Source organism: Paraburkholderia sp. NPDC080076 (assembly GCF_050281145.1).
In the GTDB taxonomy this organism is placed as follows: Bacteria; Pseudomonadota; Gammaproteobacteria; order Burkholderiales; family Burkholderiaceae; genus Paraburkholderia.
Window position 1 is genome coordinate 172,344 of record NZ_JBNNWQ010000005.1, and the last position, 111,940, is coordinate 284,283.

The following is a 111,940-nucleotide window of genomic DNA, read 5'->3' on the forward strand; positions in this document are numbered from 1 at the left end:
GGCGAGAAGAAGAAGTCCGCGTCGGTAGCGAAGGAACGCCTGCAGTTGATCATCGCGCATGAGCGCGCCGGCGGCCATGCGCCTGCCGATTACCTGCCTGCGTTGCAACGCGAATTGGTGGCCGTGATCTCGAAGTACGTGAAGATTTCCAATGACGATATTCGCGTGAGTCTCGAACGTCAGGACGATCTCGAAGTGCTCGAGGTCAAGATCGAAATACCGCAGGCCTGATCGCTTAAAGCCTGTTTCCTCTCGCGGCCGGTTTCTTATGACGTGCTGCGCGCTTCGCTGCGTTGCGTCGAGATGACGTGACGCAGAGTGGTGCGCGAGCGCGCCGCGCTGTTGTGCCGTTTCGTTATTCCCACTTCCCTCGGTGTTCGTGCGCGCGTGCATGGGCTTGCTCGCGCGCGCCGGCCGCGCGTCGAAATAATCCGTTGCACTTCGGCGTGCGGCGTTACACGCCCGCAGTCAGCCGCTTTGTTCCCTCGCGCATTAAACGGGTAACGCCGTCTTCGGTGTTCACCTACAGAGGGAAAACATGAACAAGACCTTTCGTTTGCTGCTTGCCAACACCGTATTGATCGCCGCCGGCGCAGCCACAGTGGCATCGGCTTCGGCCGCGGAAGTCGTCGTGATCGCGCCGTCCGCGCCGCCGCCGGTGCGCTACGAAGCCGTGCCGGCGCCGCGTGTCGGCTACGTGTGGGATCACGGTCATTGGCGCTGGGATCACGGCCGCTATGTGTGGGTCGGCGGTCACTGGCAAGCCGAACGTGTCGGCTATCACTGGGTGCCGGGCCACTGGGTCGCGCATGGTCCGAACTATCACTGGGTTCAAGGTCACTGGGCGTAACGCTACGGACTTACGCAGTGCGCGGCGCGGCGCGGTGAATACCGCGTGTGCCGCCCCTTCCATTTCGACAAGCGCAGACAAATGCAGGCGCCGCGCACGCACTCGGCGTAGCGCTCGCCCGCGCGCGTTTCAGGAAACCATGTGATGAAAAAGAATCTGCTTCTGATCGCCGTGCTGGCGGTCATGCTGGCCGGCTGCGTCGTCGTGCCGGCGCGGCCGGTGTATCTGCGCGCGCCGGCCGTCGTCGTTTACTGACGCGGTGTGCCGCGGTCGGTGTCTTCGGCTGGCGGCTCACCGTCGGCTCGCCCAGCGGCCGGACCGGGAGCGTTGACCTGCGGAGCGCTGCCGCTGGCGTGTTCGGCAGGCGGCTCGCTATCGGCTCTCTCCACAACCGGAGCGGGCGCGTCGACTTGCGGAGCGCCACCATCGGCATCTTCGGCAGACGGCTCGCCGTCAACTTGCGCCGCGGCCGGATCTGTCGGTTCGACGTCCGGCATTTCTGGCGTCGGCGCGCTCGCGGCTTGCGACAGTGGCGCCATATAGCGCGCCGCCAGCGCCTCGTACAGCGGCGGCGCGAACAGGCGCGACACGCGGCTCGAAATCAACGCGGTGGCCATCAGCGAGATCACCAACGCGTGGCCGTTGATCATCTCCATCACGATCACGAACGAGGTGATCGGCGACTGCGTGACGGCGGCCAGATAGCCGACCATGCCGAGCGCGATCAGCATCGGCAGATCCATCGAGCCGAACACCCTGTGCAGCAGATTGCCGAAGCCCGCGCCGATCGCCAGCGACGGCGCGAAGATGCCGCCCGGAATGCCCGGCAGGTAAGAGCCGACCAACGAGATCATTTTCAAGAACGGATAGAAGACGGACGACTGCACGTGCCCGTCGAGCAAGCCGCGCGCTTCCGCGTAGCCGCTGCCGAAAGTCGTGCCGCCGGAAATCAGGCCGACCACCGCGATCACCAAACCGCACAGCGCGGCGAACGCAACCGGCCGCTCGCTATGCAACTGACGCAGCGGCGCCGGAATCCAGCGCGCGGTATTCAACAGCAGCCAGTCGAACAAACCGCCCGCAAGCCCGGTGACGACGGCAGTGAGCAGCACCGCGAGCGCCAGCAGATCGGGAAAGTTCGCGCCGATCTGAATCGTGCCGAAATAGGTGTAGTTGCCATTGACGCCGAGTGCGATCACGCCGGCGATGATGATCGCGGTGATCAGCACGCCGCTCGCGCGCGCCTCGAAGCTGCGCGTCAATTCCTCGATTGCGAAGACTATGCCGGCGAGCGGTGTATTGAACGCCGCGGACAGACCCGCCGCCGCGCCGGCCAGCACCAGTTGCCGCTCGATCAGCGCATTCGAACGGGGATAGAGCCGGCGCAGATTGAACATCAGCGCGGCGCCGACCTGCACGGTCGGCCCTTCGCGGCCGATCGTCAAGCCGCCGAGAATCGCCAGAAACGACACGGCGATCTTGCCGAACAGAATTCGAAACGACAGAAGCCGCGCGCCGTATTCGCTGGGTTTCGAGTGAAGAGTGGCGATGACCTGCGGAATGCCGCTGCCTTCGGCGCCGCGGAAGAATTTGCGCGTGAGCCAGACGGCGAGCGCCGTGACCGCGGGCGTGATGATCAAGGGCGCCCACACGTGCCGTTGCTGCACGGAGTGGAACTCGCTGTAGCCCCAGTCGATCAGTCTCGCGTACAGCACCGCGACGAGCCCGACCGCAATCGCGCCGAGCCAGAAGATGCCATATTGGCGCCAGAGTCGCTTCGCGCGTCGAACGATGGCGGAAGATCGGAGCGGAATGGGCCGGGACATGAGCGAGTGTTGTCGCAAAGGGTGCAGTATAAGGCGCGCCGGGCCCGTAAACCGATATGAAAGTATTTTGAAATGGTGTAAAAGGGCTGCGTGAAAGGGGCTGGGCGTAACCGCCGCATTGATGACCGATAGACGCGCTGACTCGCTCGGCAATGATTATCCTGTTGGTCGGCTAAAATGCTTGGATGTTCGAACAACTGACAGGTCTTTAATGAAGCGAGTCCTTATCGTCAAGGTCACTTCGCTCGGCGATATCGTGCAGGCCTTGCCGGTGGTCGCCGATATCAAGCGCGCGTTTCCTGGCGTTCAGGTGGATTGGGCCGCCGACGAAGCATTCGCCGAAGTGGTGCACTGGAGCGAGAACGTGGACCGCGTGTTGTGCGCGCCGCTGCGCCGCTTCAAGAAAGCGCGCCGCTGGGCCGATTTCAAATCGATCTGGGCGTCCATCGCCGAACTGCGCGCCTATCGCTACGATTTCATCATCGACATCCAAGGCGTGTACAAGAGCGCGATCATTGCGTTTCTGGCGCGCTCGTCGCGGCGCATCGGCTACCGGGCCCCGGATCTGGGGGAGCAGGGCGCCGCGTTCGCTTATACCGGGCGATTCGGCCCGCGTCCGAAATGCAATGCGTGGCATGGCATGCGCATCAGCGCGGGCGAGGCGCTGGGCTATGAGATAGAAGGCCCGGCGGTCTTCAATCTGCGGCTGCCGGAGCCGGCCGGGCTTCCCTTCGAGTCGAACGGCGCACCGGTTGCGGCATTTTTTCACGCCACCTCGAAAGACGACAAGAAATGGCCGGTGGGCCATTGGGTAGCGATCGGCCGCGAGCTGGCGCAGCGTGGTTTTCAACTGGTGCTGCCGTGGGGCTCGGAAGGCGAGCGGCTCGAGGCGGAGCAGATCGCGTCGCAATTGCCGGGCGCGACCGTCCTGCCGAAACTGAGCGTGACGGAAATCGCGCAGATGATCGACGCGTGCTCGCTCGTGGTCGGCACCGACACCGGCTTTGTCCATCTCGCGCACGCGCTGCAGAAGCGCACCGTGATGATCTTCGTGGCGACCCCGCCGTCGCATTACGGCATCGAATCACCGTTCCGCTCCATTTCCATCGGCGACGGCCACTCAGTGCCGCCCATCAGCGCCGCGCTCGAGGCGATCGACTACGTTCACACCGAGGCGCATGACGTCGCCGTGCAGCACGGCTCCGCTGGCGTCTGAGCACGCCTTCTCGCGGCGCGGTCCTGCGCAATCGTTTGCTCGAAAAGAAAAGAGGCGTGACGCGCAGTCCACTCAAACAAATGAGCGCTGCCTCGTAACGCCTCCGAAAACGCCCGTGTCGGGGAACAGCGGGCGGAGAGGAATCGTTGCAAACGACACATCCGGGTACGCGCTGAGCGGTGACCACACACGCGCTCAGTGCTGACGCGACGGCCGCCGCCTGGCGGTCCGCCGGGTTCATCTGCCGGGTATGGGTGCGAATGTCCGCACGGTTTCGTGCGGCACTTCGGCTTCCCCACAGCCGCGGATCCAAAAAAGGCGTCGCGCATTACACGCCTGTTAAATCTGTCGCTTTTCGTTGAGCGCCTAATTGGCTACTCGCGCATTTTTCATGTCGCCAAAGGCGCCGGCGCGGTGCGCGCATTCGTAGGCACACTATCCGGCATCTTTACCTTGCCGCGCATGCGCCGCCAGCAAGGCACGCGCCGAACCGACACGTTCAAACCAGTATAGGCGGTGTTTTCCTCTGATGTGAATTCGTCGTGATCGCGCGCCGGACGCAGCGTGTTGCGCGCGTCGATCATGTAACACCTCGGTGATCTTCCCTTACAAATGGCAACGCTCGCGCAAGGCGCCGTCGTGTTCAATCGAGTCATTCGGGGTTTCGGCTCGAATGAATCTGACTCGACGGAGAACAAATATGAAACGCTTAATCTTGAGCCTGATCGCAGGCACGCTACTCGCAACGGCACTTGGCGGTTGTATCGTCGCGCCGGCACCGGGCTACTACGGCGGCGGTGGTTACTACCATCACGGCGGCTATTACTACCGTTAATGGTTCCAGCTGAAGCCGCGGCGCGTATGAGGGCGCTGCGGCGCTGACCGTCAATCAGGCCAGCAGCATTTCAAACGCGACGACCGCGGCGATGGCAGCGGCATTCGCAGCCAGCGCTTCCACGACGATGCCTTTCCACGTCGCCGGCCGAAAGCGCAATGCAAGCAACAGCGAACAGAGCAGCGCCAGCGCAATGATCATCACGACATCCGCGTTGTGAAGATGAACGTTCATCCGTGCCTCCCTGCTACCTATAGGGTTATTTGAGTCGAGTATAGGCATGTCAAAAAGACGCGCAAGGCCGGGAATTTACTCAGGAATGCTCGGCAAGCGGAGGGCGTGAAGCGGCAGGGAGGCGGGGGGAGGTGGCCGATGCCGCCGCGGCGTGAGAAGCGCGCGCCGGGCGGCATCGAGCGAAGAGTCAAGGCGCCGAGATCGGCGCCCCTCGTTACATCAGCTGTGTGTCGCGCGTTTCACGCATGCACAGCACGCCGATCATGCTCACGGCCGCGGCGATCGACACATAGGCGCCAACCCAAGGCAGCCCGCCGCGCGCGGCGAGCATCTGCGCGATATACGGCGCGACGGACGCGCCGAGAATCCCACCGAGGTTGTACGCGACACCCGCGCCGGTATAGCGCACGTTGGTCGGGAACAACTCCGGCAGCAGCGCGCCCATCGGCGCGAAGGTCACGCCCATCAGGAACAGTTCGATGACGAGGAACAGCAGTACCAGCGACGTCTGTCCGCTGCCGAGGAGCGGCGCCATCGTGAAGCCCGACAGGATCGCCGCGATGATGCCGACGATCAGCACCGGCTTGCGCCCATAGCGGTCGGCGGCCCAGGCCGACAGCGGCGTGGCGAGCGCCATGAACACCACGGCGATGCACAGCAGGCCGAGGAACGTCGGCCGCGGAATATGCAGCACGGAGACGCCGTACGACAGCGAAAACGTGGTGGCGTTGTAGAACAGCGTGTAGCAGACCACCATGGCGAGCGCGCCGAGCAAAGTCGGCAGCCAGTGTTGCGACAGCAGTGTGGCGATCGGCACCTTCACGCGTTCCTGACGGTCGATCGCTGCCTGGAACGCCGGCGTCTCGGCGATTTTCAAGCGCACGTACAAGCCGAGCGCGACCAGCACGGCGCTCACCAGGAACGGCACGCGCCAGCCCCAGCTACGGAATTGTTCGTCGCTCAAGGACAGCGCCAGCGCGAAGAACAGGCCGTTGGAAGCCAGAAAGCCGATCGACGGCCCGAGTTGCGGGAACATGCCGAACCAGCCGCGTTTGCCGGCTGGCGCGTTCTCGGTGGCGAGCAGCGCCGCGCCGCCCCATTCGCCGCCCAGACCGATGCCCTGGCCGAAGCGCAAGATGCACAACAGGATCGGCGCGGCGCTGCCGATCGAGTCGTAGCCGGGCACGAAACCGATCAGCGTGGTGGACAGCCCCATCACCAGCAGCGACGCCACCAGCGTCGATTTACGGCCGATCCGGTCGCCGAAGTGGCCGAACAGGAACGAGCCGATCGGCCGCGCCACGAAGGCGATGCCGAACGTGACGAAGGCCGACAAGGCCTGCGCCGTCGCCGAGCCATGCGGGAAAAACACCGGTCCGATGACGAGCGCCGCGGCGGTCGCATAGACGTAGAAATCGTAGAACTCGATCGCGGTGCCGATAAAGCTCGCGAAGATGATCCGCGAACTCTTGTTCTGCCCGGCCGCATTGGGCTGGGTCGCGGAAATCGGCGAAGTGGACATGCAGGGTCTCCATGTGTCGTGATGCCGTTGGGCGCCCGGTTCGTGAGCCGGTGGTGCGCGTGTGTGGGCGGCATCTTTGTTCAGGTTCATGCGCCTCGCGTCGGTCGCGGGCCGGTGGGCGGCCACGCACGGCGCGAGCGACTGTGCGACAGCTTACAACGGCAACTGGCGAACGCGCTCCTGCCAGGCGAAAAACCAGGCGGGACGCGTGACGTGTGCGGCGAGCAAGGTAAAGCGGCCGGTGCGGCGCGAGGCCTTGATGATTTGCGATCAGGGCAGCGGCGCACGCATCGTGCCTCAAGCAGGCGGCGCTCGCGGATGGCGCGGCGGCGCTGCAATCGGGCTCTTGCCGCGCCCGCGGGTGAGCGGGCGGCGTGAGCCATGCCGGAAGGATCCGGCGCAGGGAATCGGAAAATTATAACGAGCGCGGCCGCGCCGCAGCAAGGCGGCGCCGGGCTCGCCGCGTGCGTTGCACGAAACGAACCGCGTTCAGTCGATGGTTTGCGCTTGCGGCGAGGCGAACTCGCGAAGCTGGAATTTGCCGTTGTCGTTGAAAAGCCAGTCTTCGAACAGTTCGAGCTGGCCACGGCCGTTCAGCAACTTGCCGGGCGGCTGCGGCAGCGGTGCGGCGCGCCGCAAGGTAGCGAGCGCGGTGCTCTCGGCTTCGTCGTCGCCGTTGGTGCGATACACGGATGACTCCACGACGTGGCCGTTGCGATCGACCGTGAACGACACCACCACCAGCGAGCGCAGCATCGCTTGCGGCGTGCCGCGCAGCACATAAGACGGATTGCGTTCGATGATGCGCCTCGCCACGGCATCGCGGTATTGATCGAGTGTGGCGCTGTTGATGGCGGCCGCGGGCGTCGGTACGGTCGCGCTTGGCGGTGGCGTGATGGTGCAGCCAGCCATGGCGATGCCCAACGCAGCAACGAGCAGCGTGCCGCGCACACGGCGTCCGGTCAGGCAGCGAAGGTGACGCGTGCGAGTGAGCATTGTCGGAGAAAAACTCGGGCAGGATGTAATTTGATGGTAGTCAAAAACCGCCAGGAATCAATTGGCGTTCGCCCGCAATATGTGGCCCAACCATCTGTAATAGGCTGAAATATGAGCGAATTGGTGCGCGGCGAAAACGCGCCTACACTCTGATGGCCTCTTTCGAGAGGCATCGGTGGAAGTCTTTCATTTAGCCCGCTTCGCGCGGGCTTTTTCTTTTTCGCGGCGCGGTTCACGCGGGCCCGTGCGGCGCAAAAAACAAAAGGCGAACCCGACTACGAGTTCGCCTTTCTATCCACAAGCTACGAGCAAGAGACAAGCAAGCGATGAGCGCGTGATCTCGCCTCAGCGCTCGCCGCTCACAGCGCGACCTGTTACTTCAACGCTTCGCGTGCCGCCTTAACCGCTGCAAGCACTTGCTCCGGCGCCGTGCCGCCCGGATGATTACGGCTCGCCACCGACCCTTCCAGCGTCAGATACGAGAACACATCTTCGCCGATCAGATGCGCGACATTCGGCAATTCCTTGCGCATTTCGTCGAGCGTCAGATCCGCCAGATCGCAGCCGCGATCCGCGCACACGCGCACGGCCAGCGCCACCGCTTCGTGCGCATCGCGGAACGGCAGGCCGCGCTTGACCAGGTAGTCGGCCAGATCGGTAGCCGTGGAGAAGCCTTGCAGCGCGGCGTCGCGCATGGCTTGCGGCTTCACCGAAATACCGGCGACCATTTCAGCGAAAATGCGCAGCGTATCCGCAACCGTATCCACGGTGTCGAACAGCGGCTCCTTGTCTTCCTGATTGTCCTTGTTGTACGCGAGCGGCTGACCCTTCATCAGCGTCAGCAGCGCGATCAGATGGCCGTTCACACGGCCGGTCTTGCCGCGCGCGAGTTCGGGCACGTCCGGGTTCTTCTTCTGCGGCATGATCGACGAACCGGTGCAGAAGCGGTCGGCCAGATCGATGAAGCCGACGCGCGGGCTCATCCACAGCACGAGCTCTTCGGAGAAGCGCGAGATGTGCGTCATCACGAGTGCCGACGCCGCCGTGAATTCGATCGCGAAGTCACGGTCGGACACCGCGTCGAGCGAGTTCGCGCAGATGCCGTCGAAGCCCAGCGTCTTCGCCACCGCGTGACGGTCGATCGGATAGCTGGTGCCGGCGAGCGCGGCCGCGCCGAGCGGCAGACGGTTCACACGCTTGCGGCAATCGATCATGCGCTCGGCGTCGCGCGAAAACATTTCGACGTAAGCGAGCAGGTGATGGCCGAACGTGACCGGCTGCGCCACTTGCAGGTGCGTGAAGCCCGGCATGATGGTCGAGGCGTTTTTCTCCGCCATGTCGAGCAGGGCCGTGCGCAATTCGGTCAGCAAGCCGCCGATCCGGTCGATCTCGCCGCGCAGCCACAAACGGATATCCGTCGCCACCTGGTCGTTACGCGAGCGGCCGGTGTGCAGGCGCTTGCCGGCGTCACCGATCAGCGCGGTCAGGCGCGCTTCGATATTCAGGTGCACGTCTTCCAGATCGAGTTGCCACTCAAACTCGCCTCGCTCGATTTCACCCTTGATCTGCGCCATGCCGCGTTGGATCGCGGCGAGGTCGTCGGCGGCGATGATCTTCTGCGCGGCCAGCATCGAGGCGTGCGCGAGCGACCCTTCGATGTCGACGAGCGCCAGACGCTTGTCGAAGAAAACCGACGACGTGTAGCGTTTGACGAGCTCCGACATCGGCTCCGAGAAGCGAGCCGACCAGGCTTCGCCTTTTTTGTGCAGTTGGGACGTCATGGTGTTGAGCAGTTAAGCGGCAGTTGAGCGAGCGGTGAGGAAGCTGACGACGCGAATGCACGTGCCGTGCAAAGGTGCCGCCGAAGCGAGGAAAGACAGGGATTTTAACACTGGGCGCGGGCCGGAAAGACTCGGCAGGCTTTCAAGTCTCGTACGCGACACAGCCGAAGTTCGCACGGGCAACTTGCGCGAACCCGGGCGGCGCCTCGCCGGCACGGCCCAGGTTGGGCGATGCGGATGGCGGCTGGGGCGCACGTCGAGTGCGTGTGACGCCAAGGCCGTCGCCCCGCCGACGCCTACTCGCGCACCAGCACCACCAGCTTCAGATCCTCGCGATGCGCGGGTTTGAACGTGATCTGGTCGTACACGATGCGGCCTTCGCGCGGATGGTTGAACTCGCGCCGTCCGCCTTCGCGGCCGCCGACGTCCTGCGAGGCCCAGAAGCGCGCGAACGCGTCGCTCGCGGCGGTGAGCGAGTCGATCAGCGCGCGGGTGGGCGCGTCGTTCAGATGGCGGATCGAGTCGGCGCGGAATTCGGCGGCGAGCCGCCGCGCGCGGGTTTCCCAATCGACGATCAGCTCGCGCGCGGCCGGTTCCGTGAAGGTGTAGCGCAGCAGATTGCGGTCGTGCGCGCCGTCCAGCCAGCCGACGAACAGGTCCGTGGCGCGCTCGTTCCAGGCGAGCGCATTCCATTGACGGTCGAGCACGTAGGCCGGCGCGCTCACGAGTTGCACGGTTTCCAGCAGGGTGGCGGGCGCGTCGGCGGCGGCCGGATCGGGTTCCGCCGGGTCGCGCTGGGCGGCCAGTTCGAACAGATAAGCCCGTTCGGCGCGCGACAGTTGCAACGCAACCGCGATGCGCGCGAGGGCGTCGGCGGAAGCGGAGACCGGACGTCCCTGTTCGATCCACGTGTACCAGGTCGGGCTCACGCCGCACAGTTGCGCGACTTCTTCACGCCGCAAACCTGGCGTGCGGCGGCGCGGCCCCGGCGGCAGGCCGACCGCTTGCGGCGAGAGCCGCTCGCGGTGAGCGCGGATGAAGTCGCCGAGCGCGCGGGCCGGGGTGGCGTCGAGCGGCGGCGGGTTGTCGGCGGAAGACGGCATGGTCATTCTGTTCGGCGGCAGGTGGCGGAAGTGGAGGGAGGTAATGGAGATACCAGAATAATTGCTTAACTTGTACTGGTACATCGCGGGATCTATTGTAGCGTTTGGAACGGCACAACGCCTTCCAGCGCTACCCCGAATACATAACCGGAGCCTCCCATGAAGCATCACGATCAGGTCGCCGACGCCTTCGGCTCGACCGCCGCCGCCTATTTGACGAGCCCGACCCATGCCACCGGCGCCGATCTGCGGACGCTGGCCGAATCGATCGCGGCGACGCCGGATGCGACGGTGCTCGACATGGGTTGTGGTGCGGGCCACGCGAGTTTCGCGGTCGCGCGGCACGCGAAAGCGGTGGTCGCCTACGACATCGCGCCGCAAATGCTGGCGACGGTGGAAGGCGCAGCGAAGGAGCGCGGTCTCGCCAACATTCGCACGCAACAGGGCGCGGCCGAAGTGCTGCCGTTCGACGATCATTCGTTCGACTGGGTGATCAGCCGGATGAGCGCGCATCACTGGCACGACGTGCCGCTCGCGCTCGCCGAAGTACGGCGTGTGCTGAAGCCGGGCGGCAAGGTGTTGTTCATCGATATCGCCGGCAGCGATCATCCATTGCTCGACACGCACATTCAGGCCATCGAGTTATTGCGCGACGCCTCGCATATTCGCGATTACCGTGCCGACGAGTGGCTCGCGTTATTTGCCACGGCCGGGTTCAAGGCATCGATTCGCGCGCGTTGGCGCATCAACATCGAGTTCAGTTCGTGGGTGGCGCGCATGCGCACGCCGGAACCGCGCGTGGTGGCGATTCGTTCGATGTGGGCGAATTCGCCGGATGAAGTCCGTCAATACTTCGACGTGCAGGAAGACGGCTCATTCAAGCTCGACGCCTTGATGATCGAAGCGCAATGAAAAAAGCCGTGCGCGACGAACTACGTCGCGCACGGCTTGAGTGCTCAAATGCGTGTGATGAATTGCGTTCGCGCTTAGCCCGTATTGCGCAAGCCGGCCGCAATCCCGTTGATGCTCAAATGAATCCCGCGCCGCACGCGCGCGTTGGTGTCGCCGCCGCGGTGACGCTTGAGCAACTCCACCTGCAAGTGATTGAGTGGATCGAGATACGGGAAGCGATTTTTGATCGAACGCGCGAGCAGCGGGTTCTCCGCGAGCCGCTCACTCTTGCCCGTAATCTCCGACAACACCTTCGACGTGCGCTCCCATTCCGCGACGATCCGCTCGAACACGTGCTTGCGCAGTTTCTTGTCGGATACGAGCGCGGCGTAGCGCGAAGCGACCGCGAGGTCGGTCTTCGCCAGCACCATGTCCATGTTCGACAGCAGGTTCGAGAAGAACGGCCACGTCTTGTGCATTTTCTTCAGCAGCGCGAGACGGCGCGTGCGTTCGGCGTCGCTCGGCGCGCTGTCCAGATGCGCGGCCACCGCGCTGCCGAACCCGTACCAGCCGGTCAGCAGCAAACGGCATTGGCCCCATGAGAAGCCCCACGGAATTGCGCGCAGATCTTCGATCTTGCGCTGCTTCGGGTCCTGCAGTTTGCGCGAGGCCGGCCGGCTGCCGATGTTCAACTCCGCGATCTCCGCGATCGGCGTCGATTCGAAGAAATACTCCTTGAAGCCCGGCGTTTCGTAGACCAGCGCGCGGTAGGACGCCATTGCGGCGTCGGACAACTGCTGCATCGTTTCTTCGAACGCGGGCAGTTGCGCCGGCGCAATGCCGTGCGGCAGCAACGACGCTTCGAGCGTCGCGGCGACCACCGTCTCCAGATTGCGCCGGCCGATCTCCGGATTGCCGAACTTGCTCGCGATCACTTCGCCCTGCTCGGTCAAACGGATCTGGCCGTCGACGGTGCCCGGCGGCTGCGACAGAATCGCCTGATAGGTCGGACCGCCGCCACGGCCCACGGTGCCTCCGCGTCCATGGAACAGCCGCAGCGTCACGCCGCGTTCGTTGAAGAGCGACACCAGCGCGAGTTCGGCGCGGTACAGCTCCCAGTTCGACGTGAGGAAGCCGCCGTCCTTGTTGCTGTCCGAATAGCCGAGCATCACTTCCTGCTCGTTGCCCTGATGTTCGATCAGCGCGTCGACGCCCGGCAGCGCGATCAGATCGCGCATGATGTGCGGTGCGTTGCGCAAGTCGGGGATCGTCTCGAACAGCGGGATCACCATCAGGCCCGCCTGCGCCGGATCGTTCGCATCGCCCAGACGTCCGTGCAGCAGGCCGGTTTCCTTTTGCAGCAACATCACTTCGACCAGATCGCTCACGGTCTCGGTGTGCGAGATGATGTAGTTGCGCACCGCACGCGCGCCGAATTTTTCGCGCGTGATACGCGCTTCTTCGAGCACGCCGAGTTCGCTCTTCACGAGATCGGAGTACTCCGCGTACGGCAGGCGCAACGAACGCGGCTGCGCCAGTTCGGCGAGCAGCACCTTGAGTTTTTCTTCTTCTGTGAGCGCCGCGTAGTCGTCTACGACGCCCGCGCGCTTGAGCAGTTCGGCGATCACCGCTTCGTGAATGTCGGAACTCTGGCGCAAGTCGATGCTCGCCAGATGGAAGCCGAACACTTCGGCGGCGCGCGCGAGCGGCGACAGACGCGGTGCGGCGAGCGGCGCGCCGTGATGCTCGGCGAGCGAATCGATCAGCACGTGCAGGTCGCGCTCGAATTCGGACGAATCGCCGTACGGCTTGGCGCGTATCGGCGCCGCGCCGCGGCCCGCGCTGCGCACCGGCACGCTGCCTTCACCGAGGCGCACGCGCGCACTTGCCGCGAGCCGCGTGTACATGCCGATCAATGCGCGGCGATACGGCTCGTCGGTGCGATGCGGCGACTGGTCGGGCGAGGCGGCGGCGAGCTCCTTCAGGGCGTCGCTGGCGCCGGCCAGCAGGTTCGACACCGACAACTCGGCGCCGAGCTTGTGCACCTGCTCCATGTAATGCTCGAAGATCACCGCGGCCTGGCGGGTGATCGCGTTTTCGAGCGTCTCGGCCGTAACGTTCGGATTGCCGTCGCGGTCGCCGCCGATCCAACTGCCCATCTGGAAGAACGGCGGCAGGCGCGCGTCGATGCCGTGTTCGGTGAGCGCTTCTTCGATATCGGCGTAGAGCGCCGGGATTTCTTCGAGGAAGGTGGCGCGGTAGTACGACAGCGCGTTCTCGATTTCATCGGCCACGGAAAGGCGCGAATCACGCAGCATGCGCGTTTGCCACAGCGACGTGACGCGCGCGCGCAGCATCGCTTCGTTGTGCGCGCGTTCGCGGTCGGTCAACTGCTGGTCGCGTTCGGCGAGCAGACGCGCGACGTCGTGCTGCGCGTCGAGAATGCTCTTGCGCTGCACCTCGGTCGGGTGCGCGGTCAGCACCGGCACGATCAACGCGTTGTTGAAGAACTGCTGCAGCACCGGCGTGGCGGCCGCGTTGGCTTCGACGAGCCGCTCGAGCGCGTGGGCGATCGTGCCCGGTTGCGAGGTCGAGCCGGCCAGCGCGTGAATCCGGTGGCGGCGATTGCGGTGGCGGTCTTCAGCAATGTTCGCGAGATGCGAAAAGTAGCTGAACGCGCGCACCACGCTGACCGTTTGCTCCGGGCTCAGCGAGCGCAGTTTCTTGTCGAGCGTTTGCGCGGCGGCGCTGTCGTCTTCGCGGCGAAAGCGCACGGCGGTCTGACGGATCGTTTCGACGACGTCGAACACCGCGTCGCCTTCCTGCTCGCGCAGCACGTCGCCGAGCAGGCGTCCGAGATAGCGGATGTCCTGGAACAGCGGATGGTCCTTGTCCTCGCGCGTGCGGCCGTTGTTCTTCGGCGCGGACGCGGAAGAAGGCGCGGCGCTGGACGATTCATCTGGCACAGCCTGCAGCGCGGGCGCTTGCGGGGCGTCGGCGACGACCTTGATCTTCGTGGCGCCGCCCTTGGCGGCCTTTTGCGCCTTGGCGGCGGATGCGGCTTGTGTCGTCTTATCCGTTTTGACTGCCTTCACGGTCTTGTCCGTCTTGACGGGCGTGGAGGTTTTGGCGGCCTTGCCGGCTTTGGCAGCGTGAGCAGCCTGAGCGGGTTTGCCGGCGCGTTTGGCCGATGTCGGCCCAGCAGCGGCGGCGGCGGCAGAGGCGGCGGGCTTGGCGGCGTCGGCCGCGCGAGCGTTGGGCGATGCAGTGTTGCGGCGGGCAGGGCGCGCCGATCCGGAAGACGTCACGATGGGTTTCCTCAGGGAAGCCAGGGTCTGTTGAGTGATGAACTGCTACTGCGGAACTGCACTATGAACTGCAACGTGAACTGCAAAGGGAACCGCGCGAAACGGTATGCGCCGATGGCGATACGCCTGAGAGGAGACTGTGCGCCTGAACGGTGCCGCGCATCCGCACGACACTTGTTCGAGGCACCTGCGACACCTGAGCCACGTCAGGCCGCATTGCATCATCCCGCATGCGGCGGCCCGGTGCGCGAACGACCGTGCGTGAACAGGCTGGGATGGGGCAGGCGCGCGCAGCGCGAAGCCCGTCTCCTCCATCGATACCGCTTCAGCACGGCGCTCCGCCGCGTCTTGAGACACAAGGGCGCGTGCTAACATTGTTTGTTATTACATCCCGTCATTCGATCAGCAAGCTAATGAACACCGAGACGTTTTCCACGCCACCCCACACGCTTGTGATTGCGTCGCGAGAAAGCCGCCTGGCCATGTGGCAAGCGGAGCATGTGCAATGTGCGCTGCACAAATTATATCCATCTTGTGACGTAAAAATCCTCGGAATGACAACACGTGGAGATCAAATTCTCGATCGCACTTTGTCGAAGGTTGGTGGTAAGGGCCTCTTCGTGAAGGAACTTGAAGCCGCGCTCGCCGACGGCCGCGCCGACCTCGCCGTGCACTCGCTCAAAGACGTGCCGATGGAATTGCCCGAAGGCTTTGCGCTGTCCACCATCATGGAGCGCGAAGATCCGCGCGACGCGCTGGTCTCCAACGACTACGATTCGCTCGCCGCACTGCCGGCCGGCGCCGTGGTCGGCACCTCCAGCCTGCGCCGCGAGGCCATGCTGCGCATGCGTTATCCGCACCTCGAAGTGCGGCCGTTGCGCGGCAACCTTGATACGCGTCTGTCGAAACTCGATCGCGGCGATTACGCGGCGATCATTCTGGCCGCAGCCGGTCTGAAGCGTCTGGGTCTGGGCGAGCGCATCCGCGCGCTGCTCGATCCCGAAGACAGCCTGCCCGCGGCGGGCCAGGGCGCGCTCGGCATCGAGATTCGCGCCGACCGCGCAGACCTCGCTGCATGGCTCGCACCGTTGCATCACGACCACACGGCAGCCGCCGTCGAAGCGGAGCGCATGGTTTCGCGCGCGCTCGGCGGCAGCTGCGAAGTGCCGCTCGCCGCGTACGCCATGTGGCGCGACGGCGCGCTGCATCTGCGCGGCATCGTCGCCACGCCCGACGGGCAGCGTGTGCTGAGCGCACAGGCGTCGGCGCCCGCGCCCAGCGTCGAACGCGCCGTCGCGCTCGGCCAGGAAGTGGCGAGCGCGCTCGAACAGCAAGGCGCGATGGACATCGTTCGCGCGCTCAGCACCGCCAGCGGTCCCGCCGCTGCGAAGCAGGGCACGGCGCAAGACGGCGCGCCGGACAGCGCGGCGACCGGCGAGTGATGGCGGCCGATATCCCCGGCAACACATCCCCATCCGTCGACAAGGCGGCGTTCACGGTCGTGATTACGCGACCGGCCGGTCAGTCGAACGAACTGATCGCGCGACTCGCCGCGGCCGGCATCGCCACGCTCGACTTTCCGCTGATCGACATCGCGCCCGTCACCGACGAGGCGCCGTTGCGCGCCGCGTTGGCCTCGCTCGAACGCTATGCGCTCGTCGTGTTCGTGTCGCCGAATGCCGTCGATCACGCGTTTGCCCGCAGCGATGCGATCTGGCCGCATGCGCTGCCGATCGGCGTCGTCGGGCCGGGCAGCGTGCAGGCGCTGGCGCGCCACGGCGTGGCCGCGCCTGCCTACAACGTGATCAGTCCGCCGTCCGGCGCGGATGAAGACACCGCTCGCTTCGATTCCGAAGGTCTCTTTGCGGCGATCGACAGCGCGCTCGACGCGACCAGCCTCGAAGGCAAGCGTGTGCTGATCGTACGCGGTGACGGCGGCCGCGAGTGGCTCGCCGACCGGCTGCGCGAAGCCGGTGCCGAAGTCGACACCGTCGCGGCGTACCGCCGCCTCGTGCCGGAGCCGTCGATCGGCGGCTGGGCGCGCGTGCACGAGTTGCTCGCGGGCGTGCCGCACGTCTGGCTACTCACCAGTTCCGAAGGCGTGCGCAATCTGCACGAGCTGGCGCAAGACCACCTCACCGCCGACGAAATCGCGCAGCTCAAACGCGCCGCGCTCGTCACGCCGCATCCCCGTATCGCGCAGACCGCGCGGGCATTGGGTTTTGATAGCATTACGGTGTCCGGCGCGGGCGATGAGCGCATTGCCCGCGCGCTGATTGCCGCCGTCCCGACCGTAGTCCAACCGGTACCGTCCAACCCGGCTCATTCACCGGCTAAATCACGCATGACTGAAACGAACGCATCCACGAACGCTTCACCCCAGCCGGCCGCGACCACTGCGTTGCCGCCGAATCAACCCTTCACGCCCTACGAAGCGCAAAAGCGCCATAGCGCGAGCGGACCGCTGCTGTGGTTTGTCGTCGTGATCATTGCTTGTGCCGCGGGCGTGGGCGGCTATGCGCTCAATCGCAAGGTGGAGCGCACCGAGCAGCAGATCGTGCAGCGCCAGCAAGCCAACGACACGCAGACCAACGAGCTGCGCATCAAGACGGAACAGGCGCTCGCCACCGTGCATCAGTCGGACTCGCAGGTCGCGCAACTCGAAGGCAAGCTCGCCGATGCGCAAGCCGGGCAGCAGGCGCTGCAGCAGCAATACGCGGATCTTGCGCGCAATCGCGACGACTGGACCCTTGCCGAAGTCGGCCAGATGCTCTCCGCCGCCAGCCAGCAGTTGCAGCTCACCGGCAACACGCAGCTCGCGCTGTTCGCGCTGCAAAGCGCCGACACGCGTCTCGCCGCCTCGGACAGCCCGCAGGCGGTCACCGTGCGCAAGGCGATCGCGCAAGACATCGACAAGCTGAAGGCCGCGCCTTCCACCGATCTCACGGGCATGGCCATCAAGCTCGACAACGCGATCGACCAGGTCGACAGCCTGCCGCTCTCGGGCGAAGCACCGATCGCCCATGCCACGCCGCAAGCCGCGACGTGGGCCGACACGGCCAAGGTGGCCGCGGCCACCGGCGAGCCGCGCTGGAAGGTGTGGTGGCGTGAAGTGACCACCGGCATCGGCCAGCAGTTGACGAGCCTCGTGCAGGTGCGCCGCATCGACAATGCCGACGCGATGCTGGTCACGCCCGACGAGGGCTACTTCGTGCGCGAGAATCTCAAGCTGCGATTGCTGTCGGCGCGTCTCGCCTTGCTCTCGCGCAACGAGACCACGCTGAAGTCCGACCTGCAGGCGGCGGAGAATGCGCTCACGCGTTACTTCGACAATTCGTCGAAGAAGACGCAAACCGTGACCGATCTCGTCAAGCAGGTGGAGGCGGGCTCGGCCGCGGTTGAACTGCCGAATCTGAACACGAGCCTGCAGGCCGTCAATCAATACCGGAGCCGAGGTTAATCATGGCGATCCGGGGACTTCTATGGCTTGCGTTGCTGTTCGCCATCGCGGTGGTGCTGGCGGTGGTCGGACGCTTCGACATGGGGCAGGTGCTGCTGATCTATCCGCCGTACCGCGTCGACATGTCGTTGAATCTGTTCGTGGTCGGGCTGGTGGTGTTGTTCATTCTGATGTATGCGCTGCTGCGCATCTTCCGCAATATCTGGCGCATGCCGCAACGTGTGGCCGCTTATCGCGCGCGCTCGCGTGTCGCGAAAGCGCATGCCGCGCTGCGTGACGCGATCGGCAATCTGTACGCTGGGCGTTTTTCGCGTGCTGAGAAAGCAGCCAAAGACGCGCTCGCGAATGGTGATAACAAGGGCGCGGCGGGTTTGATCGCGGCTACGGCGGCGCATCGCATGCATGAATATGCGCGGCGCGACGAATGGCTTTCGCAGATCAACGAGGCCGACTGGCAGGACGCACGGCTGATGGCCACCGCCGACATGCGCGCCGATGGCCGTGACGCTGACGGCGCGCTGACGGCGCTGACCGAAATGCAGTCACAGGGCGCGCGGCGCATTCACGCGCAGCAGATCATGTTGCGCGCGCAACAGCAATTGAAGAACTGGAGTGAAGTGCTCAAGCTCGTCAAGATGCTGGAAAAACGCGAAGCGATTCATCCGGCTGTGGCGGTGCGCTTGCGCCAACTCGCGGCGGAAAACCTGCTGCGTGACCGGCGTCACAATGCCGATGCGTTGCTGGAGTTGTGGAATTCGCTGTCGCCCACCGAGCGTCATTCGCCGCGTCTCGCGGATCTCGCGGCCGAACTGCTGGTGGCGCTGAACCGTCCGCAGGAAGCGCGCAAGATCGTCGAGGAAGCGCTGGCGCAAAACTGGGACGCGCGCTTGCTGCGCCGCTATCCGGATACGGCTGGCGGCGACGCGTTGCCGCTGATTCAGAAGGCCGAAGCGTGGCAGAAGGATCGTCCGGAAGATGCGGACTTGATGTTCGCGCTGGGGCGCTTGTGTCTGCATCAGCAGTTGTGGGGCAAGGCGCAGTCGTTCCTTGAGCGCGCGCTGAAGCTCGCGGATAACGAGACGTTGAAGATTCGCTCGCATCGCGCGTTGGCGCGGTTGCATGAGCAGCTTGGTGATGCGGAGAAGGCGAGCCAGCATTATCGCGAGAGTGCGTTGGCGATGAATATTGTTTGAGGGTTTTTGAGCGGCGTGTTTGTTCTTGGTGCGTTGCTTTCAGAGCTTGAAGTTACTGGTTGATGAGATGATGGCCGCAGCGGATGCTGCGGCCATTTTTTATTCATGCTTCACGCTGTGCCTGTTCTGTGGTGCTCGATTTGATCGCTTAGTGCGGTGCAGTGGACGGTTGTTGCACGGCGGTGGAGGACAACTTGATCATCGCGCTTTTCGTGGATGGCTTTTTGCGGGGCGAAGCGTTTGCTTCTTCGTTGGGCGCTTTTGCTCTTTGCGATGCTTCAGCCAGCAAGTTCGTCGCATGCTGCGCGGTGATGCGGCTGCGCGGGACGCCCTTTGCGTCGAGTGCAATCACCTGGAATAACTCGCGGTCGGATTCGAGTTCCTGCTGGTATTGCTCGGCCGTGTCTACCAGCAATTCGAGTAGCGTTCGGTGACGCTTTCTTTCGTCGTGGGTAATCGCAGGATTTCTAACTATTGAGGACGCGAGTGTGATCAAGGTTTCCAGTTGATTTGCCTGCCGGTCGCATAAATCGAATGCGGAAAGGGCAAGTTTTTCGTACTGGAGTGCGTCGACTGGTGGGCGCGAAGTCGGTTGATTTTTGACGGGCTTGGTCATGGTGCGATCTCCTTGTTGCTTCTTTGGATCGCCCGGACACGCATCTTTGGGGGGAGGGGTGAGCGGGCACGTGGCGGGGTTAGCAGACCGGCGTTACGTCAAACCGGCGAGCCTTGCGGCTCCCCCACCACAGCCCGCCCATAGGAATATAGACGTGCAGAGGTAGACGCATTCCCACCTGGGTGGGAATGCGGACGTAACGGTCAGGCTGCTAAACCTGGTCAACGGGTGTCTCCCGAAGACTTGATAATTATAAGGGAGTGGGGCTGTCTCGGATTTGGTGTTTGGGGGGGGAATGTTGGGATTGGCTGAACGGATAAGGGGAATAGGCGGGAGGGTGATCGGTCGGAGGTTCGCCTGTACCCGCGCAATTTCGTAGATAGTTGACTGGCCTTCGTGACTTGTGGCGTTCCATCCAATGCCGGTCTTGTGAGCCCCGGGATTGGAAAACGCGGAGGACTGAAGTCGACTCAAGCCAGTCATACGAGCGGCACGACTGCAGCGACTGTTACCGCCTCGATAGCGGCCCTTTTTGTATTCGTGTGCGGCGTTATAGCATTCCGTTCGCGCGGGAGATAAACACCACCGCCCGCACGATCCAATACAGGATCGCGAATCCGCCAATTAGCAGGGAAATGCCCAGCAGCATTTGTACAGGCTTGGAGAACTGTCGCACGAGCTGAAAGCGGACGTTCTTGGCGGCGCCATCCTTTGAACGGACGCCCACCAGCACTGGCGGCGTGGTGTGGCTTAAAACCTGAATCTGTAACCATTCTTTCGGCCCTAGGGAGCCGACGTTGACCGTGTGGGTTCCGTCCGCCGCTATCGTCTCTGTGTAGTCGCGACGCGGATGAAGCTGAAAATGATCTACCTTGGTCTGGTGCATTATCTGTACGTCCTCGGCAGCCTTGCGCCCAAGGTTTTGTACCGTCAGGGTTGACGTTTGGACCTTCAGTGGTGTTGGCGCAGGCGGTGTCATGGGAACGGCAAATATGAAGTCGTGCGGTATCCACCAGCCCAGTTTCGCTCCCGGTTCCAGCCAGCGCTGAATAGCCCAAAACAGAAGGCCGATAGCGCCCGTAATAATCGCGGCGATTAGCCTGTCTGAAAGCGTTTCGATTCTTGGCATGATTCCCTCGATGTCGCTTGTTGTTCTCTGCCGGCAGTTTTGTTTTCAGCCTGGCGAAATTATCGACGCATGAGGATCGGTAGGCAATCGTCTTGCGAATTGCCTTGTGTAAGGAAATAACGTTCAAGGACCGCTTTCTGGGGTAACCGGCCAGTTTTCCGACGTCCGCTTTCGGCCGCCGTATGGCAGACATTGGCCGAACCCGGTCTGCCGCTGGGTTGAAGCTTATCTGCCTTGGACGGGCTTCGTCCGGCAGAAGTCGACCCGGAGCGGGCGTTCACCCTCGCCTAGAGCGGACATTCGCACGTGAAGTTTTCGATTCGCAAAAGCCTATGGTCGCCCCACAATCACGAGAGGAGACTCTCCGTCGAGCGTACAGCGGTGGGCGTTAGCGAGATCGCTGCGCGCATATTGTTGCGAAGCCGAGACTCGCCGTCGCCCGTCGCGGACCTTGTGACAACTGGCTTCTGGTTCATTTTGAATCAGCGCGGATACCCGATTCTTCTTATAATGCTGAGCCAAAGGCGTTCTGCTGTGAATAAATGACGAGAAAAGCTCGATTCGGGTTCGGGGATGAATATGGACTGGTACGAAGTACGGCAGTTTGGTGAGCGGATAGAAGAGATTGAGACGTTTTTGATCGAAATCGCTGCGAACGAAGAGCAGCTTTTGACGCTCGGATTCCATAGGGCACTGACCCTCCCTGGGGCTGCGGCGGGACTGCACGCCATGAAGACATTCAACGCCGATTTCGCATCTCTGCGGCGATATGCCCAACGATTTGACGGTTTTCTTGCAAAGGATTTCGATCGTCTAAAGACCGACGGAAAGCTTACGGAGCAACTGTCTTTGGTGGCTCTCCGGTTGAGGATGGCGGAGGCTAGGAAGCCGATGACCGCGACGCTTTCCGTAGTCAACCAAGTGGCGCTGTACTTGCCGTACATCTCCAGACTCGTGAAGAGTAAGGGCATGTTTGGTGAGGAACCCGTATCGCTTCAAAAAGCTATCCTTCAACTAGGCAGCCTACGGGCAACTGTAAGTATCTTTGAAGAAATCACGGTTGGTCGACATCTCCAGGATAGTGACCTTTTTAAGCCGTCGAATGTCAGCACAGATCGTATTGCTGACTTGATTGATGGTGCACTGGCAAGCGTTGGACAATTGAGTTCTATCACCTCAGAGGAAAGGGAAAAAATCGAAGGATATTTGAACGAGGCGAAGCAGGAAGCCTTATCGCCCTCGCCGTCTTGGTCAAAAATTGTCGGGGCGTTAATGATAGTCGCGACAATCGTCGGCGGCTTGGGAGAAGCCGAAAATGCCGCAAAGAATGTACGAGATGCAATCGAATATATTTTGGGCACATCAGTTAGACAGCCGCGTGAGCGGCAATTGCCAGCGCCGAGCGTCGATGACTTCACTAAGCCAGCGGCGAAGATAGTCGCATTGTGATGATCGAGCCGGCGTGTTCCGCCGCGGCGAGTTTGGCGCAAACATAGGGAGCGCGCTTTTGGCCCGAGCCACTTGGGCCGGCAATTGTTGACGATCTGGCTAGCGATAACCAGTGACCGCTCCTGGCCCGACTCGCGACGGCGGCCATTGGTATCGGAGATGTCGCACGGCAAACGGGCGCTCAGGGTGTTTGTATCACGCTGTCTTTTTGCCTCGCATGGTTGCGGCCGGCCCCATATACGTAAAGCCTATGCTAAAAGTAAGGGCGGTGCCCTTTCTGTAGCTTCGCCACGTATTGTTATCCACCTCAGAGCAGTGAAAGAAAATCGAGGTTTGTTGCCCGTACGGGGTTATCCACGCGTAGTCGGTTTCCAATCGGGAAATGGTACCTTCAAAATATTTCACCGTATTATTTTCGCGAATTCTCCCCGCTATAGCGACCTTTACCCGCCGTGGTACTCGCGCCAATTTTAGAGATGCAAATCGCTCCGACGCCTCCGGGAATTTTCCGTTCAGGTAGAGCCGTCGCGCAAACCAAAACTGCGACGTGTAATTCGTGTCGCCATCGGTAAACGATCGACGCCAGCAGGCCTCAGCTTCGCGCCCCTCTTCCGGGAAATTGCGATCGATCAACCTTGCCAGAGCGCCATTCAGCCATTTATCGCCGGGAAGAACCCGCACAGCATCCTCCAAGACTTTTCTAGCAGCGGGGTAGTCGGCCTTGGCTTCATACAAACGACTGAGAGCCTTCGCAATAAATGGGCTCGCCGGATTTTTCGCAATCGCTTTTCCGAGGGCTTTGAGCGCTCGCTCATGGTTATGCAAAAGTTCCGAGAACTCCGCCTCGGCAGACAGCAGATGTTCATCGTTCCGAAACTGCTGCAATCCACTACTAAGTGCCTGCTCGACCTCCTTCGTTGCGGCGGTGACATCCTCATCGGGTGAATTCAATTTTTCCATCAATTCCCGTAGCCGCCCTAGCGCCAATCTTACTAAAGTGCCGTGACCGTGACTGCTATCCGCATTTGGGCCTGTTAATCGGCTGGCATATTGCTGCGCTTGCGACAAGTGCAGTTGACGCTCAACGTCAGTCGTCGAGGAATTGGCACGAGCGATTTCTAATTCGGACAGCGTATGGGTTATAGATTTGTCGTTTGGCAGAATAGTTCTGGCACGAGAAATCAGCTCGCTAGCCCGCTTCAGATTGCCATTGGGACGTTTCATTTCATATATCGCGTGCTGCTGGAGCAGATATCCGTCTTCTGAAGAAGTTTCAGATGCAACGCGGAAAAGTTCCTCGACCATTAACGGATCAGAAAAGAGTTCCCGCAAATTCCTAGCCCGAATTGATTCCCTAAACGCAGTTCGATCAGGTGTATATCCAACATCAATTTCTCGGAGAATGGAAATGTAAAGATCGAAGCGGTCAGTCTGCGTTGGCAGGGCCCGCTCGAAGACAATTTGTGCCACCCATGGATGCCTAGCACGGTAGGCCATATCACGGGCAGGCCTATATTCCTCAGCTAAGACGATCGACTCTAATGGGCCGAAAAAGTGTTGCTTAAACTCGATAAAGGACACGCCAGTCAACCTATGTACGAGACCAGCTCGCACAGGGACATTCATGCGGTTAAGCGCACAGACCACAAGGTAAATTCGACGAGCGCGGTCGCTGACAATGCCTCGGTATTCGTCGAACACGATATCGGGAAAAGACTTTCCGCTTGTTATTTCATAAAGAGCCACTAGGAGTTGCCTATCGGCATAAGAAAGAAAAGCTTCCCTTCGCTGATCAATACTCTTAGCTGCTAAATCTCCTAAACAGTTGTGCTGTTCCAGCTTTCCTAATATTCCATCGATTTCTGGCAAGGATAGTGATCGAAGCGTATGGTCGCCATCTAATAGGGGGGATAGTGATTCACCGTCAACGTTCCACTCGTTCGTCCGTTCGGTAACAACGATCGTTAGCTGGAGTTTATGTGTGCGAGCACCACGAACGAACGTTTCAAATTCAGCGGTCCGACGTACAACGCCGTCAACGAACAAAAATAATCTCTCGCCCAGCAGGCTGCAAAGTTCAGCGACGGGGCCGATTACTAGCCGGGCATCCGATCGGACATAGAGCACGACCTTTTCGAAAGTTACTGCGGTTTCGTACGCAATTCTTTTAAGAAATACCGTCTTACCTGATCCCGCATATCCAGTGATAAGGTAGAAATCTGTCAAGCGTGGACGCTCGGACTCTTCCAACAAGACAACTTCGGAGAGGACAGTGTCAACCAGAGTTCGTTTGGCGTCATACGCGGCGATGATGGCACTCCAACCGTACGATGCACCTTTATAAAAAGCGGCCGCACTTGGGGCCTCGGCTTTCATCTCGGCTTCGACGTAGAAAACGTCGTTCGTCAGAAAACTTATCAACTCGCCAGACGGTTCGGCGTGGCTTGAAAATCGCTTGGAAATCGGATGACCTTGAGCGGTAGATTTATATCCACGAAGCCCCGGCGGTATTTCAATTTGGAGGGTCGCCATAAAATCGTCGAATGTCCCAGCGATTGTCGTTATATGCTTCCCCTCCCACATTTTCGAATCGCGCTCGGATGGATGTGGCGTGACGACGTAATGCCTAGGCCGAGACATACTTGGCGCTGTCAGTTCTAATAAGATTGCGCGAATATCGGCATCTTCAATCTGATACCCAACGTACACGACGCTGTATTCGCCGGCCAATTCGGTGAATCGAGAAAACAATTTTTGCCGATTAGTCTTATGGGTGACATACTGATCAATCGTTAAAATAAGCGGATATCTGTCGTCATCGACCAGGCTAATGCAGCCGTGCAGCTTTATTAACGGCACTGTGTCCGGTTCGCGCAATTCCTGATCAATTCGATCAATATTGCGCAGCAGAGGAACAGGAGTCTGCAAACGCCGGGCGTTTTCTCCGTACGCTTTCTCGATGATTTGATCGTAGTTGGTAGTGAAAAGCGCTATCCATCGAAAATCAGCTATTGCCTTTTGCGTTGCACTCGGCTTAAACGGATTAAAGATTTCCGCGATATAGCGTTGTACCGTCCTGATGTCTGAAGCATCAATGCAGTATTCGGCGATTAGTGACAGGGCTTTGTCGTCAGAGTCGCCTCCCAAGAATTTTCTGGAAAGTAGCCTCCCAAGCTCCTTGCCGGACGGCGGTGCCTTCGGGTCAACCGCCGATGCTGCGCCCCAAGACGCACCTGCTCCGAGGAACAACACTGCTTTTCCCGCGCGTATCTGTTCAATCAGATGATGAGGAATTACCATGGGCCGGTTTCTCTAGGGTTAGGGGAAGCAAGCTGCCGCTTATGAGTGTGACGTATGCGCCGCGCTGTGGATCATATTTTTGGCAGTTATACGCCAAACTTCCGTTGTCGAATGATGCCAATCGAATCTCCCCTGATGGCCGGTTTGCTATGTTCTTGGCTGGCCCGAGGACAAATCATTTCATGTGCTCTGTCGGCCATTGATGGGTCATGTTGCCAGCCATGTGCGTGCGGTCGATTTTTGACGGAAGCGGGCGACGCGCTGGCAAAGAGGAGCTGCAGTTATCAGCGGACAGATTGTTGCCGATCTAGCTAGTTACGTCGAGTGTCCGCACCTGGCGACTACCGCCCCACGTCCTTGGCGGCGGTCGGTCAACATGTGTCGAAACCGCCGTATTCGGCGGTGAATTGGTCGTTCCTTCACACCAACGCAAAGCCTCAGCAGTAGATCACTGCCAAGGCCCGCACCTCAACCCCTCACTTATTAACCATCTTCGCCGGCACACTAATCGCCAGCAACCCACCGAGCACCATAAACGCCGCCAGCATATACATACCGGAATCATTCGCGGCCGTCGCCTGTTTGAGCCAGCCCACCGCATACGGGCTGAGGAAACCCGCCAAATTCCCAATCGAATTAATCATCGCAATCCCCGCCGCAGCACCCGTCCCCGCCAAAATCGCCGTAGGCAAACTCCAAAACAGCGGCAGGGTAGTAAGAATACCCATGGTCGCGAGCGTAAGCGAGGCCATTGCCAGCACGGTGTTGTGCGCCCACACGACCGACAGCACGAGCCCGATCGCCCCCGCGAACGCCGGCAACGCAATATGCCAGCGCCGCTCCCGCTTGCGGTCCGCGCTGCGCGACACGAACACCATCGCCACCACAGCTGCCGCGAATGGCACCGCCGAGAGCAGGCCGATCATGAACGCATCCGTCACGCCGGTCGCCTTGATGATGGTCGGCAGCCAGAAGCTCACGCCATACAGACCCATCACGAACGAGAAGTATGTGAGACTCAGCATCAGCACGCGGCCGCTCGTGAGCACCTGGCGAATCGGCATGTCGTGCTTGGTGGCTTCTTCGGCGGAGACGTGGCGTTCGAGCAATTGCTGCTCTTCCTTGGTGAGCCACTTCGCCTTCGAGATACGATCGTCCAGCATGACGAACACCATGATGCCGACGATCACCGAAGGAATCCCTTCGAGCAGAAACAGCCACTGCCAGCCATGCCAGCCGTTCACGCCGTCGAAGCTCTTCAGGATATAACCCGAGACCGGACCGCCGATCACGCCCGACAGCGCGATCGCCGTCATGAACCAGGTGGTCATGCGGCCGCGCCGGTGCGACGGATACCAGTAGGTGAGATACAGAATGATGCCGGGGAAAAAGCCCGCTTCTGCGAGACCGAGCAGGAAGCGCATCACGTAGAACATGGTCGGCGTAGTGACGAACATGGTCAGCATGGAGATCACGCCCCACGACACCATGATCCGCGCGATCCACACGCGTGCGCCGACTTTATGCAGGATCACATTGCTCGGAATTTCGAAGATGAAATAGCCGAGAAAGAAAATCCCCGCACCGAAACCGTAGACCGCGTCGCTCAGACCGAGATCGCTGGTCATTTGCAGCTTGGCGAAACCGACGTTGACGCGATCGAGATACGCGACCACGTAACAGAGCATCAACAGCGGCGCGAGCCGCCAGGTGACCTTGCGGTAGGTCGCCTCTTCGAAGGTGGAAGGCGGCGCACCCGCGCCGGGATGGTGGAGCGGATTTGCGGGACTAGCCATGGTGTCTCCTCTTTTCTTGTGGAATTGAAGTACCGCTGTCGATCGATTCTATCCGCGCTCAGTGGTTTGCACGACGAATCGATACCGGGGGAAAACACTGACTGCGGCGAGGGCCGCAGCACGCGAAACCCTCGCAGACCGGATGCGGCGCGGCGCTACACGCAGCGCCCGCCGTCTACTTCAAGACACACGCCGGTGATGAACTCCGCCTCGTCCGAAGCCAGATAGAGCGCGGCGTTGGCGATGTCCTGCGGCGTCGAGAAACGCCCGAGCGGAATGCCCGCGAGAAAGCGCTGACGATTCTCCGGCGTATCCTCAACGCCCATGAATTCGGACAGCAGCGCCGTCTCGCCGATCACCGGATTCACGCAGTTCACCCGAATGCGGTCCGGACCCAGTTCGACCGCCAGCGACTTGCTCGCGATAATCACCGCGCCTTTGCTGCCGTTGTACCAGACAAGCCCAGGGCGCGGCCGCACTCCCGCCGTGGACGCGATATTGATGAAGCAGCCGCCGCCTTGCTCGCGGAAATACGGCACGAATTCCTGCACGCTCCAGTAGATGCTTTTCACGTTCACCGCGTAGACGCGGTCGAATTCGGCTTCCGTCACTTCCAGCACCGGCTTGTTGCGATGCGTGGTGCCGGCGTTGTTGACGACGATCTGCACGCTGCCGAAGTCTTCGAGCGCGGCTTCGCGCAGTTTTTGCCAGTCTTCGCGCTGGGCGACGTTGCCTGCCACCGCGATGGCCTTGCCGCCGGCCAGCGCGATTTCACTCGCCACGCGCTCGGCGGCCGGGCCGTTCAGATCGTTGACCACGACGTTCGCGCCTTCGCGCGCGTAGGTCTTCGCAATGCCTTCGCCGAAACCCGAGCCGCCACCCGTGACGATGGCTGTTTTACCTGTCAACCGCATGATGTCTCCGCTGTTTGTTGTGGATGCTGATACGTATGCTCGACTAACCGTGCCGGATCGCGATGGTTTTCAGCACCGTGAAGCCGTACAGCGCCTCGAAGCCCTTTTCGCGGCCGTGGCCCGAATGCTTGACGCCGCCAAACGGCAATTCGACGCCGCCGCCCGCGCCATAGTTGTTGATGAACACCTGGCCCGAGCGCAGGCGGCGCGCGAGCCGCATCTGCTGCCCGCCGTCGCGCGTCCAGATGCCGGCGACGAGGCCGAACGGCGTGCCGTTGGCCAGCGCCAGCGCTTCGTCTTCGTCGCTGAAGGACATGGCGGCGAGGACGGGGCCGAACACTTCGTCACGGGCGAGGCGGTGGCTGGCGGGCACATCGCGCAGCAGCGTCGGCGCCTGATAGAAGCCGCTTTCGGGCGCTTCGGGAATCACCTCGCCGTGCGCCGCCATGGCGATGCCGTCGTGGTGCGCGTCGGAGAGGAAATCCCACACGCGCCGCTGCTGTTTCGCGCTGATCAGCGGCCCGCAGTCGAGATCGGCCTGCGAGGGGCCCACGCGCAATGCTTGAAACGCGCCGCTCAGCCGGTCGAGCAAGGGTTCGTATATAGCGCGGTCGATCAGCACGCGGCTGCCCGCCGAGCAGGTTTGTCCCGCGTTCTGCACGATCGCCGACACCAGCACGGGCAGCGCCGCGTCGAGGTCCGCGTCGGCGAAGACGATTTGCGGCGACTTGCCGCCCAGTTCCAGCGTGACCGGCACGTGATTCTCGGCGGCCATCTGCGTGACGAGCTTGCCGGTTTCCGGCGACCCGGTGAACGAAATGTGATCGATGCCGGCGTGCCGTGCGAGCGCCGCGCCCGCTTCATGCCCGTAGCCGGTGACGATATTCAGCGCGCCGGCAGGCAGACCCGCCTCGGCGGCCAGTTCGGCGACGCGCAACACGGACAGACACGCATCTTCGGCCGGTTTGACGACGCATGCGTTGCCGGTGGCGAGCGCCGCGCCCACGCTGCGGCCGAAAATCTGCATGGGGTAATTCCACGGCACGATATGGCCGGTCACGCCGTGCGGCTCGCGGATCGTGAGCACCGTGTAGCCGGTCTGGTAAGGCAGCGTTTCGCCGTGCAGTTTGTCCGCCGCGCCGGCGTAGAACTCGAAATAGCGGACGAGGGCGGCCGAATCGGCGCGCGCCTGCTTGAGCGGCTTGCCGGTGTCGCGGGCTTCGAGCAGGGCGAGTTCTTCCTGGCGCGCGGCGACCAGCATGGACAGCCGGTACAGCACGCGGCCGCGTTCGGCGGCGCTCGCCTCACCCCACGCGCCTTCGAAGGCGCGGCGCGCGGCGTGTACGGCGGCGTCGATATCCGCCGCGGTGCCGCGTGCCAACTGGGTGAAGGGCTGACCGTCCGAGGGATCGAGCACGGCGATCGTCTCGCCGCCTGAGGCGGCGGACCACTCGCCGCCGATGAAGTGTCGGGCTTCTTCCATGCATGCTCCTTGAGGTGTCACGCGGCCGCGTTGCGGTTGCGTGGTGTTCACAAACGAGAGGCACAATCGAGAGACGCCAGATGATTATCGCGCCGATCCAACGCGGGATGCCATCGGCCGATTGGCTATAATGGCGTATTCCGCACTGTCCGGCCGCAGCGCCGGCGCTCGAGGCGAGTTTCACGATGCATGCCGTTCGAGTGGCCGCACCGCGCGCCGTGTTCCGAATTCCATCCTGATCAGAGAGCGCTCATGAGCTTCAATCACGTCCCCGCAGGCAAAGACCTTCCGCAAGATTTCAACGTTATCATCGAAATCCCGGCGCAAAGCGATCCGGTGAAGTACGAAGCGGATAAGGAAACGGGCCTGCTCCACGTCGACCGTTTCATCAGCACGGGCATGCGCTATCCGGCGAATTACGGCTACATTCCGCAAACGCTGTCGGGCGACGGCGATCCGGTCGACGTGCTGGTCATCACGCCGTTCCCGCTGCTGGCTGGCTCGGTGGTGCGTGCCCGCGCACTCGGCATGCTGCAAATGACCGACGAATCCGGCGTCGACGCCAAGCTGGTCGCCGTCGCGCACGACAAGGTCTGCCCGATGACCGCCGACCTGAAGTCGATCGACGACGTCCCGGCGTACCTGAAAGACCAGATCAAGCACTTCTTCGAGCAATACAAGGCGCTCGAGAAGGGCAAGTGGGTGAAGGTCGACGGCTGGGCGGGCATCGACGCCGCGCACAAGGAAATCACCGAAGGCGCGGCGAACTACAAGAAGTAAGCTGCGTCACGTTTGATGGACAGAAAAACCGCGCGAGCCTGCGAAGGCCGCGCGGTTTTTTCATGGCTTGTCGAAACACGAGGGCGTCGCGTGCCGCCTGGTCCCGAGTGTGGACACATGGACGCAGTGCATCGAGAGGATGAACCGAAGCCATTTTTATATCTAGGCGTAAACCCTTGTGAATGGCCGCCTGCCTGCCGCTGGCTAGCACGATGCCAAAGCGGTTGAAACCCAACGTGTAACAAATACGGCCCCGGTTTCGCATGGCATTATTTTGACTGGTCGTTGGCGGCGTAGGCATCCTTGTCGACATCATCGGGTCGCTGATTACCGCTCTGATAGGTGCTGCCATCCGGCGGCTCCATCAGTGGAGGTCGTGCCGCTCACTCTGATGCGACAGTTGATTGACCTCGGCGACGGCGCATTGACCACTTCGGAGAGAACTGTTCGAGTTCCTGTCGCATCACTACGAGCAGGGCTTCGTAGCCGTTGAGATGAGCTCAACCCCGGTGCTGGCTGCGATGGAAGGCGAGCCGCCAGGCAACCGTGACCGCGCCGCAGCCATCATGTAACTACCAGGAAGCGTTCTGCGTATTCGCGCGGGCTTATCTCGAAGCGCCGCACGAAGGCCTTCCTTAACACGTCGACGCTGCGGTAACCGAATCGACGTGCAAGAGTCTCCATCGACCGTTCGCCCAGTTCGAGCGCACGGCAGATTGCTTCGAGCCGAACGTCCTCGACGTACTTTGCGGGCGTCGTTCTCAACTCTCGCTCGAACGTGCGTATCAATGTCCTGACACTTGTGGCCATCTGGTCAGCCAGCATCTCTACTGTCAGGTCCGAATCAAGGTGCTCGCTTATCCAGAGGCACAGCTTGGCCAGCTTTGAGTCAGCAACGTGCTGCGAACGAAGGGAGGCACTGAACTGAGCCTGTCCACCCGGGCGACGCAAAAAGAGAACCAGATTTTTTGCAATTTCCAGCGCAACGCTGTTTCCCAGGTCTTCGCCGACGAGAGCAAGAGCTAAGTCTATCCCTGAAGAAATTCCCGCATCACTGCTCCACGACCTGGGGCTTACGGCTGAGTTCGCAGCGGACCAGCGCTTCGAAGTCGATGGCGCCAACGCTGCCAGTCGGATTCTTCTCGCTAACGACTATCCGGAATCGAAAGCGCAACTCGTCTGGGACGGCATCGCGCTGCACTCCAGCGCAGGCATCGCGGAGCGCAGGGAAGCAGAAGTCGCCCTCGTGCATATGGGTGCCCATGTCGATGTGTTTGGGCTCTGGTTCGATGAGATCGCACCCTCGTTTATTGACGACGTGCTTCAACTCTACCCACGAGATGGATTTCGTCGGACGACAAATCACCTACAGTCCGACCACCCTCGAAGCGTATCGCGAGCACCTTGAAAAATACGACCTTCCCGAATTCACGATTCAGCACTTCATAGAAGTTGCAGTTGACTACCAGAACGGCGTCTTCGTTGGCGAGGACAGCGTCATCGGACAAGTCACCGGGAAAGCCCCCGAGACCGTTGAAGACTTTGTCCGGGCCAATCGTGAACTGTTCGTGTAGCGCGTGCCTTTGTGTAGTTCGCGACCAGTGGTCGGTCGAAAGAACTCGTCAACTCGTTATCGAAAAGGTATGACCCCCTCGCCGAAACAAACGCCGCCATTCTTCACGAGGTTACGAGCTGGACCTGACTTCGCGACCGGCCAACCAGAGAAGAGCGGGAATCCAGGTCCTTGCCTTCAAGGTCCGGCCGCTTGTTACGAGCGAAGACATCGAGCAGTAGTGGAGAGCCGCCATATTCCGCACAGAAGTCTCGCGCGCGCTGTTGAATCGAGCGATAGCTTAGCTGGACTTCGGCCTCGCTTTGCAGCAAGTTGTACTCCGGAAGTGTCGTGTGCAGGTCGCGGAGCACGGCCAGCGTAGGCGCATTCAGCACCACGTGTCCGTTGGCAAAAATTGCCTCGAGTACGTGCGGCCGCTTATTGCATTTGACGCGCAACGCCTTGATGAAACTGTCGGCCAGCCGCGAAGCTTGCAGAAACGGCAGGGGTGGGAATTCGATTGGATGGGTCTTGCCGCGCGTTCCAAACACGCGCTTCTTTGACCAATGGGCGCGAATATCCCGCACCATTTCAGCCTGCCAAACGTCGAACGCGGCACGGTCGCTCAGATTCGCGGCGTCAAAGTATCCCGGCGCGAGTTGCTTCGCGAACTGCCGGTCGGCCCATTCGTTGAATACTGCCAGTGGGCCATACGGCTCGCCGGTGTACCCCGTCGCGACTCCTCGGGCGCTCTTGGTGTCAACCCCGGCGTGTGTCACTTCCTTCGCGTGACGGAACCATTTTTCGGCCTCGCCAAGGTACTGCTGGTATTCCGCTGCAAGTGCGGCGTTGTCTGCATGCATAGGCTTCTCGTGTCTTAGTGAGGGGGCACGCGTCTGCCCACGCCAGTGATTCGAAAAGGTGCTGACGAACGCAGCGGCGAGAGTTGACGCGTCACGACGCAGTGCCATGCGGACGCACGCAATCGCTGCGGCCATATGGCGCTAATTGAGGTGCACAGAGAGAGTCACCACGGCGCGCAAGGTCTGCCTGCTGGCAAAACGGCGGCTTGGTAAAAACGGGCGCGGAGGTCCTGTCGCTCAGGCAGCGAAACTGTTAGGAAATCGACGACATCGATTGTCCACGGCATCTGTCCTCTGTTTGATGTTCCTAGAGATTCTAGGCGGCCTTGAAACTTGGCAACAAGTAAAAAAGTGATAAACGACACCTTGCAAATCGCGGGTGGAGGCCGGCCGCCGACGATGTTAGCCCCGCTTCGGGTGCCGCGTTGCTCCGCGTCGACTTGAACATCCGTTCGGCAACTCGGGCGAACGGTCATCGGCGTTGGGGCGAACGGCTTGAAACAAGGTGTAAATTCACGGAGTAGCGGCAGAGTCAAAATTCATGAGACGGATGCACCCATGGAATCTGAAGATAAAGATGAGCTCCTGGAGACCCGATTGGTTCGGGTCCGTGGCCAGGTGCAGGGCGTGGGTTATCGGGAGGCCTGTGTACGACGGTCGAGACAACTGGGCGTCACCGGCTGGGTCCGCAACCGTATGGACGGCTCGGTGGAGGTGATGCTGCAGGGTTCACCGGAGCAGTTGGCGGTCATGTGCGCCTGGCTCGGTGAGGGCATGTCGGCAGCGCTCGTCGATGAGCTCGAGGTAACCGAAATTCCGCCACCGTTTGCCCGCTTTGACAACTTCGAGCGGCTGCCCACGTTGTAGGTGCAAGGTCGTCAGGGCCGCACGCGGCGCGTGAGCCTTTCTAAAGCCTCGGCTGTAAGATTCGCAGCATCGCCTGCCCGCCAAAGTTTTTGAGTGGAAAGTAGGCGCGGTGTGTCTCGACGTCTATCGTCACGACGTGCGTCCCGAGGCGGGATTTGAGGCGGTGATGACGCGGCCTGAGCGAGGACGAACTGCTGCACGAAATGAGCCAAATGCTTGACTCGCTGCTCGCGCATTTCGCTGCGGTGGAAAAGAGCGCCGCCACGCGACGGAGGTGAGCGGACTTCTGAACGATTCCGTAGTAGTTTTCTCCGTTCAGTATCCGTTGCCAATCGCTATGGGAAACCCGGCGTCGTAGCCGCACCGCTTGCGCGATTTGGACCACCGGTCTGGGGTAACGCCGCCGAGGTATCGGCACACGGCTGAACATTCAATCGCAAGCTGAAGCATTCGGAGTTTCAAGTGCAACAAAGTCAACTGGTGCCGGACAACGAAATGAGCAATCAGCGCATTCAGGCGGTCGAGTCGGTCACCATTGGCCAGGCGCTTTGGTACTGGCTCAAGCTAGGCTTTATCAGCTTCGGAGGTCCGGCCGGGCAGATTGCCATCATGCACCAGGACCTGGTCGAACGAAAACGCTGGATTTCCGAGAAGCGATTCCTGCATGCATTGAACTATTGCATGGTACTTCCCGGACCAGAGGCGCAGCAGCTCGCCACCTACATCGGTTGGCTGATGCATCGCACGTGGGGTGGCGTGATTGCAGGAGGCCTCTTCGTCCTGCCGTCGCTTTTCATCCTGATAGGACTATCCTGGGTCTACATGGCTTTCGGCAGTGTTCCGGCTGTGGCAGGCGTGCTTTACGGCATCAAGCCGGCGGTCACGGCAATTGTCGTTTTCGCCGCGTACAGGATCGGCTCTCGCGCACTGAAGAATGCGTGGCTCTGGTCGATTGCGGCGGCCGCGTTCGTCGCTATCTTCGTTGCAAACGTCCCGTTTCCTCTCATCGTCCTGGTCGCCGGGATCGTCGGTCACTTTGGAGGCAAGTACGCTCCATCCAGATTCGTTGTTGATGGAGGGCACAAGGGCGGTGACAAGGCGTTCGGTCCCGCACTCCTTGACGACGACACGCCCACTCCCCGGCACGCGCTCTTCACATGGAAGCGATTCACTGTCGTGCTTGCTGCCTTCATGCTTATATGGCTCGCGGCCATCGCGGTACTTTCGCTTGTGTACGGCTGGACGGGAACACTCACGCAAATGGCCTGGTTCTTCACGAAGGCCGCCCTGCTGACCTTCGGGGGCGCGTATGCGGTGTTGCCGTATGTCTACCAGGGTGCCGTCGATAATTACCACTGGTTGACCGGACTGCAGATGATAGATGGCCTGGCGCTCGGCGAGACCACGCCTGGACCACTCATCATGGTGGTTTCCTTCGTTGGTTTCGTTGGCGGCTGGACCAAGGCAGTGTTCGGACCGGACGCAATAATGACCTCTGCTGTCGTCGCGTCCGTCGTCGTAACGTTCTTTACGTTCCTGCCGTCTTTCCTGTTCATTCTGCTCGGCGGTCCCTTCATCGAAACGACCCACGGTAATCTGAAATTTACTGCGCCGTTGACAGCCATCACTTCCGCTGTGGTTGGCGTCATCGTGAACCTTGCCGTGTTCTTCGCCCTTCACGTGTTGTGGCCGCATGGCATGCATGGTGGATTCGAATGGTCCTCGCTGCTTATAGGTGTGGCTGCCGGTATCGCGCTGTTCCGGTTCAAGGTCGGGGTAATACCGGTCGTGCTGACATGCGGTGTAATCGGCCTCGCGCTGAGACTGTTCGTTTTTTGAGCCGCCTTTTACAGCAGCAGTCGCCGCTGCTGCTTACGCTGTCGCACGCCAATAGAAGATCAAATAGGCTTTTACCGCAGGCTGCGACCACGAGCAGTGCCCTTGGCGAGACGCCTGCGGCACCCGGCTGCCACGAACGAAACAATACCCCTATCCCCTATGGTAGACTCCAAACAATAATATACCCCATGGGGGTATCTGGAGAGCACGATGAGTCATACGGTTCAAGAAAAGCAAAGACTTCTCAACAGGGTTCGCCGTATCAAGGGGCAGGTTGAGGCCATCGAACGGGCGCTTGAGGAAGAGCATGGTTGTTCGGATGTCCTGCAGCGGATTACGAGTTGTCGTGGAGCGATGAACGGCCTGCTTGCGGTGGTGCTGGAGGACCACATCAGGAACCACCTTGTCGATGCGAACGACGGCGAAGAGCCGGCCGGCAGCGCGACCGAACAGCTCATCGAGGTTGTTCACAGCTATTTCAAGTAGGTTTCGAAATGAATGATTTCAAAGACGCCGCATTCGGCGCAGGGCATGACCATATCTTTCTGGGTGCCGGTCATGAAAAGAACGAGCGGAAGACATGGGCTGTGATTGCGCTGTGCAGCGCGATGATGCTCGTTGAGATCGTTGGCGGCAGTATGTTCGGCTCGCTTGCGCTTGTCGCCGACGGCCTGCATATGTCGACGCATGCTGGAGCAATGCTGATTGCAGCGCTGGCGTACACCTACGCGCGCAAGCACGCCACCGACTCCCGCTTCGTGTTCGGTACCGGCAAGCTTGGTGACCTTGCAGGGTTCACGAGTGCCATCGTGCTTGCGATGATTGCAGTGCTGATTGGCTACGAGGCGATGTCGCGTTTTCTGTCGCCGGTACCCATTCACTTCGGTGAAGCGATTCCTATCGCGGTGGTCGGCCTGCTGGTCAACCTGGCAAGCGTGTGGCTGCTGAGCGGCGGTGACCACGGCCATAGTCATGGTCATGGTCACGACGACCATGCCCATGAAAACGAGGTGCGAAAGATTTTTGCGCCGTCCGGTGTGTTTGCCGTTTCCATCTTCGAAGATGGGGTGCCACCCGTTTTCCGCATTACACCGGCGACGCAGGGTTCACGACCGGACGCTTCAGCGGTGTCCGTTACGACGGTACGGCCCGATGGGACGCAACAGGTATTCGCGCTGGCGGACCGTGGCGGCTATCTGGAATCGAAGGAAGACATTCCCGAGCCGCATGCTTTCAAGGCCATCGTACGGATGCCGGACGGCGAACACGAAGTCGAGTTCGAAGAGCATGAGCACGGCCACGACGCGCATGAGGCAGCGACCCGGGACCACAACATCCGGTCGGCCTACATTCATGTCATGGCTGATGCGGCGGTCTCGGTGCTGGCCATCATCGGTCTGGTGCTGGCGCGCGCGTTCGGCTGGCTGTGGATGGACCCCCTGGCGGGCGTGATTGGTGCGCTGGTGATTGCAAACTGGTCATACGGCTTGATGCGAGACACGGGCGCAATCCTGCTCGACATGAACTCCGACCGACGTATGGCAGAGAACGTGCGTCATGCTATTGAGGACCGTGGCGACAAGGTCGTCGACCTGCACGTATGGCGCGTGGGTCCAGGTCACATGAGTGCGGTGGTGTCGGTGGCAACAGGTGAACCCCAGCGAGACTCGCGTTTCTATCATGCAGTACTCGAGCGCTTCAAGGGGCTGTCGCATGTCACCGTTGAGGTGCGACCATCACAGGCTGCGGCCTGACCCATGCTCTTTCGATGGTAAGACCAGCTTGTCCGTCGGGTGTTTTCTTACTGCGATATCGAAAGCCCATTCCCATCATTCTTGGCGTGCTCGCCGCGACGACAATCCGCAAACGAAGAGCGTCGCCGCCTCGCGATAGCGCCGGACCGGTCAGAAATTTGGCACGGCCCCGCCAGTGAGCCATACCGCGTATTACAAACGGTTACTGGAGAGACTACTCGGTTTCACCGAGTACTTTCCGCGCCGTCTACGATGTTGTGCCGGACCCTTTCAGGCGGTCCGCATAATCTGAATGGAAGAGCACCATGAAACGCGTATTGGTTTTAACCGCGCTGGGAGTTTCCCTGGGATGTGCATCCAGCTCGGCACTGGCTCACGCGGACATCGGCGTCTTTCTTGGCGTGCCCGGCCCAGTCTACGCGGCACCGCCTCCGGTCGTCTATCAACCGCCTCCGGTCGTCTACCAATCGCCGCCCGTCGCCTACGCGCCAGTACCGGCCTATGGCTACGGATATCAGGACGAATACCGGGAGGAGCGTCGTTGGCATGACAATGGCCGGCATCGTGGTTGGTACAAGCATCACCATGACGATGACGATGACTGATGCATCGTTGTGGCGGGCTCAGTGATAGAGCTCGTATCGTGGAAGCGATCGCGCCGCAATATCACTTTCCGAATACTCTGTCGCCAAGCACGATTTTATGCATGTTCGAGGGGTAGACCCACTGAAGCGCCTGGCATTCGATAAGCTTCATGAACGCAGGTGGTCCGCTGCAGATTACATGTGAGTTCGCGTGGGTGGGGCTCAATGCGTGAGCCGTAGCGTTCGCAATCTGCGCCTCGCTTAGACCGATTCGGTGGTTAACCTGAGCATGGTCGCGAAGTTCGTCCAGATCCGTCCGGAAGACAGCTCGCTCGGGTGTTCTAGCGAAATTGTGAATTTCCAGGCAGCGTCCCGCCACTGATGCGATATGCCTTGCCACACCTGCGATCGCTTTGACTCCAACGCCAGCCGAGAACAGGATGTAGCGCGCGCTTTGGTCTATGACAACGGCAGTGTCTCGCGGAACGCCTACGTAAATTTCGTCTCCTCGGTTCCACGAGAATTCTGAACTTGCTCGTGCCGTCTCGCTATCGTCCTCTTGCCGGATTCCCAGCAAAAAAGCGTCGCGTCGTGAGGGAGCGTGCCATAGCGGGTACGACCGCACGGCTCGGCTTCCATTGCCTCGAGCGAGGTCGACTATCGCTCCGTCTTCGAACGACGGTAGTTCCAACCGGTGCTTTATCCGCAATTCGACTGCGTGATAACCCTGGGCGAGTGGCCACTTCCGAGTCACAATCGCTGCAATCATCTTGTCGTCCATATTTGCTCCATTACGAACTGCGAAGGATGGGAGGGTGCTCCAGATGACATTGCAGAATTGCGGCCGACCCGAAGCTTTATGTTCAGCCGGATTCAGAGTAGGGCGCGTCTATGTTGACCGCAAGATGCGATAGTTGAATGCCGTCTATATGACATCCTTGATAATCATTCGTGTGCTGGCTGCTACTGCTTGCAGTCTACGGCGCCTTTCTCGCACAAGGGACGGCCGCCGCCGACGCCACGCAGAATCAGGCGGGACGACCCGCGCATCCTCTTTGCTCTCAAACATCCGATCGATGCGACTCGCTAAGGATAACTACGGGAAGATTGTCATGCTCCTTTAGCAACCTACGCTTCAAGTATTCCGTCGAGGGCTGCGAAGGATAGTGGCGTCGTGTCGCGTATCCAGAGCCGGGCGGTTCTCCGTCCGGCCTTTTGTCGTCCGCGAAAGCCGTTTTTTCCGGGCCGCTTCTTCGGGTTAGCCCAAATTCAACGCCGCTGCGGGGCAGTATTAGAATTAGTGATACTAGGTCGTAACATGCTGTTTTTCTGAATTCGTCACCATAAACTGGTTTCCAAGGTGCTCTTCACTTGAGCACCAGAACGAGAGACAGGAGACGATTGTGAACAAACACATATTGCTGGAGGACTTGCCGCTTCGCCCCTTCCACGTGGGAGTTGCCTTCAGCGGAACGGGCGGGCAATTCAGTGATGGTTTCGTCTTGGGAATTATCGGAATTGCCGTCAGCATGGCTGCCGGTCCGCTTCATCTCGATGCCCTATGGATGGGACTGCTTGGGGCGGCGTCGCTTGCAGGGCTCTTCTTTGGCAGCATGCTGGCGGGCCCGATTGCGGACAAATACGGCCGTCGGACGATTTTTGCGTTCGACATGCTGCTCTTCGCGGTGGTCTCCGCTGCCCAGTATTTCGTGACGTCGCCCGAGCAGTTGCTGGTCTTGCGCCTCGTGCTCGGGTTCATTCTCGGCGCCGACTACGTGGTAAGCAAATCCCTTGTGACGGAATATTCGCCTCGTCGCTATCGTGGGCGTCTGCTTAGCGTGCTCGCGGCGGCGTGGGCCGCCGGGTACGTCGGTGCCTACCTGGCCGGCTTCGCTATGCGGGATATCGGCCCTGACGCATGGCGCCTCATGCTGGCGGCAAGCGGAGTTCCGGCCCTGCTGATTCTTCCGTTCCGGCTCATCGTGCCCGAGTCGCCGATGTGGCTGATGAAGCGTGGCCGCGGCGATGAAGCGCTTGCCATCATCCATCGCAAGTTCGGTCCAGAAGTCATGCTTTCGAAGCAGACCGTGGCGCCTCAACAATCGCGCGGCGCCTGGTCGGAACTGTTCTCACCGCGTTGGCGCAAGAACACTATCGTTGGCTGCGTCTTCTACACGTGCCAAGTCATTCCTTACTTTGCGTTGGGCACTTTTTCACCGAAGGTTCTTGAGGCGCTGCAAGTAAAAGACAAGTTCGTGGGCGGTCTCGTCTACAACATCCTGCTCTTTGCCGGCGCAGTGATTGGCCTGCTGCTTATCGATAAGCTCTCCCGTCGCATGTTCCTCATCGGGACCTTCTACTTTGCGGCGCTTGCCTTGGCTGTGCTCGCCTACGCCAGCTTTGGACCCATCGGCACGATGCTGGCGTTCGGGCTCTTCGCATGCATTCTGTCAGCCGCGGCAAACCTCGAATTCGTCTATCCGCCCGAACTCTTCCCGACCCACCTTCGAGCATCCGGCGTCGGCTTGGCCGTCGCCTCAAGCCGTTTTGGTTCGGCCATCAGCACATTCCTGCTGCCGCTCGCAGTGCAGCACGTTGGCATTCACGCTGCGTTAGGTGTCTGTGTTGCGGTGCTGCTTGTCGGCGGAGTCTTCTGCCATGTGCTGGCTCCGGAAACGGGTGGGGAAAACCTCTCGGACGTAAAGTCCGATGCTGCGGGCGAAGACCAACCGATAGCTGAGGAGCGACATGACGTATCCATCGCTACCTCAACGTTGAGTCGCAGCAAAACACGGTTCTGATTGCTCATAGAGAATTGGTGGTCCGGACACGAGAACACAGGCCAGTACGCTCTTATCAGGACGCGCCATGTCGCCAATCAAACCCATCGATATGCATGCAGTACAAGTCTTTGTCGCCGTCGCCGAAGAGGGAAGCATGTCGTCGGCGGCAGCCAGGCTGGGTATATCCCAATCAGGTGTGTCGCAAATCATTCGGCAACTCGAGGAAGAATTGGGCGTCGTCCTCGTCAACCGCACGACTAGGCCGCTGGCGCTAACACCTTTTGGCATCGCACTTCGAAATCGAGGCGCCGTTTTAAGCGAAGAGATTGCGAATCTGAAGGCGCAGGTCGTAGAAGCCGGACGAGGCATCAAGCCGGACTTGCGTATCGGGCTGGTCGACTCGTTTGCGTCTACTTGCGGCTCAGTATTTACAAAGAATTTACTGGGAAAAGTTTCGCAGTTGTCGATACGTACCGGGTTGAGTCCCCAGCAGGGAGAAGCGCTTCTGCGGCGTGACCTCGACCTGATTGTCACGAGCGACCCGTTAATGGATGCGAATGACGTGGTTCGGTATCGACTTTTTTCGGAGCGCTACTTCGTCATAACACCGAAGGCACTCAGGAGATCCGTGCGAACCGTCGAGGATGTACGAGCGCTTGGCAACAGCTTGCCCATTGTTCGATTCAATCGCACTTCACAGGTTGGGATGCAGATTGAGCGATATTTGCGACGAATTGAAGTACGGCTTCCGAACCGGCTTGAACTGGACAACGCCGATGCGTTGACCTCGATGGTTGCGGAAGGAATTGGATGGGCCATCACGTCCCCAATGTGCCATCTTCAGGGGGTGACGCATGCAGGCAACGTCGCTATCCATGTGGTGGAAAAGTTGGGGCTCGAGCGTTCTCTTTACCTGGTGGCGCGCAGGGACGAATACAACGCATTTTTTGATGACGCGTGCGACACCGCGCGCGAGGTCATTGAAACGTCATTCTTGCCGAGGCTGAAAGCCTTAGGCGGAGAAATAGAGAAACTTATTACCGTTGGCGAAAGGAATTCTTATGAATAAGCTTACTCAAGGTGAACAGCGAGTCGAACGTGACTATGTCGGTGAAGTCACCATTCCAGGCGACAAGCTGTATGGAGTCAACACGGTTCGCGGAGTTGACAACCTCACGGTTTCGTCTCTGAACATCGCGCACTACGCGCAGTTCCGAGACGCTTTCGCCCAGGTCAAGTGGGCTGCGGCGCTGGCCAACTGCGATAGCGCGGTTCTGACCAAAGAGCAATGCGGGGCCATCGTCAAAGCGTGCCAGGAAGTCATCGAGGGGCACTTTGACGCTTCGTTCGTGGTCGACCTGATGGAGGGGTCGGGCGGGACATCCACCAACATGAACTTCAACGAGGTCATCGCCAATCGCGCCCAGCAGCTTTTGGGTCACGCTGCCGGAAACTATGAGGTGATTCATCCGAATGACCACGTCAACCTGTCCCAATCTACGAACGATGTCTATCCGGCGGCGTTGAAAATTGCGACGTACGCAATGCTCGACCCATTGATCGAAGAGCTCACCCAACTTGCTGCCCTGTTTGATAGCAAAGCCACCGAGTTCGCTGACATACTGCATCTCGGCAGGACTTGCCTGCAGGACGCCCAGCCCATGCGTCTGGGTCAACTGTTCGGAGGCTACGCGTCTCTGACACAGCGTTTGGCGGAGGAGCTAATTACGGTCCGGCATAAGCTCCGAACACTTCCTTTGGGTGGCACCGCAATTGGAACCGGCTTCGGCGCGCCCGCCGGTTACCGTGCCGCTGTGTACGCGCGCCTTCGCGACATCACCGGAGTCGACTATCACGCGCCAACGAATCCGTTCGATGCAATGCAGAACATGGATGTGTTCTCACGCGTTTCGGCTGAACTTCGCACGTGTGCTGTTTCTCTCGCGAAAGTCGCATCCGACCTGACGGTCCTGTCGTCGGGTCCTGTTGGCGGCCTTGGAGAGCTGAAGCTGCCGGAAGCGCAGGCCGGATCATCCATCATGCCGGGTAAGGTGAATCCTGTCCTGCCGATGGCGATGATTCAGCTGAGCTTCGCGGTTGTTGGAAATGACGTTGCAGTTGCGCAGGCAGTGCAGTACGGCGAACTGGAAATCAACCATTTCGAGCCCGTGGTCGCGTCGCGCGTTTTCGACAGCATTGCGCTGCTCACAAACGGCATTCAGCGCTTCTCGCAGAAGTGCGTCAAGGACATCAAGGCCGATATTGCGCGCAACGAGCAGCATTTGATGGAATCCATGGCGGTTGCCACGGCACTGGTTCCGAAGATTGGCTACGCTCGTGTAAGCAAGCTTGCGCGCCAATCCGTGGTCGAAGGCCGCTCTCTGGTCTCGATTCTGGACGAGTCCGGACTGCTTTCCAAGGAAGACACCTTCGCGGCAATTCGCAAGGCGTCGTATCCCGTGTTTGACGCGTAAGCGTTCGCTGCGAGCGAGCCGGCCTGGAGCCGTTGCGGGTCCGCTCGCTTTTTGGTTACAGATAGACAACAGCATGCTAGGAAAAGACGAGCTACTGAATCTCCTGGAACAAAGGGAGATTCCATTTTTCTGCGAGGAGCATGATTCGGTGCTCAATATGGCCGATTCTGAAAAGCTGACGCTTTCGCTGGAAGGAGCACGCTGTAAAAACTTGCTCCTCCAAGATAAGAAAGGCCGGTACTTTCTCGTAGTGACCACCGCCACCAAATCGCTTGACCTGTCCGCGGTCGCCGAAGCTCTGGGTAGCAAACGGCTTTCGTTCGCGTCCGCAGACAAGCTCTTCGAATTGCTGGGAATACGGACTGGCTCTCTGAGCCCCCTTGCGTTGGTCAATGATGATGCCAGGTGTGTTCGACTTGTCATCGACTCAGGGCTGGCCCGGGAGTCGACGTTTCTGTTTCACCCGCTTGAAAGCAATGCAAGCGTGTCGCTTTCGCGAGCAGCATTGGATGACTTTCTCGCGAGCGTAGACCACCCTGCAGATTGGCTGGACCTCGCTGGATTTGCAACCAACAGCCTGTCCGCCGCAACCAGGGCAACACTGCCGGTCCCGGATATGTCCGCCGACGCGCCACGTATAAGAGACGAAGTGTAGAACCGACTACTGCTATCTCTGTGCGCCAGATGAAGGAAGTGCTTGCGCTTATCAAGCGTCTTCGTGACCAGGCACCCGAACCCGCAGTCGAACCGGTCTTACGTTCGTGCCACAATACGCGCGTCGGCACGCCTACATGAAAGGGGACAGGCTTGAGCAAGAGCGCCGCGGCGACCACCGAGACATGGCATATGGACGACGCTACTGCTGGCGTGTGGATTCGCGCGGCCCATCTCGGTCGGAAGATAAAGGTCGAGAAGGGCAGCATGATTTATCGTCAGGGCGAACTCGGCTTTACCTTTTACTTTCTGCTTTCTGGCCGTATTCAGGTCTCGATTTTTCAAAGCGATGGCGCCGAGTTCATGCTTGAAATGATGGGGCCATGGGCGATGTTTGGCGAGTCCCCTGCAATGGACGGTTTTCCGCGCATTGCGACAGCCATCGCAGCCGAGGATTCGGAACTGATTGAGTTCGACATCAGGGTTATCACAGGCGTCATTCCGTCCTGCCCGGAACTTGCCATCTCCCTCATGCGCATTGTTGCGCTCAAGCAGCGGATCCTGGCCTCCCGCATTCAATACCTTGCACTTCCGAAGCCGGAGATGAGAATCGGGGAACTGCTGGGGCGGCTGGCAGAGCTGTACGGCGAGAAGCGCGAGAACGGGACGCTGATATCCATCCCTCTGACGCACGAACAAATCGCCGCAATGACGGGCGCGACCCGCGTCACTGTCACACGCGCATTGAAGCGGTTGACGACGCTCGGCGCGATTGAACTGCGGCAGCGTCGCATCTGGGTGCTCGATTCGTCCAAACTTCTCGGCTGATTTGGTAACTCGCTATACAGACTGCAGCCTGGGCGGTCACTTAAAGTGGTCACGTTGGAATCAATTTCCCCGTACTACTCCAGTTGATTGAAGGACTGCCATGAGCAAAATCGAGCGCCTGCGTCTTCCTGACGATGACGCAACCTTCGGAAGCAATCGAATTTTCGACCTGTTCCAGTATTCGCCGGCCGTGACGGCCAACGGGCTGGTGTTTATCGCGGGGCAAATCGGGCTGCGCGCCGACGGGTCGATTCCGGAGGACCCAAAGGAGCAAGTCGACGTCGCATTCAAGCGCATCGAAGCCGTGCTCAAGCATATGGACCTCGATTTCACGGATGTCGTCGAGCTTGTTTCCTATCACGTCGATGTTGGCTCGCAACTCGCCACCTTCCGCGAGGTAAAAGAGCAATACATCCGCTCCGACTTCCCGGCATGGACCATTCTCGGCATCGCCGCGCTGGCTCGCCCTGAGCTTATCGTCGAAATCAAGGTCGTCGCTGCGACCCGCAAGTAATTTTCACGCCGGAGCAGAAGATTCTCTTCGCTGGTGACTTCGTGGAATACCAGTCGACTCCCTTTGCGGCGATGCCTATTTCCGCGCGTGGCCCGTACTTTGGAATGCCACCTAATATCATGAGTACTCGAGTAAAAACTGACGGATTCGCCTTCGTCGAATTCGTCTCATCCCGACCGATGGAGCTCGTCGATCTCTTCGAGCAACTTGGCTTCTGTCTTCGCGGTAAGTCCAGGAGCGGCATGCTCCTGATGACGCAAGGCGCGGCCGCGTTCATCGTTAATGGGAATCCGAACGCGTTCGAGTCCCGGCATGGTGCGTCGGTGAGGGCGATTGGCATTCGCGTCAACAAAGCACAGGCTGCACGCGAGCAAGCAGTGGCCGGCGGTGCGGTTAGCGCCTCTGCCGAAAAGGAAGGAGCGTTTGTCCTCGACACGCCGACGATTCTCGGTATCGGAGACAGTCTCGTGTACTTTGTTGACAGCGACTTCCGCGAAATTTTCTCGCTTCCGGTCGAAGCCCGAAACACGCAGGAAGGTGACGCCAATATCCTGGCCGTCGACCATACGTCGAATATTGTCCACCCCAAGAACCTAGATTTGTGGGCCAACTTCTACCGCGACACGTTCGGCTTTGCGGAGAAGCAGTATCTCGAAGTCAAAGGCCACATGTCCGGAATGCGTGCGCGCTCAATGGTGAGCCCGTGCGGCCGCGTGTCGATTCCGGTGGCAGCTGCCGCCCACGACCAACCTGGCGTGCTCAACCAGAACGATGAATTCATCCGTGACTACGGTGGCGAAGGGATTCAACACATCGCGCTGCTGACGTCCGGCATCGAAGACACCATTCAAAAGCTCAGTGCCGCCGGCGTCGAGTTTATGGCGGCGCCATCGCAGAACTATTACGACGGAATCGATAGACGTCTTCCGGGGCACGGCCTCGACATCAGGCGTCTGGCCGAGCGTGGCATCCTGGTCGACGGTAAGGGTCCGCAGAAGATTCTGCTCCAACGCTTCACGAAGCGCCAGATCGGCCCGGTCTTCTTCGAAATTATTGAACGCCGCGGAGAAGACGGATTTGGCGAAGGCAATTTCAAGGCGCTGTTCGAATCGCAGGAGAAGGACCAGCAACAACGCGGCTCGCTCAATTGACCGCGCGGCAGGGGCTTCCGTAGTCCCTGCCGCCTATTGCACTCCCATGAGGCGGCGCAAAGGACGAATCCAATGCATCGCCTGTGGGACTTTGCTAATCGCCTTCGACCCATTCCCTAAACATGGTCGCCGAGAATCTTGAAGGAATGAAGCCACGACGGAGCAGGACATCCGAAAACATCTCCTATTCCGGTACGACGCATGGATGACCGCCGTGGCGAAGAAAGACCTCGACACGATAGCGTCAATCTACGCGAGTGACGCCGTATATCATGCACAAAAGCAGACGTTCGCTTCATTCCTTCGTTCCGCCGCGCCGGTGCTCTCGATGCGTTGCGTGCTCTGTCAGCAGCCGTCGCATGGTAGCCAGTAAAATTTGCCCATCTACGGGCTTGCGAAGGAAACCGTCGTAGCTGACGAAGGCGGGTGGACTCGGCTCTCCTGAAACCAGTACGAAGACAACATCGGCTAGTCCGGGAAGAGTGCGCAGTTGGTGACAGAGTTCGCTTCCCGACATCACCGGCATACGCCAGTCGGCAACCACAATGTCCACAGGAAATTCGACGAACATTGCCAATGCTGATTGGCCGTCGCGCGCGCCCCTAACCTCAAATCCATCAGCGGCACAACTGGCGCTCCATGCCGCCAACGTCTCCTCATCATCGTCTACCAGCAATACGCTTGTCATACGCAATTGTCCGAGCCGCCACATGATGTTTGGCAGCCTGACGCTGGCTAAAGTTCACAGAAAATCTCGTCGACACCGCACGCCCATAGCGCTTGCGTCGTTTCGGATAATGTCCTGTTTAAGCAGCGTAAACGGCTAACGGACGCCGGCCGGTCACTCCAGGTAAAAGTGACCAAGACTGCAACCGAAAGTCAGCGAATCGCTACCGACAAAATTGCCTGGAAGCGCGGCGAACTGGAGGACATTCAGTGCGCCGAGCGTAAGGTGCGAGACTCACGCATCTATACTGAGCATTACGCGCCCGTGATGGCCATAGAAAATGGTCAGCCCGTTGTAAAGAACGCCACTATTTCCAGAGCGAAGTTATCGGTCAAACTCCTTCGTTTGGTCGGCTTCTTCAAACTTCTTGCCCAGACCCGTTGGCACGAGAATCAGAGACCGGTCCGTCGAGTCATAGTTTTCGGCCAGCTTGAACGCTTCAGAAATGATTGTTTGCACGTCCTGCCGCAACATGGTCACGTCGAAAGGTAGATTTGCCGCGAATGGGTCCCAGTCGAAGCAGCCAACAACCGCAGACTTCCACGCGTCAGGCGGCAACGTTGACGTGAACTGAACCACCCCTTCAAACGCGGTAATCGAATTCATCAGCAAACCGGCCGGCAGTCGCCCAAGCTTTTCACAGCGAATCGTGAGTGCGCGTTTGGCAGCAGCGGCGTTATATCCACAGCAGTCGATTGCATCTGCCGCAGGCGTCATTTGACGAGCTTCGAAAGCGTCTCTGAATCCTGCGATACGCATCTCAGTCGCATATTCATCCGCGACACCTCCTAGCAAGACCAACTCGTCTGGCGCCGCGCCGCGTGCTAGCAGCTTGTCAATCAGCACGTCCGTAATAGCTTGAGCGCCTTTGCGGTTATCGGATACGACCGACGGCGCACCGTCGCCTGGCAGGTCCAGATTGATGGAAGGGACGCCCGCGGCCGAACAGAGCTCGTTCAATGGTGTCGGGTTACGCACGCCGGCGATAAATAGCAGTTCAACCCGCTGCGAAAGGAGTGTTTCGGTAACGCTCACCTCGACTGCGGGGTCGCGCTGAGTGCCCACGACTATTGGGCAAAGTCCGCGACTACGCGCCTGCTCTTCGAAGGTCTCGGCGAGCCCCGCAAAAAAACGGTTCCGATAATGGGGAAGAACCATACCCACCAGACCCGAGCGCGACAGCCGCAGTCCTCGAGCTTTCATGTTGACGTTATACCCAAGCTGACGCGCGCTTTCGAGTATTCGGTTCGCAGTCTCCTCTTTGATTCGATAGCGGACCCAACTGCCGTTCAGCACCATGCTGACCGTAGCCGTCGAAGAACCTGTCGCCTTTGCGACGTCATAAATCGTGGACTTGCGTCCGGGGTTGCTGCTTGCCATCAAGTTGCTCCGAGGGCATTGCGCCGTATTGTCCCGAAAAGGTAGCCGTTTCCCGACAGTGCCCAATACCAGGGTTTTTCCGGCTCGACCGAAGTGCTAAATAGATTCAGCATACACCCACCCGAGATGCTAAATGGATTTAGCAACTTTAGCAAGATGCGAAGTCGGGCCTTTAATCACTCATTTAGGGCGTCTGCGTGCCCAGGCGTCTACCGGAGGAGACATGTTCAAGAACATCATCCGCACTTTGGGTGCCGGCGCAGTCGCGCTCGCTTTGACGACGAGTTTTGCATCGGCCTCGCCTGACAAGCCTGTAATCGGTGTCGTTGTGAAGATTGGCGGCATTCCATGGTTCAACGCCATGGAAGCGGGCATCAAGAAGCGCGCCGACCAACTCGGCGTCAAGGCATTCATGGTGGGGCCAACGAGCGCTGACCCTGCGCTCCAGGTACGAGCCATCGAAGACTTGATTGCGCAGCACGTAGACGTCATCGGCGTCGTGCCGAACGACGCACAGGTTCTGGAACCCGTTCTTCAGCGCGCCAGAGCCGCCGGTATCAAGGTCATCACCCACGAGTCACCGAAGCAGCAGAACGTGGACTGGGACTTTGAACTGGCCTCGTCCAAAGGTTTCGGCGAAGCCTACGGAAAACGCCTTGGCGAGGCGCTGGGCGGGAAGGGCGAATACGCCGTTTTCGTCGGTTCGCTGACAGTGCCGCTCCATAACGCCTGGGCGGATGCGGCAATCGCCTACATCAAGGCCAACTATCCCGGGATGACCCTCGTCGGCGATCGCTACGGCGTCGCTGAAGACGTGGACGCGTCGCGCAAAACCGCGCTTGACCTGATGCGCGCTCATCCTAACTTGAAGGGCATCCTTGCGTTCGGCAGTCAGGGCCCGATTGGGGCAGCTCGCGCCGTCGCGGAGCAGCAGGCGAAAGGAAAGGTCCTGGTTCTCGGGCCGTTCTCGCCTGGACAGGGCCGAAAGCTCGTCCACGATGGCGTGTTGAGCGGCGGGTACATGTGGAATCCAGAAGTCGCCGGCGAAGTGTTTGTGACGCTGGGCACGATGCTCGTAAAGGGGCAGCCGATTAAGGACGGCACGAATATTCCGGGTCTGGGTGTTGTTCATCCCGACGGTCACAACCTGATTGTCGACCAACTGGTCGACCTCAACGCCAAAACCGTCGACGACCTCGCAAAGATGGGCCTCTGACCGCAATCCTTTTACCGAACGGGTGAGCGCGGTTGTAGCGCTGCTCACCCGGAAGTTAACGGTACGACACATCTGGTCGCCAGCCAGTCGCGTGCAAGTACCACCGGAGCGTTTCCATGAGTCAACCAGCTTCCATCAACGTCCACCGTTCTCAACGAGGTGATGCGCACATGGCATCGGGCGCGCTCGACGGCGATTGCATGCCACTGCTCAAGCTCGAGAACATTTCCAAAATCTTCGGTGGCGTTAAGGCGCTGCGGGCCGTGAAGTTCGACGTCATGCCCGGAGAAGTTCTCTGCCTTGCGGGCGAGAATGGCTGCGGCAAGAGCACTATCATCAAGATTATCAGTGGGGTCTACCAGCCGGAGCCTGGCGCAGTGATGCTCATGGACGGTGAGTCAATCGAAGGGCTCGACCCGGCCAGGGCCCGTGACCTCGGTATTCAGGTCATCTGGCAAGACCTGGCGCTTTTCCCCGAAATGACCGTCGCGGAAAACATCGCTTTCGAGCAGAACCTGGGGTCTCGTCCGCGTATCGTCAGATACGGAAAGATGAAGGAGGCGGCCCGCCGGATTCTCGAGCGGCTCGGAGTCTCCATCGACCTCAACCGTTCTGTTCGCTCGCTATCAATTGCCCAGCGCCAAGTCGTGGCCATCGCCAGAGCGCTTGTTCGCGACGCACGTCTTGTCTTCATGGACGAGCCGACTGCCTCGCTCAGCCATGCCGAGACCGAAGCTCTGCTGAAAATTGTCCGGCGACTTTCTGCGGACGGAATTGCCGTGGTGTTCGTCAGCCACCGGCTCGCTGAAGTGCTGGACGTCTGCACCCGCGTGACCGTTTTCCGCGATGGACAGTACGTCGGCACCTTTCCCACCGAAGGGATGACGCAAACCCGCCTCACGGAATTGATGACGGGCCGAACTTTCGACTATGAAGTGCGCACGACAGACCTGACGAAAGCGCCGGTTGTGCTGGAGGTACAGGGGTTATCGCGAGCCCGTCAATACCATGACGTGTCGTTCAAAGTGCGACGAGGCGAGATTCTTGGCATGACGGGACGCCTTGGCGCAGGAAGAACGGAAGTTGCATTGTCGCTTTTCGGAATGACGCGCCCAGGTGCGGGTTCCATCCAGCTCGACGGAAAAGAGATTTCGCTGCGCACGAATCGTGATGCTATCCAGGCAGGGATAGCCTACGTATCTGAAGACCGACTCCAACTCGGCCTTGTCCAGCCGCAATCAATCGGAGACAACACGGTCGCGGCGGTGTTGGACAACCTTCTGGATGGCACCCATCTCATTGCTGCGAAAAAAAGAAACGCGCTGATTCAAGACTGGATTCAACAACTGGCCGTGAAGATTGGAAAACCGGACGATGCGGTCTCCACGCTGTCGGGCGGCAACCAGCAGCGCATCGTGCTCGCCAAGTGGCTGGCAACAAACCCGAAGCTCCTTATTCTGGATTCGCCCACCGTCGGCGTCGATGTCGGCGCCCGTGCCGGCATCTTCGCCATCATTCACAAGCTCGCTGCTGAGGGTATGGCCATCTTGCTGATATCGGACGAAATTCCAGAGGTCTACTTCAACTCCGACCGAATTCTGCATATGCGCGACGGCCGCATTGTTCACGAGTACGTGCCGGGAATGACAACGATGGAACAAATCGAGCGAGACGTCCATGCCTGATTTTCGCAAACTCGGAATCGGTTCGATCGAGGCCCTCCTGATTCTCGTAATCGCCATCATGGTGATTGGCCTCAGCCTTTCAACCTCGACATTCCTTACTCTTCCAAATCTGTTCGACCTGCTCAACCAGAGTTCCGTCAACATCATTTTCGCAGTCGGGCTACTGGTGGTGCTGATCGCTGGTGGCATTGATATCTCGTTCGCCGTCGGCGCATCGGTGGTTCAGTACCTCACTGCGTTGACCGTGATGCGACTCGGTGGTGGTAACTGGGCGCTTGGCTTCATTGTGTCCGCGTTTTTTGGATTTCTGCTTGGCTCAATCAACGCCACGATTATCTACAGATTTCGCATTGTTTCAATTGTGGTGACGATTGCCACGTTCAATGTGTTTTTCGGCGGGTTGATGTTTCTCACGGGCGGGGTCTCTATCTACGACCTGCCGGACTGGTGGACGAACAGAGTTTCCCTCATCCATTTCAACACCGCGAGTGGCAATGCGAATCTCGCACTGCCTGTGGCCGTGATGGTCGTCATGGTCATAGCAACATGGTTTCTGCTGCGGCGCACGACAACCGGTCGACAGCTCTACGCAATGGGCGACAACCCCGAGGCGGCGCGACGCGTGGGGGTCAACATAGGTGCGATGCATTACATCGCCTTTGGATGGCTCGGCATGATGGCCGGCATTGCCGGACTCATGCAAGCCCACTACGTGCAGGAAGTCGTTCCGAATGCATTTTACGGCCGCGAATTGGATGTGCTCGCTGCCGTAGTGCTCGGTGGTGCAAGGTTGGGCGGCGGCCGCGGCACGATTCTCGGCGCCATCCTCGGCATCCTCCTGACCGCTATCACCGCCAACGGCCTGAACTTGCTCGGCATCTCGCCGTACGCGTTCAAGATGATCATCGGAGCCATCATCCTCATCGCCATTACTTTGTCGAGCGGCGGCTTCGCCAAGCTCGTCGGAGCGCGATTCACGTCACAAAGCGTAAAGGCCTCGTCATGAAAATGTCCTCATCTCAACGCGCGCCGCTCGTACCGGCAGACGTCGCCGGATTGCTTGGATTTCTCATCCTGGTCGTCGCTGTCCTGAGCTTCGCATCTGACCGCTTTTTCTCGGCGAGCACATTCGTGTCGGTAGCGTTCCAGTTGCCGGAGCTCGGGTTCTTTACGCTGGCCATGCTGATGCCTTTGATTTCCGGCGGCTTCAATCTCTCGGTGACTTTCACTGCGAACATTTCGGGGTTGGCCATGGCGTGGGTGCTTCGTACGTACGGCGGAGCGGACGCCGGCGCTTTAGCCATCATCCTCGGCATCGCTGCCGCGTTGGCCACAGGCGCCGCCGCCGGTTGGGTGATGGGCGCCGTCATTGCGCGTACGGGAGCAAGCCCCATCCTCGTGTCCTTGTCGATGATGATTTTCTTGCGCGGATTGGGGGAGTTCCTCACTCGTGGCGGCGACATCTCCGGGTTCCCGCCGTTTGTGCGCGAAATGGGCAACGGGGTCTTCCTCGGCGTACCGATTCCCCTCCTGATTTTTCTCGGCTGCGCATTACTTTGGCACGTTGTCATGACACGGTCGCGGCTAGGCTTCGCCACACGCATGATTGGTTCGAATCTGGAAGCAACGCGATATTCCGGCATCGCGACGACACGTGCCGTCACCCGAATCTACATGCTGTCGGGGCTGATGTGCGGCGTCGCTGGCGTGGTGATGGCGGCCCAGTTCAACTCGGTTCGCGTTGGCCATGGCGAGGCCTTTCTACTCATCTCCGTGCTTGCGTGCTTCTTGGGTCGCGTGGACCCGTTCGGCGGCTTTGGTCGCGTGGTACCGGTCGTGATTGCACTTGTGATTCTGCAGGTTATCGCTTCTGGCCTCAATTTGCTCGGTGCCAACCAACACCTGGCGACTGCGCTGTGGGGCGTGTTCTTGCTTGCTGTGATGCTCTTCCGTTGGGCATGGGCGAAGGGCATTTCGAAAACTTTGGTCCGCAGGCGCGTGACCGCATCTGAAGGAGTTACACAATGAATAAGCTTGGCGTACACGCACTGGTATGGGCTGGCGACCTCACCCCCGAATCGACTCGCAAAGTCTTGAGCCAGACCAAAGCTGCTGGTTTCGACCTGGCTGAACTGTCGTTGCACGGTCCGAAGGTCATGGACCTGGCGCTCACGCGGGATTTGCTGCAAGAGCATGAGTTGGATATCGGTTGCTCGCGCGGTCTCACCTTTGATGCGGACGTGTCCAGCGAGGACTCTGCTACGGTCGCACGCGGGGTTTCGATGCTGGAGGAAGGTATCAGCGTCACGGCAGAGCTGGGTGGAGGCTACTTCGGCGGGATTCTTTATGGTGCGATGGGGAAATACAACGCACCGGTTACCAAGCAAGGCCGCCGTAATGCAATTGATTCGCTCAAGCGCATTGCTGATTTCGCATTGAAGAAGAACGTGACGCTTGGGCTTGAAGTGGTAAATCGCTACGAGAGCAATTTGCTGAACACCGCTTCCCAGGCGCTTGCCATGATTGACGAGGTCGATGCGCCCAATGTTGTCGTTCACCTCGATACGTATCACATGAACATTGAGGAATCCGATTTTATGCAGCCGGTTCTGCAATGTGGCAAGCGTCTTGGCTACGTTCATATCGGGGAAAGCAATCGCGGGTATCTCGGGTCGGGGACGATCGATTTCTCTCAGTTTTTCCACGCACTCGCCATGATTGACTACAAGGGAGTCGTAACTTTTGAGAGCTTCTCGTCGACGGTCGTCAACGAGCAGCTGTCCAATGCGTTGGCAATCTGGCGCAACTTGTGGGACGACGGTATGGACCTGGCCAAACATGCGCGGGAGTTCATCGCTGGTGGCATCAACGCCGCCGCAAAAGCAAAAACGCACCACTAGACACCTGGCGGGTGAAGTAAGTGTCGCGACAATGGCTCGGCAATCGGAGCTTTGGCGAGGATAAGAAGAGTTCTCGCCGACCGCCACTTTTTTGGAGTACCCTGGATTATGTCGACGATTGAAGACCGCTATCTCGGTCGCCTCCACCAGTTAGTTTCTGACGGGCGGCGCTACATCCTCGGTTTGGTTGGTGCGCCGGGTGCAGGCAAATCAACACTGGCGCAAGCAATCCTTGATGCTTTTCCCGGAAAGGCAGTGGTTGTGCCGATGGACGGGTTTCATCTTGCGAATATCGAACTCGCGCGGCTCGGTCGCGCATCCCGCAAAGGTGCGGAAGATACGTTTGACAGTGCGGGCTATATTGCACTTCTGAGGCGCCTGCGTGAGCAGCGTCACGACGAAACAATCTACGCTCCCACGTTTCGCCGGGAAATTGAAGAACCCATCGCCGGCGCAATCCCTGTGGCGCCTGATATGCCGCTTGTAATCACTGAAGGGAATTATCTTCTTCTCGAGAACGGCCATTGGAAAGCTGCGCGACCATTGCTCGACGAAGTCTGGTATGTCAACGTCGACCCGGACCTGCGACGGCAGCGTCTTGTTACTCGGCATATTGGTTTCGGCCGGGACCGGGCTGCAGCAGAACAATGGGTTCAGAAAACTGACGAAGTGAACGCGACCTTGATTGATTTAACTAGAGAGCGAGCCGATGTTCAATTCCAGTGGTCATCGTAAGGCCCATTCATGGGTTCTGGCACCCCACGAAGCGATGCACTATGCGTTGCCTTCCTCGAGTATCTTTGGAGTTCCAGTTGAACATTGATAAAACTTCGCGATGGAATCAATCAAGCGCTGGACGTTGAAATGGGCACACGGCGAGGCGGAGGTTCAAGCACTTGGTGGAATGCTTGCGCCGGTGCGCTTTGACCTTGGAGGCGGACGTCCTGTCTCTCCGCTGCACGTTGCTCCATGGGAGGATGATGTGCACCGACCTGGACTTATGCGCGCGTTGCGCGGGGAATGGCCTTGCCTTCCGTTCGGAATGGTCGACGTACCTACGGGCTTGCCGCCCGATTTCCGGATTCGTGGCGCCGATGATGACTGGGCTCACGGGTATGGCGCGAATCACATGTGGCAACTGGTGGAGCAAAGCGACCGCATGCTCACGCTTCAAATTGCCTACCCCTCTGACAGCGAGATTGAGAGGCTTGAGCGCACGATCGAAGTTGAGCCTGACGCACCCGCGCTGGTCGTCTCACTTACCGTCCACGCCCGTCGTGACGTGAATTTGCCGTTCGCCCTTCATCCGACTTTTGCTGTTTCAGTGGGAGGCGTTGAAATCCTTGCTTGCGAGTATCAGGCCATCTACAGCTACCCGGTTCCACCAGAGCCCGGCGTCTCGCGAATTCTGCCGAACAGTACCATCTCGACCTTGAAGGAAATTCCGACCACGCAAGGGCCGATGGACGTGACCCGCCTGCCGTTGCCCGAAACAACCGAGGAATTGTTGCAAATCGCAGAATGTAAGCCGCCGTTTGTGTTGCGGTACCCGGAGCAGCACGCCGATGTATCGCTCGACTGGAATGCAGAAGAACTTCCCGATGCGTTGCTTTGGATTAGCAACGGTGGGCGTACACACGAACCCTGGTCAGGACGACACTTCGCTGTAGGGGTGGAACCGGCCAACAGCTTCTTTGACCTCAGCCGGGTGGCGATTCCGCCTGCCAATCATCCGCTCGCCGGCCGCACCGGAATGGTCTTCAAAGCAGGAGTGCCGCGGACCATTACGTACCGTTTGTCGGTACGGCGCTATGAAGACTAACGGCTGCGAAGGCTAGAACCGACATTGGAACGACTTTGACCGCCAACGCGAAGGCCAATGCTACGAAACCGCTGAGCGCAGGGTTGAGACCGGACCCCATGGCATCGGCTTCGCCGTAAGAGAGGGTCGGGTACCGCTGCACCGGCAAGACTTTGGCGGCGTTCCGGACAGACAAAAAACCGCGCGAGCCAGCAAAGGCCGCGCGGTTATTTCATGGACTGTCGAAACACGAGGCCGTCGTGCGTCGCCTGGTCTTGAGTGTGGATGCATAGCCACAGTGCATCGAGAGGATGAACCGAAGCCATTTTTATATCTAGGCGTAAACCCTTATGATTGGTCGCGTGCATGCATCTGCATGCGCCTGCCTGCCGCTGGCTAGCACGATGCGCTGACGCAGCGCCAATCCGCGTTTCCTTGGAGCACACCGTTCGGATGTTGAATCGCAAGTCCAACCCGTCGTCTTCGCAACGCTGGTCGAACTGGCTGTATGCCGTCGTCAGCGCGATCTACCGCAAGCGGCCGGTATGGATGGTGTCGTTTTCGACGAGCGAAGCCAGTCTGTCCGAAGGCTTGAGGGCGGCGTGCGCGTCGACGGCCATGCTCGCGCTCGGTAACGTGCTGCACGAACCGGCCTTCGCGTGGGCCGCGATCGGAGCCTTCTGGACCTGCCTCGCCGACGCGGCCGGCTCGAACCGCGCCCGCTTTGCGTCGATGATGGGCTTCGCGGTGCTGTCCACGCTGTGCGGTGGCCTGACGGCTTACGCTTCCGGCGCTGGAGCCGTGTTCGCCGCGCTCGCGGTGCTGGTATTTACGACACTCGGCGCGTTCGGCAGGATCTGGGGCGCGGCCACTTCGCAGGTGACGATTCTCGCGGCGACCGCATGCGTCGTGATGGTCGACCGGCCGATGCACAGTGTTCGGCAAGGCATGGCGTTTCTCGGCATCTATCTGGTCGGATGTCTGTTTGCCGTGGCGCTGAGCCTGACGGTCTGGCGCATTCATCCGTTTGGCACGAGCCGCTCGACGCTGCGCGCCGTGTACCTGCGGCTCGCCGATATCGCACTGGACAGCGCCCGCCTGCTCGAACGACGCGCGGCACGCGGCGAGTGGGCCACGCATGCCGCGAAATTTCGCGCCGATGCCCGCGCCGCGCTGGAGCGCTCGCGCAAAGTGCTGGCGCGCGTGCCCGCGTCGAGAACGGGCGGCCGTGAAACCTACGACACGCTGCTCGGCTTGCTGACTGACGGCGAAGCGTTGTTCGCGTACCTGATCGCCGTCTCCGGTGCATGTGAACGAGTCCCCGACGACGCATGGCGCGCGAAACGCGCGGCCCGCCTGCTGACAGTCATGGGCGACGTGCTGCGCGGCATCGGCGCGGCCGCCAACGACGCACAGTGGGCGCGTCTCGCCGATTTGCAACTTCGCTTGCGGCGTTTTGCGCGGCGGCTCGAAACAGCCTTGATGGAACCCGTGAAGCTGAAGTCCGACTTCGAACTGGTCGACTTCACGCCGGTGCATGCGCAGCCTGAAGGCTGGCGCGACAGCGCCGCGCGGCTCTTCACGCGAACCTGGTCGACGCTCAAGGCCAACCTGTCGGTCGAATCTGTCGGCTTGCGGCATGCGGCGCGCGTCGGCGTGACGACCACCACGGGCTTTCTCGTGATCCGCGCGCTCGGTCTGCCGTTCGGCTACTGGGCCACCATGGCGACGCTGCTGATCTTGCAACCGTCGATTGCCGCGACCTGGCCGCGCAGTATCGAGCGGGCGGCGGGCAGCATCGTCGGCGGCGTGCTGGCGGTGGGTATTGGTTACGCGATCCATTCGCCGCTCGGCATTTCGCTCGCGGTGTTTCCGCTGGTGATGGCGACCATGGCGCTGCGTCCCGTCAGCTACAGCCTCTTCGTGTTGTTCCTTACGCCGACCTTCGTGCTGGTGGCCGACTTCGCGACGCCGGGCGCGAGCGAATTCGCCTATGCGCTCACGCGGCTCGGCAACAACGTGCTCGGCTGCGTGTTGGCGCTGCTGGCCACGTTCTATCTCTGGCCGACGCGCGAAAAGATCGACTATCGCGCGTATCTGGCCGAGGCGGTGCGCGCCAATCTCGCCTATCTGAGGGCCGCGCTGGAATCGCCTCGCCGCAGCGAGAAGGACATGGAGCGCTTGCGCCGCGCCGCGGGTCTGGGCAGCAATAACGCGGAGGAAGCCATTGGCCGGATGCGCCTTGAAAAACTCGAGGACTCGATGGTCGATACCGTCACGCTGACGGTGCTGAGCGTGTTGCGAAGAATGGCCGGCACCGCGACGCAACTGCGCCTGAGTACGAACCGGCGCGACATGCACGATGAACTCGGCGCGTGGGTCGCGACCGTGAGCGCGGACATCGACACCGCGTTGAGTCGAAATTTGCGGCCGGTGCGCCTCGCGCTTCCCGCGCGAGACGGGCTGACCTCACTGGAAGCCGATGCGGTGGGCGAGCTTGCACTGATGCATCGGCTGCTCAACGAGCGGATGCGTGAGGCGAGGGGATAGCCAAGGCGGTGCAAGTCGGCACGAAGCTCAAGCATCAGGACTTGCTGGTTTGCTCTTCTTGAGCTTGCTCGTCGTCGGCAATCGTTCCGGGCTCAGGCAAAGGCATCACCGATTCGAGCGTGCGCATGCCCGCCGCAAGCGCACGCTTCTCGGACGGCGACAGCCGCTTGACCCAATACTCCGCGCGTGACGCGCTTGACCGATCCGTCAATTCGAACGACGCCAGCACCTGCACCGGCTTACGCGAACGCGTATAACGCGCGCCCTCGCCACTCACGTGTTTGTCGAAGCGCGCCTGCACATCGACGGCGATGCCTGTGTAGACGCTGCCGTCCGAGCATTCGAGCAGATAGAGAAACCAAGCCATGAATGCGCTTCAGCCTTTGAACGGATTGTGTTCGCGCAGCTCGTCCACATACGCGTGGATGCTGTTCTTTTCGTTGTCGAGAAAGTGGCCGACCGCATCGGCGAAAGCGGGATGCGCGAGCCAGTGCGCCGAACGCGTTACCGTGGGCAGGAAGCCGCGGGCCATCTTGTGCTCGCCTTGGGCGCCGCCTTCGAACGCGCCGAGCTTTTCCTCGATGCAGAATTCGAGCGGCTGGTAGTACGCCGTTTCGAAGTGCAGGCACGGCACGTGTTCCAGCGCGCCCCAATAGCGGCCATACAGCGTGCCGCCGGTTTTCGCGTCGCGCTGATACACCACGAGCGAACTCGCGATCGGCTTGCCTTCGTATTCGGCGATCACGAGCAGCAGGTTCTCCGGCATCGACGCGCCGATCATGCGGAAGAAATCGAGGTTCAGATACGGACTCGAAAAGTGCTCGCGATACGTCTGCCGATAGCACTTGCTGAAGAAACGCCAGTCCGCGTCCTGAATGTCCTCGCCGCGAATCCGGCGCATCGTCACGCCGGCCTCGTGCACTTTACGGCGCTCGGCGCGAATGTTCTTGCGCTTCTTCTGTTCGAGCGTGGAGAGGAAATCGTCGAAGTCGCGATAGCCGTCGTTCAGCCAATGAAACTGCACGCCTTCGCGTTGCATCATGCCCATTTCGGTGAGCGCGTCCGCTTCCGTTTCGGTGGGAAACAGCACGTGCAGCGAAGACACGTCGGCCTGTTCGGCGAACGCCATCAGCGTTGCCGCCAGATGCCTGAGCGCATGCGTATCCGCCGACAGCAACCGGTTGCCTTGCACCGGCGTGAACGGCACCGCGCACAACAGCTTCGGGTAATACGGCAAACCGTTGCGCTTGTAGGCGTCGGCCCAGGCCCAGTCGAACACGTACTCGCCGTACGAGTGCCCTTTCAGATACACGGGCGCGACGGCCACGAGCTTGTCCGTGCGCGGGTCGGTCAGCGTGACGAATTGCGGCGCCCAGCCGCTATCCGCGACCGCGCAGCGGGTCGCATGCAAGGCGCTCAAGAACTCATGCCGCAGAAACGGCGTGGGCTGCGACTGCTGCGCGAGAAGGGCGTTCCATTCTGCGGCGTCCACCTCGGAGGGCGACGCCAGAATGCCCGTGCGATAATCAAAGCGTTCCTGGTTCAATCTGTGTGACTGTTCCCAATGAGCGGCGCGGCGCTCTGAGCGCGATGCCGTTCGTTTATCCGATTTGTCCATTCCGTCGAGCTAACCAGCCGCGGTACTCGCAAGCCACGTCGGCTTGCCTGTCGATCCTGCCATGAAGACCCGAATCGCTCTTGCTCAAATCAATGTCACCGTCGGCGACTTCGCCGGCAACGTCGCGAAGATCGTCGCTGCCGCGCGCACCGCGCACAACGATGGTGCGAAGCTGCTGATCGCGCCTGAACTCGCGCTGTCCGGCTATCCGCCCGAAGATCTGCTGCTGCGTCCCGCGTTCTATGCCGCGAGCGCGGCGGCGCTGGCCGACCTCGCTCTCCAACTGAAGCCGTTCGCCGGCCTGCATGTGATCGTCGGCCATCCCCTACGTGATGTTGCGCACAGCGCGGCGCACGGCCATGGTAATGCAAACGCGCCGATCGAGCGCGGCGTGCCGCCGGTCGATACCTTCAACGCGGCCTCGCTGATCGTCGACGGAGAAGTGCGCGGCACCTATCGCAAGCAGGATTTGCCCAACACCGAGGTGTTCGACGAGAAGCGCTACTTCGCGTCCGACCCGCAGCCGTTCGTGTTCGAGCTGGACGGCGTGAGGTACGGCGTGGTGATCTGCGAGGACGCATGGCATGCGTCGGCTGCGCAAATGGCGAAGGCGGCGGGCGCGCAAGTGGTGCTGATTCCGAACGGCTCGCCGTATCACCTGAACAAGGAAGCGGTGCGCTTCGACATTCTGCGCGCACGGATTCGCGAGACCGGATTGCCGATGGTCTATGTGAACATGGTCGGCGCGCAGGACGAGCTGGTGTTCGACGGCGGCTCGTTCGTCCTCGACGCGCAAGGCGAACTGGTCGCGAAGATGGCGCAGTTCGAGGAAGCGACCGCGATCGTCGAATTCGAAGACGGCAAGCCGCTGCCCGCGCCGATCGCGCCGGAGCTGTCGATCGAGGCGCAGGTCTATGCCGCGCTCGTCATGGGCGTGCGCGACTATATCAACAAGAACGGTTTCCCGGGCGCGCTGATCGGCCTGTCCGGTGGCGTGGATTCGGCGCTGGTGCTGGCCGTCGCGTGCGATGCGCTCGGCGCGGACCGGGTGCGCGCGGTGATGATGCCGTCGCGCTACACCGCGGACATTTCCACCACGGACGCCGCCGAGATGGCGCGCCGCGTCGGCGTGCGCTACGACGAAATCGCGATCGCGCCGATGTTCGACGCGTTCCGCGGCTCGCTCGCACAGGAGTTCGCGGGCCGCGCCGAAGACGCCACCGAAGAAAACATTCAGGCGCGCATTCGCGGCACCCTGCTGATGGCGCTCTCGAACAAGTTCGGCTCGATCGTGCTGACGACCGGTAACAAGAGCGAAATGGCGGTGGGCTACTGCACGTTGTACGGCGACATGGCCGGCGGCTTCGCGGTCATCAAGGACATTGCGAAGACGCTCGTCTACCGCCTGTGCCACTACCGCAACCAGGCTACCACTTTCGACAAGCGGGACGTCATTCCCGAGCGGATTCTGACGCGCGCGCCGTCGGCGGAACTGCGCGAGAACCAGACCGATCAGGACAGCTTGCCGGAGTACGAAGTCCTCGATGCGATCATGCGCATGTACATGGAAGAGGACCGCTCGCTCGCCGAAATCATCGCGGCGGGCTATGCGGTCGACGACGTCAAACGCGTCACGCGCCTCATCAAGATCAACGAATACAAGCGGCGTCAGGCGCCGATCGGCATTCGCGTCACGCATCGCGCGTTCGGGCGCGACTGGCGTTATCCGATCACGTCGCGCTACACCGAACCGGTGGAGTGAGCCGCGGCGAATGACTGCGGACTAACCCGAAGCGCGTGCCGGATTGCCGCAACGCATCCGGCGCGGCGTAGAATAAAAACATCCATTTCCCTTTCACTCTTCCAGACACGAGACGAGGTTCGCCATGAAGCGCATCACTGCAGTCATCAAACCGTTCAAACTTGACGAAGTGCGCGAGGCGCTCGCTGAAGTCGGCCTCACCGGGCTGACCGTGACCGAGGTCAAAGGCTTCGGCCGTCAGAAAGGCCATACCGAGCTCTATCGTGGTGCAGAGTACGTGGTCGACTTTCTGCCGAAAGTGAAGATCGAAGTGGTGGTGGCGGACAATCAGTGCGACCAGGTGATCGACGCGATCATCGGCGCGGCGCGCACCGGCAAGATCGGCGACGGCAAGATTTTCGTCGCGGACGTCGAGCGCGTGATCCGCATTCGTACGGGCGAAGAAAACGAAGCAGCGGTTTGAAGCGCCAGAGTTCGTCGCCTCGAAGCAGGTGTCGAGCGTCGGGATTTGCCAACTGCAGTCAGCCGCACAACCATGAGTGCACCGCGCCGGTGCGTTCGAGTGGTGGCAAAATCGTGCGCTCAAATAAAAAACGGTGCGATACCCTTTCGGACATCGCACCGATACGCGCCTCTCGCAGCAGCGTGAAAAAGATTCTCTTGAAGAACTCTTGACTACGCCCCGAAGGAAGTCCCTTCGGGGAACACCGTTCGATTAGAACGAGTGTTGAATACCTGCGTACACGCCCGACTGGCTGTGACCCGGCAGCGGATTGTCCGTGCTGGTTGCCGTACCGGCGTTGTTAGCATTCAGGCCGTAGTTAGCCGTCTTGCTGTTTTGCGTCGTTGCGATCTGGATGTCCAGCAGCGTGCGCTTGGACAGGTTGTACGAGCCGCCGATCGTGTAGATCGTCGCGTTGCCTGCGCCATTGTTGCCGTTCACGTGGTAGACCGCCGCAATCAGCGCTGCAGCCGGCGTTGCTTGCCACGTCACACCGCCCCATTCGTGATCCAGAGTGGTCGGCTGGCCCGGCAGAACGTTCTGCGCACCTGCCGAACGGACAGCCTGGTAAGCAGCCTGAACCTTGAACTGGCCGAGGAAGACGTTCACGAGAGCCGAGTATTCACGCGATGCCGCGAATACGCCGTTGCCGACATTGGCCGTGTTGACCGCGCTCGGGTTCGGGCCGTACAGCACGCCGTTAGCCGGATTGCGGATTTCGTCGTAAATACCGCGAATCTGGAACAGCGAGCTCGTGTAGGTAACCTGCGCGCCAGCTTCGCGACCTTGCGGGGTCGTGCCGTTGCCGTTCCAGCTCGTTGCGTTCGACAGCGCGTATTGACCGTAGAAGTCAAAGCCGGCGATCTTCGGCGACTGGTATGCGAAGTTGTTGCTCGATTGCGGCCAGTTGCGGCCACGCACCAGCGATGCCGACGACCAGTTCGATTGACCGAACGGGTCGAAGTCCCACACGCCGTTCGAGATGTACAGCATGCGGCCCATCGTGAACGTACCGTACTGGTCGTTCGACAAGCCGACAGTTGCCCAACGATTGAAGAGACCGCCGCCGCCAGGGCCTGCACCCGTCATGGTGTTGAAGGAGCCTTCCAACTGGAACAGGACCTTGTTGCCGCCACCGATGTCCTCAACGCCCTTCAAGCCCCACAGACTGGTACCCCAGTCGCCGCTTTCTGCGCGCCAGCGGTTCGTGCTGCCAGTTGCCTGGCCAGCTGCGTTCGAGCCTTGCGGAACGCCCGTCATGTATTCGATACCGGCGTCAAGGCGGCCGTACAGCGTCACGCTGCTTTGGGCGTGCGCAACAACACCGGCTGTCATCAGCGCAGCGGCGAGCAAAGCTTTCTTCATCTTCTCCTCCATACCCTGTCAAAAAGTGAAACCCAGTACTGCGAATGGTGCTCGGCCGCGATTTGCGCCGAACAGAAATCGGTACCAGGGAGATTAGCGGGTGGATTGGGTCTCCTGCCGTGACGTGTAGCCTTGGGGCTATCTGGTCGCCATGCCGATCCCTCGCCGACCGGTTCTCCTCTGTGCTTTGAAGTGAAACTACTTTTAATGAACTTTGTTTTGCTACTTTGGTTACTAATTTATCAAAAATACCCTGAACTGGGAGAAGAAATTAGTACCTGCCTCGATCGATGTCTCCAAATTGCAATACGAATGTGCGCGACGACCCGTTACAAGGCCTTCGAAAAACGCGAAAACCCTTATGCGACAAGGGAATCACGGATCGGCGCGGGCAACGTTAAGGATTGCCACTATTGACGCTTTAAATGCGGCAGAGTAGGGCGAAAAGGCGGGAGTTCGAGGCTTGCGGGGCGCGGTTTTCGCGGCTGAAATCGCCGGAATGCACAGGTGAGCGAAACAAAAAAGGCGCTAGTAAGCGCCTTGTAATGCTACTTTGACTACAACCCAAATAGCGGGCTGAATCCGGTGTTGTTGAGTTTTTTATTTGAGGCTTCCGGACAGGAACTGCTTGAGCCGGTCGCTCTTCGTGTTCCTGAATACTTCGTCGGGATGGCCTTCTTCTTCCACCCGGCCTTGATGCAGAAACATCACGTGATTCGACACGTTGCGCGCAAACGCCATTTCATGCGTGACGACGATCATCGTGCGGCCTTCTTCGGCGAGCGTCTGCATGACCTTGAGCACTTCGCCGACCAGTTCGGGGTCGAGCGCGGAAGTCGGTTCGTCGAACAGCATCACATCCGGATGCATGGCCAGCGCACGCGCGATCGCGACACGCTGCTGCTGCCCGCCCGAAAGATGTGACGGATACTGCTTCTCCAGGCGCGGCGCGAGCCCCACCTTTTCCAGATACTCACGCGCGCGATCTTCGGCTTCCTTGCGCTTCAGACCCAGCACGTTGACGGGCGCCTCGATGATATTTTCGAGCACGTTCATGTGCGACCACAGGTTGAAGTGCTGGAACACCATCGACAGCCTGGTCCGTACGCGCTGCAACTGCTTCGGGTCCGACACGCGCAACGCGCCGTTCTTGCCAATCTGCGTGCGCACTTCCTCACCGTCGACGAAGATGCGCCCGGCGTTCGGCTGCTCGAGAAAGTTGATACAGCGGAGCATCGTGCTCTTGCCCGAACCGGACGAGCCGATCACGCTGATCACATCGCCGGCGTTGGCCTTGAGCGACACGCCCTTGAGAACTTCGTTGTCGCCGTACTGTTTGTGAAGCTCGTCGACGAAGAGCTTTTGCTTCTTGGTGGTCATCAGGATCCTTGGGCATGCTTACTTGCGGAGGGCGCGGTGCCCCGGGTCACTTGCCTTGCGGCCGCAGGTAAGCGAGCCAGCGGCGCTCGGCGCGGCGGAACAGCCACACGAGCGCGAAAGAAATGCACAGATAGAGCAGGGCTGCGATGCCGAATGCATTGAACGACTGATACGTCGCGGAGTTCACATCGCGCGCGATCTTGAGAATGTCCGGCACGGTCGCGGTAAACGCGACGGTGGTCGCATGCAGCATCAGGATCACTTCATTGCTGTAGTAGGGCAGCGCGCGGCGCAATGCCGACGGCAGAATCACGCGCCGGTACAGCGTGAACGACGACATGCCGTACGCGCGTGCCGCTTCGATCTCGCCGTATGGCGTCGCCTTGATCGCGCCAGCGAAAATCTCGGTGGTGTACGCGCAGGTGTTCAGCGTGAAAGCGAGCAGCGTGCAATGCATGCCGTCGCGGAAGAACGCATTGGTGAGCTCGTGATTGCGAATGACTTCGAGGCTGTACAAGCCGGTGTAGCAGAGCAGCAGTTGCACATACAGCGGCGTGCCGCGGAAGATGTACGTATACAGCCACACGAGGCGGGAGAGCCACTTCCTCTTCGACACGCGCGCCACCGCGAGCGGAATCGACAGGCAGAAGCCGAGCCCGATCGACACCACCAGCAGCCACAGCGTGATCGCGACGCCGGTGATGCGATAGCCGTCGGTGTAGAGATAGTTGCGCCAGTATTCCTGAATGATCTCGATCATAGATCCGCCTTTCGCACGCCGGTCGAGTAACGCTTTTCGAGGTACATCAGCACGAAGTTGGACACTGTGGTGATGACGAGATAGATCGCCCCTGCGAACAGGGTGAAGAAGAAGAACCGCAGCGTGCCTTTGCCCGCGTCCTGCGAAGCCTTGACCACGTCGGCGAGACCGATGATCGACACCAGCGCGGTGGCCTTCACCATCACCTGCCAGTTGTTGCCGATGCCGGGCAGCGCGAAGCGCATCATCTGCGGGAACATCACGCGGGTGAACACCTGCCAGCCCGTCATGCCATAAGCCGCGCCGGCTTCGAGCTGGCCGCGCGGCACCGCGAGAAACGCGCCGCGGAAGGTCTCGGTGAAGTACGCGCCGTAAATGAAGCCGAGCACCGCGACGCCGGCCACGAAGGGATCGATGTCGATCTGGTCCCAGCCGAGCAGATCGGTCAGGTTGTTCAGCCAGATCTGGATGCTATAGAAGAGCAGAAGCATCAGCACCAGGTCGGGCACGCCGCGCACGAGCGTGGTGTAGACCGTGCCGACGCCGTAGGAGAAACGGTTTTTCGACAGTTTCGCCGCCGCGCCGAGCAGGCCCAGCACGAAAGCGAACGCCAGCGACAACACCGCCAGTTTGACGGTCTGCCAGGTGCCGTTGAGGAGCAGCGGGCCGTAGCCTTGAAGGAACATATGGGGTCCTTGACGATGTGTTTGCGACACACCGCGAAAGACGCGGCCAACTCTGCGCCGCGTTTGCCGCGAGCCTGAGGCTCGCTGTGACCTGCGGCGCACAGCGCACCGCTGTGCAAATCATGACTGCATGGCCGTTGCCGGTCTTGCAGCGCGCTTTTCGACTCTCGTTGTGAAACTGCTTGTGAATCTACTGCCGACTGTATTACGAAGCCTCGTGAAAGCCCATGCGGGCGAGCCCCGAGTTTCGTGGGTGCTGCATTCTGTGCCCGAGTTCAGCGTCCAGACTCGATGCCCGGCTCAATGCCCGGGATAGATGTCGAAGTCGAAGTACTGCTTCTCGAGCTTCCTGAACGTGCCGTCCTGGTGAACCTGCGCCAGCGCCTGGTTGAACATCGCCTTCAGCTCGGCGTCGTCCTTGCGCAGGCCGATGGCCGTGCCTTCGCCGATCGTCTTCGGGTCCTTCACTTCCGGGCCCGCCCAGCCGAAGCCTTTGCCGCGCGGCGTCTTCAGGAAACCGGCGTCGGCCTGCACTTCGTCCTGCAAGGCGGCGTCCAGACGCCCCGAAGCGAGGTCGGCGTACACCTGATCCTGATTCTGATAAGGCACCACGGTCACGCCTTTGGGCTCCCACCAGACTTTGGCGTAGGCTTCCTGAGTCGAACCCTGTTCGACGCCGACGCGTTTGCCCTTCAGCGAATCAGCTGTGGGCAGCAGCGGCGAGCCTGCCTTGGCAACCATGCGGGCGGGGGCGTCGAACAGCTTGTCGGAGAAGTCGATCTGCTCGCGGCGCTTGTCCGTGATGGTCAGCGAGGACACGATCGCGTCGTACTTCTTGCCCTTCAACGCCGGAATGATGCCGTCGAGATCCTGCTCGACCCACACGCATTTCACGTTCATCTTCGCGCACAGTGCGCGGGTCAGATCGGCGTCGAAGCCGACCACCTGGCCGTTGGGCGCCTTGGATTCGAACGGCGGATAGCTGGCGTCCACCCCGATTCGCACGGTTTTCCACTCTTTCGCCAGCGCGCCGGTGGCCATGACCGTAAGCGCCACGCAGAGTGCGAACTTCTTCATGTTTCTCCTGGGTCAAACTGATCGTCGTGGTGCTTCGATCTCGACGACCGCCGGCTCGTGGCCGGCCGTCGCTATTCTAGGCGGTCAAAATTGTCGCGCCGCTCGGGTTTCTGCTGCGGAGCGCGGCGCGTGCATTCGATGCATCGAGGCAGCCCGGCGCGGGTCCGAAAGCTGCAGCCGACCCACCGCGGCCCGCCATGCCGAGCTCGCCGGTTCGCCTTCGGCGCGCACGCAATCTCGAAAAGCGCGGTATTTTACCCGAACAGGGACGAGGCGCCAGTCCGGGACGCGGGCGGCGGCAAACTGGCGCGCGCGGACGTTGTGCGGGCGCGACGCTGGTGCGTTCTTTCCAGGCCGTGCGAGGCCGGTCGCGCTTGCGGCGGATGCGCGACTCATGTGCGGGGCGTTTGTCGTACCTATGCCGAGGCCGGAATGGCAACCGCGGTCTTGCACGCGCGGCCGGAACATCGCCCGGACCAGCGCCGGACCGCGCCAACGCCCGATTGCACGGATTTATGGAACGATCCGGTGCAGCCGCGCCGATTGTTTAGTGCAGGCCATGCCCATACATTCTCGGCATCGCTATTTACTCACCAGGAGTACTTCCATGTTCGAGATTCGCCGCTCCGAAGAACGCGGTCACGCCAACCACGGCTGGCTCGACTCGTATCACAGCTTCTCGTTTGCCGACTATCGCGACCCCCAGCACGTGCATTTCGGCCCGCTGCGGGTCATCAACGAAGACCGTATCGCCGGCGGTGAGGGCTTCGGCACGCATGGCCATCGCGACATGGAAATCGTCACGTATGTGCTCGAAGGCGCGCTGGCTCACCGCGACAGCATGGGCAATGGCTCGACGATCCGTCCCGGCGACGTGCAGCGCATGAGCGCCGGCACAGGCGTGCAGCACAGCGAGTTCAACGCGTCGCAGGACGAATCTGCGCACCTGCTGCAGATCTGGGTAATTCCGCAACGCGCGGGCGATCAGCCCAGCTACGAGGAAAAGCGCTTCGACGCCGCCGACAAGCGCGGCCGCCTGCGCGTGGTCGCGTCGCCCGACGGCCGCGACGGTTCGGTGACGATCCACGCGGATGCGTCGATTTACGCGGCGTTGATCGACGGCGCGGAATCGGCCACGTTCGCGCTGCCCAAAGGACGGCTCGCCTATGTGCACGTGGCGCGCGGCGCGCTGACGGTGAACGGCGAGACGCTCCATGCGGGCGACGCCGCCAAGCTCAGCGACACGGATACGGTGACGCTGGAGAAGGGCGAGAACGCTGAAGTGCTGCTGTTCGATCTGGGGCAGCTCAACGGCTAAGCCGTGCTCGTTCGGCTGCGTTTTCACTGAAGGAATAGTTGAAGGCGCAACGAGCAAGCCTCACGCATGCATCGCGACGGTCCGCGCGCACGCACCGCGCCGCATCGCGTAGTCAAAAAAAACGCCACGGAAGGCGAACCTCCGTGGCGTTTTTGCATCCAGCAACGCAGACGGCCGCGCGGGCCGCCTGTGCATTGATACCGGGCCGCTTACTGATTGGCCGCCGGCGCCGATGCCGCGCCCTTGCGATGCTCCCAGCGCTCGTGCATCTTTTCATGACGCGACTCCATCTTCGCAAAGCGCTGCTTGAGCGCCGTGCTGACGGTGGTCTTCTGCTGGTCGTTCAGGCCGTTGTAGAACTTGAGCCAGGCATCCGAGGTTTGCTGACGCAGTTGCGCGTCTTTCTGCTCGACTTGCTGGTGCGCGGCCGCCATGGCGTTCAGATCCAGGATCGGCTGTTGCTGCGCAGCCTTGAACTGGTTCTTGATCTGTTCATGATTGGCGCGCATGGCCTCGTGGTTCTGCTTCATGGTGTCGAGCGCGGCTTGCCACTGCTTTTCCTGATCCGCGTTCAGCTTCAACTGATCGTGGAGCTGGGTCAATTGCTTCATGAAGTGGCCGTGCCAGCCGCCGGGGCCGCCGTGTTCGGCGGGTTGTGCGGCATAGGCGGCGCCCGCCCCGATGGCGAGAGCAGTGGCGGCAACGGCGAGAACGCGCGACATCTTTTTGGTAGACATGTGAGACTCCCTGTAATGGAATAGCCGACGATGCAACCGGTTAAAGTGGACGGCCTGCATTCGGTAAGACACAGCGTAGAGAACTGCGCAGTTCGCTGTGTTACGTGGCAGGATGCGGCTGTTACGGGGGATTACGCACACCTTTCACCGTAACACCCGGTAACCCTTGGGGCCGGTTTGAAATCGAAAACCCATCCTGCTGCGCGTTAAACTTCATCCCATGGCTACTCAAATACTTGTTGTCGACGACGACGTCGAATTGCGCGATCTGCTCCGCGACTATCTGGCCCGCCAGGGCATCGAGGTTTCGGTGCTGCACGACGCGGGCTCGCTCGAGCGCAGGCTCGAACGCGAGCGCCCGGATCTGATCGTGCTCGACCTGATGATGCCGGGTGTCGACGGGCTTACGGCGCTGCGCAAGCTGCGCGCGTCGGGCGACGACATCCCCGTGATCATGCTCACGGCGCGGGCGGACGACGTCGACCGCATCGTCGGGCTGGAACTCGGCGCGGACGACTACCTCGGCAAGCCGTTCAATCCGCGCGAGTTGCTCGCGCGCGTACAGGCGGTGCTGCGCCGCCGTCGCACGCTGCCGTCGGCGGCGGCGCCGGAGCAGCGCGAGCCGTTCAATTTCGGCCGCTTCACGCTGGACTTCCAGTCGCGCACGCTGCATCTGGAAGACAAGCCGCTCACGTTGTCGGGCAGCGAATTCGCGTTGCTGAAGATTTTCGTCAATCACCCCATGCGCACGCTTACGCGCGAGCGCTTGCTCGAACTGCTGCACGGTCCGGAATACGACGGCACCGACCGCGGCATCGACGTGCAGGTCTGGCGTCTGCGCCGCATTCTCGAAACCGATCCGTCCACACCGCGCTTCATTCAGACTGTGCGCGGCCGCGGCTACGTGTTCGTGCCCGACGGCGAACAGCATGCGCCGGCCCATTGATTCGCTGTTCGGGCGGCTAGCGCTGCTAGTCGTCGCGGTACTGCTGCTGTCGCATTTCGCGTGGTACGCGCTCATGCGCCTGGAGCGCAGTCAACTGCAAACGCGCTACGCGGTCGAGGAAGCGACCTTCCTCGTCGACGCGGTGCGTCAGCACGTCGCCCGAACGCCGGATCAGCCATTGCCGTCGCGCGTCAAACTGGTCGACCCGGCGAGCCCCGAAGTGCCGCCGGAGGCCGTGGACATGCCTCCGCCGCTCGAACGCTTCGTCGAAGACGTGCGCGACCGCATGCCGTCGGGCACGCAGGTGCGCGTCGGCCTGCCAGGTCGTCCGCCCACGCTATGGGTGCGCGCCACCTCCGACCGAAGCTGGATCGTCGTACCGGTGCAGCCGTTGCGCACGCCGCGCTCGCTCGACCGCACGGTGCTGTGGCTTGCCATCATTTTCTCGTTCGCGGTGATGGCGGCGCTGTTCGCCGCGTGGGCGCTACAGCAGCCGTTGCGCTCGCTCGCCCAGGCGGTGGCGCGCTTCGGCCGCGGCTTGCCGGTGCCGCCGGTGCCGGAGCGCGGGCCGCGCGAATTGCGTCAACTCACGCACGGCTTTAATCAGATGGTCCAGGAAGTGGCGCGCACGGAAAACGACCGCGCCGTGATGCTGGCGGGTGTCGCGCACGATCTGAAAACGCCGCTCGCGCGTTTGCGGCTGCGCGCCGAAATGATGGACGAAGTGAAGATGCGCGACGGCGTGGTGCGCGATGTCGATTCCATGACGCATATCGTCGAACAGTTTCTGGTGTTCGCGCACGACGGCGCCGATCGCAGCGAAGCGGTGGAAGTGGACGCGCAGTGCGAGCGGGTGGTGCGCAGCTATCGCGCGGTAGCCTCCGGTGTGGCCACGGTGCAGACCGAACTCAATGCGGGGCCGGCGTTCCTGTTGCCCGCCGCCACGCTCGACCGGATTCTGTCGAACCTGCTCGACAACGCGCATGCCTACGGTGCGCCGCCGATCGTCGTCGCCACGGCGCGTAGCTCGCAGGGCTTCACCTTGTCGGTGAGCGACAGCGGCAGCGGTATCGCGGCCCAGGATCTGATCAACGCCAGCCGGCCTTTCGTGCGGCTCGATCCGGCGCGCGGCGGCAACGGCCATAGCGGTCTCGGGCTCGCCATTGTCGAGCGGCTGGTAAGGCGTGCGGGCGGGGAGTGGGAGATCGGCAACCACGGTGGCCGTGGTTTGCGAGTCCTGATGAGCTTTCCGTTTGAAGTGTTGCCGCGGGTCGCGGCAGCGTCGGAAAGCGCCTGGTAAGTCGTGCAGTGCGCGGTGTTGGCCTCCCGGCCCGCGCCGTGCCCCCGGGATCCGAACGCAAGGTTCGGAGGTGCGGCCGGAAACCGGCGCGCTAGTCCGAGAACAACGTATTCAGCGCATTCGCCGCGTCGCTATCCACCGTATTCCACGTCACCGTTTCGGCTTCGAAAATATAGTGCGTGGTGTATTTGCCGAGACGCGCCAGGATCTCTTCCTGAATCAGTTCCGGCGCCACCTCCAGTTTCAGATACCACGCGGTGGACGACAGGCGCGTCTGGAACGCGCCGTATTCAGCCAGCAGATGGTCGAACGCGTCAGCATCCTGATCGCGACATACGATCACCAAATTTCCCTTCATGCGAATCTCCCGTTAAAGCGGTAGCGGCAACCTCGATATCAGGGTCGATCATACCTGCTTCGTTAGGGGATGCCGGAGGGCGGGTCTTGCCTTGCATCAGCTTGCGTGTTGATTGAGACGCCGGTGTTTCGCGTCTGCCGAGCGCATCACCACACGTTGGCCACCGTGCGGGTGGGCGGTGCGGTGTCGTCGGGCGGCAAGGCTTCGGTGCGGTCGCGGCCGCCCGATTTCGCCGCGTAGAGCGCCATGTCGGCGCGGCTCATGATTCGCTCGGGCAGATCGTCGGGCGAGAGTTCGGTGATGCCGATGCTCACGCTCAAGCCCACCGAAGCGGGCAGCTTCGGCGAAGGGACCGCTTTCAGACGCAGCCGCAAGCGTTCGACGACTTCGTGGCCGCCGGCCAGATCCGTGGCCGGCAGCAGCAGGCCGAACTCTTCGCCGCCGAGCCGGCCGATCGCGTCGGCGCCGCGCAACTCGGCGCGGCAGGTGTCGACGAAATGTTCGAGCGCGCGATCGCCGGCGGCGTGGCCGAAGCGGTCGTTGATCTGCTTGAAGTGGTCGAGGTCGGCGATCGCCATGCACAGCGGTTCGTGGCCGGCATGCGCGCGTTCGATCTCATGACGCAGCAGGTCGAGAAAGTAGCGTCGCGACAGCGCGCCGGTCAGCGCGTCGTGGCGCGCCTCGGCCGACAGCAGCGTGTTGGCGGATTGCAGTTGTTCAGCGAGATCGCGCGTGGCGCGATGGTGGCGCCGCTCGCGCACATACGACACCGTGATCACCCACGCCAGCGCGACCGTGCCGGCCAGCGTCAGAAACACCAGCAAATGATCGCGCTTGTGATTGCGCAGCAGTTCCGGCCAGGCCACGAGCGGATCGACCAGATGCGCCGACAGCCCCGAGTTCAGGCCGCCGCGCGTCTGATAGAGCGACGGCATAGGCCGGTCGGACATGCCGAACAGTTGCCCGGCCACGGCTGACGGCACCCACGGCGCCTGTTCGCGCACTTGCGAATCCACGCTGATATGGATGTCGGGAATCGCGTCGCGCAGGTAGATGACCTTGCGCTCGGCGGGCGTCATTTGCGTGACGCGTGAGTTCGGCAGCGCGCGGCCTTCGAGCTCGCTGCTGTGCGCCATGATGATGACGCCGTTGTCGTCGGCGACGAAGGTCCCGGCGTGCGCGACCCAGTGGCGCAGCCGGGCGATCCCGACCTTGGCGACGACCACGCCGACCAGCAGACCGTCCGCGTATGCCGGCGCGGCGATGAAGATGCCGGGCTCGCCGCTCGCGCGGCCGACGCCATAGGCTTCGGAGAACGCGCCGAGCAGCGCGTTGGTCAGGTAGCCGCGCACGCGCATGTCGGTGCCGACGAAGGAGCGCTCGGCCGCGAGCGGATTGTTGATGGAGTTGCTCGAGGCGACGCAGACGCCGTTGGCGTTGACGAGCCAGATCTGGTCGAGCCCGGAGAAGCCTTGCGCGTCGTGCAGGAAGTTGCTCACGGCGCTCATCTGCTTGTCTTTCAGCAACGCGGCGCGCAGGACGGGTTCCGTCGCTTCGCCGTTCACGGCATAATTCTGGGATTGCACCAGAGCGCGCTGGACCACGTCCATCTCGGCCATGGTTGCGGGGATGGCGCGAGACATCGCAAGGTCGCTGGCGATCACCTCCGCCATGTTGTCCACGATCGACGCGGACATTTGCCGCTGCGCACGCAGGGCTGCGTCCAGCTCTTGCTGTACCATCCGGTCCGCAACCATGCCGGCCACGAACCAGCAAACCAGGACGATCAGCATGAAGCTGACCGGCCCGGTTGCCTGGCGCAAGGTTGTCCTGTTCATCGACTCTCTGATCCGTCTGGCTGTGACATGCAACTGGCTCTTTCGTGGCAGCGCGCTTGCGCTGTTTCGCCCCTGTGGAAGCGGTCGGCAATACGCCGTCGCTGTGGCCCGGGATGAACCGATAACAGGCGTCGTCTCCTGATTTTAACCGGCATGGGGCCAGACGCCACCGTTATTGCGGGAATGCGAAGTGCGACTGCCGCGTCCATCAGGTTATTAACGGCAGCCCGGCCGGATTCTTGATGGTCGTTCGGATTTTTCGGGTGGGCTTCTGAGCTATCGCGGCAGCCGCCGTGAGGGTCGAAGATGTGGTCGGCGCGCCACGATAAATAGTCTGAGTCGCGAACAGTGCTCGCTGGCGCGAGGGCGGCAATCTGAGGTTTTCCGCTATTTATTGCTATTTGCCGCGAAAGGTTGTGCCTGAAACATAGGATGGTGTAGTGTCGTGCCGTCCAAAACAAGGAAAGCTCGCCAGCCCTTACGGGCGGCGCCTGCGGCGACAGGAGTCTGGCTTGACGGTTGCGGTCCTGGGCGGGTTCGTCCACGGACACATTCGTCACCGGTTCACGTGTCTCCAACGCTAACGATTTACCGCGCACACGCGTTTTGCCATGCCTGATTTCCGCTTTCCGGACCGATCTTCAGACCGCCGCGCCGAAGCCGCGGCCTCCTTGCTGTTCTTGAGCGCATGGTTCGACGGGGAGGGCATCTGATGGACTTCAGCTTCAACCTGAGGCGCACCGCCAATGCTTCGGCATGGCGGGTGCTGCCCAACCGCTGGGACTTCGTCGCCTTCCCGCTGATCATCTGTGTGATCGCCATGGCGGCGATCGGCTTTCACGAGACCTTGGCGCCCATGTCGACGCTCAAGACTCAAGTCATCTCGCTCGACCCGGCGAACCTGCCTGAATATGCAATGCGCACCACGCTGCGCATGCTCGCGGCCATGGTCGCCTCGCTGACCTTCACACTCGTGTACGGCACGCTGGCGGCCAAGAGCCGCCGCGCCGGGCTCGTGCTGGTGCCGATTCTCGACATCCTGCAGTCGGTGCCGGTGCTGGGCTACATTTCGTTTACGGTCACCTTCTTTTTAGCACTGTTCCCGGGGCGCGTACTCGGTGCCGAGCTCGCGGCGATCTTCGCGATCTTCACGAGCCAGGCGTGGAACATGACGTTCAGCTTCTATCAGTCGCTGCGAACCGTGCCGCGCGATCTGGACGAAGTCTCGCGCGGTTTTCACCTGACTTCATGGCAGCGCTTCTGGAAGCTGGAAGTGCCGTTCTCGATGCCGGGCCTCATCTGGAACATGATGATGTCGATGTCGGGTGGCTGGTTCTTCGTGGTCGCCTCCGAGGCGATCACGGTCGGCAACAGAACGATCACGCTGCCGGGGATCGGCGCCTATCTCGCGCAGGCGATCTCGGACAAGAACCTGCACGCGATCGGCTGGGTGATCCTCGCGATGACGGTCGTGATTCTCGCCTACGACCAGTTCCTGTTCCGTCCGCTTGTCGCGTGGGCCGACAAGTTCCGCATGGAAACCACCAGTTCGGGCGACGCGCCGGAATCGTGGCTGCTCGATCTGATCCGCCGCACCCGCCTGATCCACCGGCTGCTGGTGCCGCTCGGCTGGATGTTCGCCAAGGCCGCGCGCGTGCCGTTGCGGCTGCCGGCGTTCCAGGGGCCGCGCTTCCAGATTCCGCAGAAGCAGAAGAGTTCGCGCGTCGGCGATATCGTGTGGGCGACGCTGGTGCTGCTGACGACCGTCTATGTGGTGTATCGCGTCGTGATCTATGTGCGCACCGGCGTGTCGCTGGATGAAGTCTGGCACGTGTTCGTGCTCGGGCTGATCACGCTGCTGCGGGTGGTGGTGCTGATCGCGATCGCCTCGGTGATCTGGGTGCCGGTGGGTGTGCTGATCGGCTTGCGCCCGGCGCTCGCCGAAAAGATCCAGCCGCTCGCGCAGTTTCTCGCCGCGTTCCCGGCCAATCTGCTGTTCCCGGTGTTCGTGATCGCGATCGTGCGCTTCCATCTGAACCCGGACATCTGGCTGTCGCCGCTGATCGTGCTCGGCACCCAGTGGTATATCCTGTTCAACGTGATCGCCGGCGCGACGTCGTATCCGAACGACTATCGCGAGGCGGCCAAGAACTTCCACATCCGCGGCTGGCAATGGTGGCGTCAGGCGATTCTGCCGGGCATTTTCCCGTACTACGTCACGGGCGCGATCACCGCGTCGGGCGGCGCGTGGAATGCGAGCATCGTCGCGGAATTCGTGCAGTGGGGCGACACCAAAGTGGCCGCGCACGGTTTGGGCGCTTACATTGCGCAGTCCACCGCCGCGGGCGACTATCCGAAGATCATCGTGGGCATTGCCGTGATGTCCCTGTTCGTGACGCTGTTCAACCGCCTGCTGTGGCGTCCGATGTACGCCTACGCCGAAGCCAAGCTCCGGCTCGATTGAGTAATAAAGGCAAAACGCGATGCAAAATCCTAAAGCTGCTATGACCGCCGCGCCGACCCAGACCCCGCCGAAGCCGCCGCGCCTCGGCGAAGAGATCCTGCTCGTCAAGGACGTGTGCCGCGGGTTCAACAAGTCGCAGGGCGAACTGCTCGTCCTCGACGACGCGAATCTGTCGCTGCGCGAAGGCGAGATCGTCGGGCTGCTTGGACGTTCGGGCTCGGGCAAGTCGACGCTGTTGCGCATCATCGCCGGTCTGATCGAGCCGACCGACGGTGAAGTCACCTACATGGGCAAGCCGCTCGACGGTCCCGCCAAGGGCGTCGCGATGGTGTTCCAGACCTTCGCGCTGTTTCCGTGGCTGACCGTGCTGCAAAACGTGGAAGCGGGTCTCGAAGCGCAAGGCGTCGGCGCGAGCGAGCGGCGCACGCGCGCGCTGGCGGCGATCGACCTGATCGGTCTGGACGGTTTCGAAAACGCCTATCCGCGCGAGTTGTCGGGCGGCATGCGCCAGCGCGTCGGCTTTGCGCGCGCGCTGGTGGTCGATCCCACGCTGCTGCTCATGGACGAGCCGTTCTCCGCGCTCGACGTGCTGACCGCCGAAACGCTGCGTACCGACCTGCTCGATCTGTGGACGCAAGGCCGCATGCCGATCAAGGCCGTGCTGATCGTCACGCACAACATCGAGGAAGCGGTGTTCATGTGCGACCGCATTCTGGTGTTGTCGTCGAATCCGGGCCGTGTGATCGCCGAGATCAAGGTGCCGTTCAAGCATCCGCGTAATCGTCTGGACCCGGCTTTCCGCCGGCTGGTGGACGATATCTACGCGAAGATGACCGCGCGTCAGACCGACGAAAAGACCAGGAAGGGTCTCGAGCTGCACAGCTGGCTGCCGCACGTGTCGACCAACCTGATGGCCGGTCTGATCGAAACGCTGGCCGCGGCGCCGTACCACGGCCGCGCCGACATGCCGGAAATCGCCCGTTCGCTGCATCTGGAGGTGGACGATCTGTTTCCTGTCGCCGAAGTGCTGCAGCACCTCGGTTTCGCCGACATACGCGAAGGCGACATTTTCCTGACGCCGCCGGCGCGCGTGTTCTCCGAGTTCGGCACCCAGGAACGCAAGATGATGTTCGCCGAGCATCTGTTGCGGCACGTGCCGCTCGCCGCGCGAATCAAGAAAGTGCTCAACGAACGGCCGGGGCATCGCGCGCCGCGCGTGCGCTTCGAGCAGGAGCTGGAGGATTTTCTGTCGGACAGCGCCGCGGAAGAAACGCTCGACGCGGTCATCAACTGGGGCCGTTATGGCGAGATCTTCTCGTACAACGATCAGACCGAAATCTTCAGTTTGGAAGACGTGGAGTCTTAAGCGCCTTCGCGTTGCGCGGTTGAGTCGTTCAAGACGCGCGAAGCCAGGTCAAAGCAAAAACGGCAGGGGAGACCCTGCCGTTTTTTCATTTCCGCGCATTTATTGCAGACTGCCCCAGCGTGCGACGGCCGGTTCCGCGGACGCCCACTTCCAGCCTTTGTCCTGCTGACACGCACTCGCCGTGTACCAGTCCTCATGCGCGTTCGGGCCATCGCCGTCCTGCACCGAGAACACGAATTCCTTGCAGAGCGCGAGGGCCGAACCGAACGCGCGCGTCACGCGCACCTGGCCGTGGCCGTTCTCGATCGGCAGCGTGTGCTTGACCGACCAGGGGCGAGTCTCGCCGACCGGCATGGCGCCCGCCAACGCGGCGATCATGTTCTGCTGATCGGTGTGCATGGTGCGCATGTAGCGGCCGACGGCTTCATCGGTGGCCGCCTGCACGGCAATGCCGATGCCGATGCCGACTGCCGGATTGGACGTGACCAGCCCGGACGCGACGCCCGCTGCCGCGCCGCTCGCCGCGCCCACCGACGAGCAGCCGCTTGTCAGCACACTTGCGCCGACGCAAAGCGCGCCGGCCAGCACGAGCCGCAACCGGTTGCCGGACCAGGCAGCGAGGCGAGGCCGGCGCACCGTGAGGCCAGCCGTATGCGAACGCGCCGTCATTGCAACGCGCCCCAACGTTCGGTGGCGGGTTCGGCCGACGCCCACTTCCAGTTGTCGCCGTCACGGCAGATCGACGCCACGTAAAACGCGCTGCTCGCCGGCACGTTCTTGGTCGCCGTCTGATCGACGGAGAAGACGATTTCCTTGCAGTCGAGCGCGCCCGCGCTGATCGTGCGGCTGACGGTGACGCGGCCGTGCTCGTCGTCTTCGATCGGCATCGAATGGGTCACGCTCCACGGCGCGATTGCGCCGACGTCCAGCGGACCGGCAATTTTCGCGATGCCGTCCTGCGTATTCTTGTGGACCACGCGCTCCGAGTACTGCACCCCGGCACGCGCCGCGGCCACCGCGCCGAGACCGATACCGGTCGCGACAGCCGCGTTGTTGGTGACCTTCGCCGCGAGCGCGGCGCCTGCGATACCGGCGCCGGCAGTGGCGCCTTCCGAATAGAGCGAGCTACAGCCGCTCAACGCCGATGAGATCGCCACAGCGAGAGCAACGAGCGCCGTCGCATTGGGACGTCCACGCCCGGCTGTTCGTTTTGCCCATTCAGCCCACACCATACTTTTTTGCATTTCCCTGTCTCTGCTCCTGCAAGTGCCTTTCGTTCGCGCTCGATATCAACTGTGCGAACGAGTAACACGCGTTCCCCACCTAGCAATGCGTGTGCCGCATTTTGCAGGATGCTATTTGTAATTGGCAGAGGGAAAATGCAAGCAATTGCAAAAGATGGTGCGAGACAAATCGGTTTCTGTTGGGCAGTGGCCGATTTTGATTGGTGGTGCGAAGGGATTTGGTTGGTCGTTCAAGTCGCGCAGCACAGGCTTTTTGCAACTGGTGGTCAGACGCCGAAGCACGCATGTGCCCGGACATTCAGGCGCCGTCGCAAGCACTCACGCGGCGTCGCCACCTGAGTGCCGCGTCGTGAAGTTATTGCTCGGGCTCGTCTTCCGCCCCTTCGTCGCCGTATGCGCTCAAGCGGTTGTACAAGGTCTTGAGACTCACGCCGAGAGCTTTGGCCGCGCGTCGTTTGTCGCCGCCGCAATATTTGAGCGTGCCGAGAATGATCTGCTTTTGCGCGTCGGCGAGCGGCGTGCCGATCCATACGCTCATCGCGTCGCCCTGCGTCATGGGTTTTTTCACGCGCGACGCGAGATGCGGATGCGGCAACTCCACGATCTTCTCCGCGAGAATGAACGCGCGATACACCGCGTTCTTCAACTCGCGCACGTTGCCTGGCCACGACCAGGTGCGCAGTGTTTCGATCGATCGTTTGCTGAAGCTTTTGCCCGTACCTTCCTGCTGATTCAGCAGCGCGAGGAAGTGCTGCGCAAGCAGTTCGCGATCGCTCTCGCGCTCGCGCAGCGGCGGCGCGCGCAGCGGGAAAACCGCGAGCCGGTACATGAGGTCTTCACGCAGTCCGTTTTCCTTGACTGCGATGGCGGGGTCGCGATTGGTCGCGGCGATCACGCGCACGTTGCCGCTGATCAGGTCATTGCCGCCGACCCGGTAGAAGGTGCCGGTTTCCAGCGCGCGCAGTAGCTTCACCTGGCGTACCGGCGCCATTTCGGTGATTTCGTCGAGGAACAGGGTGCCGCCGTTCGCATGTTCGAAGTAGCCGATGCGGCCCTGGACCGCGCCGGTGAAACTGCCCTTCTCATGGCCGAACAGTTCGGCTTCGATGAGTTCGTCGGGAATTGCGCCGCAATTCACGGCGACGAACGGTGCGTCCTTGCGGCTGCTTTGATCGTGAATCGTGCGGGCAATCAGTTCCTTGCCGGTGCCGGATTCGCCGATGATCAGCGCGGTCGCGTCGGTGCCGGCGACGCGTTCGATCTGCTGGTACAGATCCAGCATCACCGGCGACGAGCCATACAGCAGCCCGTACGATTTCAGTCCCACGATGCCGTCCGCGACGCGCTGCTTCGCCAGTGCCGAAGCATTGCCGCCAGCGGAGACGGTGGGCGAGGCCAGGTCGATTGACGCCATAAACGGGGGTCCTGTGCAAATGAGTTCGTTGTTACGGCGCGCAGGCCTGGGAATGAGATAAACCAGCGATGCCGCTATCTCTCAAAGATTGATTTAACCACTTTGACACCGTTTTCGGCAAACGATGTGAGGGCCTAAAAAATACATTTATGCACGGCCGGTCGAAACTGCCTGGCTTGGTGTTTGCTTGGCCCGCGCGGGGCAAACTTACCGGGCACGGCGTTTGCGACTTCCACCCGACACGCGTGTGCTTTTTTGGCACGACGGCCTGGCATATCGGCATGTTGCGCGACGGTGGCGATCGCCATTCGCCAATTTGCAGCGATATGCGCACTCGCCGAAACGCACACGCCAACGCCGAACTCAGACCAGGAGTGAATGATGACTTACACCACGCAACAGATTGCACTCGGCGGCCAGAAGATTGTCGAGGATCTGCGAGTGCTGCTGAAGGACTCGGAAGAAATGCTGCGGCTCGCCGCCAACGTGCCGGGAGAGGGCGTCGGCGCGCTGCGCGACAAACTCGGCACGCATGTCGAAACCCTGCAATCGGCACTCGGCGATGCGCAGCAGAACGCGCAGCGGCGTTACCGCGCGGCCACCGTCAATACCGAACGCTACGTGCGGCACAACCCGTGGCGCTCGATCGGGATTGCCGCGGGCGTCGGCTTTCTGCTCGGCGTGCTGACTGCGCGCTGAGACGCTTTCGAACACCAATCCGCTTCATGACGACAAGGAGTTCACGATGGCACGACCCAAAATCGGCATCTTCGGCGCACTGATGGCGCTCGGCGGTTTTCTGGCTGTGCGCTACGTACAGCAGCGCAACCGCGCGGCACAAGTCCCCGTGGCGCGCGAATTGAGCCGTTGGGAGAACGAGGGCGGCACGGTCGCGGCGCCGGCTGCGCCGACGGCCAATCAGGCGACCACGGCGGGCGACGCGAGCCCGAGCGCGCATGGCGCCAACGGCTCCGCTTATCCGAATGGCAATGGCGGCGCATGGCCGTTCCCGCGCAGTTGAGCGGGCTCGCCTGTACGGCATCGCCGACGCACCGCACTGACGGGGTGGCGCCCCGTACAGCTTGCTAATTTGTCTCGATAAAGCCTTATAATAGGCAAATAAACAACAATGACGCTTTGGGCGGGCGGGTTTGCCCTTGTATTGTTGCAAGATTGAATCAAGTCGTCGGCTTGGTGCGTTGCCTTAAAGTTGGTGGGTGCTCACATTAGAGCCCGCGCCAACGGCGCAGCGCCAGGTCTACGGCACGCTTTTCAGCATGCGCGTTTGCATGTTTTCCCATCCCCACGCTTGCAGGCTTTCGAGACGCGATGCCACATGTACTGATTGTCGATGACGATGCTGGTACCCGCGAGGCGCTTTCCGCCATCATCGGGGAAGACGGCCTGACCACCGCCACCGCGGGCGATTTGCGCGAAGCGCGCATTCAACTGGTCCGGCAGATGCCGGACGTCGTCTTTACGGACCTGAAGCTGCCCGACGGTAGCGGGGTCGACCTGTTCGAAGATCTGGATCCACGCTCAGGCGTGGAAGTGATCGTGATTACCGGCCATGCCACGGTGGAGTCGGCCGTCAACGCGCTGAAGATGGGCGCCACCGACTATCTGGTGAAGCCGATCAACATGCAGCGCGTGAAGGCGATCCTCTCGCGCCTGCCGCGCGCCGGCGACCTGAAGGCGGAAATCGGCACGTTGCGCGGCGAGTTGCGCCGCATGGGCCGCTTCGGCCTGATGCTGGGCAATTCGCCGGCCATGCAGGAGGTCTACGACCAGATCGGCCGTGTCGCGCCGACGGCGGCCTCGGTCATGCTGGTGGGCGAGTCCGGCACCGGCAAGGAGGTCGCCGCGCAGACGCTGCATCAACTGAGCTTGCGTCGCAAGCACGCGTTTCTTGCGGTGAACTGCGGCGCGATCTCGCCGAATCTGATCGAATCGGAAATGTTCGGCCACGAGCGCGGCTCGTTTACCGGCGCCGATCGTCAGCACAAGGGCTATTTCGAGCGAGCGAACGGCGGCACGCTGTTCCTCGACGAAATCACCGAGATGCCGATCGAGTTGCAGGTGAAGCTGTTGCGCGTGCTGGAAACCGGCATGTTCATGCGGGTCGGCACGACCAAGGAAATCGAAACCGATGTGCGCCTGATTGCGGCGACCAACCGCGATCCCGAGCAGGCCGTGCTGGAAGGCAAGCTGCGGCTCGACTTGTACCATCGGTTGAACGTGTTTCCGATCAGCCTGCCGCCGTTGCGCGACCGGGGCAAGGATGTGGAGCTGCTGGCTCAGGCGTTCCTCGACGAACTCAACGAACGTCACAGCACGAAGAAGCATTTCCCCGCGGCCGTGAAGGACATGCTTATGTCCTATCCGTGGCCGGGCAATGTGCGCGAACTGAAGAACTATGTGCAGCGCGCGCACATCATGTCCGGTTCGGATTCGGACAGCACGGCGACGGTGCCGCTACAGATCACGCTGTCGAAGCCCGCGGCCGGCACGGCGATCACGATTCCGTTCGGCACATCGCTCGCCGAAGCGGACCGTCAGTTGATCGTGGCTACGCTCGAGCAGTGCGGCGGCGTGAAGACACGGGCCGCCGAGATTCTCGGCATCAGCCTGAAGACGCTGTACAACCGTCTGGTCGAGTACGGCAACGACGCGCGTGACGACGGCGACGCCGCCGACGAATCACGCGCGCTGGGCGGCGCGGACGCTTAACGCCACCCACGCCGCTGACACGACAGGCGCCAGCCAGCCGGGGGCGCATCCGTAACGGCACAGGCCTTGCTGCGATCTGGTGGAACGCAAACGAGGATAAATAACATGCCGGACTACGCTGCCGCTCCCGCGCTTCCCCTGCCGATGCACGCTCACCGTCCCGAGCCGATCGAGCCGCCGTCACCGCCTCCGGTTGCGCCGCCGAGCCCCGGCGAGCCCGACACCGTTCCCGTTCCGAGCCCCGATCCGAGTCCGCAACCGATCGAACCCATCGAACCGGTCGCTCCGCCGATCGGCGATCCGCCGCCGCAGCCCACGCAAACGCCACAAGCCAGTCAACGTCAGACGTTACAGCCGCTACGCATGCAACTCTGACTCGTTCTGTGCGTTACACCACAGTCCGGCGCACGGAATTTATGTACTTGTTACAAAGCCGGCGCATCTTTTACCGGCAAATTACCGTCGTGACCCCTAGACTGTATGAATGCCGCAAACTTGGCGGCGGGCTTCCCCTGGAGGCGTGGATCATGAGACATCCAGCATTGCGACGTTCAGCGCGCCACTCGAAGCGCGATTCCCGGCCGGGCGGCAGCAAAGACAGCCCGCCGGCGTCGCCCGATCCGGCAGGGCAGAACCGTGTCGCGCCCGATGCGCCGCCTGACGGCGAGCACAACCAGGGCGGCGTGCGTTCGGAAGGGCTGGAATACCAGCGCGACCTCGGCTCGGAGCAGGACGCCTGAGCCGATTTGACGGCCGGTAAGAGGCCTTCCGGTTTTGTCATACAAAGCAGAAAAAAATTCTTCGCGGCGTGACAGGGCCGCGCGTTTCTGCTCGTCTGTCACATTTGCATACATTTTTATTTCCAGCGTCTCAAAAAACGGCACGCGACTTGCGTGCACCTTTTCGGCACATATCCGTATGCAACGAAACAACTGAACTAGGTGGAGCACCAATGAGCAGACTGATCGTGGTATCGAATCGTGTCGCGCCGACTCAGGAAGGCCGTCCCGCAGCGGGTGGCCTCGCTATCGGCGTGCTGGACGCGCTGAAGGAAAGCGGCGGGGTCTGGTTCGGCTGGAGCGGCGAAACGGTGAGTGAGCCGAGCGCTCCGGTGATCGAGAAACAAGGCAATGTGACGTACGCGACGGTGGGGCTCACCAAGCGCGACTATGACCAGTACTACCGCGGTTTTTCCAATGCGACGCTGTGGCCGACGTTCCACTATCGCAATGACTTGTCGCGCTACGACCGGCAGGAATACGCGGGCTATCAGCGCGTCAACGCGACGCTCGCGAAGCAGCTCAAGGAGTTGCTGAAGCCCGACGACATTATCTGGGTCCACGACTATCATCTGCTGCCGTTCGCACGCTGCCTGCGCGAACTCGGGGTGAAGAATCCGATCGGTTTCTTTCTGCACATTCCGTTTCCGGTGCCGGAAGTGCTGCGCACGATTCCGCCGCACGAAGAACTGGTCAAGGCCATGTGCAGCTACGACGTGATCGGCTTTCAGACCGACGCGGATCGCCAGTCGTTCGTCGACTTTATCGAGCGCGGCCAGCACGGCACCTCGAGCGAGGACGGCATGGTGCACGCGTACAACCGTTTCCTGAAAGTGGGCGCGTATCCGATCGGGATCTATCCGGACGCGATCGCCAAAGCCGCCGAGCAGTTCACCGACCGCAAGCCGGTGCGAAGCCTGCGCGACGGCATGCGCGGACGCAAGCTGATCATGAGCGTCGACCGCCTCGATTATTCGAAGGGTCTGGTGGAGCGCTTCCAGGCGTTCGAGCGGCTGCTGCTCAACGCACCGGGGTGGCACGGCCGCGTATCGCTGGTACAGATCGCGCCGCCGACGCGCGCGGACGTGACGACCTACCAGCGGATTCGTCAGACGCTCGAGGGCGAAGCGGGCCGCATCAACGGCCGGTTCGCGCAGCTCGACTGGACGCCGATCCAATACCTGAACCGCAAGTACGAACGCAATCTGCTGATGGCGCTGTTCCGTCAATCGCAGGTCGGCTACGTGACGCCGCTGCGCGACGGCATGAATCTCGTCGCGAAGGAATACGTGGCGTCGCAGGATCCGGCCGATCCGGGCGTGCTGGTGCTGTCGCAATTCGCCGGCGCCGCCGAACAACTGCCGGGCGCGCTGGTCGTCAACCCGTTCGATCTGTCGCAGATGGCCGAAGCGCTGGAACGCGCGCTCTCGATGCCGCTCGCCGAGCGCCAGGCGCGACACGCGGACATGATGGCGCCGATGCGCGAGAACAATCTGTCGGTCTGGCGCGATACCTTCCTTGCCGATCTGCGCAACGTCGCGACGGCATCTTCGGTGACGGCCAAAGCGGTAAAGCTCGCTGACGTGACCGCGTCGTCGTAGCCGGATCAACGGTCGCGCGGCTTGCAGTGCGGCCGCGTGTGCTGGTCACGTCTTCCGAGTAGCGTTTGCGGGTTTGGAAGAGAAGGGCGCGAATCGCGACATGCGAGGCGCGCCCTTTTTGCATTGGCGTGACCGGATACTTCAGTCGAGCGTTCAGGCCGGTTGCGCGTTGACCCGTTGCATGACGCGCGTCGTGCTGATCACCGCGGCGACCGCCGAAAAGCACGCGGCCACATAGAGCGCGATGATCGGCCCGTGTTGTGGCGCAATGCCGAAGATCAGCGCGACCAACGCCGCGCCGAGCGTCTGGCCGGTCAGACGCGCGGTGCCCAGCATGCCGCTCGCGCCGCCGCTGCGCTCGCGCGGCGCCGCGGACAGTATGGTGCGATTGTTCGGCGACTGGAAGATGCCGAAGCCGGCGCCGCACAAGGCCATGCGCCACGCGATCTGCATGGCGTCCGGATGCGCGCCGAGCGTGGCGAGCAGCAACAGCCCGGCCGTCATCGCGACAAGTCCGACGCCACCCAGCCATCCCGACGACACCTTGTCCGACAGCACGCCCGCAATCGGCGCCGCGATGATGATCACGGCGGGCCAAGGCGTCATGAGCAGCCCGGTTTCGACCTGCGACAACCCCAGCGTTTCCTGCAACATAAAGGGCAGCGACACGAAGGCGAGCATCTGCGCGCAAAACGAACAGACCGAGGTGCCGATCGAGAGCGCGAAGATGGGAATCCTGAGCAAATCGATCGGCAGCAAGGGCGCGGGCTGCGTCAACTGACGGCGCACGAAGAAATAGCCGATCACCGCCGCGCCGATCGCTTCGAGCGCGACGTAGCCGAATCCCTCGCCGTGGCCGAGTCCATCGACCGCAAAAATCAGCAGGCCGAAGACGAACGCGTTCATCACCGCGCTGAGGTAGTCGTAGGGCGATTCGTGGCCGGGGTTCATCGGCAGCGCCTTGAAGCCGCCGACGATAGCCGCGATGCCGATCGGCACGTTGATGGCGAACAGCCACGGCCACGAGGCGACGGCGAGCACGCCGGAAGCGACGGTCGGCCCGACCGCCGATGACACCGCGACCACCATTGCGTTGATCGAGATGCCACGCCCAAGCTGCGCGGGCGGATAGATCATGCGCACCAGCGCCGTGTTCACGCTCATGATGCCGGCCGCGCCGAAGCCTTGAATCACGCGAGCGAGCGCGAGAGTCGGCAGCGAAGTCGACAAGGCGCAACCGAACGACGCCACCGTGAACAGGATCAGCCCGGACAGATAGATACGCCGGTAGCCGATGCGGTCGCCGAGCGAGGCGAGCGGCAGCAGTGAGATGGTGATCGCCAACTGATAGGCGTTGACGACCCAGATCGAGCCGGCCGCGCTCGCGTGCAGGTTGCGCGCGATAGTCGGCAGCGCCACGTTGGCAATCGCGCTGTCGAGCACCGCGAGCGTGAGGGCGAGTGCGATGACCAGCATCGCCCAATAGCGCTGCGGAATCGGCAAGCCTTGTTCGGTGTTGTCGGAGAACGAGCTGTCGGGGGCGAGTGTGTCGGCCGCTTCGGCGGATATGGCGCCGTTCTTGCGCGGTGGTTGTGCGTGCATCGATTGTTGGAGTTGTAGTGGGGTGGCTCGCCGCGTGCGCGTGCCGCGTGCCGACCTGAGAGAACAGGCAGCCGCGGCGGCGGTGGCCGGCGCTGCTTGCGCGCGCCGGCCACCGCGTCTCTCGCGTTATTTGAGTTCGTACAAGCCGGTGTGAGTGGTCGAGTCGAGTTCGTTCAGATGCGTCATGAAGCGCGCCACCGCGTTGGTGGTGTCCGCGTTGATCGGCAGATGCGGCACGCGCAGCGCATGCAGACGGAAAATGTAGCGATGCGCCTTGTCGCCGCGCGGCGGCGCGGCGCCGCCGAAGCCGACCGTGCCGTAGTCGTTGCGCACCTGCAGCGCGCCTTGCGGCAGCAACGAGCCATCCGCCTTGCCGGCGTTGCGTGGCAGCGAACGGGCGTCACCCGGAATGTTCACGACGACCCAGTGCCAGAAGCCGCTGCCGGTGGGCGCGTCGGGATCGTGAACGGTGAGCGCGAAGCTTTGCGTGTCGGGCGGCGGCGCCTCCCATTGCAACGCGGGCGAGATGTTCTCGCCGTCCACGCCGAAGGCCTTGTCGTGGTATTCGTGGGCTTTCGGCATGAAGCCGTTGGTGGGAAATTCGTCGGACCAGAGACGGAAATCTGCCATGATGTGCCTCCCTTCTTGAGTGGTTCTGGGATGGTCGGGGCGTGCGGTTTTGCAACCGGTTTGCAGGGCAGGGCGCCGCGCGGAAGTACCCCGAGTTAGCCAGTCGAGTGTATCACCAGCAGCCTTCGAATTCGTGGCAGGCGGCGAGGCTACAGGCGGCTTTCAGCCGCGTTCCTCGCAGCTCGGCGCATCGCTCTTCAGCCACTCGACGAGCCGCTGCAAGACACCCTCGATATCGCGATTGGCGCCGCGCAAAGCGCATTCCCATACCACCGCGACGCGCCAGCCGTTGGCGAGCAGCGCCGCGTGAACCTTGTCGTCGTTGCTGCGATTGCGTCCGATCTTGTCGCGCCAGAACTCCGGCCGCGTTTGCGGCCATTTGAAAAGATGACAGTCGTGGCCGTGCCAGAAACAGCCGTGCACCAGCACGACAGCGCGGTAGCGCGGCAAGACGATGTCCGGGCGTCCCGGCAGATCGCGCGCATCCAGACGGAAGCGAAAGCCCTGCCGGTGCAGCAGGCTGCGGATCAGGATTTCCGGTTTGGTATTGCGGCCGCGGATGCCGGACATCATCCGGCTGCGCGTCGCGCTGTCGACGATATCGACCATCTTTAGCGCTTAGCTAGTGTTTCGAAGGTTTCGACACGCCGGCCACCGACACAAGCTGACCGCTCACGCGTAAAGCGAGAGCGTTTGCTTCGAACCATGGCGCGTCTCCTCGGCGAGCAGGGTTTGCACATGCGGCAGCATGATGCGCGCCACTTCGCGCATCACCGGCATCACGACGCTGTTGCCGAATTGCCGGTAGGCCTGCGTGTCGCTTACCGGGATCCGGAAGGTATCGGGAAATCCCATCAGCCGCGCGCATTCACGTGGCGTGAGGCGGCGCGGACGCAGTGCCTCGCCTTGATAGATCAGGATCTCGGAGCCGTCCTTGTGATAGCGCGCCGACAGCGTGCGCGTCACGCTGTTCGGATAGGCCATGCCGAAGCCGAAACCGTTGCCTGCCGCTCGATGCTTCTCCGCGTAGTTTTGCAGATAGGTCCAGAGGTTCGGCGTGAGCGTGTACTTGGGCTGGACGCGCCGGCCCGTGTGATCGAAGAAGCGGTCCTCGTCCCACGGCAGCACCGGTTCACTGCCGTCCGTGCGATGCAGGATCGAGCCGAGGCGCGGGCCGTCTGCCGGCAGATGCAGGTCGTCCCAGGAGAACGAAGTCTTGCCGCGAAAGCCGACGATGATGATCCGTTCCCGATGCTGCGGCGTGAAATGCTGGCCGTCGACCACGCGATAGTGCACTTCGTAGCCGAGTTCGTCGCGCAGGGTTTGCAGGATCACGTCGAAGGTGCGGCCCTTGTCGTGCGAGAGCAGGTTCTTCACGTTCTCCAGCAGGAACGCGGCGGGGCGTTTCGCCGCGATGATCCGCGCGACGTCGAAAAAGAGCGTGCCCTGGGTCGTGCATTCGAAACCGTGCGGCCGGCCCAGCGCGTTCTTCTTGCTCACGCCGGCGATCGAAAACGGCTGGCACGGGAAGCCGCCGAGCAGCACGTCGTGGCTCGGCACGTCTTCAGCCGGAAACGAGACGATGTCGCCGATCAGCGCATGCTCGCCGCCGCCAGGGTAATTCTCGCGATAGGTCTTGGTCGAAAAGTCGTTCCACTCGCTCGTAAAGACGCAGTCGCCGCCATGCGCCTCGAAGCCCATGCGAATCCCGCCGATGCCGGCGAACAGATCGATGAAGCGGAACTGGGCGTCGCCGCCCGCGCTGCGTTTGGCCCGCGCGCGGTTTTGCAGCAGATCGCGCAAGGCCGGTTCCAGCATCGCCGGGCACTGCGTTTCGCCTTTTTCCCAGCGGCGCACCGTCTTGATGTCCTTGCCGACGTGCGCGGCGATTTCGCGTTGAGTGAAGCGGGCGCGCGCTTGCTTGAGCAGTGCGAGCGGTGCGGCGAGGGTCACGGGTGTCCTTGCTGGGAATTTTTGCGGACATTATGACCTAAGGTCGTCCCATTTCCCTATTTTTTGCGCAGCTTGGGCAGAAAATATCAAGGTTCGGCACACCGGAGACAGGGGAAGTCCACGGCTAAATGTGGCTGTCACAGTTGCGCGTGTACGCTTCTGGCGTGACGCGAATTCCCCGCGTTGCGACGTGTTGAGGCCGCGACGTGTTTCGCGGCCTTTTTTTAACTCGTCCAAAGGGGCTGCCGCCGGCCCGGGAAGGGCCGGGGTTCAGGCTCGCAGCGCGTCAGACCGGGTGGCTGGCGTTGGCCGGATAGGGCGGTGGGAACAGGGCGGCGGTGGCAGGCGCCAATGCGTCCCAGGCCAGTTGAGGTTCGGCTTCGTACTGATCGAGCTGGAGCAGGAGGCTGTCGACCGTGCACAGTTGCGCGTGGGACAGGTTGCCGGCGTCGAGCAGCTGGTACAGACGCTTGCGCCAATACGCGGCCGGCAGGATCGGGCCGCCCAGGTCGCCGTGTAAAGACGGCCGCATCACACGCGCAATATGCGCGATGTCCCGGTCGATCAATGCGGCCTGGGATGATCCCGAAAGCGTAATGAGTGTGCGGTCCATGGCTCCTCCTTGGCACCTTTACGGCAGGCAGAGGCGGGACTTTAGGCCTTTCTGAAAATATTTTTACGCGACGCGCACTGGAGAAACGAGGCCGTGCGCAGGCACGGGCACACCCGTTGCTGAGTACGGATACTGGCGTAATGTCGCGCCGGCATTCCAAATAGTGGAGCCGAACATGAACAAGGACCAGGTGAAGGGTGTGACTGAGCAGGTCAAGGGCAAGGTCAACGAAGCGGTCGGCAAGGCCACGAACAATCCGGGCAAGGAACTGAAGGGCGATCTGCAACAAGGCGCGGGCAAGGTGCAGAAGGCCTATGGCGACGCGAAGGAAGACGCCAAGGACAACGCCAAGCGCAACGCGCCGTAATTCGGCTTGCGACGGGTTCGACGGAAGAGGCGCTTCGGCGCCTTTTCCTTTTTTTGCCGACGCTTTTGCGTCGCGCAATGGCCTTTTTCGACCGATGGCGGATTTTGCCTGGGAGTAACCCGGGATTGGCGTCGAGAGCATTCCGCACGCGGTGCGCCGCCTTTAGACTTGGCGCATCCAACACGGAGACGGCGCCCATGACACCCGAAAAAATTCTTTCGATGTTCGAACGGCAATACCTCGAGGGCAAAACGCCCGTCGACCTGGAACAGACCTGCGCGAGCTTCGCCAGTTGGCTGGCGGCGGCTTGGGAACTGCTCGACGGCGAGCAGAAGACGCTGTTGCTGACGGTCGGCGCGTCCTTGTGGCGCGATGGTTATAACCTGCGCGCCGGCACGGCGACCAAGGATTTGTGGTGAGCGCGGGCTAGCGTGCGCGTTTTGCGTTCGCGGGCCACTCTGGTTACACGTCGACAGTAAAACCTTGCGTGCCGATCGGAGCGTCGGGCCGCGCGCGCACGCGTTGCGCCGAGTCGGTTTATATTTGGCGATCTTGCGTTGGGATCTTCGCTGCCGGTCGTCCGGTCGGCTGCCAGGGCCCGATTCTCTTTTCAAGCCGCCACTTTCGCACAAGGGTTACACCGCCACATGACCGAACTATCCGCTTTTCCGATCACGAAGAAATGGCCTGCCGAGCATCCGGACCGAATTCAGCTCTACTCGCTGCCCACGCCCAATGGCGTGAAGGTGTCGATCATGCTCGAAGAAACGGGTTTGCCGTACGAGCCGCATCTCGTGCGCTTCGATGCCAACGATCAGATGACGCCGGAGTTTCTGTCGCTCAATCCGAACAACAAGATTCCGGCGATCATCGATCCGAACGGGCCTGACGGCAAGCCGCTGCCGCTGTTCGAATCCGGCGCGATCCTGATTTATCTAGCGGACAAGAGCGGCCGGTTCATTCCGCAGGATGCCGTCGGCCGCTATGAAGCGATCCAGTGGGTGATGTTCCAGATGGGCGGCATCGGGCCGATGTTCGGCCAGGTGGGTTTCTTCCACAAGTTCGCCGGCAAGGAGTACGACGACAAGCGTCCGCGCGATCGCTATATCGGCGAATCGAAACGGCTGCTCGGCGTGTTGGATCGGCAACTCGAAGGACGTGACTGGATTCTGGGCGATACGTATTCGATTGCCGATATCGCCACGTTTCCTTGGGTGCGTAATCTGATCGGCTTCTATGAAGCGGGCGATCTCGTCGGCATTCAGGACTTCCCGAACGTGACGCGCGCACTGGCTGCGTTCGTCGCGCGACCGGCCGTGGCGAAGGGACTGGATATTCCGAAGCGTCCGTCGTAATCGATTCAGGCGGCCGGGCGGCGAGTTTCGCCGGCCGGCCGTCGTTCACCTTGGACCCGACGCGCTTTCTGCGTGGATCTTGGGTTGTCTCTCGCTCCTCTATTTGCGTTCGCTCGACGCTGCGTCGAGCGCATCGTCATCGTCCGCGATAGTGCTCAGCCATGTGATCGACGAACGCCCGTACCTTGGGCGCCACATAACGCGTTTGCGGATACAGCGCGTAGTAGTGGCGGCTTCCGAGCGTGTAGCCTGGCAAGACTTGAACGAGACGGCCGCTTCCGATGTCTGTCTGAACCGTCTGCCACGTGAAGGCGGCAATACCCGCGCCCGCGAGCACCGCGGAGTAGAGCGCAGTGATAGCGTCCGTTCTCAACCGGCTGCGCGGCAAGACATGGATTGGCGCGCGTTGTTCGGACGTCAGCACCCATTCTGTCGGTTCGAGCGCGCCGGTAAAAGACAGTAACTCGTGTTCGGCGACTTGCCCGGCTGTGTGTGGGAGTCCGTGTCGAGCCAGATAGGTCGGCGATGCAACCAGCACGACGTCCGAGACGGCCAAGGTCCTCGCAACCAGCGTCGTGTCCGCCAATGGTCCGCTGATGCGCAGCGCTACGTCGAAGCCCTCTGCAACGAGGTCGACGAACTGATCGCTGCACGATAGCTCTAGTTGGATGTCGGGATAACGCTTCTGGAACGCCGGAAGCCAGTCAGCCAGTTCCAGTGTGCCGATGGCAAGCGGCGCGGTGACGCGCAGCAAGCCGGCCGCCTGTTGATGTTCGTCCGCCATGGCCTGCGCCGCTGCTTCCACGCGATCGAGAATATCGACGCTGGCCCTGTAGTAGCGCTCACCCGCGGCCGTCAGCGTAAAGCGCCGCGTGTTACGGTTGAGCAACTGAACACCGAGCGAAACCTCGAGTTGCTTCAATTGACGCGACACGCTCGAATGCGTGGTGTCGAGCCGTTCGGCCGCAGCCGAAAATCCCTGCGCTTCGACGATGAAGCGGAAGGCGCGCATTGCAAGCAACTGGTCCATGGGCGAGATTGGCGCTACGTGGCGTCACCACGAAGGTGAATCGGGCCAATGCTTAGCGCAGCGGTAAGTGAATGATTTCCGACGTGCTCATCACGTCGCCAAACGTAGCTTCGATTCGGCCGGTGACGCACGATGCCGAGCCGCCCGATGCTACCACGACGTCGTCGTAGCCACTAACGAGCACGGTGCTCGACAATCAGTAGGACGCCGGAATATCCGAATGGCATGATGAGCTTCGTGCCGATTATCAGGCGGCCAACGACAGGACGTCGCTCGTGCTCATCACCGAGCCGAACGCATCCGCGATTTCAGCCAGGGCCGACAGATGCAGCGTGGCGTGCGCAACGCGCAACTCACTGTCGACGACGATGTCGCGGGTCGCGCATGCGTCGGCGGCCACGACAACTTCAAAGCCTGCCGGCACCGCGTCTCGCGCGGCACCGGCTACACAGGCGTGCGTCATGAGGCCACCCATGACGAGATGCGTGATGCCATCGTCTTTTAGCGTACGCGCGAGATCCGTGCTGGCAAACACGCTCACGGAGCTTTTCTCGACGACGCGATGGGCGGGCTTCGGTTGCATGTCCGCGTGAAATTCCACTTGCCGGCTATCGGCGGCAAACAGAGGCGAGCCGGCCGGTGCAACGTGCTGCACGTGGACGACGTGCCACCCATGGTGGTCAGCGCATTCGACAAGCTGGCGCGCGTTTTGCAGCGCCGCCGCGCCATCGGGAATGGGCAGCGAGCCTGTGAAATATTCGTTCTGAAAGTCGATCAACAGCAACGCGGTGGCGCGAGCCGGCAGCGAAGCGGGCGGGCAGGCACCGAGGATGCTACGAAGTGTGCGGCTGGACATGGTTCTTTTCGGCAGTGGTTGGAGAGGAACCGAGTCTAAGGCGGGCGAAGCGCCGCAACAACGCTGTGGGCTGGACAAAGTTTGTGCGTGACTTGCACAGTGTGACGCCGCCACAGCGGCCTTCTCGTGCGACGACGACCATCGCGTGTGCGGCCATAGGGTATTAGGCGACTCGTGGAACTGTCGTAGCCTGATCCTTACCAAACATCTCGAGAAACTATCGACTGTCACCATCCGCGTAGTGGGATATTCGCGACGCGTTCCCGGAATAGGCAATGAATCAACCTCAGCACGTCCGGATTGCTGGCCTCGACGGCTTACGCGCACTTTCCGTCATTGCGGTATTTCTTGCGCATACCGGTCTTGCCGGCGTTGTGGGGGGCGGGTATGTCGGTGTCGATGTATTTTTCGTCTTGAGCGGCTACCTGATCACGAACCTGCTCGTAGCCGAACACTTGCGCACCGGCCGGATCGATTTGCCGGCGTTTTATTGGCGGCGCGCCCGGCGGCTTTATCCGGCTCTATTGCTGATGCTTGCAGGCGTCAGTGTTTATTGTCTGATATTTCCTGCCCCGTTGAGATTGAGTCTGGAAGTCCTGCCGGCTTTCTTCTATGTGATGAATTGGGTGCGTGCGTTCGAGATCTACGATGCGCATCTCACCGGACATACATGGACCCTCGCGATCGAGGAGCAGTTTTACCTCGTCTGGCCGCTGATCCTGCTGGGCGTGTTGAAATTTTGGCCACGGCGCATCCTGATCGCGGTTGCGCTTCTCACGGTCGCGGTGATTGGGTGGCGTTCGTTTCTGATGTCGCATGACTTCCCGGTGGTCCGCGTTTATTGTGGTTTCGATACTCACTCCGACGGTCTTCTGATCGGCGCATTGCTGGCAGTGGTGCCTCGCCGCTGGACCTCCTGGGCCGGCAAGTTGTGGCCGGTTGCTGCTGCCTATCTCTGTTTCGTGCTGCTGAGCGAGACCGGCGTCGAGTTTTCGTTGCAGGTGTTGGGTTATCCGCTGACACCGTTAGCCGCAGCCCTCATCATTGCGAAGGTCGTGACGGATCAGCGTTCCACGTTGGTTCGGGTGCTCAATATCGCGCCGCTGGTGGGACTAGGGCGAGTTTCGTACGGCTTTTACCTGTGGCACTACGTTGTCCTGCAGTCGATGCTCTACGGCGGGCATGACACGATGGGCGCATTTTTCGGTGGCTTCTCCCACCCGGATATCGCCATGGTGACGATCACTTTCGTCATATCGATGGCACTGACCCTGTTCTCGTGGTTCGTCGTCGAAAAACCGGCAATGAGATTGCGGTTCCCGTGGCGGCGACGCGGTGGCGACCCGAACCGAAGCCGCTGCGCGAGATACGCGACCGACGAAAACGGCCAATAGCTTAAGGGGCGACGTTTGCCGCGTCTGCGACACTTAATAGTCGGGGGCGTAACCATCAATTTGTTTAGTTTTCGTGTCAGGCGATAGTTAATTGATTTGTTCGGCTGCCGTGCAAGACATGGTAAGTTGCACGGTGCCAGTCCCCACGTCGAGAGGTAGTTCATGAATCTGGTCACGACGCTGCGCCGCGGACATCTTCTGAAACATGCCAATCTGTCGGGAGTCGGTCTCGAGATAGGGCCGTACGATCAGCCAACCGTCTTCAAGTCGGAAGCGGATGTGCGATATCTGGACTGGAAAGATAAAGAGCAACTGGTTCGAGAGTGCACGCACCCGGACATGATCGTGGACATACCCGAAATCGATTACGTGGTTCATTCGAACCGGTACGGCGACTACATCAGCGATAAGTTCGACTACATAATCGCGAATCATGTGATGGAACACGCGCCCAACATGATTCAATGGCTGTCGGACTTATGCGACATGATGCAGCCGGGCGGAATCCTGTTTCTCGCCTTGCCCGACAAGAAGTTCAGTTTCGACAAGTATAGGCAAGACACGGCGCTGAGCCATTTCGTGGCCGAGTATCTGGCGGGCGTCGAGGAAATCCCGCGCGAACATCAAATCGAATGCGAGATCTATTACGACGAAGCATTCGTCAACAAGCCGATGCACGTGGCCGACAAGCTGGATATGAACCGTATCCGGCAGAAGCTGCAGGCGCCTCCGCATGTCGGTATTCATAGCCACGTTTTCGAGAGCGGCACGATCGTGTCCAAGGTCTTGAAGCCGATCCTGAAGATGGGTTTCGTGGAATTCAATCTCGTCGACTTCGTGCCTGCGCGCGGAGAAACCGGCGGAGAGATGATCATTGTTTTTCGCAAGGAACCTCCTCGCGTTGAGCTTACGACCGAGGAGTTCTACGGCACTCCGGTGGGTACGGAGAGGGCGGTGAGCATGAGCGCTGACCCGGCTGAGCGGCTCGCCGAAGCCGAACAAGCTCTTGCGGAAATGCGAGCCAAGGTCGCAGTGATGCAAGAGGAGATCGCATCACGGACTTCGACGATCAGAGAACTCGAGTCGTCGACCTCCTGGCGAATCACGGCGCCGCTGCGTGCCGCTGTGACGAAGCTTCGCGGGCTCGGTGCGAGGGGGCGGAACGTATCGTATTGAGTGCGCGCGTCGAAGCGGCTATGTACCCCGGTGTGTCTGGCCGCCGCGTCGCAAGAGATGCGGATAGTCGCTTTGGGGTCAAGGCGGCAGGGTGAACAGGCAATTTCGTGAAAAATGCTCCAGCATCGAGGCACAGCTGACACGGCCGCACCGCTTCTTTGTATGATATTCGGCAGATGCCCTTCACCATTTGTCGGAGACCCCATGAAACCGATCAAATTGCGTGTGCCGCGCGAGGAAGCCGCCGACCTGCCGGACGATCTCACCGCATGGGCGAGCCTCTCTGGCGTTGATCCGGGACTGACTGTGTTGGGCGAGCCCGGGTCCACGACCGACAGTAGCTCACCGGTTCTGTACCAGGTCTACGTGAGCCAAAGCTTCTTCGAGCAATTCCCGGAATGGCGGATGTATATCGAGCAGTAGTCGATCACGGCTCGGTAAGCGTTTTTGAAAACATCATATGAAATCCCTGGTTATATTCATCGACAGGTTTCTGTAAGATAATGGCTCACGTCAGCGCCCCGAGCGCGGTGTGTGTGTTTTGAGCCGCAGCGTTGCCTGCGGCTTTTTTTTGCTCAGCCTTTCTGAACCAGGTGGTAGTTTCCCTGGTGGCTCACCTTGGGGCATGGCGGTTGCGCGATGTTGGCTGCATACGCGGACCATCGCGTCAGGAGATTGATCATGGTTTGCCAAACCTATGCTCCGTATCGCGGGTTCAGAATCGACGTTCAGGTCACGACCGGGAAGACGTTGTGTTTGCACAATGTCGGACGCCGGTACAAGGTGTCCTGGACTATCAGTTCGTCGAGTCAACCTGTACAAAAGGTTGCAAGTTTTCCAGAGCAACTGGAATTCATCTCTGAGCAGGATGCGTTCAGATATGCGGAGAAGCGAGCGCATACGTTTATAGACTGTATGCACTCGGGAAACGCCGTCGAGCATACGGTATATGGCACCGTGCACGGTCCATTTGCAGATATATCGGCACACGCGACGCCCAAACCCTGACGCGCGCGAGGTCGGAGCCACACTGCGCATAGCTCGCACACCGCCTCCAGCCATTGCGCTTACCGCGATACTTCAGAACTCTAGCAAAAGTGCCGATACTGAAGCCGTAGAAGAATGTCGTCACACAAATTAAGTCGGCCTGGATGCCGGCAAATGCTGCGGGTGATGGGATGCTGAAAATATCGTGTGTGGTGCTCGCGGCTGCACTTGCGTTGCCGCTTACGTCCGAGTCGGCACCAATCGGTGATTGGATCACTGGCGCGACCGATGATGGTCAACTCTTCGCCGGTTCGGTAAACGATAGCGGCGGAATATTGATGAAAGCGTGCAGACCTTCAGAAGGAGTCTGCTACTGGTATCTCATGACAGCCACCAACTGCGAGAAAGGGGTGACCTCGCCAGCCCTGTTTTCTACATCCCTTGGCGCCATTCCTTTTCAACTCACCTGCGACACGTCGATCACGCAAAGTGGCCGCCCCATGTTCCGCGCGCAGATTGGCAACCCGGACGCGATGGATTCGCTGCTTGACTCTACTATGCCTCTCGGGATTGCCGTCGCCCTGCAGGATGGCAGATTCGCCGTCTACCGCTTCTCCATGTCGGGAGCCAAGCAGGCAGTTTCAATTCTGATGCAGGGCGCGGCCAAGCTTAGCAATTCGAATCGGCAGGGCACGCGGGATTCTGCTCTCTAGTCTCGAACTGCCAAGAATCATTTAGCCAACCGAACAGGCCGGCACGCTTAGCGCCCGTGGCCGCCGCCGTGGCCCCCACCATGTCCACCGCCGCGGCCACCTTCCCAGTGTCCTCGCCCGTAGCCGTGGTCCCAACCGCCATGGTGGTAATCCCCGTGATGGTAACCGCCGCCGCCTCCAGCCCAGACGTTGATGCTGCCGTAGCCGTATGCGGGTACATAGTCGGGCCCGTATCCGGGATCGGCGTACCCGTAGCCAGCCGGATATGCGACGCAACCCGACAGAGCGGCAGCCAAACTGGTAACTGCGATAAGCCTGAGCATGTTGCACCTCCTTAAAAGATCAGAGTGGGGGTGCAGAACGAAGTTCGGCCCGAATTGTGTCCGCAGGTTACTGGCGCGCCGAGAACGCTACTTTGAGCGCAACAGACGCGCCGCGCAGATCTGATGGATGCCACAACCCGCCGGCGATTTATAGTCGAGCATCCAGCCACCGACAAGGAGCGGCAGCAACGGCCGCTCTCTGGTGAGGCTGTACGTTTCCATCACCTGCGGCGCCAACTCAGCCGCTATCTGCCGAGCGCGATGCGTTCCTGTCAATCCAAACGCGCTCCGTTCGCCTGGCCAGCAATTGCTATTGATTTTTGACGCACGCCATGAAAATTTCTACAAAACATTCACGCCTGCAATGCGATTAGATCTCTTGCTCTCGGCGCTTCCGAATGATTGGCCTGCTATGGATTAGGCTATTACATTGCGCCGTGCCGTGAGGCGCGACCAGACTAGCCTCTGAGCGGGGATCTCGATCAGATGGTGGGCTACCGCTGCGACCGCAATGGCCGCCAGCCAATACGCGATTGCCTTGGTGGAAATCGAATAGCTTGGCGTCATGTAGCCGTGGTCTTCCGCGTACCGCAATACGAGTTGATGAACCATGTATAAGGCAAAGCTGATCTCGCCTAGGTAAATGAGTGGTCGCGCATTTAAAAGGCGAGACAAGATGCCTTTTTCAAGCGCGAAAACGGCTATTAGCAAAGCGAACACAATGGCCGCTCCGCAGTTTGATAGCCAGATAGCAACAGGCTTGTTGGGATGGAAAGGTAGGTCGGAGACGAATTTGAGATCTGCGGCCCACACCGCCGACACTGCGATCAATGCGACGCCAATTTCAATCACGCTCGCTGGCCAGCCGGTTTTGATGGCTTGCCCCAGTTTCTCCCGCAGTTGATAGGCAGCGATGCCCATCATAAATTCGCTCAGTCTGGTGATCGGTGAAATGTACGCGGACCACAACATCAACGGGCGTCCCATGTTCTTAAAGGCAAGCAGCATTGCGGCGGTAAGAAGCACGGTGCCCGCGAGCTTGACGGCCCAAGTGGTGTTCGCTCGCCAAATCAGTAGCGGGAAGACCGCATAAAAGAACGCCTCATCGGACAGGCTCCATGAAACCCCGTTCAACGAGAAATAGTCGTTGATGTTCCATGACCAGGCATGCAGCAGCAGAACATTGAGCGCCGCTGCCGCGCCCGCAATAGAACCGCCTTCAAAGTGAATCAGCCATGCGGCTGCCGCAGCGCCAGCAAGGTGCAGGGGCCAAATTCTGGCGAACCGTTTCAGATAAAAGGAGCGAAGGTCATTCTTTGATGTGATCGTTCTGTGGGTATGGGCGAGAATATAACCAGACAGAACGAAGAAAAGGGATACCGCCTGCGTGAGCGCAAGATGGTTCGCGAGGCCGAAATAGCCGAACTCTCTGCGAGTATGAAAAACGACCACCATGGCGGCAGCAAAGAATCGCAACGATGTCAGCGAATGGATTTTTTCTGCTTTCACTGGTAAGGCCTCGAAAGATTGCGAGATATTACCAGCGTCACGGCAGATGGCGTCAGAACGATACGTCATCGTCGACACATCTGCGCCCTCCCAGATAACGGGCGAGTGAACCGCATCATCGCTCGGTGGCACGCCTATGTGCATCCAAAGGTTAATTCGGCTCCTGAGGCGTCCACCCGCGAACACCATGCGTCTGCATGCCGACCTGACGTCAGTATGCAAATGCCCTGTGCGATGCCCAGCGATCCTCAGGCTTTCGACTAGCCGTCTATGCGAAAGGCGTATCCAGCGTCCGACGTCCAGCATCTTCCTTTGACTCAATTGGCGCGCAGTCATCCATTCCTGCGAACAGATCTCCGGCGTCATTGAGACGTTCTGCGGATCTCCGTTCGTCGTCATACTGCGGATCGTTTTCGCAGAGGTACGGGCGCAATCCATCCAACGTAGGGAGTGTTGAGCAAGTTTTGCATGGTCTCGCTCGAGGCGGCTGTTTAGATACCAACCCTGCGCGAACCACAGCACGACTGCCAACGAATCTGGATTGTGTTGGGCAAACGTGGGCACTGATGACAGCAAAAAATCCCCACAGCGCAAGGCATACGGGGCTTTTATGGGCAAACTTGGGTGGTGCTGGGAAGCTAGTTGGTCCCCCTGACAGGAATCGAACCTGTATCTAGCGCTTAGGAGGCACTTGTTCTATCCATTGAACTACAGGGAGATGGATATTTGCAATGGGACGACCGAGCCCTTGCTGCTATTGGCTCAAGCCTTGTCCCGTGGGCGTTTCCGGCTTTTGTGCTTCTTCCTAAATGAAGCGCCGTGACAGCCCGTGAACCCCAGTTTATAGCAGTCTCTGCTACACTTTTGCTACAAATCGTCCCTGTAGCACCCAAAAATGATCTGGCACTGCTACAGTTTTCGAGCGGGGAAAACATGGCTTCAATCCTGCCAGTCGGCAGTCGCTGGCGTGCCCAGGTACGCAGGCGAGGGCAGAGTATAGCAAAAACGTTCAAAACCAAAGGCGCCGCCGAAGCCTGGGCGCGGGAAAAAGAAGTCGAGATCGACAAGGGACAGAACGCCGTTGATGCGGCAACTGTGACGGTCGGCGACCTCGTCAAAAAGTATCGCGAGGCGCGAGCCGAATCTGATCGGGCCGTCAAAGCGAAATCGAACGAGTACTACATCCTGCAGCGGCTGGAGGATGCTTTTCAAAGTCACTTTGCCTCACGGCTCACGACCCAGCAGATCGTCAAGTTTGCCCAGGATCGCAGGAAGGCCGGCGCTGGCGGTTATACGGTCGACATGGATATCTCCAAGCTGGGAACCGTGCTGCGTCACACGGCGTCACTGCTTGGCCTGACGCTACCCGATGCAATCGGCGCAGCCCGGCCAACGCTTCACCATCTGCGACTGATCGATGCCGGCGGCAAGCGGGATCGCCGACCGACGCCGGAAGAAATCGAAAAGATATTCGCGTGGTTTGCCGAGCATCCGGAGCGTCAGCAGGCTATGCCCGATCTGTTGCGCGTCGCCATGCAGTGCGCGTTCCGCCGGGGTGAGCTGTTCAACCTGCGCTGGGATGACATCGACGCCGAGAACCACCTCGCGCTCGTGCGCGATCGCAAGCATCCCCGACAGAAGGTCGGCAACAACGAGTGGATACCGCTGATCGGTGACTCGTTCGAGGTCATCATGCGGCAGCCGCGCTATCCGGTGCCGCCGGAATACGCTGAGAAGCGCAAGGCCGATCCGACGACGCCGCCGCACAAGAACGAATACATTTTCCGGTTCGACAAGGGAACCGCGAGCAAGTACTTCAAGCAGGCGTGCGACGCCAAGGGCATCGTCGATCTGCATTTTCACGACCTGCGTCACGAAGCAACGAGTGCCCTGTTCGAAGCGGGCTGGCAGATTCCCGAAGTGGCCGCCGTGACGGGGCACAAGGACTGGCGCAACCTGAAGCGGTACACGAATCTTGACCCGGCTCAGGTTGCAAGGAAAGGGCGGTTAAAATTGGTTAAGGTCGCATAGTTGTTATCGGGGAATCTGCATTTGCCGCTGCCTGTATGCCGCAACCGGGGTCTTTCCAACACAGAAAAACACCATGACAGAAGAAACAGAAGAAAAGCCGTTTGGCATGGAAGAGGTCGTAAAGATCGTCGGTTTAGCTGCATCGCTAAGTTTGCCGGCGTCATTTCTCTTTGATTGGGGATTCTATGGCGGTGTGGGACTTCCGCTAAGGCAGGTGCCGACTTCGCTCCTCGATCACGCAAACAGCGCGGTGTTCTGGTTTCCGATTGCGATTCTGATGGGCTGCGGGATGACTGCTGCGCAGATGCTGCTGGTCAGATTTACGAGCGAAATGGGGCCCGTGCTGAAACCCGTTGAGAAAGAGACCGTCGATATTGCGGTCCTCTGGCGAAATGTCCGCAAGCGCGGTCGCAGAGTCTTTATAACTATTTTCGCTATCGGTGCCGCATTTATTGCCGCATACATTGCTCTGGGAGACGGCGCCTTTATCTGTTTGATCGGCGGCATCTCTTTCTTGTGGATAGCATTCGCAGTGTGGAGCGTTGTGCATCCTGGCGGTTTGCGGCAATGGTCTGCGCAGGTAATTATTATGGTCGCGTTTGTCCCTCCTGGTGCCCTCGCGCTTTGGGGAATAGGAGACGTGGCGGGCATGGCAGTGCATTTCGCGCCTCTCTCCACCCGGATTGCGGTTACGGGCTCGCCGCCACAGAATGTTGCGGTGATTCGATACTTGGATAAGGGGCTTCTTGCGCGGACCAAGGAAGGGAGCGCGAAGTTTTTTCAGTGGTCCGTAATCACCAATATGGAAACTCCGTCGAAATTTCATGAGAACGATGGAGTCTTGTGCAGTTGGCTTCATCGGTGTTACAGGGATCTTCCTGACCAGTTCAAAAATATGCAGTGAGCGCTAGTGCGAAAGTCACTGCCGGCTTAGCATATGGCTGCCTCACGTTTTGCTTTCTCTGACATCCGATCAAGGTATTCGGCGACAGCGTCGTAGGCCGCGTAACGGGCAGCGCCTTCCTTATACGTCGGAATCGGAAACGTCTCGGCGCTAACCTGATTGCGGATCGTCCCCTCGGACATGGCGAGCAGCGTCGCGAGTTGGCCCATCGTGAGGCGAGGGCCGAATTTATCGAGAATGTAGGCGCGAGTAAGTAGGCTCATTTGTTTGCGCTCCCTGCGTGAATAAATGCTGCGTCTTGTTGCATGGCGATTCTCACATGGACGGATGCAGTGCGCGATCGAGCTGCATCAAACCGGTTTCAATGGACAGGCGAGCCTGTTCGGCCCACGTGCGTGCTTCCTGCGCGGCTTTGTGCCGGCTATAGCTGCCCAGTTCGTCGCGCATGAGGTCGAGCAACTCGATGTCGGCGCCAAGCGCGATGCCCTCAACCAACTGACGGACCTCGAGGCGAAGGGCTGCTATCCGCGCGAGGGTGGCCAGTCGGAAATCCGACTGGCCTTCCTTCGTCGGGATTGGTTTGCGCCGCGAGAGCGGCGTCTCGTCCTTCTGGATCGCTTTGGCGGGCGAGAGCCCGCTGCTGTTGACATCGTCGTTCGATGTACGCGCCGGGACGGCGCCAGCGCGGAGATACCGTGAGCGTTTGTCCGCTGGTTCCCGCTTGCGCGGCAGCGGACGTGGGGTAGAAATGGCCGGGCGAACCATCTTCAAACCCCTCGCTTCGTATCAAGTAGATCCTTCAGGGGCAGCAGGGCGGTGTGAACTCCTACGACGGTCTGCTTTTCCAATTGACCGAACGCGGGGTCATTGAGCACAGCCTGTAGCGCCTGTAAAAGTAACTTTGCTTGCACGTCACTGATTTTGCGGGAAACTGGCTTTGCCAGCGCCTTCTTGGTGACTTTGACTTTCCCGCTAGCCTTCACCTGTGCTGCTGCGTTCGAGAGGCGCTCAAGTGCCTTCTCGCCGCCATGCGTCCGGATTTCCTCGATCGCGAGCGTCGACGCCACAATCTTGTCACGGACGAGCTTATGGAGTGCGGCCGGTGCCTGGGCGAGCAGCAGGACGTCGCGGATCGTTTGGTCCGTGATGTTTAGCCGCCTGCAGATCGTGGCATTGGACTCGCCGAGCTCCTGCAGCTCAACGACCTTCTCCGCCAGTTGCAACGGCGTCAGCTTCTCGCCATCGTTGTTGGTGATGCCGGAATAGATTAGGTTGACGCGATTGACGGACTTCGCCTCGTCGATAACGATCGGAAGGCGGTCAATCTCGGCGCCTTCCTTGATGGCCATCAGTGCCGCGTGATAACGATGCTGCCCCTCGTACACAAAGATGCGGTCTTGGCCGCCGACCTTGCGTACGAAACAGCCAAGCGGCTTTTTACGGTCGTACCCGTTTGCCGCTATCAAGCTGGCCAAGTGACGAACCCGCTCCATATCCAGCGGGCGGACGTTGTCGCGCGGATCGTAGTGGATCTCGCCAGGCGGGACAGTCCAGAGGTCCGACGATCCACCGCCGGCGGCCTTAACCGCTGCCTTGGTGTTGCCGGTGACAATCATTGCGTCGAGAACGAGCGGGCTGGTCTTAGGCATGATTCGCCTCCAGCGTGGACGGGATGCCGCCTGCATCGGCGAACGTTGCATCCGGCGCATAGTGAAACAGCGTGCCGTCAAACGGAGCGACGGTTACGCCGGCAAGCCAGTAAACGAGGCGTTCGTCGGAGCGCCGGATAGCCTGCCGCACGACAGTGGCTCGCACAAGCATGTGCAACTCGAGACGGAGTGCCTGTTGATCGGCGTGCGGCAATGCGGCCTCAACATTGTCGATTGTGAGCGGGCCAGTCTGGCCAGCAAAAAGGGCGATCAACGCTTTGCAGATCGGGGAGAGGTCAGTTGGCATGTTGTCTCCGGAGGCGACCGTAAAGGGTGGCGCTCAGGAACGGCCGGGCAAAGCACATTGCGCAGAACAATGCGATAGCCACGACGATGAGCTTGCCGGAGTAAACGCCAGCGAACAGCCAGAGCACGGTGTCTGCGAGACCGAACAGATAGCCGATATGGCGTCGCCGAACTTGGCCAGTGAGAAACCACGCAGTGCTGCACGTGGTGATGGCGATGAGAAGGGCAAAGATCACGCGGCCTCCTTCACTCGCATCGCGCGTGGCTTGCGGCTTTTCGCTTGGGCGATTGTCGTTGCGGCAATCGACTCGGCCTTTTTGCGGCGATTTCTTTTGATCGCCGTCGCGCAGTCGTCTTCATTCGGATACGAGATCGACGTGCCGACGACGGCCGTGCCGTCGAGGATCATGTAAAGCGTGTGCACGCTGTTGGCAAGCGGCCGCCGTGCGACGACATACTTTCCGACTATGACCGACGTCGTCGCGCGCGGCGCCATCGGGTCGTAATGAACAATCGAACGCAGTCCGATGGTGTCTCGCCGCGTCAGCTCCGGCGGAGCGTTGAGATTCATTCTTTGCATGTGGCGTTATTCCGTTTCGCCAGCGGCAAGACGCTTGCCGTCCAGCGTGTTTTGCTCAGGTAGCGTGCGTTTCTTGCGTAGCTCGGCACAATTGGCAAGGCAGATGCGCAGCGCTGGATTGGTGATCGAGTCGAGGGCGGAGCCGCGCAGATGGCAGAGGCGGTGTTCCCGTGCAATGTCGGCATCTGTCACGGGAAGCCGCCGAGTCATCGCGCGGTTAAACCGTCAACCGAATCGGCGGCTGGGCCAGCGCTTGCGGAGGCGAGGCCGGCACGTTAATGACGGTCACGATGACTGCAGCAACGAAGACGCTGCGCCACGCGACAGACTTCTCAAAGTCACTTTGCGCCGGGGTCCGGTCGCCTTGCATTTCGGAAAGCCACGCGCGGCGGCCTTCTCCAGCTTCGTCCGGTAAGGATTCCATGCGATCTCCATCAGTTCGGCGCGTCGGGATGACGTGCCTTTAATCTGAGTATCCCCAAAAGGATATTGCATGTCAATCCCCGTAGGGATATCCGAGTCCGGAACAGCCTTGCCGTGAAGTTTCCGGCGTTACGCCCGCACTGAAAATACCCGCGTCGGGATTTTCCTATCCGGCTGGATCACCTCGTCGCAGTAGCCAGCTAACGGACAGTTGGCCGGCAATCATTAGTAGGCAATCCAGCCACGCAATGTCATTGATGTAAGTGGCCGCCATAAAGGAAACAGACACAAGCGGGGCAAGCATTGCAATGCCTCGCTGGGTGCGGCTTCGGCGGCCAGGCGCTGCGGCGTGAAATCGCAGAATTGCTGAGAGTCGGTCGAGGGAATCAGCTACGGGAGTCGAGAAGTCTCGCTCGATACCTTTTGTGGAATATTCCACCGTCCCGTCGGGGAGAACTATGGCCAGGGCATAGGCGACGGGAGCTGTGGAATCGTTGGCGCACGTGAGTCCGGTTAGGGTCTCGCGCACGGCGCGTTGGCGAGAGGCGACGTTGTATGCGTCAGATGATGCGGCTGAATCGGGAAAGCGGAGAACTTTACCTGACGCGTTTGTTGCCTCGATGCCCCGGAGTGGCTTGGTCGTGGTTTTCATTAATGCTCAACGAGTCTTTGGAAGTTGGACGTTGAGCGGCGCGACGGATGCGATCTTCTTGGTCTTTGGGTTGAGTCAGCTTTTGAGAAATCGAAAGTGTGTCGTTGCTCGTCAGGTCGGGCTGGGCCATGACGAAGTCAATGTAACTTTGGATTTTTGCCCGCTCGGTTGCGGGCAGTTTCGCGAACCGCTCTTGGTCGATCTGCAGATCTGGCACCGCTTCCGGATCGTCAAGCAAACGTCCGGGCGCAACGCCGATAGCGGTTGCCAGGGCTGCCACGATACCTATCTGCGTATCTACATTGCCCGCTAAAACTCGCGCTACGGAACTCTGCGAGATACCGGCTCGGCTGGCCAGCTTTGTTTGTGTGTCGACAGCCGCGTTCCTGCTCATGTGAGCTCTCACGTTCTCTGCCAACACTTCCCTGATTGGTTTCCTTTTCATGAGGCCAATCATGCCTAATACGGATACCCTTCGCGGGATAATTAAGCCGAAGTGTCTTCTTGAGGAAATATCCCGTAGAGGATATGATTGCGTCGTACTCACTGTTTTGGAACTGAAAAATGCCACAGGAAAAAATGCTTGATGCCGTCCTGCGGAAGTTGGATGAGACACGCGGCACGTGGCCGCACATTTCCGATCGGAGCGGTGTGCCTTACCAAACGCTCACCAAGATAGCTTGCCGCATCCATGTCGATCCTCGCGTGTCTACGGTGCAGACCTTGTTTGATTACTTCGCGAGTCGTCCTGAGCAAGCGGCAGTTGTCGACGGCGCTCCGGCAGCGCATTGACCTTCTCTTGAGCATGGGGTCGGCGGTGATGTGGTGAGCTTGCATAGTACGAGCGCCTGGCAACGGTAAACAGCATGAAAAGGCGCATCGACCAAGACATCGGGGATTCAAATGACCTGCAGATATAGCGGTACGGACTGGCTTGACGTTCTTTACACGTCGGTACGCGGTACGCCGGGTGGCGTAGCAGATGCAGCGGCTTTCCTGACCAATCGTCGCGGCAAGAGCATCGGTACCGAATCACTGCGCCTTCGTTTGCGCGGTGAAGGCGAGAACCGCCTCTCGATGGAAATGTTCGAGCTGCTTGTTGAGTGGATGGAAGAAAAGCGTCAGCCACAGTGCTTTGAGGCGATTCATGCACTCAATGCGCGTTTCGGATTGCGTGCGACTGAGGCAACCGACCAGGATGCGGCGGACAACGTCGACGCGGTCGCGCTCGGCGCACTCGATTTCGCGCGGCAATCGGGTGTTGTCGCCGGTGAAGTACGTACCGCACTCGCTGACGGCGTTATCACGCCGCAGGAGGTCGATGCGATCGCCGTAGCCGCACGCGCGAATCAACGCTTACTTGACCGACTCCTGCGCACCGTGCAGGCCGTTAGCAGGTTGGGTCGCCGTCAAGCATGAGGTTTTGTCCTGGAATGTCATGCTGCAACCCGCACCGTGAGCGGGTCGAACTGTCCTGCGATGTGAACCAGCAACTCGCGTGCGGAATGTCCGCGCTCCAGTGGACGGCTGACCGCGATCCGGACCACACGCCGCAGTTTCTGGCGTCGCTCATCAATTCCTTCCCCAATGACCTCGCGCTGATTCGCCAGGCGGCGTTACGCGCGGCGGTTGTTCCCCTGTTCGTTGAACGGACCGCAGTGGCCTGTGCGGCATTGAAGACCAAAACTGAGCGACACGACTTCAGGCGTCAACTGGAGGGAGGGCTCGCGCCTGCCGATCTGGAACGCTTCGATCAGCTCATGTCCGCCGAATGGCGCCGCCTTCGCGGCAAGTAATCAGGGAGACCTCAAAGTGACTTTGCGCGGTGCGAGTTCATCTCTTCGCCGTAGTAACCCATCTTTCGGACGTTCTCCGTCCGGTCTACAGATGTACGCCGCCGGCCGTGCCGCGTGGCGTGCGTTTTCTCATCAATGCGAACGCCAGAGGAGGATCAACGAATGTCTTCGTTAGAGCAGATCATTCAGCAGCTCGAGGCTGATGGTCATCCGAAGCTGCCTGACGGCCACCCGATTGCTGATGGCAAACCCTATCGGTATGGGACTGGCAAGAAATATTGGTACTCGCTTCACCAGATCGAGCGCGCGGGCAAGGTCCTCGGTTACACCGGAGCATTCGGGCGCTGGTCCGGCAATGACAACGGCGCTCAGGCTTTCCAGTGGCACGGCGAGGCATTGACGCCGGAAGACGTCAGGGCTGCCCGGCAACGTCAGCAGGCTGCCGATCGTGCCGAAGCCGAGAAGAAGGTACATGCCGCGAAACTTGCCGCGAATCGCGCGCGGGATCAATGGCAAAGGGCAAGTGACGACGGGACTTCGGGATATCTCGACCGAAAGCAGATCACGCCAGAGGGCGTGCGCTTCGATTCTGAAGGTACGGTGCTGGTGCCAATGTTCCAGTACGCCGACAGCATCCGTCTCGTCGGGCTGCAGAAGATTACGCCCGATGGCGCGAAGCGTTTCAACAAGGGCATGGAGAAGAAAGGCGCCGCGTACCTGCTCGGCGAGCTTGGCGCCGACGACAAGGTCGCCATGATTGCGGAAGGGTATGCAACCGGCCGCTCGATCCGGATGGCGACCGACGAGGCTATTCCGCTGTCGATCTGCTTCGATGCCGGCGGCATTCTGTCCGCAGCGCGTTACCTACGTGACACGTACCCCGATCTGCATGTGCTGATCTGTGCCGATGACGACTGGAAGATCGAACAGCGGTTGCGGGAGTGCCTCGTCGGCGAGTTTGGCTATAGCGGTGAGTTAGCAATCGGCGGCGACGCGGTGCGCATTGAAACAAAGAACACTTGGTACACGATGCGCGCGGTGTTCAAGCGCGACGATCACGGCGTGGGCTATATCGAGCTGTCTTACGGCAATGATGTTTCGCCGGAGCGGCGCAAGCGGTTCGAGAATGCGGGCCTGAAATGTGCGTATGAGGCCGTTGCGGACGTCGGTAATGCGAGCGTTGTGTTTCCACGCTTTGCCGACCGCGGTGACCGTAAGCTCACCGATTTCAACGATCTGCATTGCGAGGAAGGCATCGATCTCGTGCGGCAGCAGATCCAGTCCGCGCTGCTCGCTGCATTAGCGCCGGCCGCACAGGAGATCCCGCTGGGTGCCCTCATGCAGGATCAGGATCTGGCACGCGACCCTCTATACGACAGGGCGGTCGCGATTGTGCGCGCAGCCTCGCGTGCGTCGGTGTCGCTCGTGCAGCGTGAGCTGCGCATCGGTTTCAATCGCGCGGCCCGGCTGATGGAACGCATGGCCGCTGACGGCATCGTTTCGGACGAAAGCCCGAACGGTACGCGCTCGGTGATCGGGGCCGCCAATGCGGAGTGCGCGACGTCCGCTGGCGCTGCGACGGATGACGGGGGCGATCATGAAGTCGAGAACGGTGCTCACACGTGGGAGCGCGATCTCGTGCGAAGCGACAAAGGTAACTTGTTGCCCACGCTTGGCAACGTGCACCTGATTCTGTCGAATCACAAGGCATGGCGGGACGTCATCGCGCAGGACGATTTCGCGGGCCGCGTGGTGAAGCGCAAAACGCCACCGTTTCCGCAGGGCGAGGTCGGCGAATGGTCGGACATGGACGATATCCGATGCGTGCTGTGGTTGTCGCAGAAATACGGGATCTCAGTTCGGCAGGACATCGTGATGAACGCGGTGTTGCTTGTCGCGGACGCGACGCATTTTCACGACGTGCGCGAATACCTCGAGCGCGTTGTTTGGGATGGCGTGGAACGTGTGCGTACGTGGGCGACTACCTATATGAAGGTGGCCGATAGCGAGTATGTGAGACTGGCCGGCACGAAGTGGCTTATCGCGGCGGTCGCCCGCGTGATGCGACCTGGCTGCAAGGCGGACAACGTGCTGATTCTGGAGGGCAAGCAGGGCTGGTACAAATCTACGGCACTGGAAGTGATCGCGGGCAAACCGTGGTACACGAACTCACCGATTCGCATCGGCGACAAAGACACTTACGCCGTGATGGCGGGCAAGTGGATCATCGAGCTGGCTGAGCTGGATTCGCTCAACAAAAGCGATTCGTCGGCCGCCAAGAGCTTTTTCGCAACCGAGACAGACCGGTTTCGCAACTTCTACGGTAAGCGCGCAACGGACGTGCACCGGCAGGGCGTGTTCGCCGGCTCGGTCAACTTCGACACGTACCTCAAGGACGAATCGGGAAACCGACGCTACTGGCCCCTTCGTGTTAGCGGTCCTATCCATATCGATGCGCTTCGCCGCGACCGTGACCAGTTGTGGGCAGAAGCTGTCCAACTGTACCGGCAGGGTGTCATCTGGCACGTGACCGAGACAGAGAAGCCCCTGTTTGAGATCGAGCAGACCGAGCGGTACGAGGGCGACGTGTACGAAGACAAAATCGCCAAGTATCTCGAACTCGTCAACCGCGTAACGATGGAAGAGATTCTTGGAGAGTGTCTGAAGCTCGACACATCCAAGTGGACGCTGCCCGAACAGCGGCGCATTGGCAAGGCGCTGAAGTCACTCGGGTGGGTGCGCAAGCGGGAGTCGACGGGCCGGCGTGGCTGGTACTACGTGCAGGAAGAGGAACCGTTGACGCCTGTCGTCGAGCTTGCAACGGAAGGGGCTGACGATGACGCACCACTCTGAGTTTACGCGCACATGGCGCGCTAGCCGCCCGGCTGCGGCGCGCTTTCGCGCCAGCTTTGGCGCGCTGTGGAGCGGTTCCGAATGCGTCCCATGTCCCAACGTCCCAAGGGGCTGCCTTGCGTGTGTGTGCGTACGAGCGACATGTGCGACGTGAGGGGGCGCATGTCGCGGGTGCATGCACACCCACAA

Annotated in this window: 105 protein-coding genes and 1 tRNA gene (1 of these 106 running past the window's edge); 57 read left to right on the forward strand and 49 right to left on the reverse strand. The window is 60.8% G+C overall.

All coding sequences use genetic code 11. From position 1 onward, the window contains the following. Together minE and ACQKRQ_RS22320 are read left to right on the forward strand one after the other, a co-directional pair. Positions 1-231 carry the 3' portion of a cell division topological specificity factor MinE gene (gene minE, locus ACQKRQ_RS22315; protein WP_091796304.1) on the forward strand. It extends 24 nt beyond the left edge of the window, so only the last 231 of its 255 coding nucleotides appear in the window; its start codon lies off the left edge, out of view; its stop codon occupies positions 229-231. Between the two features lie 307 nt (positions 232-538). Further along, on the forward strand, positions 539-850 hold the full coding sequence (locus ACQKRQ_RS22320; protein WP_132375626.1) for a YXWGXW repeat-containing protein: 312 nt from the start codon (positions 539-541) through the stop codon (positions 848-850). A gap of 248 nt (positions 851-1,098) precedes the next feature. Here the strand turns inward: ACQKRQ_RS22320 and ACQKRQ_RS22325 are convergent, their stop codons facing one another. Further along, the gene (locus ACQKRQ_RS22325) at positions 1,099-2,676 is read right to left on the reverse strand and encodes a chloride channel protein (protein ID WP_427479443.1); all 1,578 of its coding nucleotides are present in this window, start codon (positions 2,674-2,676) and stop codon (positions 1,099-1,101) included. 211 nt (positions 2,677-2,887) lie between these two features. Between ACQKRQ_RS22325 and waaC the strand changes: the two genes are divergently transcribed. Then, a complete protein-coding gene (gene waaC / locus ACQKRQ_RS22330) occupies positions 2,888-3,892 on the forward strand; it encodes a lipopolysaccharide heptosyltransferase I (protein WP_427479444.1) in 1,005 nt (334 codons plus the stop codon). Between the two features lie 389 nt (positions 3,893-4,281). Here waaC and ACQKRQ_RS22335 read toward each other — a convergent pair whose 3' ends face one another. Next, complete coding sequence (locus tag ACQKRQ_RS22335; RefSeq protein WP_427479446.1) at positions 4,282-4,476, reverse strand: hypothetical protein; 195 nt, start codon at positions 4,474-4,476, stop codon at positions 4,282-4,284. 116 nt (positions 4,477-4,592) lie between these two features. Between ACQKRQ_RS22335 and ACQKRQ_RS22340 the strand changes: the two genes are divergently transcribed. Then, positions 4,593-4,727 carry a hypothetical protein gene (locus tag ACQKRQ_RS22340; protein ID WP_012432108.1) on the forward strand — a complete coding sequence of 45 codons (135 nt, stop codon included), beginning with the start codon at positions 4,593-4,595 and terminating at the stop codon, positions 4,725-4,727. A 54-nt stretch (positions 4,728-4,781) separates the two neighbouring features. Here ACQKRQ_RS22340 and ACQKRQ_RS22345 read toward each other — a convergent pair whose 3' ends face one another. The 5 genes from ACQKRQ_RS22345 to ACQKRQ_RS22365 form a co-directional block, all read right to left on the reverse strand. Continuing rightward, positions 4,782-4,961 carry a hypothetical protein gene (locus tag ACQKRQ_RS22345; RefSeq protein ID WP_132375620.1) on the reverse strand — a complete coding sequence of 60 codons (180 nt, stop codon included), beginning with the start codon at positions 4,959-4,961 and terminating at the stop codon, positions 4,782-4,784. 214 nt (positions 4,962-5,175) lie between these two features. Further along, a complete protein-coding gene (locus ACQKRQ_RS22350) occupies positions 5,176-6,483 on the reverse strand; it encodes an MFS transporter (RefSeq protein ID WP_427479448.1) in 1,308 nt (435 codons plus the stop codon). 489 nt (positions 6,484-6,972) lie between these two features. Further along, on the reverse strand, positions 6,973-7,479 hold the full coding sequence (locus ACQKRQ_RS22355; RefSeq protein ID WP_132375616.1) for an energy transducer TonB family protein: 507 nt from the start codon (positions 7,477-7,479) through the stop codon (positions 6,973-6,975). Between the two features lie 374 nt (positions 7,480-7,853). Then, on the reverse strand, positions 7,854-9,260 hold the full coding sequence (gene argH, locus ACQKRQ_RS22360; RefSeq protein ID WP_408180662.1) for an argininosuccinate lyase: 1,407 nt from the start codon (positions 9,258-9,260) through the stop codon (positions 7,854-7,856). Positions 9,261-9,556: 296 nt separating this feature from the next. Further along, complete coding sequence (locus ACQKRQ_RS22365) at positions 9,557-10,369, reverse strand: helix-turn-helix transcriptional regulator (protein WP_427479450.1); 813 nt, start codon at positions 10,367-10,369, stop codon at positions 9,557-9,559. Positions 10,370-10,522: 153 nt separating this feature from the next. On the opposite strand from ACQKRQ_RS22365, the gene ACQKRQ_RS22370 reads away from it, so the two are divergent. Then, the gene (locus ACQKRQ_RS22370) at positions 10,523-11,275 is read left to right on the forward strand and encodes a class I SAM-dependent methyltransferase (RefSeq protein ID WP_427479452.1); all 753 of its coding nucleotides are present in this window, start codon (positions 10,523-10,525) and stop codon (positions 11,273-11,275) included. A gap of 74 nt (positions 11,276-11,349) precedes the next feature. On the opposite strand, the gene ppc is transcribed toward ACQKRQ_RS22370, so the two are convergent. Then, complete coding sequence (gene ppc, locus ACQKRQ_RS22375) at positions 11,350-14,562, reverse strand: phosphoenolpyruvate carboxylase (protein WP_427479454.1); 3,213 nt, start codon at positions 14,560-14,562, stop codon at positions 11,350-11,352. A 413-nt stretch (positions 14,563-14,975) separates the two neighbouring features. Between ppc and hemC the strand changes: the two genes are divergently transcribed. Genes hemC through ACQKRQ_RS22390 form a run of 3 tightly spaced genes read left to right on the forward strand, consistent with a single transcriptional unit; the run spans position 14,976 to position 19,215 of the window. Then, positions 14,976-16,004: a hydroxymethylbilane synthase gene (gene hemC, locus ACQKRQ_RS22380; RefSeq protein WP_427479456.1), complete on the forward strand. Its 1,029-nt coding sequence runs from the start codon at positions 14,976-14,978 to the stop codon at positions 16,002-16,004. Continuing rightward, complete coding sequence (hemDX, locus tag ACQKRQ_RS22385) at positions 16,004-18,022, forward strand: fused uroporphyrinogen-III synthase HemD/membrane protein HemX (RefSeq protein ID WP_427479458.1); 2,019 nt, start codon at positions 16,004-16,006, stop codon at positions 18,020-18,022. The genes hemC and hemDX overlap by 1 nt, the downstream gene beginning before the upstream one ends. A gap of 2 nt (positions 18,023-18,024) precedes the next feature. Next, positions 18,025-19,215: a heme biosynthesis protein HemY gene (locus tag ACQKRQ_RS22390; protein WP_427479459.1), complete on the forward strand. Its 1,191-nt coding sequence runs from the start codon at positions 18,025-18,027 to the stop codon at positions 19,213-19,215. A gap of 148 nt (positions 19,216-19,363) precedes the next feature. On the opposite strand, the gene ACQKRQ_RS22395 is transcribed toward ACQKRQ_RS22390, so the two are convergent. After that, a complete protein-coding gene (locus tag ACQKRQ_RS22395) occupies positions 19,364-19,831 on the reverse strand; it encodes a hypothetical protein (RefSeq protein WP_427479461.1) in 468 nt (155 codons plus the stop codon). Between the two features lie 550 nt (positions 19,832-20,381). Then, entirely contained in the window at positions 20,382-20,960 is a 579-nt protein-coding gene (locus tag ACQKRQ_RS22400) for a hypothetical protein (protein WP_427479462.1), read from the reverse strand. Positions 20,961-21,539: 579 nt separating this feature from the next. Here ACQKRQ_RS22400 and ACQKRQ_RS22405 point away from each other — a divergent pair. Further along, positions 21,540-22,409 (forward strand): hypothetical protein, encoded by an 870-nt coding sequence (locus ACQKRQ_RS22405; RefSeq protein ID WP_427479464.1) that lies wholly within the window; start codon positions 21,540-21,542, stop codon positions 22,407-22,409. Between the two features lie 195 nt (positions 22,410-22,604). Here the strand turns inward: ACQKRQ_RS22405 and ACQKRQ_RS22410 are convergent, their stop codons facing one another. The 4 genes from ACQKRQ_RS22410 to ACQKRQ_RS22425 all read right to left on the reverse strand — a co-directional run bounded on the left by ACQKRQ_RS22410 (position 22,605) and on the right by ACQKRQ_RS22425 (position 29,902). Beyond that, a complete protein-coding gene (locus ACQKRQ_RS22410; RefSeq protein ID WP_427479466.1) occupies positions 22,605-25,709 on the reverse strand; it encodes an SIR2 family protein in 3,105 nt (1,034 codons plus the stop codon). A gap of 476 nt (positions 25,710-26,185) precedes the next feature. Then, entirely contained in the window at positions 26,186-27,505 is a 1,320-nt protein-coding gene (locus tag ACQKRQ_RS22415) for an MFS transporter (RefSeq protein WP_427479467.1), read from the reverse strand. Between the two features lie 155 nt (positions 27,506-27,660). Continuing rightward, entirely contained in the window at positions 27,661-28,419 is a 759-nt protein-coding gene (locus ACQKRQ_RS22420; RefSeq protein WP_427479469.1) for an SDR family oxidoreductase, read from the reverse strand. A 43-nt stretch (positions 28,420-28,462) separates the two neighbouring features. Further along, complete coding sequence (locus ACQKRQ_RS22425) at positions 28,463-29,902, reverse strand: aldehyde dehydrogenase family protein (protein WP_427479471.1); 1,440 nt, start codon at positions 29,900-29,902, stop codon at positions 28,463-28,465. A gap of 252 nt (positions 29,903-30,154) precedes the next feature. On the opposite strand from ACQKRQ_RS22425, the gene ppa reads away from it, so the two are divergent. Next, on the forward strand, positions 30,155-30,682 hold the full coding sequence (gene ppa, locus ACQKRQ_RS22430) for an inorganic diphosphatase (RefSeq protein WP_132375596.1): 528 nt from the start codon (positions 30,155-30,157) through the stop codon (positions 30,680-30,682). Between the two features lie 564 nt (positions 30,683-31,246). Here the strand turns inward: ppa and ACQKRQ_RS22435 are convergent. Beyond that, positions 31,247-31,804: a GlxA family transcriptional regulator gene (locus ACQKRQ_RS22435; protein WP_427479473.1), complete on the reverse strand. Its 558-nt coding sequence runs from the start codon at positions 31,802-31,804 to the stop codon at positions 31,247-31,249. 218 nt (positions 31,805-32,022) lie between these two features. Between ACQKRQ_RS22435 and ACQKRQ_RS22440 the strand changes: the two genes are divergently transcribed. Continuing rightward, the gene (locus tag ACQKRQ_RS22440) at positions 32,023-32,256 is read left to right on the forward strand and encodes a hypothetical protein (protein ID WP_427479475.1); all 234 of its coding nucleotides are present in this window, start codon (positions 32,023-32,025) and stop codon (positions 32,254-32,256) included. Between the two features lie 103 nt (positions 32,257-32,359). Here the strand turns inward: ACQKRQ_RS22440 and ACQKRQ_RS22445 are convergent, their stop codons facing one another. Continuing rightward, positions 32,360-33,097, reverse strand: a complete 738-nt coding sequence (locus ACQKRQ_RS22445) for a hypothetical protein (RefSeq protein ID WP_427479477.1) — start codon at positions 33,095-33,097, stop codon at positions 32,360-32,362. A gap of 558 nt (positions 33,098-33,655) precedes the next feature. On the opposite strand from ACQKRQ_RS22445, the gene ACQKRQ_RS22450 reads away from it, so the two are divergent. From ACQKRQ_RS22450 to ACQKRQ_RS22505, 12 genes are all read left to right on the forward strand, one after another. Then, positions 33,656-33,964 carry an acylphosphatase gene (locus tag ACQKRQ_RS22450; RefSeq protein WP_132375587.1) on the forward strand — a complete coding sequence of 103 codons (309 nt, stop codon included), beginning with the start codon at positions 33,656-33,658 and terminating at the stop codon, positions 33,962-33,964. A 495-nt stretch (positions 33,965-34,459) separates the two neighbouring features. Beyond that, positions 34,460-35,803, forward strand: coding sequence for a chromate efflux transporter (chrA, locus tag ACQKRQ_RS22455; RefSeq protein WP_427479804.1), 1,344 nt, complete (start codon positions 34,460-34,462; stop codon positions 35,801-35,803). 210 nt (positions 35,804-36,013) lie between these two features. Beyond that, positions 36,014-36,289 (forward strand): metal/formaldehyde-sensitive transcriptional repressor, encoded by a 276-nt coding sequence (locus tag ACQKRQ_RS22460; RefSeq protein WP_132375581.1) that lies wholly within the window; start codon positions 36,014-36,016, stop codon positions 36,287-36,289. Between the two features lie 8 nt (positions 36,290-36,297). Next, the gene (gene dmeF / locus ACQKRQ_RS22465; RefSeq protein ID WP_427479479.1) at positions 36,298-37,557 is read left to right on the forward strand and encodes a CDF family Co(II)/Ni(II) efflux transporter DmeF; all 1,260 of its coding nucleotides are present in this window, start codon (positions 36,298-36,300) and stop codon (positions 37,555-37,557) included. Between the two features lie 305 nt (positions 37,558-37,862). Beyond that, on the forward strand, positions 37,863-38,162 hold the full coding sequence (locus tag ACQKRQ_RS22470) for a hypothetical protein (RefSeq protein WP_427479480.1): 300 nt from the start codon (positions 37,863-37,865) through the stop codon (positions 38,160-38,162). Between the two features lie 1,382 nt (positions 38,163-39,544). Continuing rightward, on the forward strand, positions 39,545-40,942 hold the full coding sequence (locus ACQKRQ_RS22475) for an MFS transporter (RefSeq protein WP_427479482.1): 1,398 nt from the start codon (positions 39,545-39,547) through the stop codon (positions 40,940-40,942). 67 nt (positions 40,943-41,009) lie between these two features. Then, on the forward strand, positions 41,010-41,993 hold the full coding sequence (locus tag ACQKRQ_RS22480) for a LysR family transcriptional regulator (RefSeq protein WP_427479484.1): 984 nt from the start codon (positions 41,010-41,012) through the stop codon (positions 41,991-41,993). Then, positions 41,986-43,398 carry an aspartate ammonia-lyase gene (locus ACQKRQ_RS22485; protein ID WP_427479486.1) on the forward strand — a complete coding sequence of 471 codons (1,413 nt, stop codon included), beginning with the start codon at positions 41,986-41,988 and terminating at the stop codon, positions 43,396-43,398. Before ACQKRQ_RS22480 ends, ACQKRQ_RS22485 begins: the two co-directional genes overlap by 8 nt. Positions 43,399-43,471: 73 nt before the next feature. Further along, positions 43,472-44,053 (forward strand): prolyl-tRNA synthetase associated domain-containing protein, encoded by a 582-nt coding sequence (locus tag ACQKRQ_RS22490; RefSeq protein WP_427479487.1) that lies wholly within the window; start codon positions 43,472-43,474, stop codon positions 44,051-44,053. A 152-nt stretch (positions 44,054-44,205) separates the two neighbouring features. Beyond that, positions 44,206-44,880 (forward strand): Crp/Fnr family transcriptional regulator, encoded by a 675-nt coding sequence (locus tag ACQKRQ_RS22495; RefSeq protein WP_408316783.1) that lies wholly within the window; start codon positions 44,206-44,208, stop codon positions 44,878-44,880. Positions 44,881-44,980: 100 nt separating this feature from the next. Next, complete coding sequence (locus tag ACQKRQ_RS22500; RefSeq protein WP_408289362.1) at positions 44,981-45,394, forward strand: RidA family protein; 414 nt, start codon at positions 44,981-44,983, stop codon at positions 45,392-45,394. Between the two features lie 41 nt (positions 45,395-45,435). After that, positions 45,436-46,545 (forward strand): 4-hydroxyphenylpyruvate dioxygenase family protein, encoded by a 1,110-nt coding sequence (locus tag ACQKRQ_RS22505; protein WP_427479490.1) that lies wholly within the window; start codon positions 45,436-45,438, stop codon positions 46,543-46,545. A 295-nt stretch (positions 46,546-46,840) separates the two neighbouring features. On the opposite strand, the gene ACQKRQ_RS22510 is transcribed toward ACQKRQ_RS22505, so the two are convergent. Both ACQKRQ_RS22510 and ACQKRQ_RS22515 read right to left on the reverse strand, forming a co-directional pair. Further along, complete coding sequence (locus ACQKRQ_RS22510; protein WP_132375565.1) at positions 46,841-47,233, reverse strand: response regulator; 393 nt, start codon at positions 47,231-47,233, stop codon at positions 46,841-46,843. Positions 47,234-47,596: 363 nt separating this feature from the next. Continuing rightward, positions 47,597-48,652 (reverse strand): LacI family DNA-binding transcriptional regulator, encoded by a 1,056-nt coding sequence (locus tag ACQKRQ_RS22515; RefSeq protein WP_132375563.1) that lies wholly within the window; start codon positions 48,650-48,652, stop codon positions 47,597-47,599. A gap of 223 nt (positions 48,653-48,875) precedes the next feature. On the opposite strand from ACQKRQ_RS22515, the gene ACQKRQ_RS22520 reads away from it, so the two are divergent. The 8 genes from ACQKRQ_RS22520 (at position 48,876) to ACQKRQ_RS22555 (ending at position 58,804) form a co-directional block, all read left to right on the forward strand. After that, on the forward strand, positions 48,876-49,868 hold the full coding sequence (locus tag ACQKRQ_RS22520; RefSeq protein WP_132375561.1) for a substrate-binding domain-containing protein: 993 nt from the start codon (positions 48,876-48,878) through the stop codon (positions 49,866-49,868). Positions 49,869-50,038: 170 nt separating this feature from the next. Further along, positions 50,039-51,553: a sugar ABC transporter ATP-binding protein gene (locus tag ACQKRQ_RS22525; protein WP_427479806.1), complete on the forward strand. Its 1,515-nt coding sequence runs from the start codon at positions 50,039-50,041 to the stop codon at positions 51,551-51,553. Beyond that, entirely contained in the window at positions 51,546-52,559 is a 1,014-nt protein-coding gene (locus ACQKRQ_RS22530) for an ABC transporter permease (RefSeq protein WP_427479493.1), read from the forward strand. The genes ACQKRQ_RS22525 and ACQKRQ_RS22530 overlap by 8 nt, the downstream gene beginning before the upstream one ends. Next, a complete protein-coding gene (locus tag ACQKRQ_RS22535) occupies positions 52,556-53,581 on the forward strand; it encodes an ABC transporter permease (RefSeq protein ID WP_408180362.1) in 1,026 nt (341 codons plus the stop codon). Before ACQKRQ_RS22530 ends, ACQKRQ_RS22535 begins: the two co-directional genes overlap by 4 nt. Then, a complete protein-coding gene (locus tag ACQKRQ_RS22540) occupies positions 53,578-54,453 on the forward strand; it encodes a sugar phosphate isomerase/epimerase family protein (RefSeq protein WP_132375553.1) in 876 nt (291 codons plus the stop codon). The genes ACQKRQ_RS22535 and ACQKRQ_RS22540 overlap by 4 nt, the downstream gene beginning before the upstream one ends. A 108-nt stretch (positions 54,454-54,561) precedes the next feature. Beyond that, positions 54,562-55,188, forward strand: a complete 627-nt coding sequence (locus ACQKRQ_RS22545; RefSeq protein WP_427479496.1) for a nucleoside/nucleotide kinase family protein — start codon at positions 54,562-54,564, stop codon at positions 55,186-55,188. Positions 55,189-55,288: 100 nt separating this feature from the next. Beyond that, positions 55,289-56,275, forward strand: a complete 987-nt coding sequence (locus ACQKRQ_RS22550; protein ID WP_427479497.1) for a hypothetical protein — start codon at positions 55,289-55,291, stop codon at positions 56,273-56,275. A gap of 432 nt (positions 56,276-56,707) precedes the next feature. Further along, positions 56,708-58,804: an FUSC family protein gene (locus ACQKRQ_RS22555; RefSeq protein WP_427479499.1), complete on the forward strand. Its 2,097-nt coding sequence runs from the start codon at positions 56,708-56,710 to the stop codon at positions 58,802-58,804. A 34-nt stretch (positions 58,805-58,838) separates the two neighbouring features. Here ACQKRQ_RS22555 and ACQKRQ_RS22560 read toward each other — a convergent pair whose 3' ends face one another. Then, positions 58,839-59,171: a GIY-YIG nuclease family protein gene (locus tag ACQKRQ_RS22560; RefSeq protein WP_427479501.1), complete on the reverse strand. Its 333-nt coding sequence runs from the start codon at positions 59,169-59,171 to the stop codon at positions 58,839-58,841. Between the two features lie 9 nt (positions 59,172-59,180). Continuing rightward, positions 59,181-60,350: a GNAT family N-acetyltransferase gene (locus ACQKRQ_RS22565; RefSeq protein ID WP_427479503.1), complete on the reverse strand. Its 1,170-nt coding sequence runs from the start codon at positions 60,348-60,350 to the stop codon at positions 59,181-59,183. Positions 60,351-60,483: 133 nt separating this feature from the next. Here ACQKRQ_RS22565 and ACQKRQ_RS22570 point away from each other — a divergent pair, with 133 nt between their 5' ends. Together ACQKRQ_RS22570 and glnK are read left to right on the forward strand one after the other, a co-directional pair. Next, positions 60,484-62,184: an NAD+ synthase gene (locus ACQKRQ_RS22570; RefSeq protein WP_427479505.1), complete on the forward strand. Its 1,701-nt coding sequence runs from the start codon at positions 60,484-60,486 to the stop codon at positions 62,182-62,184. A gap of 124 nt (positions 62,185-62,308) precedes the next feature. Further along, positions 62,309-62,647, forward strand: coding sequence for a P-II family nitrogen regulator (gene glnK / locus ACQKRQ_RS22575; RefSeq protein WP_006048444.1), 339 nt, complete (start codon positions 62,309-62,311; stop codon positions 62,645-62,647). Between the two features lie 252 nt (positions 62,648-62,899). On the opposite strand, the gene ACQKRQ_RS22580 is transcribed toward glnK, so the two are convergent. From ACQKRQ_RS22580 to ACQKRQ_RS22600, 5 genes are all read right to left on the reverse strand, one after another. Beyond that, positions 62,900-64,051: a porin gene (locus ACQKRQ_RS22580; RefSeq protein ID WP_132375539.1), complete on the reverse strand. Its 1,152-nt coding sequence runs from the start codon at positions 64,049-64,051 to the stop codon at positions 62,900-62,902. A gap of 600 nt (positions 64,052-64,651) precedes the next feature. Continuing rightward, on the reverse strand, positions 64,652-65,431 hold the full coding sequence (locus tag ACQKRQ_RS22585; RefSeq protein ID WP_342960076.1) for an ABC transporter ATP-binding protein: 780 nt from the start codon (positions 65,429-65,431) through the stop codon (positions 64,652-64,654). A gap of 46 nt (positions 65,432-65,477) precedes the next feature. Then, positions 65,478-66,191, reverse strand: a complete 714-nt coding sequence (locus ACQKRQ_RS22590) for an ABC transporter permease (protein WP_132375536.1) — start codon at positions 66,189-66,191, stop codon at positions 65,478-65,480. Continuing rightward, positions 66,188-66,877, reverse strand: coding sequence for an ABC transporter permease (locus ACQKRQ_RS22595; protein ID WP_012432163.1), 690 nt, complete (start codon positions 66,875-66,877; stop codon positions 66,188-66,190). Before ACQKRQ_RS22595 ends, ACQKRQ_RS22590 begins: the two co-directional genes overlap by 4 nt. Before the next feature lie 300 nt (positions 66,878-67,177). Beyond that, on the reverse strand, positions 67,178-67,954 hold the full coding sequence (locus tag ACQKRQ_RS22600; RefSeq protein ID WP_427479508.1) for an ABC transporter substrate-binding protein: 777 nt from the start codon (positions 67,952-67,954) through the stop codon (positions 67,178-67,180). 607 nt (positions 67,955-68,561) lie between these two features. Between ACQKRQ_RS22600 and ACQKRQ_RS22605 the strand changes: the two genes are divergently transcribed. Further along, positions 68,562-69,272 (forward strand): pirin family protein, encoded by a 711-nt coding sequence (locus ACQKRQ_RS22605; protein ID WP_408289330.1) that lies wholly within the window; start codon positions 68,562-68,564, stop codon positions 69,270-69,272. A gap of 209 nt (positions 69,273-69,481) precedes the next feature. On the opposite strand, the gene ACQKRQ_RS22610 is transcribed toward ACQKRQ_RS22605, so the two are convergent. Beyond that, the gene (locus ACQKRQ_RS22610) at positions 69,482-70,009 is read right to left on the reverse strand and encodes a periplasmic heavy metal sensor (RefSeq protein WP_007175816.1); all 528 of its coding nucleotides are present in this window, start codon (positions 70,007-70,009) and stop codon (positions 69,482-69,484) included. Between the two features lie 220 nt (positions 70,010-70,229). Here ACQKRQ_RS22610 and ACQKRQ_RS22615 point away from each other — a divergent pair, with 220 nt between their 5' ends. Continuing rightward, the gene (locus tag ACQKRQ_RS22615) at positions 70,230-70,955 is read left to right on the forward strand and encodes a response regulator (protein ID WP_012432166.1); all 726 of its coding nucleotides are present in this window, start codon (positions 70,230-70,232) and stop codon (positions 70,953-70,955) included. Next, on the forward strand, positions 70,939-72,255 hold the full coding sequence (locus ACQKRQ_RS22620) for an ATP-binding protein (RefSeq protein WP_427479511.1): 1,317 nt from the start codon (positions 70,939-70,941) through the stop codon (positions 72,253-72,255). The genes ACQKRQ_RS22615 and ACQKRQ_RS22620 overlap by 17 nt, the downstream gene beginning before the upstream one ends. 91 nt (positions 72,256-72,346) lie before the next feature. Here the strand turns inward: ACQKRQ_RS22620 and ACQKRQ_RS22625 are convergent, their stop codons facing one another. Then, entirely contained in the window at positions 72,347-72,613 is a 267-nt protein-coding gene (locus tag ACQKRQ_RS22625; RefSeq protein ID WP_038458190.1) for a hypothetical protein, read from the reverse strand. Between the two features lie 146 nt (positions 72,614-72,759). Then, complete coding sequence (locus ACQKRQ_RS22630; RefSeq protein WP_132375531.1) at positions 72,760-74,451, reverse strand: sensor domain-containing diguanylate cyclase; 1,692 nt, start codon at positions 74,449-74,451, stop codon at positions 72,760-72,762. A gap of 712 nt (positions 74,452-75,163) precedes the next feature. Between ACQKRQ_RS22630 and ACQKRQ_RS22635 the strand changes: the two genes are divergently transcribed. Then, complete coding sequence (locus ACQKRQ_RS22635; protein ID WP_427479514.1) at positions 75,164-76,915, forward strand: ABC transporter permease; 1,752 nt, start codon at positions 75,164-75,166, stop codon at positions 76,913-76,915. Positions 76,916-76,934: 19 nt separating this feature from the next. Beyond that, positions 76,935-78,281, forward strand: coding sequence for an AAA-associated domain-containing protein (locus ACQKRQ_RS22640; RefSeq protein ID WP_427479516.1), 1,347 nt, complete (start codon positions 76,935-76,937; stop codon positions 78,279-78,281). 99 nt (positions 78,282-78,380) lie between these two features. Here ACQKRQ_RS22640 and ACQKRQ_RS22645 read toward each other — a convergent pair whose 3' ends face one another. The 3 genes from ACQKRQ_RS22645 to ACQKRQ_RS22655 all read right to left on the reverse strand — a co-directional run bounded on the left by ACQKRQ_RS22645 (position 78,381) and on the right by ACQKRQ_RS22655 (position 80,939). Continuing rightward, on the reverse strand, positions 78,381-78,950 hold the full coding sequence (locus ACQKRQ_RS22645; protein WP_427479518.1) for a hypothetical protein: 570 nt from the start codon (positions 78,948-78,950) through the stop codon (positions 78,381-78,383). Next, entirely contained in the window at positions 78,947-79,525 is a 579-nt protein-coding gene (locus tag ACQKRQ_RS22650; protein WP_427479520.1) for a hypothetical protein, read from the reverse strand. Before ACQKRQ_RS22650 ends, ACQKRQ_RS22645 begins: the two co-directional genes overlap by 4 nt. 355 nt (positions 79,526-79,880) lie before the next feature. Continuing rightward, positions 79,881-80,939, reverse strand: coding sequence for a sigma-54 interaction domain-containing protein (locus tag ACQKRQ_RS22655; protein ID WP_132375524.1), 1,059 nt, complete (start codon positions 80,937-80,939; stop codon positions 79,881-79,883). Between the two features lie 381 nt (positions 80,940-81,320). Here ACQKRQ_RS22655 and ACQKRQ_RS22660 point away from each other — a divergent pair, with 381 nt between their 5' ends. From ACQKRQ_RS22660 to otsA, 6 genes are all read left to right on the forward strand, one after another. Further along, entirely contained in the window at positions 81,321-81,638 is a 318-nt protein-coding gene (locus ACQKRQ_RS22660) for a DUF883 family protein (RefSeq protein ID WP_132375522.1), read from the forward strand. Positions 81,639-81,684: 46 nt separating this feature from the next. After that, on the forward strand, positions 81,685-81,960 hold the full coding sequence (locus ACQKRQ_RS22665) for a hypothetical protein (RefSeq protein ID WP_132375520.1): 276 nt from the start codon (positions 81,685-81,687) through the stop codon (positions 81,958-81,960). A gap of 308 nt (positions 81,961-82,268) precedes the next feature. Beyond that, positions 82,269-83,669, forward strand: coding sequence for a sigma-54-dependent transcriptional regulator (locus ACQKRQ_RS22670; RefSeq protein WP_132375519.1), 1,401 nt, complete (start codon positions 82,269-82,271; stop codon positions 83,667-83,669). 105 nt (positions 83,670-83,774) lie between these two features. Then, on the forward strand, positions 83,775-84,044 hold the full coding sequence (locus tag ACQKRQ_RS22675) for a hypothetical protein (RefSeq protein WP_132375517.1): 270 nt from the start codon (positions 83,775-83,777) through the stop codon (positions 84,042-84,044). A gap of 152 nt (positions 84,045-84,196) precedes the next feature. Then, positions 84,197-84,409: a hypothetical protein gene (locus tag ACQKRQ_RS22680; protein WP_132375516.1), complete on the forward strand. Its 213-nt coding sequence runs from the start codon at positions 84,197-84,199 to the stop codon at positions 84,407-84,409. 212 nt (positions 84,410-84,621) lie between these two features. Then, positions 84,622-86,049, forward strand: coding sequence for an alpha,alpha-trehalose-phosphate synthase (UDP-forming) (otsA, locus tag ACQKRQ_RS22685; protein ID WP_132375514.1), 1,428 nt, complete (start codon positions 84,622-84,624; stop codon positions 86,047-86,049). A gap of 153 nt (positions 86,050-86,202) precedes the next feature. Here otsA and ACQKRQ_RS22690 read toward each other — a convergent pair whose 3' ends face one another. The 5 genes from ACQKRQ_RS22690 to ACQKRQ_RS22710 form a co-directional block, all read right to left on the reverse strand. Further along, positions 86,203-87,651 (reverse strand): MFS transporter, encoded by a 1,449-nt coding sequence (locus tag ACQKRQ_RS22690; protein WP_427479524.1) that lies wholly within the window; start codon positions 87,649-87,651, stop codon positions 86,203-86,205. A gap of 126 nt (positions 87,652-87,777) precedes the next feature. Next, a complete protein-coding gene (locus ACQKRQ_RS22695) occupies positions 87,778-88,281 on the reverse strand; it encodes a YbhB/YbcL family Raf kinase inhibitor-like protein (RefSeq protein WP_132375510.1) in 504 nt (167 codons plus the stop codon). 162 nt (positions 88,282-88,443) lie between these two features. Then, positions 88,444-88,890 carry a very short patch repair endonuclease gene (locus ACQKRQ_RS22700; RefSeq protein ID WP_427479526.1) on the reverse strand — a complete coding sequence of 149 codons (447 nt, stop codon included), beginning with the start codon at positions 88,888-88,890 and terminating at the stop codon, positions 88,444-88,446. A gap of 63 nt (positions 88,891-88,953) precedes the next feature. Beyond that, entirely contained in the window at positions 88,954-90,234 is a 1,281-nt protein-coding gene (dcm, locus tag ACQKRQ_RS22705) for a DNA (cytosine-5-)-methyltransferase (RefSeq protein WP_427479528.1), read from the reverse strand. A 286-nt stretch (positions 90,235-90,520) separates the two neighbouring features. Continuing rightward, a complete protein-coding gene (locus ACQKRQ_RS22710; protein WP_132375504.1) occupies positions 90,521-90,847 on the reverse strand; it encodes a hypothetical protein in 327 nt (108 codons plus the stop codon). A 175-nt stretch (positions 90,848-91,022) separates the two neighbouring features. Here ACQKRQ_RS22710 and ACQKRQ_RS22715 point away from each other — a divergent pair, with 175 nt between their 5' ends. The 3 genes from ACQKRQ_RS22715 (at position 91,023) to ACQKRQ_RS22725 (ending at position 92,569) form a co-directional block, all read left to right on the forward strand. Continuing rightward, positions 91,023-91,214, forward strand: a complete 192-nt coding sequence (locus ACQKRQ_RS22715; protein ID WP_132375502.1) for a CsbD family protein — start codon at positions 91,023-91,025, stop codon at positions 91,212-91,214. A gap of 197 nt (positions 91,215-91,411) precedes the next feature. Then, a complete protein-coding gene (locus tag ACQKRQ_RS22720) occupies positions 91,412-91,633 on the forward strand; it encodes a hypothetical protein (protein ID WP_132375501.1) in 222 nt (73 codons plus the stop codon). A 228-nt stretch (positions 91,634-91,861) separates the two neighbouring features. After that, complete coding sequence (locus ACQKRQ_RS22725) at positions 91,862-92,569, forward strand: glutathione S-transferase N-terminal domain-containing protein (RefSeq protein WP_427479531.1); 708 nt, start codon at positions 91,862-91,864, stop codon at positions 92,567-92,569. Between the two features lie 136 nt (positions 92,570-92,705). Here ACQKRQ_RS22725 and ACQKRQ_RS22730 read toward each other — a convergent pair whose 3' ends face one another. Both ACQKRQ_RS22730 and ACQKRQ_RS22735 read right to left on the reverse strand, forming a co-directional pair. Then, the gene (locus ACQKRQ_RS22730; RefSeq protein ID WP_427479533.1) at positions 92,706-93,599 is read right to left on the reverse strand and encodes a LysR family transcriptional regulator; all 894 of its coding nucleotides are present in this window, start codon (positions 93,597-93,599) and stop codon (positions 92,706-92,708) included. Positions 93,600-93,846: 247 nt separating this feature from the next. Then, positions 93,847-94,455, reverse strand: coding sequence for a cysteine hydrolase family protein (locus tag ACQKRQ_RS22735; protein ID WP_427479534.1), 609 nt, complete (start codon positions 94,453-94,455; stop codon positions 93,847-93,849). A 275-nt stretch (positions 94,456-94,730) separates the two neighbouring features. On the opposite strand from ACQKRQ_RS22735, the gene ACQKRQ_RS22740 reads away from it, so the two are divergent. The 4 genes from ACQKRQ_RS22740 (at position 94,731) to ACQKRQ_RS22755 (ending at position 98,725) form a co-directional block, all read left to right on the forward strand. Beyond that, positions 94,731-95,849, forward strand: a complete 1,119-nt coding sequence (locus ACQKRQ_RS22740) for an acyltransferase family protein (protein ID WP_427479536.1) — start codon at positions 94,731-94,733, stop codon at positions 95,847-95,849. Positions 95,850-96,011: 162 nt separating this feature from the next. Then, positions 96,012-97,025: a class I SAM-dependent methyltransferase gene (locus tag ACQKRQ_RS22745; protein ID WP_408177906.1), complete on the forward strand. Its 1,014-nt coding sequence runs from the start codon at positions 96,012-96,014 to the stop codon at positions 97,023-97,025. Between the two features lie 204 nt (positions 97,026-97,229). After that, positions 97,230-97,448, forward strand: a complete 219-nt coding sequence (locus ACQKRQ_RS22750; RefSeq protein WP_408291380.1) for a hypothetical protein — start codon at positions 97,230-97,232, stop codon at positions 97,446-97,448. Positions 97,449-98,203: 755 nt separating this feature from the next. Next, entirely contained in the window at positions 98,204-98,725 is a 522-nt protein-coding gene (locus ACQKRQ_RS22755; protein ID WP_427479538.1) for a hypothetical protein, read from the forward strand. 740 nt (positions 98,726-99,465) lie between these two features. On the opposite strand, the gene ACQKRQ_RS22760 is transcribed toward ACQKRQ_RS22755, so the two are convergent. Beyond that, the gene (locus ACQKRQ_RS22760; RefSeq protein WP_427479808.1) at positions 99,466-100,626 is read right to left on the reverse strand and encodes an acyltransferase family protein; all 1,161 of its coding nucleotides are present in this window, start codon (positions 100,624-100,626) and stop codon (positions 99,466-99,468) included. 574 nt (positions 100,627-101,200) lie between these two features. Continuing rightward, a tRNA-Arg gene (locus ACQKRQ_RS22765) sits at positions 101,201-101,275 on the reverse strand. Between the two features lie 215 nt (positions 101,276-101,490). On the opposite strand from ACQKRQ_RS22765, the gene ACQKRQ_RS22770 reads away from it, so the two are divergent. Together ACQKRQ_RS22770 and ACQKRQ_RS22775 are read left to right on the forward strand one after the other, a co-directional pair. After that, a complete protein-coding gene (locus ACQKRQ_RS22770) occupies positions 101,491-102,588 on the forward strand; it encodes a site-specific integrase (protein WP_427479540.1) in 1,098 nt (365 codons plus the stop codon). Between the two features lie 73 nt (positions 102,589-102,661). Next, positions 102,662-103,492 (forward strand): hypothetical protein, encoded by an 831-nt coding sequence (locus tag ACQKRQ_RS22775; protein ID WP_427479542.1) that lies wholly within the window; start codon positions 102,662-102,664, stop codon positions 103,490-103,492. 26 nt (positions 103,493-103,518) lie between these two features. Here ACQKRQ_RS22775 and ACQKRQ_RS22780 read toward each other — a convergent pair whose 3' ends face one another. The 9 genes from ACQKRQ_RS22780 to ACQKRQ_RS22820 form a co-directional block, all read right to left on the reverse strand. Then, positions 103,519-103,755, reverse strand: a complete 237-nt coding sequence (locus ACQKRQ_RS22780) for a hypothetical protein (protein WP_427479544.1) — start codon at positions 103,753-103,755, stop codon at positions 103,519-103,521. Positions 103,756-103,807: 52 nt separating this feature from the next. Beyond that, positions 103,808-104,257 carry a hypothetical protein gene (locus tag ACQKRQ_RS22785; protein ID WP_427479546.1) on the reverse strand — a complete coding sequence of 150 codons (450 nt, stop codon included), beginning with the start codon at positions 104,255-104,257 and terminating at the stop codon, positions 103,808-103,810. 2 nt (positions 104,258-104,259) lie between these two features. Further along, the gene (locus tag ACQKRQ_RS22790; RefSeq protein ID WP_427479548.1) at positions 104,260-105,141 is read right to left on the reverse strand and encodes a ParB/RepB/Spo0J family partition protein; all 882 of its coding nucleotides are present in this window, start codon (positions 105,139-105,141) and stop codon (positions 104,260-104,262) included. Next, a complete protein-coding gene (locus ACQKRQ_RS22795) occupies positions 105,134-105,448 on the reverse strand; it encodes a hypothetical protein (RefSeq protein ID WP_427479550.1) in 315 nt (104 codons plus the stop codon). The genes ACQKRQ_RS22790 and ACQKRQ_RS22795 overlap by 8 nt, the downstream gene beginning before the upstream one ends. Then, positions 105,438-105,683: a hypothetical protein gene (locus tag ACQKRQ_RS22800; protein WP_427479552.1), complete on the reverse strand. Its 246-nt coding sequence runs from the start codon at positions 105,681-105,683 to the stop codon at positions 105,438-105,440. The genes ACQKRQ_RS22795 and ACQKRQ_RS22800 overlap by 11 nt, the downstream gene beginning before the upstream one ends. After that, positions 105,680-106,027: a beta-hexosaminidase gene (locus ACQKRQ_RS22805; protein ID WP_427479554.1), complete on the reverse strand. Its 348-nt coding sequence runs from the start codon at positions 106,025-106,027 to the stop codon at positions 105,680-105,682. Before ACQKRQ_RS22805 ends, ACQKRQ_RS22800 begins: the two co-directional genes overlap by 4 nt. Before the next feature lie 6 nt (positions 106,028-106,033). Continuing rightward, complete coding sequence (locus ACQKRQ_RS22810; RefSeq protein ID WP_427479556.1) at positions 106,034-106,219, reverse strand: hypothetical protein; 186 nt, start codon at positions 106,217-106,219, stop codon at positions 106,034-106,036. Between the two features lie 25 nt (positions 106,220-106,244). Beyond that, on the reverse strand, positions 106,245-106,451 hold the full coding sequence (locus tag ACQKRQ_RS22815; protein ID WP_427479558.1) for a hypothetical protein: 207 nt from the start codon (positions 106,449-106,451) through the stop codon (positions 106,245-106,247). A 595-nt stretch (positions 106,452-107,046) separates the two neighbouring features. Further along, positions 107,047-107,559, reverse strand: a complete 513-nt coding sequence (locus ACQKRQ_RS22820) for a helix-turn-helix domain-containing protein (protein WP_427479560.1) — start codon at positions 107,557-107,559, stop codon at positions 107,047-107,049. A 107-nt stretch (positions 107,560-107,666) separates the two neighbouring features. On the opposite strand from ACQKRQ_RS22820, the gene ACQKRQ_RS22825 reads away from it, so the two are divergent. The 4 genes from ACQKRQ_RS22825 to ACQKRQ_RS22840 all read left to right on the forward strand — a co-directional run bounded on the left by ACQKRQ_RS22825 (position 107,667) and on the right by ACQKRQ_RS22840 (position 111,751). After that, a complete protein-coding gene (locus ACQKRQ_RS22825; RefSeq protein WP_427479562.1) occupies positions 107,667-107,894 on the forward strand; it encodes a hypothetical protein in 228 nt (75 codons plus the stop codon). A gap of 285 nt (positions 107,895-108,179) precedes the next feature. Next, complete coding sequence (locus ACQKRQ_RS22830; RefSeq protein ID WP_427479563.1) at positions 108,180-108,521, forward strand: phage regulatory CII family protein; 342 nt, start codon at positions 108,180-108,182, stop codon at positions 108,519-108,521. An 86-nt stretch (positions 108,522-108,607) separates the two neighbouring features. After that, positions 108,608-108,898 (forward strand): hypothetical protein, encoded by a 291-nt coding sequence (locus ACQKRQ_RS22835; protein ID WP_427479565.1) that lies wholly within the window; start codon positions 108,608-108,610, stop codon positions 108,896-108,898. A gap of 162 nt (positions 108,899-109,060) precedes the next feature. Continuing rightward, entirely contained in the window at positions 109,061-111,751 is a 2,691-nt protein-coding gene (locus tag ACQKRQ_RS22840) for a VapE domain-containing protein (RefSeq protein ID WP_427479567.1), read from the forward strand. The last annotated feature ends 189 nt before the right edge of the window (positions 111,752-111,940 follow it).

Excerpts from the sequence above, each read along its gene's own strand:
- ACQKRQ_RS22615 (WP_012432166.1), top strand. The coding sequence starts at position 70,230 with ATGGCTACTCAAATACTTGTTGTCGACGACGACGTCGAATTGCGCGAT.
- ACQKRQ_RS22530 (WP_427479493.1), top strand. The coding sequence starts at position 51,546 with ATGCCTGATTTTCGCAAACTCGGAATCGGTTCGATCGAGGCCCTCCTG.
- ACQKRQ_RS22545 (WP_427479496.1), top strand. The coding sequence starts at position 54,562 with ATGTCGACGATTGAAGACCGCTATCTCGGTCGCCTCCACCAGTTAGTT.
- ACQKRQ_RS22645 (WP_427479518.1), bottom strand. The coding sequence starts at position 78,950 with ATGACGGCGCGTTCGCATACGGCTGGCCTCACGGTGCGCCGGCCTCGC.
- ACQKRQ_RS22370 (WP_427479452.1), top strand. The coding sequence starts at position 10,523 with ATGAAGCATCACGATCAGGTCGCCGACGCCTTCGGCTCGACCGCCGCC.
- ACQKRQ_RS22480 (WP_427479484.1), top strand. The coding sequence starts at position 41,010 with ATGTCGCCAATCAAACCCATCGATATGCATGCAGTACAAGTCTTTGTC.
- argH (WP_408180662.1), bottom strand. The coding sequence starts at position 9,260 with ATGACGTCCCAACTGCACAAAAAAGGCGAAGCCTGGTCGGCTCGCTTC.
- ACQKRQ_RS22650 (WP_427479520.1), bottom strand. The coding sequence starts at position 79,525 with ATGCAAAAAAGTATGGTGTGGGCTGAATGGGCAAAACGAACAGCCGGG.
- ACQKRQ_RS22510 (WP_132375565.1), bottom strand. The coding sequence starts at position 47,233 with ATGACAAGCGTATTGCTGGTAGACGATGATGAGGAGACGTTGGCGGCA.
- ACQKRQ_RS22770 (WP_427479540.1), top strand. The coding sequence starts at position 101,491 with ATGGCTTCAATCCTGCCAGTCGGCAGTCGCTGGCGTGCCCAGGTACGC.
- ACQKRQ_RS22635 (WP_427479514.1), top strand. The coding sequence starts at position 75,164 with ATGGACTTCAGCTTCAACCTGAGGCGCACCGCCAATGCTTCGGCATGG.
- ACQKRQ_RS22700 (WP_427479526.1), bottom strand. The coding sequence starts at position 88,890 with ATGGTCGATATCGTCGACAGCGCGACGCGCAGCCGGATGATGTCCGGC.
- ACQKRQ_RS22670 (WP_132375519.1), top strand. The coding sequence starts at position 82,269 with ATGCCACATGTACTGATTGTCGATGACGATGCTGGTACCCGCGAGGCG.
- ACQKRQ_RS22420 (WP_427479469.1), bottom strand. The coding sequence starts at position 28,419 with ATGCGGTTGACAGGTAAAACAGCCATCGTCACGGGTGGCGGCTCGGGT.
- ACQKRQ_RS22365 (WP_427479450.1), bottom strand. The coding sequence starts at position 10,369 with ATGACCATGCCGTCTTCCGCCGACAACCCGCCGCCGCTCGACGCCACC.
- ACQKRQ_RS22590 (WP_132375536.1), bottom strand. The coding sequence starts at position 66,191 with ATGATCGAGATCATTCAGGAATACTGGCGCAACTATCTCTACACCGAC.
- ACQKRQ_RS22600 (WP_427479508.1), bottom strand. The coding sequence starts at position 67,954 with ATGAAGAAGTTCGCACTCTGCGTGGCGCTTACGGTCATGGCCACCGGC.
- ACQKRQ_RS22535 (WP_408180362.1), top strand. The coding sequence starts at position 52,556 with ATGAAAATGTCCTCATCTCAACGCGCGCCGCTCGTACCGGCAGACGTC.
- ACQKRQ_RS22785 (WP_427479546.1), bottom strand. The coding sequence starts at position 104,257 with ATGGTTCGCCCGGCCATTTCTACCCCACGTCCGCTGCCGCGCAAGCGG.
- ACQKRQ_RS22490 (WP_427479487.1), top strand. The coding sequence starts at position 43,472 with ATGCTAGGAAAAGACGAGCTACTGAATCTCCTGGAACAAAGGGAGATT.
- ACQKRQ_RS22715 (WP_132375502.1), top strand. The coding sequence starts at position 91,023 with ATGAACAAGGACCAGGTGAAGGGTGTGACTGAGCAGGTCAAGGGCAAG.
- ACQKRQ_RS22665 (WP_132375520.1), top strand. The coding sequence starts at position 81,685 with ATGGCACGACCCAAAATCGGCATCTTCGGCGCACTGATGGCGCTCGGC.
- hemDX (WP_427479458.1), top strand. The coding sequence starts at position 16,004 with ATGGCGGCCGATATCCCCGGCAACACATCCCCATCCGTCGACAAGGCG.
- ACQKRQ_RS22675 (WP_132375517.1), top strand. The coding sequence starts at position 83,775 with ATGCCGGACTACGCTGCCGCTCCCGCGCTTCCCCTGCCGATGCACGCT.
- ACQKRQ_RS22425 (WP_427479471.1), bottom strand. The coding sequence starts at position 29,902 with ATGGAAGAAGCCCGACACTTCATCGGCGGCGAGTGGTCCGCCGCCTCA.
- ACQKRQ_RS22595 (WP_012432163.1), bottom strand. The coding sequence starts at position 66,877 with ATGTTCCTTCAAGGCTACGGCCCGCTGCTCCTCAACGGCACCTGGCAG.
- ACQKRQ_RS22340 (WP_012432108.1), top strand. The coding sequence starts at position 4,593 with ATGAAACGCTTAATCTTGAGCCTGATCGCAGGCACGCTACTCGCAACG.
- ACQKRQ_RS22540 (WP_132375553.1), top strand. The coding sequence starts at position 53,578 with ATGAATAAGCTTGGCGTACACGCACTGGTATGGGCTGGCGACCTCACC.
- ACQKRQ_RS22445 (WP_427479477.1), bottom strand. The coding sequence starts at position 33,097 with ATGCATGCAGACAACGCCGCACTTGCAGCGGAATACCAGCAGTACCTT.
- ACQKRQ_RS22755 (WP_427479538.1), top strand. The coding sequence starts at position 98,204 with ATGCTGAAAATATCGTGTGTGGTGCTCGCGGCTGCACTTGCGTTGCCG.
- ACQKRQ_RS22630 (WP_132375531.1), bottom strand. The coding sequence starts at position 74,451 with ATGAACAGGACAACCTTGCGCCAGGCAACCGGGCCGGTCAGCTTCATG.
- ACQKRQ_RS22560 (WP_427479501.1), bottom strand. The coding sequence starts at position 59,171 with ATGGCTTGGTTTCTCTATCTGCTCGAATGCTCGGACGGCAGCGTCTAC.
- hemC (WP_427479456.1), top strand. The coding sequence starts at position 14,976 with ATGAACACCGAGACGTTTTCCACGCCACCCCACACGCTTGTGATTGCG.
- ACQKRQ_RS22485 (WP_427479486.1), top strand. The coding sequence starts at position 41,986 with ATGAATAAGCTTACTCAAGGTGAACAGCGAGTCGAACGTGACTATGTC.
- ACQKRQ_RS22790 (WP_427479548.1), bottom strand. The coding sequence starts at position 105,141 with ATGCCTAAGACCAGCCCGCTCGTTCTCGACGCAATGATTGTCACCGGC.
- ACQKRQ_RS22525 (WP_427479806.1), top strand. The coding sequence starts at position 50,039 with ATGGCATCGGGCGCGCTCGACGGCGATTGCATGCCACTGCTCAAGCTC.
- ACQKRQ_RS22840 (WP_427479567.1), top strand. The coding sequence starts at position 109,061 with ATGTCTTCGTTAGAGCAGATCATTCAGCAGCTCGAGGCTGATGGTCAT.
- ACQKRQ_RS22350 (WP_427479448.1), bottom strand. The coding sequence starts at position 6,483 with ATGTCCACTTCGCCGATTTCCGCGACCCAGCCCAATGCGGCCGGGCAG.
- ACQKRQ_RS22620 (WP_427479511.1), top strand. The coding sequence starts at position 70,939 with ATGCGCCGGCCCATTGATTCGCTGTTCGGGCGGCTAGCGCTGCTAGTC.
- ACQKRQ_RS22345 (WP_132375620.1), bottom strand. The coding sequence starts at position 4,961 with ATGAACGTTCATCTTCACAACGCGGATGTCGTGATGATCATTGCGCTG.
- ACQKRQ_RS22585 (WP_342960076.1), bottom strand. The coding sequence starts at position 65,431 with ATGACCACCAAGAAGCAAAAGCTCTTCGTCGACGAGCTTCACAAACAG.
- ACQKRQ_RS22325 (WP_427479443.1), bottom strand. The coding sequence starts at position 2,676 with ATGTCCCGGCCCATTCCGCTCCGATCTTCCGCCATCGTTCGACGCGCG.
- chrA (WP_427479804.1), top strand. The coding sequence starts at position 34,460 with ATGAGCAATCAGCGCATTCAGGCGGTCGAGTCGGTCACCATTGGCCAG.
- ACQKRQ_RS22780 (WP_427479544.1), bottom strand. The coding sequence starts at position 103,755 with ATGAGCCTACTTACTCGCGCCTACATTCTCGATAAATTCGGCCCTCGC.
- ACQKRQ_RS22605 (WP_408289330.1), top strand. The coding sequence starts at position 68,562 with ATGTTCGAGATTCGCCGCTCCGAAGAACGCGGTCACGCCAACCACGGC.
- ACQKRQ_RS22760 (WP_427479808.1), bottom strand. The coding sequence starts at position 100,626 with ATGACGTATCGTTCTGACGCCATCTGCCGTGACGCTGGTAATATCTCG.
- ACQKRQ_RS22400 (WP_427479462.1), bottom strand. The coding sequence starts at position 20,960 with ATGCCAAGAATCGAAACGCTTTCAGACAGGCTAATCGCCGCGATTATT.
- ACQKRQ_RS22660 (WP_132375522.1), top strand. The coding sequence starts at position 81,321 with ATGACTTACACCACGCAACAGATTGCACTCGGCGGCCAGAAGATTGTC.
- ACQKRQ_RS22335 (WP_427479446.1), bottom strand. The coding sequence starts at position 4,476 with ATGATCGACGCGCGCAACACGCTGCGTCCGGCGCGCGATCACGACGAA.
- ACQKRQ_RS22720 (WP_132375501.1), top strand. The coding sequence starts at position 91,412 with ATGACACCCGAAAAAATTCTTTCGATGTTCGAACGGCAATACCTCGAG.
- ACQKRQ_RS22520 (WP_132375561.1), top strand. The coding sequence starts at position 48,876 with ATGTTCAAGAACATCATCCGCACTTTGGGTGCCGGCGCAGTCGCGCTC.
- ACQKRQ_RS22830 (WP_427479563.1), top strand. The coding sequence starts at position 108,180 with ATGGAAATGTTCGAGCTGCTTGTTGAGTGGATGGAAGAAAAGCGTCAG.
- ACQKRQ_RS22515 (WP_132375563.1), bottom strand. The coding sequence starts at position 48,652 with ATGGCAAGCAGCAACCCCGGACGCAAGTCCACGATTTATGACGTCGCA.
- ACQKRQ_RS22550 (WP_427479497.1), top strand. The coding sequence starts at position 55,289 with ATGGAATCAATCAAGCGCTGGACGTTGAAATGGGCACACGGCGAGGCG.
- ACQKRQ_RS22820 (WP_427479560.1), bottom strand. The coding sequence starts at position 107,559 with ATGATTGGCCTCATGAAAAGGAAACCAATCAGGGAAGTGTTGGCAGAG.
- ACQKRQ_RS22730 (WP_427479533.1), bottom strand. The coding sequence starts at position 93,599 with ATGGACCAGTTGCTTGCAATGCGCGCCTTCCGCTTCATCGTCGAAGCG.
- ACQKRQ_RS22695 (WP_132375510.1), bottom strand. The coding sequence starts at position 88,281 with ATGGCAGATTTCCGTCTCTGGTCCGACGAATTTCCCACCAACGGCTTC.
- ACQKRQ_RS22460 (WP_132375581.1), top strand. The coding sequence starts at position 36,014 with ATGAGTCATACGGTTCAAGAAAAGCAAAGACTTCTCAACAGGGTTCGC.
- ACQKRQ_RS22440 (WP_427479475.1), top strand. The coding sequence starts at position 32,023 with ATGGATTTCGTCGGACGACAAATCACCTACAGTCCGACCACCCTCGAA.
- ACQKRQ_RS22710 (WP_132375504.1), bottom strand. The coding sequence starts at position 90,847 with ATGGACCGCACACTCATTACGCTTTCGGGATCATCCCAGGCCGCATTG.
- ACQKRQ_RS22640 (WP_427479516.1), top strand. The coding sequence starts at position 76,935 with ATGCAAAATCCTAAAGCTGCTATGACCGCCGCGCCGACCCAGACCCCG.
- ACQKRQ_RS22725 (WP_427479531.1), top strand. The coding sequence starts at position 91,862 with ATGACCGAACTATCCGCTTTTCCGATCACGAAGAAATGGCCTGCCGAG.
- ACQKRQ_RS22735 (WP_427479534.1), bottom strand. The coding sequence starts at position 94,455 with ATGTCCAGCCGCACACTTCGTAGCATCCTCGGTGCCTGCCCGCCCGCT.
- ACQKRQ_RS22390 (WP_427479459.1), top strand. The coding sequence starts at position 18,025 with ATGGCGATCCGGGGACTTCTATGGCTTGCGTTGCTGTTCGCCATCGCG.
- ACQKRQ_RS22405 (WP_427479464.1), top strand. The coding sequence starts at position 21,540 with ATGGACTGGTACGAAGTACGGCAGTTTGGTGAGCGGATAGAAGAGATT.
- ACQKRQ_RS22750 (WP_408291380.1), top strand. The coding sequence starts at position 97,230 with ATGAAACCGATCAAATTGCGTGTGCCGCGCGAGGAAGCCGCCGACCTG.
- ACQKRQ_RS22815 (WP_427479558.1), bottom strand. The coding sequence starts at position 106,451 with ATGGAATCCTTACCGGACGAAGCTGGAGAAGGCCGCCGCGCGTGGCTT.
- ACQKRQ_RS22320 (WP_132375626.1), top strand. The coding sequence starts at position 539 with ATGAACAAGACCTTTCGTTTGCTGCTTGCCAACACCGTATTGATCGCC.
- ACQKRQ_RS22655 (WP_132375524.1), bottom strand. The coding sequence starts at position 80,939 with ATGGCGTCAATCGACCTGGCCTCGCCCACCGTCTCCGCTGGCGGCAAT.
- waaC (WP_427479444.1), top strand. The coding sequence starts at position 2,888 with ATGAAGCGAGTCCTTATCGTCAAGGTCACTTCGCTCGGCGATATCGTG.
- ACQKRQ_RS22470 (WP_427479480.1), top strand. The coding sequence starts at position 37,863 with ATGAAACGCGTATTGGTTTTAACCGCGCTGGGAGTTTCCCTGGGATGT.
- ACQKRQ_RS22795 (WP_427479550.1), bottom strand. The coding sequence starts at position 105,448 with ATGCCAACTGACCTCTCCCCGATCTGCAAAGCGTTGATCGCCCTTTTT.
- ACQKRQ_RS22625 (WP_038458190.1), bottom strand. The coding sequence starts at position 72,613 with ATGAAGGGAAATTTGGTGATCGTATGTCGCGATCAGGATGCTGACGCG.
- ACQKRQ_RS22555 (WP_427479499.1), top strand. The coding sequence starts at position 56,708 with ATGTTGAATCGCAAGTCCAACCCGTCGTCTTCGCAACGCTGGTCGAAC.
- ACQKRQ_RS22775 (WP_427479542.1), top strand. The coding sequence starts at position 102,662 with ATGACAGAAGAAACAGAAGAAAAGCCGTTTGGCATGGAAGAGGTCGTA.
- ppa (WP_132375596.1), top strand. The coding sequence starts at position 30,155 with ATGAGCTTCAATCACGTCCCCGCAGGCAAAGACCTTCCGCAAGATTTC.
- glnK (WP_006048444.1), top strand. The coding sequence starts at position 62,309 with ATGAAGCGCATCACTGCAGTCATCAAACCGTTCAAACTTGACGAAGTG.
- ACQKRQ_RS22835 (WP_427479565.1), top strand. The coding sequence starts at position 108,608 with ATGTCCGCGCTCCAGTGGACGGCTGACCGCGATCCGGACCACACGCCG.
- ACQKRQ_RS22680 (WP_132375516.1), top strand. The coding sequence starts at position 84,197 with ATGAGACATCCAGCATTGCGACGTTCAGCGCGCCACTCGAAGCGCGAT.
- otsA (WP_132375514.1), top strand. The coding sequence starts at position 84,622 with ATGAGCAGACTGATCGTGGTATCGAATCGTGTCGCGCCGACTCAGGAA.
- ACQKRQ_RS22825 (WP_427479562.1), top strand. The coding sequence starts at position 107,667 with ATGCCACAGGAAAAAATGCTTGATGCCGTCCTGCGGAAGTTGGATGAG.
- ACQKRQ_RS22570 (WP_427479505.1), top strand. The coding sequence starts at position 60,484 with ATGAAGACCCGAATCGCTCTTGCTCAAATCAATGTCACCGTCGGCGAC.
- ACQKRQ_RS22610 (WP_007175816.1), bottom strand. The coding sequence starts at position 70,009 with ATGTCTACCAAAAAGATGTCGCGCGTTCTCGCCGTTGCCGCCACTGCT.
- ACQKRQ_RS22450 (WP_132375587.1), top strand. The coding sequence starts at position 33,656 with ATGGAATCTGAAGATAAAGATGAGCTCCTGGAGACCCGATTGGTTCGG.
- ACQKRQ_RS22395 (WP_427479461.1), bottom strand. The coding sequence starts at position 19,831 with ATGACCAAGCCCGTCAAAAATCAACCGACTTCGCGCCCACCAGTCGAC.
- ACQKRQ_RS22355 (WP_132375616.1), bottom strand. The coding sequence starts at position 7,479 with ATGCTCACTCGCACGCGTCACCTTCGCTGCCTGACCGGACGCCGTGTG.
- ACQKRQ_RS22580 (WP_132375539.1), bottom strand. The coding sequence starts at position 64,051 with ATGAAGAAAGCTTTGCTCGCCGCTGCGCTGATGACAGCCGGTGTTGTT.
- ACQKRQ_RS22415 (WP_427479467.1), bottom strand. The coding sequence starts at position 27,505 with ATGGCTAGTCCCGCAAATCCGCTCCACCATCCCGGCGCGGGTGCGCCG.
- ACQKRQ_RS22805 (WP_427479554.1), bottom strand. The coding sequence starts at position 106,027 with ATGCAAAGAATGAATCTCAACGCTCCGCCGGAGCTGACGCGGCGAGAC.
- ACQKRQ_RS22690 (WP_427479524.1), bottom strand. The coding sequence starts at position 87,651 with ATGCACGCACAACCACCGCGCAAGAACGGCGCCATATCCGCCGAAGCG.
- ACQKRQ_RS22745 (WP_408177906.1), top strand. The coding sequence starts at position 96,012 with ATGAATCTGGTCACGACGCTGCGCCGCGGACATCTTCTGAAACATGCC.
- ACQKRQ_RS22410 (WP_427479466.1), bottom strand. The coding sequence starts at position 25,709 with ATGGTAATTCCTCATCATCTGATTGAACAGATACGCGCGGGAAAAGCA.
- ACQKRQ_RS22740 (WP_427479536.1), top strand. The coding sequence starts at position 94,731 with ATGAATCAACCTCAGCACGTCCGGATTGCTGGCCTCGACGGCTTACGC.
- dmeF (WP_427479479.1), top strand. The coding sequence starts at position 36,298 with ATGAATGATTTCAAAGACGCCGCATTCGGCGCAGGGCATGACCATATC.
- ACQKRQ_RS22500 (WP_408289362.1), top strand. The coding sequence starts at position 44,981 with ATGAGCAAAATCGAGCGCCTGCGTCTTCCTGACGATGACGCAACCTTC.